Origin of the sequence: Pseudomonas sp. NFACC45, assembly GCF_900113505.1 — a bacterium.
Taxonomy (GTDB): Bacteria; Pseudomonadota; Gammaproteobacteria; order Pseudomonadales; family Pseudomonadaceae; genus Aquipseudomonas; species Aquipseudomonas tehranensis.
This window is the reverse complement of the sequence record NZ_FOPO01000001.1, coordinates 114,994-230,336: the sequence shown is the minus strand read 5'-3', so window position 1 is coordinate 230,336 and position 115,343 is coordinate 114,994. Positions and strand designations below refer to the sequence as shown.

Below are 115,343 nucleotides of genomic sequence, written 5' to 3'. Positions count from 1 at the left end.
TCGTTTCGTTGTGAGAATAATCGTTACTGTTGGTCGTTAGCCAACTCGTACAGGTAAAAACTTGATGTCGGCTGCCAATAAAATCAGATTTTCAGCTATTTATCATCTTTGTTCGACAGTCGATCAGGTAGTGTCATCTGAAAAAACACTACATCCAGCCTTCCCCGCGCCGATCAAGGATAGACCATGAGCCTGCCCTCGCTTACCGAAGTTCCGGCCATTCTCCAGTCATTGGTCAGTCGTGCCGAGCAGTCGTTCCGTGCGGCGGTCGCTTCCCTGGACGACGACCATGGGCTGTCCACCTGGGCGCCCGAACGCTGGAGCGAGTTCAACCGTGTCGCCGCCGCCAGTGATTTTTTTATCGAGCAGAGTGTTCGTGACCCCTCGATGCTGCTGGAGCTGGTGCGCAGCGGTGAACTGGACCGCCACCTGGCGCCCGGCGAAATGTGCGCTCAGATTGGCGCCGCCGTCCAGGCCGCCGAGACTGAAGACGAACTGGGCCGCGTCCTGCGTCGCCAGCGCACCCGCCAACAGGTGCGGATCATCTGGCGCGACCTGACCCGCCAGGCCGACCTGGTCCAGACCTGTCGCGATCTCTCCGACATGGCCGATACCTGCATCGACCAGGCCTATCAATGGCTGTACCAGCGCCATAGTCAGCAATTCGGTACGCCTACCGGACGGCGCAGCGGTGAACCGCAGCACATGGTCATCCTGGGCATGGGCAAGCTTGGCGCGGTGGAACTGAACCTGTCGTCGGACATCGATCTGATTTTCGCCTACCCCGAGGGCGGCGAGACCGTTGGCGCCAAGCGGGCACTGGATAACCAGGAGTTTTTCATTCGTGTGGGGCAGCGCCTGATCAAGGCCCTGGATCCGATGACCGTCGACGGCTTCGTATTCCGTGTCGACATGCGTCTGCGCCCTTATGGTTCGGCCGGAGCGCTGGTGCTGAGTTTCAACGCGCTGGAGCAGTATTACCAGGACCAGGGTCGTGACTGGGAACGCTACGCGATGATCAAGGCGCGGGTGGTGGCGGGAGACCAGGTGGCCGGTGCGCAACTGCTCGACATGCTGCGCCCGTTCGTTTATCGCCGTTACCTGGACTTTTCTGCCATCGAAGCGCTGCGCACCATGAAGCAGTTGATCCAGCAGGAAGTGCGGCGCAAGGGCATGGCTGACAACATCAAGCTGGGTTCGGGCGGCATCCGCGAGGTGGAGTTCATTGCCCAGGCGTTCCAGTTGATCCATGGCGGTCGTGACTTGAGTTTGCAGCAGCGTCCGCTGTTGAAAGTACTGGCGACCCTGGAAGGCCAGGGCTATCTGCCGGCCAAGGTGGTCGACGAGCTGCGCCAGGGTTATGAGTTTTTGCGTTACACCGAACACGCGATCCAGGCCATCGCCGACCGTCAGACCCAGATGCTGCCGGACACTGCGCAGGACCAGGCGCGCATTGCGTTCATGCTGGGTTTTGCCGACTGGGCGGCCTTCCATGAGCAATTGATGTACTGGCGCGGTCGCGTAGCCTGGCACTTCGGCCAGGTCATCGCCGACCCGGATGAAGAGCAGGACGGCGAAAGCGAAGTAACGGTGGGCGGCGAATGGTTGCCGCTGTGGGAAGACAGCCAGGATGAAGGCGCGGCATGTCGTCAACTGGAGGAAGGCGGCTTCGTCGATGCCCCCAAGGCGCTCAAAGCCCTGGCCGCCCTACGCGGCAGTGCGCAGTTGCGTGCCATGCAGCGATTGGGGCGCGAGCGTCTGGATGCATTCATTCCGCGCCTGTTGGCCCAGGCGGTGGAACATGCCAACCCGGACCTGGTGCTTGAGCGCGTATTGCCACTCGTGGAAGCCGTGGCGCGCCGATCGGCCTATCTGGTGCTGCTGACGGAAAATCCCGGCGCCCTGCGACGCCTGCTGACGCTGTGCGCGGCGAGCCCGTGGATTGCCGAGCAGATCACCCGTTTTCCCCTGTTGCTCGATGAATTGCTCAACGAGGGACGCCTGTTCAAGCCGCCCCTGGCGCCGGAACTGGCGGCAGAGTTGCGTGAGCGCCTGACACGCATCCCCGAGGATGATCTCGAGCAGCAGATGGAGGCCCTGCGGCATTTCAAGCTGGCGCACCGTCTGCGGGTAGCCGCCTCGGAAATTGCCGGCAGCCTGCCGTTGATGAAAGTCAGCGATTACCTGACCTGGCTGGCCGAGGCCATTCTTGAGCAAGTGCTGGCCCTGGCCTGGCGCCAGACCGTGGCCAAGTATGGCGTGCCACTGCGCACTGACGGCAGCCTGTGCGATCCGGGCTTTATCATTGTCGGTTATGGGAAAGTCGGCGGTCTGGAGTTGGGGCATGGTTCCGACCTGGATCTGGTGTTCATCCACGATGGCGATCCGCAGGCGGAAACCGATGGCCCGAAACCTATCGACGGCGCGCAGTTCTTTACCCGGCTCGGCCAGCGAATCATCCATTTGCTGACGGCCCAGACCAACTCCGGACAGCTCTACGAAGTGGACATGCGCTTGCGGCCGTCCGGGGCGTCGGGGCTGCTGGTCAGCTCCCTCGGGGCTTTTGCACGCTATCAGGAGAACGAGGCCTGGACCTGGGAGCATCAGGCTTTGGTGCGGGCCCGCGTGCTGGTGGGCAGCCAGGATGTGGGTCAGGCGTTCGAAAAAGTTCGTGCCCAGGTGCTGGCGCGCAAGCGTGATTTGTCGACGTTGCGCCAGGAGGTCAGCGAGATGCGCGCCAAGATGCGCGATAACCTCGGCAGCAAGGCCACCGCAGCCGGAACCGCAGCGAATGCCTTCGAAGCCTCGGCGCCGTTCGACCTCAAGCAGGATGCCGGAGGTATCGTCGACATTGAATTTATGGTGCAATACGCGGCCCTGGCGTGGTCCGAGGAGCACCCATCGCTGCTGCGCTACACCGATAACATCCGCATTCTGGAAGGGTTGCAGGAGGTCGGGCTGATGCCGGCCGAAGACGCTACCCTGCTGCGCGAGGCCTACAAAGCCTACCGCTCCGCCGCCCACCGCGAGGCCCTACAGAAAGACGCCGGGGTGATTGCAGGCGACCAGTTTGTGGATGAGCGCCGGCAGGTGCTGCGGATCTGGCGTGAGCTGGGGCTGAGCTGAAGATTTAAATGTGGGAGCGGGCTTGCTCGCGAAGGCGGAGTCTCAGGCGACATTGATGTTGGATGTGATGGCCCCATCGCGAGCAGGCTCGCTCCCACAATAATGGGGTTGTGGTGCTGCACCATACTTGATGCAGATGAGTTCCCCTGTGGGAGCGAGCCTGCTCGCGATAGCGGAGTGTCAGGCGACATTGATATTGGATGTGAGAGCCTCATCGCGAGCAGGCTCGCTCCCACAGTTGTAGAGTGACGGCAACAGGCAACGTCCTAAGCCACAGTGATTGTCGAGGCGGGGAGGCGTAGGCCTCCCCGCATCGTTTTTGGAAGCCACATGAATATTCTGATTGTAGGGCCCAGTTGGGTCGGTGACATGGTGATGGCGCAGACACTGTTCCAGTGCCTCAAGCAGCGTCACCCGCAGTGCGAAATCGACGTGTTGGCCCCCGAGTGGAGCCGGCCGATTCTTGAACGCATGCCCCAGGTGCGCAAGGCCTTGAGCTTCCCACTCGGCCACGGTGTGCTGGAGCTGGCGACCCGTCGACGCATCGGCAAGTCCCTGGCCGGTCAGTACGACCAGGCGATTCTGTTGCCCAATTCGTTGAAATCGGCACTGGTGCCGTTCTTCGCCAGTATCCCCAAACGCACCGGCTGGCGCGGCGAGTTCCGCTACGGCCTGCTCAATGACGTGCGCACGCTGGATAAAGAGCGCTACCCGCTGATGATCGAACGCTTCATGGCCCTGGCCTACGATCCGGGTGCCGAGTTGCCCAAGCCGTATCCGCGCCCAAGCCTTGCGATCGACTCGGTGACCCGCGAAGCGGCGCTGGCCAAGTTCGGTCTGAGCCTGGACCGCCCAGTGCTGGCTCTCTGCCCAGGCGCTGAATTCGGTGAGTCCAAGCGCTGGCCGGCGGAGCATTACGCCCAGGTCGCCGAGACGAAGATTCGCGAAGGCTGGCAGGTCTGGTTGTTCGGTTCGAAAAACGATCATTCGGTGGGCGAGGACATCCGCTCGCGCCTGATCCCGGGCCTGCGGGAGGAGTCGGTGAATCTCAGCGGCGATACCTCCCTGGCCGAAGCCATCGACCTGTTGTCCTGCGCCGATTCGGTGGTGTCCAACGACTCCGGCCTGATGCACGTGGCCGCCGCCCTGAACCGGCCACTGGTGGCAGTGTACGGTTCCACCTCGCCGGGCTTTACGCCGCCGCTGGCCGAAAAAGTCGAAGTCGTACGCCTGGGCATCGAATGCAGCCCGTGCTTCGATCGCACCTGCCGCTTCGGTCATTACAACTGCCTGCGCCAGCTCATGCCGCCGTCGGTGAACGATGCCCTGGGGCGTTTGCAGGGCGCACCGGTGGAGGTTCAGTAACTTGCGGGTATTGCTGATCAAGACCTCTTCGCTGGGGGATGTGGTTCACACCCTGCCGGCGCTGACCGACGCGGCGCGGGCGATTCCCGGCATCAGGTTCGACTGGGTGGTGGAAGAAGGCTTTGCCGAAATTCCCACCTGGCACCCGGCGGTGGATACCGTCATCCCGGTGGCGATTCGTCGCTGGCGCAAGAACCTCTGGCAAACCATCAAAAGCGGCGAGTGGCGACGTTTCAAGCAAAGCGTGCGTGCCAAGAAGTACGATCTGGTGATCGACGCCCAAGGTCTGCTGAAAAGCGCCTGGCTGACTCGCTACGTCAAAGCTCCGGTGGCTGGCCTGGATCAGCACTCGGCTCGCGAACCTTTGGCCGCGCGCTTCTATTCTCGTCGCCTGGCCGTGGCTCGCGGTCAGCATGCGGTAGAGCGCGTGCGCCAGTTGTTTGCCGTGGCACTGGGTTATGACCTGCCCAAAACCATGGGCAGCTACGGCCTGAATGTCGACCGCCTGGTTGAATTGCCGCGCAGCTACCCCTACGTGGTGTTCCTGCATGGCACGACTTGGGAGTCCAAGCACTGGCCTGAACTCTACTGGCGCCAACTCGTTGAGCGCATGGGCCAGTTCGGCGTTGTGGTGAAGCTGCCATGGGGCAGCCCGTTGGAGAAAGCCCGGGCTGAGCGGATCGCCAATGGCATGCGCAACGCCCTGGTACTGCCAAAGCTGAATCTGGGTGGGATGGGCAAGGTGCTGGCCGGCGCGCAGGCCTGTGTGGCCGTGGACACAGGTCTGGGCCACCTGGCCGCTGCCCTGGATGTGCCGACCATTTCACTGCTCGGCCCCACTAACCCGGTGCTGACGGGTGCCTATGGCAAGGGGCAAATTCACCTCGCCAGTGATTTCCCTTGCGCGCCCTGCATGCAGAAACAATGTACTTACCCGCCGACCGCCGAAGATGCCCGTCGGTTTGACCTGAAACGCGAGCAGCCCCTGTGCTTCACGCGTCTGAATCCCGAGCGTGTTGCCAGCCACTTGAGCACGTTATTGGCTGAGGAGCCGCGCTGATGCAATTGGCTTTTGTCCTTTATAAATACTTCCCTTTCGGCGGCCTGCAGCGTGACTTCATGCGCATCGCCCTGGAGTGCCAGCGGCGCGGTCACCAGATCCGCGTCTACACGCTGATCTGGGAAGGTGACGTCCCGCCGGGCTTCGAAGTGCTGGTGGCGCCGGTCAAGGCGCTGTTCAACCACCGTCGCAATGAGAAACTCAGTGCGTGGATGGAAAAAGACCTGGCCAAGCGTCCGGTCGACCGTTTGATCGGCTTCAACAAAATGCCCGGCCTGGACGTGTATTACGCCGCTGACGGCTGCTTTGAAGACAAGGCGCAGAACCTGCGCAATTCGCTGTACCGGCGTTGGGGGCGTTACCGCCACTTTTCCGAGTACGAGCGAGCGGTATTCGCCAAGGATGCCAAGACCGAAATACTGATGATTTCCGAAGTGCAACAGCCTTTGTTTATCAAGCACTACGACACGCCGCTGGAGCGCTTTCACCTGCTGCCACCGGGCATCGCCCAGGATCGTCGCCGGCCCGCCGACGCCGATGAGGTTCGTGCCGCGTTTCGTGCCGAATTTGAACTGGCCGATGATGATCTGCTGCTGGTGCAGATCGGTTCCGGGTTCAAGACCAAGGGCGTGGATCGCAGCCTCAAGGCCCTGGCCGCGCTACCTTCGCAGCTTAAAAAACGCACCCGCCTGTTTGTAATCGGCCAGGACGACCCCAAAGTATTCCAATTGCAGAGCGCCGCGTTGGGACTTGGTGACAACGTACGCTTCCTCAAGGGCCGCAGCGACATTCCGCGTTTCCTGCTGGGCGCCGACCTGTTGATTCACCCGGCGTACAACGAGAACACCGGCACCGTACTGCTTGAAGCGCTGGTGGCCGGCTTGCCGGTGCTGGTCAGCGCGGTGTGTGGATACGCCCATTACATCGCCGAGGCCGACAGTGGCCTGGTGTTGGACGAACCGTTCGAACAGGCGCAGCTCACCGAGTACCTGGGGCGGATGTTGGGTGACGCCGACGCACGCGCGGCCTGGAGCCGCAACGGTCTGGCCTTCGCCGAGACGGCCGACCTCTACAGCATGCCGCAGCACGCGGCCGATGTGATATTGGCGGAGCACGCACAATGAAATTGATGCTGGCCGAACCGTTCAAGAGCCTTTGGGCCGGACGCGATGCGTTCGCCGAAGTCGAGGCGCTCAAGGGCGAGGTCTATCGCGAACTGGAAGCCCGGCGCACCTTGCGCACGGAGGTGGATGGTCGTGGCTTTTTCGTGAAAATCCACCGTGGCATCGGTTGGCGCGAGATCTTCAAGAATCTGCTGACCGCCAAGTTGCCGGTACTGGGCGCGGGACAGGAATGGAAAGCCATCCAGCGCTTGCAGCAAGTCGGTGTGCCGACCATGACCGCCGTGGCGTATGGAGAGAAAGGCAGCAACCCGGCCGACCAGCATTCGTTCATCGTCACCGAAGAGCTGGCGCCGACCGTCAGTCTCGAAGATCTCAGCATGGACTGGGTCAAGCAGCCGCCACAGCCGAAGCTCAAGCGAGCCCTGATTGCCGAAGTGGCGCGCATGACCGGCATGATGCACCGGGCCGGGGTCAACCATCGCGACTGCTATATCTGCCACTTTCTGCTGCACACCGATAAGCCCGTGACCGCCACGGATTTCAAACTTTCTGTGATCGACCTGCACCGTGCGCAGATCCGCCCCACCATCCCCCTTCGTTGGCGCAACAAGGACCTGGCGGCGCTGTATTTCTCTGCACTGGACATCGGCCTGACCCGTCGTGACAAATTGCGTTTCCTCAAGGGTTATTTCCAGCAGCCGCTAAGGCGGATCCTGGCCGAAGAAGCTTCGCTGCTGACCTGGCTCGAAGGCAAAGCCAACAGGCTTTACGCGCGCAAGCTGCGGTACGGGGGCGCGCTCTGATGTCGGGTTGGGTACTGGAGCCTTCCTACGCTGAGCTGGCAGAGGATTTCGGCAGTCTTGATGCAGTGTTCGCCCTGGAGGGCGAGCGTTTGACGCGGGACCCGCTGTCCGAGGTGATTCGGGTACAGCGCAATGGCGTGAATTACTATGTCAAACGCTACACCGGGGCCGGCAAGGGGCTGCGGCGATACTTGGGTAAGCCTCGGGTCAAGTCCGAATGGCAGAACCTCAAGCGCTTCGCCAAGTGGGGCATCCCCACTGCCGAAGTCGTGGCCTGGGGACTGGAGCGACGTGGCGCAGCCTATGACCGTGGCGCGATGATCACGCGCGAACTGCCTGGCACCGAAGATCTCTCGGCATTGGCCAGTCGTCACGATCCGAGGCTGGCCAATCGTGCCTGGGTTGACGGGGTGAGTCGGCAACTGGCTGGCTATACCCGGACCATGCACGAAAATCGCTTCACCCATAACGACCTGAAATGGCGCAATTTGCTGATCGACGATCAGTCACGGCTGTTTTTTATCGATTGTCCAAATGGTGATTTCTGGCGCGGCTTCTGGCTCAAGTATCGCATCACCAAAGACCTGGCGTGCCTGGACAAGGTAGCCAAGTATCATTTGTCGGCCACTCAGCGCCTGCGTTTTTACCTGCAGTATCGCCAGCGTAACCGGCTCGATGCGTGTGACAAGAAGCGCATCCGTCACGTAGTGAGATTTTTCGAGGGGCGTGAATGACTGATTTTCTGGCGACTGAAGACCAGTCATTGTTGCAACGCCACGGCCTGGATAGCTTCGAAGCCCTTTGGGAGCTGCAATTGGATGCGGTGGATGAACCCAACACTGCGGGCGGCGGTTGGAGCAGTGTCTTCCGGCTGGAACTGGAAGGGCGGGGTTATTACCTCAAGCGCCAGAGTAATTACCTGACCAGGACGTGGTCCCACCCCTTCGGCGAGCCCAGCTTTTCCCGGGAGTTTCGCAACATCAGCCGTTACCGCCAACTGGGGATTCCGGCCCTGCAAGCGGTGTTCTATGGTCAGCGCGATGTGGGCGGGGAGGTGCGGGCGATTCTGCTGACGCGTGCCCTGGACGGTTGGGATGATCTGGATTCATTGCTGCAACGCTGGTCGAGCCTGGCGGCGACGCAACGCGACACCGTCCTGCAGGCTTGCGGGCAGTTGGCGCGACGCCTGCATGGCATGCGTCAGGTCCATGGTTGCTTCTATCCCAAGCACATTTTTCTGCAAGCCACCGCCAGCGGTTATCAGGCGCAGTTGATCGACCTCGAAAAGACCCGGCCGCTATTGTTCGGTCAGCGGGATCGAATCAAGGACCTGGAGCCCTTGCTGCGGCGCGCGCGAGTCTGGAGTGACGACGATGTGCGTCAGATGCTCTGCACCTACCTGGATCAACCGCTCAAGAGTGCACTGGTTGACCGCTGGATGACCCGTCTGACCGCCCGGCGCAGCCATAAGGAGGCTCGTTGATGCATTTATCCGAATTGAAGAACGCCGGCCGCAGCCCCAGCCTGCCTTTGAGCCTGGAGCTGGCAGACGCCGCCGGCCCGGCGCAATTGCAGTTGCTCTCCCTGTTGCGTGTGTTGCCGGGACAGCGCTACGTAGGTGCTGGCGTCTGGCGCGGCCGTCCGGTGTTGGCCAAGTTGCTGGTCGGCAGCAAAGCGGGCAGGCACTTTCACCGCGAACTGCAAGGCGTGCGGCTGCTAGCCGAGCAGGGGCTGACTACGCCGCTGTTGCTGGCCGATGGCCTGAAAGAAGGCGAGGGTGGCTGGCTGCTGTTCGAATTGCTCGAGGGGGCCGAAAGCCTTGGGGACGCCTGGAAACAGGTCGAGGGCCTGCCATTGCTCGCCGACGAACAAACGGCGGTATTGGCCGAGGCGTTGGGAGCGATTGCACAACTGCACAGCAAAGGCCTGTGGCAGGAAGATCTGCACCTGGACAATCTGCTGCGCCACGGCGGCAAACTCTACTTGATCGACGGCGCCGGCATCCGCGCAGAAACGCCGGGTCACCCGTTGTCGCGCAACAAAGTGCTGGAAAACCTGGGAGTGTTTTTCGCCCAGTTGCCCAAATCCCTCGAGCCTTTCAACGAAGAGTTGTTGGTGCATTATCTGCTGGGCAACGCCGAGCACGCATTGCCCATGGAGGCGCTGCAAAAACAGATCGACAAGGTATACGCCTGGCGCCTGAATGACTTTTTGGAAAAAGTCGGGCGTGAGTGCAGTCTGTTCAGCGTTCAGCGTGGTCCGTTCGGTCTGCGGGCGATTCGTCGTGATGAAGAGGCGGCCATGGCGCCGGTACTGGAGCAGGCCGATGCCTTGCTTGACCAAGGTCACTTATACAAGACCGGTGGGTCGGCGAGCGTGGGTAAAGTCGATGTGAGCGGGCGCTCCGTGCTGATCAAGCGCTACAACATCAAAAATTTCGCCCACTGGCTCAAGCGCTTCTGGCGTCCGAGTCGCGCCTGGCATGCCTGGCGCGAAGGTCATCGCCTGACGTTCCTCGGTATCGCCACACCCAAGCCGCTGGCATTGCTGGAAAAGCGTTTTCTGTGGCTGCGTCGCGGCGCCTACCTGGTGACCGAGCACCTGCCAGGGCCTGACATCATTGAGCGCCTGGCCCCTTACGTCGAAAGCGGCGCCGCTCCCGAGCCAGAGTTGCAGGCGCTGGACCGGTTGTTCGCCGGCCTGATCCGCGAACGCATCAGTCACGGCGACTTCAAGGGCCACAACTTGCTCTGGCAGGACGATCGCTGGGCGCTGATCGACCTGGATTCCATGTGCCAGCACCGCAGCCTCTCCAGCTTTACCCCAGCCTATGCCCGGGATCGCGCGCGGTTCATGCGCAACTGGCCGCAGGACAGTGCGTTGTATCGGGTGATTGATCAGCGGGTGCCCAAAAGTTTTTGAATGATGCCCCGATAGCTGCTTCGGCACCTTCCTGTGCGTGAGCTGCCGAAGGGCGCGATCGTTGTTTTACCGCTTGAGGTTCAAGGGGAAAGATCAAAGTCAAAAGATCGCAGCCTTCGGCAGCTCCTACGAGGCTTGTCGCTGCTTTTAAGCTATAATCCCGCCCTTTAGCTGCCCCGCGCCCCGGCGTGCGGCACATCTTTTTTCGAGGCGTTTGTCGCCTCGCATGCAGACATTAAGAGGCTAGACCCCTGTGGCATTGACGATTCTTGGCCTGTCCGGCGCCCTTAGCCATGATCCTTCCGCAGCGCTGTATATCGACGGCAAGCTGATCGCGGCAGCCGAGGAAGAGCGCTTCGTACGCGATAAACATGCAAAGAACCGCATGCCCTATGAATCGGCGAAGTTCTGTCTGGAACAGGCCGGTATCAAGCCGTCCGACGTCGATGTGGTGGCGATTCCGTTTGCGCCGATCAGCTTGTTCGGCGAGGCGCGCTGGCACTACGCCAAGCGTTACTGGTACGCCCCGGATCGCGCCCTCGATGCGATCCTGATGGGCAACCGTCGTTATAAGCGTTATCGCCGCAAGATCGTCTGGTGCCTGGAACAACTGGGTTTTGATCCGAAAAAAATCAAGATCGAGCCGGTCGAGCATCACCTGGCCCACGCCTCCAGTGCCTACCACTGCTCCGGATTTCAGGAGAAAACCGCGATCCTGGGCATCGACGGCAAGGGCGAATACGCCACGACCTTCTTCGGCTACGGCGAAAACGGCAAGATCCACAAGATCAAGGAATTCTTCGACCCGGATTCCCTTGGCGGCCTGTACGGCGCGATCACCGAGTTCCTGGGCTTTGAAATGCTCGACGGTGAATTCAAGGTCATGGGCATGGCGCCTTACGGCGATGCCAGCAAGTACGACTTCTCGCGCCTGGCCTCGTTCGAAAACGGCGAGCTGGTGATCAATACCGACTACGCCAACGTGATCGGCCTGCGTCGCTATAAAGAGAAGGGCAAGGGCTTCTACTTCTCGCCGAAGTTGATCGAATGGCTCGGCCCGAAACGGGAAGGCGACATCGCCGACGAGCCATACATCCACTACGCGGCCAGCATGCAGGCGCTGTTCGAGAAACTCGCGCTGCAGATGATCGACCACTATCTGGGCGACGTGCTCAAGGAGACCGGCAAGCTGGCGTTCGCCGGTGGCTGTGCGTTGAACGTCAAGCTGAACCAGAAAATCATCGCCCGTGACGACGTCAAGGAACTGTTCGTGCAACCGGCTTCCGGCGACGCCGGCACCGCCGTGGGGGCGGCAGCTTATGTGTCCCACGCCCGTGGCGTGCCGGTGGAGAAAATGGAACACGTCTACCTCGGCCCGGCCTACAGCAACGAAGACGTCATCGCCGCCTGCGCCCGCCATCCGAGCAAGCCTGCGTGGCGCAAGATCGACAACACCCCTGAGCGCATCGCCAAGATCATGGTCGACGGCAACCCGGTGGCCTGGTTCCAGGGGCGCATGGAGTTTGGTCCGCGTGCCTTGGGCGGTCGCTCGATCATCGGTTGCCCGAGCGCCAGCGGCGTGGCTGATCGCATCAACGAACAGATCAAGTTCCGTGAGCGCTGGAGGCCTTTCTGCCCGTCGATGCTCGACACGGTTGCACCGCAGATGATCAAGGTTGATCACCCTGCGCCGTTCATGACGTTCACTTTCGAAGTGGCTGAAGAGTGGAAAACCCGCGTGCCGGAAGTTGTCCACGAAGACGGCACATCCCGGGCCCAGGTACTCAAGCGCGAATACAACCCGCGCTATTACGACATGATGAAAGCGCTGGAAGTCCTGACCGGCAACGGCGTGTCCCTGAACACCTCGCTCAACCGCCGTGGCGAACCGATGATCTGCTCGCCCACCGACGCACTGAACATGTTCTTTGGCTCAGACCTGCAATACCTGATCATGGAAGATATTCTGGTGGTCAAAGACGGCGTGGATGCCTATGACTCGTTCGGCTGAGCGGCACGTATTGCAGTTCTGTCACGGTTACGATGGGCCGTTCCTCGACTGCGCCCGTCAATATGCCAGTCTGTTCGCGGGCACTGGCTATCGCGTGACGACGGTGTTTCTCACCGGGGCGGCCGATACGGAAGTGGCCGCCCGTTGCGCCTCTGACGAGGTGCTGTTCATGGAGTACAGCTCCAGTGCGATCAGAGGCCTGAAGCTGGGCGCGATCGGCGATCTGAGAAAGATTGTCGCCTCGCGAAACTTCAGTTTTTGCATCGCCCATCGCTTTAAGCCGATCTATATCACCTTGCTCGCTACCAGTCTGCCGGTGATCGGAGTGCATCATGCGTTGGGGGACTATCAGCGGTTGACCCGACGGGTGTTCGTCCAGTTTTTCCGCAAACGCCTGAGCCTGCTTGGCGTTTCCGATGCAGTGCGTGACGACATCCGCTGTCACTTGCCTAAATGGCCGGCTAGCCGGATTCAGACCCTCTACAACCGTATCGACCTGGAAGCCGTGCAGGCTGGCCTGGTGTCCCGGGACGAAGCGCGGCATAGCCTGGGGTTGGATGCTCACGCCTGGATTGTCGGCAATGTTGGCCGTCTGCACCCGGACAAGGACCAGGCTACGCTGTTGCGAGGATTTGCCCTGGCGCTGGAGTATTTGCCCACCAATAGCCAGTTGGTGATTCTCGGCAAGGGACGCCTGGAACAGGACCTTAAGGAACTGGCGCTGGAATTGGGCATTGCCGACCGTGTGCTGTTCCTCGGTCAGGTGCCTGAAGCGCGTCGCTATTTTCGCGCCTTTGATGTATTTGCTCTGAGTTCTGACCATGAGCCGTTCGGCATGGTGCTGCTCGAAGCCATGGCCGCTGGTGTGCCGCTACTGGCCACCGCCTGCGGTGGAGCAAAGGAAGTGGTAGAGGGTGTCGGCATTTTGTTTCCGCTAGGCGATGCCGAACATATGGCGCAGGGCCTGCAGCACTTGGCGGCCATGGACGAGTTGCAGCGTCGCAGGTGTGCAGAACTGATGCTTGATCGCTTGCGTGAGCGCTTTTCCGACCGGGCTGCTCGTGAGGCTTTCTGGCGTTTGCCCCTGGTCGCCGAACTGGCGTCCAGGACCTGATGCGCAGTAAGACTTCCCGTTATTTATCCAGTCGTTCGGTGCTGCAAGGAAGACGATGAAAGTTTTATTTTTGGTCCAGAAAGAGCAGCGGGCCATCTTGGACCGCCTCTATGAAGGCGTGGCAGCCCATTGCGAGTGTGACCTGCGCTGGCTCGACAGCAAGGAGCAGCGTAACTTGCGAGGATATTTCCGGCGTCACGTGGACGTATCGCGTTACGACCGGATCGTATTTTTCCTGCGCTTCAAGCAGGAGATCCGCCAGGCGGCATTCATTCGCACGATCCCTAATCTGGTGATCCTGGAACACGACGCCTATCAGAACTACATACCGTGCAAATACACTGGCAAGTTCAGTGCCCACTATCGTCGTCTGCCATGGGTGCGGGTCATCAGCTCCGGTTTCATGGTTGCTCAACGTCTTCGCGCCGAAGGTTTCGATGCGGTGTTCGTACCCAAAGGCTACGATCAATCGTTATTGCAAAATCAGCATCGCGAGCGGGATATCGAGCTGGCCTTTGTAGGAAGCACCAACAGTGCCGCCTACAGCGGGCGCAAGATACTGCTGGATGAGTTGGCACGCGTTGAATCGCTGGTGGTAACCCGTACCAAGTCCGGGGAAGAGTATTGCGAAACCCTGAACCGCATTCGTTTTTTTGTCAGCGCCGATGTGGGTATGGGCGAGTTCATGATCAAGAATTTCGAAGCCATGGCCTGTGGTTGTGTGCTGCTGGCTTTCGATCAGGGTGTCGATGAAGCGCGTGCGTTGGGGTTGCAGGACATGCATAACGTGGTGTTGTATGGCGACGTTGCGCAGCTTCAGGAAAAGCTTTCCCGACTGCGAGCTGACCCCGAACTGGCCCATCGTATTGCGCGCAACGGCCATGAACTGGCGCTGGAGCAGTTCAGTTTCGCACGCATTGGGCAGAAAATCGTTGAGGCACTGGAGCCGACCTTGCGGCCTCGTGCACCGTTGAGTCTGCTGGAAAAATTGCGCCTGAAACTGGGCGTTTGACGGGAACCGTTCAGCCATCTGGCGTTCGGATGGCGTTTGACTAAATGGTATTTCAGGTGCAGTTTTCCGACGAAAGTGACATTACCCTGGTGGTGACCAGTTGCGGTCGGCTCGATCTGCTCAAGCGAACCCTTGAGAGCTTCGACCATTTCAACACCGCGCCGATTCGTGAGGTCTTCATTACCGAAGATGCCGGCGACGAGGGTGTAAATGCAGTTATCCCAGCGCATTGGAGGGATCGCTGTACCGTATTCGTCAATCGACCGAAGCTGGGGCAATTGGCGTCTATTGACCTGGCGTACGGGCATGTGAAGACCCCTTACATCTTTCACTGTGAGGACGACTGGGAGTTCTATCGCCCGGCCTTTGTAGAAGACTCGCGCAAGATTCTCGAATTGCGTCCCGAGATCCTACAAGTCTGGCTGCGCAACTATGTTTACGACCTGTGTGTACACAGCCCTTACATTCGCCTGGGCGAGCGTGAGGTGGTCGGTGGTGTACCGTGTTATCCGCTCATATCCGACAAGCCTGAGTGGCAGAGTTTTTCCCTCAATCCTGGCCTGCGACGTCTGAAGGAATACCAGCTGTGTGCCCCGTTTGCGGGCTATGGCGGCGAGAAGGCACTGTCGCTTCGCTATGCGCAACTGAACTTGACGGCGGTCACGCTGGAAGGGGATGCTGTTTTGCATACTGGATTCGGCGTCCATGTCGAGGTCCCTGTCGAGCGTCAGCGCAAAGCGCGTCGCAGACGCAGAGAGCAAATCAAGCTCTTTCTGGTTCTTTTGCTCGGAGTCTGCGTTGGCTGGCTTATCAACTATTAGATGTCTCGAAGCACGAATCCTGGTCGGCGATAAAAGGTTTGCTGCTTGATGAGCATTATCAATGTTATGTGGGCAGGCGGTTTGCCGTTTGCTTCGGTACACAAGGTCCATCATCAGATCCTTTCGCGAGTCGAGCCCGGGATGCCCGTAAAAACCTGGCTTTTGCAGGGATCGGCTTCTGACTGTCAGGTCGATGTCGGGCCGGCGCGTGAGTGGAATCTGACGTCAGCCCGACTCAAGGGGCGGCACATCTGGCGCCTGTTCAGGCCCTGGATGCGAAGCCGTTTTCGGGAGGCTTTGCTCGACAGTGATGCCCGCGTGGTATTGCTCGACGGCCTGGGCGTGGCCCGGACTCTCTTGCCGGTGCTCAAGGACATGCCTCAGATCCGCGTGGTGGTGATCTTCCATGGCGCGACACGCCTGCACATTACAAGCCGTGAGTTGCTGCGCGGGTTTCCTGCTTCGCGCCTGAGTCTGGCGGCTGTCTCCGAGACCTTGGCTACGTCGCTGCAGGACGAACTCGGCCTTCCGGTCGTTGCATTACGCAGCGCGTTCGATCCGGTTGCCTTTCAGGCTTCACTCAAGCCACGTGAGGAGGCGCGCGCTCGTTTGGGGTTGTCCTCTACAGATCAGCGTGTATTTGGTGCCGTCGGCCGGTTGGTGGGTAAAAAGGGATTTGCCAGCTTGTTGGACGCGTTCGCGCGAGCGGCGTCGGGCCATGGTGATTGGCGCTTGGTCATTGTAGGTGAAGGGCCGAGACGCGATGCGCTCCAGGCTCGGATCGCCCAGCCGGATCTTGTTGGCAAGGTCTTGTTGACTGGGCATCTGGAAGATGTCGCGACGCTGTATAAGGCATTCGATTGGGTGTTGATTCCATCACTCGACGAAGGGCTGGGTCTGATCCTTCAGGAAGCGATACTGGCAGGCATCCCGGTGCTGGCCAGCGAACTCGCTGTATTCCGTGAGCAACTGGGGGATACCGGCTGGTACGCACCGGCCAATGACGAAGAGGCATGGAGTGAGGTGATTACCCAGGCCTCACAGGCTCCAGCCGACGCCGTAGCGCAGGCCCAGTACCAGGCGCTGGCCCCGGAGCAGGCTTGGCTGAGTTTCAGCCAGACCGCTCGGAACTTGATCTCAGGCAGGCAGTAAGGCGCTTTCCAGCGCCTGCATGGGAAAGCTCTCGTTCAGGTTCTCCCTGGCAATATAACGAGCGAAATGCTGCAGGTTGCGACGCACAAGGCGGGGTGGCAGCGGAGAGCGCAGAAAACGCATGTCAGCTACATCGATCAGTCCCAGCTTGTTCTCAGGCGTGACGACGATGTTACCCAAGTGCAGTGAGCGAAAGTAAATGCCGCGAGCGTGAAGGCTGCGGATCAGTTCGATCAGTGTCGGAAGGGTCTGCTGCCAGCTGAAGTTTTCCTGATTCGATAGTTGACGCAGGGTTTTTCCTGGCAGAGGTCGGTACAGTACGGCTGTCATGCCGGGCTTTTGCAGTTTGTAGTAGGCCAGCACGTCGAGCGTAGGCACGCCGAGTTCCTGCAGTCGGGCTGCATTGTTGATGAACCGTGCTGAATAAGGCCGAAAAAGGGCTGAAGAAAAAAGCCGCTTGAGGCGAAACAACTTGAGGATATTCCCATCCTGCAACAGATAGACCTTCGGGCCGTGGCCGTCGGCCTCCAGAATACTGGCGCCTTCAATCAATTGATTCAAAGCGGCTTGGGGAAGCCGTGAGGATTGCATCGTAGGAAAGCCTTGTTGAAAAAAGAACCGGTGCCGTAGCGGGCCATGATGCCCAAAAGTTTGTGTTTTAACCATGCCGGTTTTGGCTGGTAGACCGTTTAGGAGCGATAGATGTACGCGACGCGTTGGGCACAGGTGTGGATGGCCTTTGGCTTGTTATGGTTTTTGATGGCGATAGCCCTGGCGCCGACCAACAAGGTCTATCAGCAAGGTTTGATAGCGTTTCTCTGGTTGCCGGTGATCATCTTCGCTTGGTCAGCGCGCCATCGGCTGTTGGAGGTGTGGCGTGCCCAGCGGTTGATTTACCTGGCGCTTCTGGCGTTGGCAGCCTGGGCGCTGATTACACTGTTATGGTCCGAGGTGCCGGAGCCGGGCCGCGAAGCCAAGCGACTGCTTTATATCCTGGCGTTCCTGTTGTTTTTCCCAATGCTTGCCAATGGTCAGCCCGAGCGAGTGATTCGTATCATGCAGTGGGGTGGCCTGGGGCTAGCGCTCGTCGCACTGGTTTCCATCGTCGATTTCTACGGCTTTGAAGGGCGCAACTGGGTGGCGCGCCTGGAGGGGTTGGGCAAGCTTTCCCATCCGATCCTGGGCACCTACGTGATCGGGCTGGCGGCGGTCTGGATGCTGCACTGGGTGCCGCGCCGGATCGGGTTGCAGGTACTTTGGGCGTTAGCGCTGGCTGTGTTGGGTGTCTTTGTCGTGATGTCCCAGAGTCGCGGCGCGGCGCTGGCCTTGTTGTTGAGTGTGCTGGCAATGCCTCTTTACTGCGCCGACCAGCGTACGCGCGTCATCGCCGCCATGACGCTGGTGCTGGCCATGCTGACCTTTTGGTTGCTTGAGCCGCTGGTGATGGCCAGAGGTGCGTCCTATCGGCCCGAGATTTTAATGTCGAGCCTGCATATGATCGCCGAGCGGCCGTGGGGTGGCTTGGGATTGGCGGCTGACTACAGGGTCGCGACGCCGGGCCACTTTTTTGATCATGCGCATAACCTGTTCAGCCACGTCGCCATTGAGCTCGGACTACCGGGGCTGCTGCTTTGGTGCATGGTCTGGTTTGCGGTGCTGCGCGAAGCCTGGCGGGCCCGGGACACCCTGCTGGGCCGAGGCGTACTGGGTATGTGGGTGTTTTCGTTCCTGGCGATGCAGTTCGATGCCGCGAGCCTGACCGGAACCCCTCGCGCGGAATGGTTCATCAGTTGGCTGCCGATCGGCTTGGCCGGGGTTTTGGTCTGGGCACGGGCCAAGCCGGGCGCCTGTGATAAAGTTCCGTGTTCTTCTTAATCAGTGAGCTCGACAATGAGTGACGCACCGCCCAAAACGGAACAGGATTCCAGCCTGAAGATCTATTTTCGTTTGCTGGGATACGTCAAACCCTACGCTGGCATTTTCCTGCTGAGTATCCTGGGCTTCGTGATATTTGCTTCCACCCAACCCATGTTGGCGGGGATTCTCAAATATTTTGTCGATGGTCTGAGCAATCCCGATGCGGTGCTCTTTCCCACCGTTCCGTATCTCAAGGACTTGAAACTGCTGATGGCGGTGCCGCTACTGATCATTCTGATCGCTGCCTGGCAGGGTCTTGGGTCGTTCCTGGGAAACTACTACCTGGCCCGGGTCTCCCTGGGTCTGGTGCACGACCTGCGGGTCGAGCTGTTCAACAAGTTGCTGGTGCTGCCCAACCGCTACTTCGATACCCACAACTCCGGACATCTGATTTCCCGAATCACCTTTAACGTAACCATGGTGACCGGTGCCGCCACCGATGCTATCAAGGTGGTGATTCGTGAAGGCCTCACCGTGGTGTTCCTCTTCGCTTACCTCGTCTGGATGAACTGGAAGCTGACGCTGGTGATGTTGGCGATCCTGCCTCTGATTGCATTAATGGTAAGCAGCGCCAGTAAAAAATTCCGCAAACAAAGCAAAAAAATCCAGGTGGCCATGGGCGACGTGACTCATGTAGCGTCCGAGACCATCCAGGGTTACCGCGTGGTGCGCAGTTTTGGTGGCGAGGCCTACGAAAAGCAGCGCTTTGCCAATGCCAGCCAGGGCAACACCGATAAACAACTGCGCATGACTCGCACCGGCGCTGTCTATACACCCATGCTGCAACTGGTGATTTACACCGCCATGGCGGCTCTGATGTTCCTGGTGCTTTTTCTGCGGGGCGATGCGACGGCCGGAGATCTGGTGGCCTACATTACGGCAGCGGGCTTGTTGCCCAAGCCGATTCGCCAGCTTTCGGAAGTCAGCTCCACCATCCAGAAAGGCGTGGCCGGTGCTGAAAGCATTTTTGAACAACTGGACGTCGAGCCGGAAGTCGACAGGGGAACGGTCGAGAAGGAGCGCGTCAGCGGTCGTCTGGAGGTTCGCAATCTGAGTTTCACCTACCCTGGCGCTGATCGCGAGGTGCTCAAGGACATCAGTTTCACGGCGGCACCCGGGCAGATGATTGCACTGGTGGGGCGTTCAGGTAGCGGTAAGTCGACGCTGGCGAGCCTCATCCCGCGCTTCTATCACCATGACGTCGGGCAGATTTTTCTCGACGAGGTGGAAATAGAAGACTATCGCCTGCGCAACCTGCGTCGACATGTCGCCCAGGTCACCCAGCACGTCACACTGTTCAACGACACGGTGGCCAACAATATCGCCTACGGGGATCTGGCCGGCGCGCCACGGGCCGATATTGAAAAGGCGGCTCAAGACGCCTACGCCATGGACTTTATTGCCCAGCTGCCCAAGGGCCTGGACACCGAGGTGGGTGAAAACGGCGTGCTGTTGTCCGGCGGACAGCGTCAGCGTCTGGCCATTGCCAGGGCGCTATTGAAGAACGCACCGTTGCTGATTCTCGATGAAGCCACGTCGGCCCTGGACACTGAGTCCGAACGGCATATCCAGGCCGCGCTGGATCAGGTCATGAAAGGCCGCACTACGCTGGTCATTGCTCATCGTTTGTCGACCATCGAAAAGGCCGATCTGATTCTGGTGATGGATCAGGGCCGAATTGTCGAGCGCGGTGTCCACAGCGAGCTCTTGGCGCAGAATGGCTACTATGCTCGTCTTCACGCCATGGGACTGGACGCTCCCACTCAGGATATCGCCTGAGTACCGCTCAAACCTGTGGGAGCTTGCGCTCCTGCAGGCATTGGTACGGCGAGTGTACCAACGTGACTACGAGATGCTCGGCTATGAGTGAAGCGCCAAAGGTGTTGATGCCAAAGTCAGAGATTCGCCCTTGCGCACTGGCTGTTGCGCCTGCGGACCGGGCTGCGATCAAGTCCCAGAGGCCACGTTGCATCTGGCTGACTGGGCTTTCAGGTGCGGGCAAGTCTGCGCTGGGCAATGCTTTGGAGGTGCAGCTCAACCAGCAAGGTTTGCACACCTGCCTGCTCGACGGCGACAACCTGCGCCAGGGGTTGTGCCGTGACCTGGGGATGGACGCCGAGGCGCGCAAGGAAAACATCCGGCGGATTGGCGAAGTGGCGCGCTTGATGGTCGATGCCGGGCTGATTGTGATAGTCGCGGCAATCTCACCGTTTCGCGCGGACCGGGAGGCAGCCCGCGCGTTGTTCCCCCAAGGCACCTTCCTGGAGGTTTATGTAAGCACGCCTTTTGAGGTTTGCGCCCAACGTGATCCTAAGGGGTTGTACCGGGAAGCGCGTGCTGGGCGGATCAAGAACTTCACCGGGCTCGACAGCCCCTACGAAGCGCCGCTGTCGCCCGACTGTGAGATCAATACCAGCGAGGTGGAACTGGCCCAAGCCGTTAGCCGACTTTTGGCACTGCTGCAAAAGGAATGAAAAAAGCGCAGGTCAGGAGGGCCATGGACGAGCCTTCGCCAACCCTGTGCTAATATCGCGGCCCTGTTCATTTTGTATGTGGGATGCTCCATGAAGTTGTCCATGCCGCGATTCGATCAAGCCCCTGTATTGGTGGTCGGCGATGTCATGCTCGACCGCTATTGGCATGGCGGTACCTCACGGATTTCCCCTGAGGCGCCGGTTCCGGTGGTCAAGGTCGAGCACATCGAGGACCGTCCCGGTGGTGCCGCCAACGTTGCCTTGAACATCGCCGCCCTTGGTGCACCGGCCTCTCTGGTGGGGGTGACCGGTGACGACGAAGCCGCCGACAGCCTGACCAACAGCCTCAATGGCGCAGGCGTGCGGGCGATATTCCAGCGTGTTGCGCACCAGCCGACCATCGTCAAGCTGCGGGTCATGAGCCGTCACCAGCAACTGTTGCGGATCGATTTCGAAGAACCGTTCGCCACCGATCCCCTGGCCCTCGGCGCTGAGGTCGATAACCTGCTCGAAGGCGTCAAGGTGCTGGTGTTGTCGGACTACGGCAAAGGCGCGTTGAAAAACCACCAGGCGCTGATCCAGGCCGCTCGTGCCCGTGGCATTCCGGTACTGGCTGACCCCAAGGGCAAGGATTTCTCGATCTACCGCGGCGCGAGCGTGATCACGCCGAATCTCAGCGAGTTTGAAACCATCGTCGGCGGTTGCGCCGATGAGCATGAACTGGTGAGCAAAGGCGCACAGCTGATGCAGGACCTCGATCTCGGCGCTTTGCTGGTGACCCGTGGCGAGCATGGCATGACCCTGCTGCGTCCCGATCATCCGGCGCTGCACCTGCCGGCTCGTGCCCGTGAAGTGTTCGACGTGACCGGTGCCGGCGATACCGTGATCTCCACCCTGGCCGCGGCCATCGCCGCTGGCGAGGACCTGCCCCATGCAGTGGCCCTGGCGAACCTGGCGGCGGGTATTGTCGTCGGCAAGCTCGGTACCGCCGCCATCAGCGCCCCGGAGCTACGTCGCGCGATCCAGCGCGAAGAGGGTTCCGAGCGGGGCGTGCTGGGGCTGGAGCAGTTGCTGCTGGCCGTCGACGACGCCCGTGCCCACAACGAGACAATCGTGTTCACCAACGGCTGCTTCGACATCCTGCATGCCGGCCACGTGACCTATCTCGAGCAGGCCAGGGCCCAGGGCGATCGCCTGATCGTCGCGGTCAACGACGATGCATCCGTGAGTCGTCTAAAGGGGCCGGGGCGGCCGATCAACAGTGTCGATCGGCGCATGGCGGTGTTGGCCGGTCTTGGTGCGGTGGACTGGGTGATCAGCTTCAGCGAAGGCACGCCGGAAAACCTGCTGCGCGAGGTCAAGCCGGATGTGCTGGTCAAGGGCGGTGACTACGGCATCGATCAGGTCGTGGGAGCGGACATCGTCGCGGCCTACGGCGGCACCGTGAAGGTGTTGGGGCTGGTGGAAAACAGCTCGACGACGGCGATTGTGGAAAAGATCCGCAATCACTGAGCCTTTGCTGGTGACAATGTGTCAGGCAATGCGTCAACCTGTGGGAGCGAGCCTGCTCGCGATGGCGTTGGACCCGTCAGCCTCGATTTGGCTAACACATCGCTATCGCGAGCAGGCTCGCTCCCACAAGGCCCATCATCAGCTCGATGACGCTAACGCGCCACCTTGCGTGGCACGATCTTCTTGAGCAACTGCCGGGCCTTGCCCCTCAATCGGGTCAGCCCCGACTCCTTGCCCGGTGGCGTCAGCCCCTGCTGGCGCAGCCAATCCTTCCAACGAATCCGCTCGTCTCGTACCAGCCAGCCGTCCTGCCTGGCGAAACTCTCCGCCAGATACAACCCACGGGTGCTGGCCGGGTACAGTTGATCCTTTTTCAAGGTGTACAGCTCGGGCAAAGGCTGACCGTCCTGTAGCGGCATCAGATAAAGATCGGGGCGCTTGCGGTCCAGGCGCGCCACCAGTTGGTCGCCCTCCAGTCGCTCATCCACATGAAACAGGCTCAGGGATTTGGCTTCCTTGGGCACATCCAGGCGCAAATCGTAAATCAGTTGCAGCGAAGCCGTGGGCAGGTGCACGTAGGCTCGTGGCCGCTCGATCAGTTGCAGGTTGGCACTGCGCACCGGGCGGGCCGAGCCGGACAGCGGCGTCAGGCGAAACGGCAAGGCTTCCCGATAATGCAGGGCGCTGGCGTAGGGCGCCGGCAACCAGGTGTCATTGAAACGCCCGCCCAGCCAGCCCTCGGGGGTTTCCAGCAGGCATTCTTCGGCAATTTCGCTAATGGCGGTGAGCAGCGGCAGGTTCAGCTCATGGGCCGGGACATAACCGGAAATCAGCTTGAGCACCACATCGCCACGGTCCTGTCGGCGCTGGCGCACCAGTACCCAATAGTCGCGGTTCTGCCAGTGCAGGGTGAGGCGCACCGAGACGCCCAGGTTTGCCAGTTCCAGGGAAAAACGCTCGGCGTCGTCCACCGTCACCGGGCGACGCCGTTGCAGGGTCTGGGAGAAATTCAATGGCATCCCGACGCTCTGGTAAGTCAGGCCTTCGGGTGTCGCTTCGACGAACAGGGGCAGGGTCTTGAAGTCGCTGGGGTTTTTTCTGATGAGCGTACGCGGCATGTCGGCTCCTTCCTTAAGGCCGCGCAGGGCGGCGTCAGTTTCTACGAAGGACCTTGGCAACGGTCGCGACGTTATGGGCGAGGTGCAGCGGATTGATGGTGCCGACAATAGCACTGGCGACACCGGGATGCTCAAACAACAGTTCGAAGCTGGCTCGGACCGGGTCCACACCAGGGTTCAGGCAGACGTGACCGCTGGCCAAGGCTTTCTTCACCAGAATCGCCTTGCCATGCAAGGCTGCGTAGTCAATGACCGTCTTCTCGTTTCGTTCGTTCAGATTGTAGGTGACCATCGCGCAATCGCCTTGCTCCAGCGCTTGCAAACCGCCCTCGACGGTTTTGCCGGAAAAACCGAAGCCGCCGATCTTGCCCTCGCGCTTGAGCGCCGCCAGGGTCGGGTAGACCTCGCTGTCGTTGAGAATCGCCAGGTCATTGCCGTCGGAGTGCACCAGCACCATGTCGATGTAGTCCGTTTCCAGACGCTTGAGGCTGCGTTCCACCGAAAATCGGGTGTGGGCGGCACTGAAATCGTGGTGCGACTGGCCGTCACTGAATTCTTCGCCGACCTTGCTGACAATCACCCAATCCTGACGCTGGCCGCGCAACAACGGGCCCAGGCGTTCTTCACTGCGGCCATAGGCCGGCGCGGTATCGATCAGGTTGATGCCCAGGTCACGCGCCAGTTTGAGCAGCATCCGCGCGTCGTCGTCATCGGGAATCTGGAAACCGTTGGGGTATTTGACCCCCTGGTCGCGGCCGAGCTTGACGGTGCCCAGGCCCAGCGGGGAAACCCGCGGGCCGTTATTGCCCAGCGGGCGATGCAAGTCGTGCAGGGTCGGTTGGCTCATGGCAGCAGTTGCTCCCAGGCAGGGACGCCCATGGGCGGTTTGGGCAGGTCCGGCAATGGCGCTGGATGGCTGGGTACGATGCCATCACGTTGCAGTGTGGCGATCACCCGATCGGCAAAGTCCGGGGCCAGGGCCAGTTTGGTCGGCCAGCCCACCAGCAGGCGATCCTGCTCGGCGAGAAAGGCGTTGTCCGGGCGGGTCAGGCCCGATTGCAGCGGTTCGGCACGATCGACGCGCAGCGTGGCCCATTGTGCGGTGCTGAGGTCGACCCAGGGCAGCAATTGGCCAAGTTCTTTCTGGGCGGTGGCGATCTGCGCGGCCGGTTCGCGAGCCACGGCGTCGCCTTCAGCGAGATCGCCACCCAGGTACCAGACCCATTGACCGTCGGCGGCCGGATGGGTGGTCACGGTGACCCGTGGTTTGGGGCCGCCGCCCAGGCAGTGGGCGTACAGCGGCTTGAGGCTCGGTCCCTTGACCAGCACCATATGCAGCGGCCGACGCTGCATGGCCGGTTGCTCCAGGCCTAGGGCCTTGAGCAGGTCGGCGGTGCCGGCCCCGGCGCTGAGGACGATACGTTGGGCGCGGATCTCGCGGCCATCAACCTTGAGGCCGATCAGTTCGTCGCCGTCGCGCAATGGCTCGATATCTTTGCCGGCCAGCAAACCATCGCCGGCCAGATCCGCCAGCCGTGCAAGCAGGCTGGGGACGTCCACCACCAGCTCGGCCAGGCGATAGACCTTGCCCTTGAAGCGCTTGTCTTGCAGGGCCGGCGGCAGTTGCTCGCCCTTGACCTGATCGACCCGCCCACGCACGGCCTTGCTGGCGAAGAAGCTGGTGAGGTTGCCGGCCAGGGTGCCGGGAGACCAGAGGTAGTGAGCTTCGGACAGCAGGCGCACGTCGGATAGATCCAGTTCGCCCTCGCCGGCCAGGGCTTCGCGCCAGCGGCGCGGCATGTCGGCGATGGCTTCCGAGGCGCCGGTGAGCGCGCCGTGCAAGGCGTACTTGGCACCACCATGGATGATGCCCTGGGATTTGATGCTCTGCCCGCCACCGAGGGTGGCGCTTTCCACCAACACAGTCGAAAAGCCCTGGCGGCGCAGGCGCGCATTCAGCCAGAGGCCGGCGACTCCGGCGCCGACAATCAGAACGTCGGTGGAAATAACGGATGGCATGCAGCGACCTCAGTGTTCAAGACGAGGGCGCAGTATACAGACTCGATGGGGATGGGATTTGTTGACGATCAACATCGGCAACCTGCAAGGAAAGCTTTTGTGGCGAGGGAGCTTGCTCCCGCTGGGGTGCGAAGCGCCCATAAAAATGGGGTTGCTGCGCAACCCAGCGGGAGCAAGCTCCCTCGCCACAAAGGTATTCCACTTAATGATCAGTGTGTTTTCAGTGCCCGGCAGTCTTGGAAAACAGCTGGATCACCACCACCCCCAGCACAATCAACGCCATCCCCAGCATCGCCGGCACGTCCAGCTTCTGCCCGTAGATGAACAGCGCCGCCACACTGACCATGACGATCCCCATCCCGGCCCAGACCGCATATGCCACACCCACCGGGACGGTGCGCACCACCAGGGTCAGCATCCAGAATGCGATGCCGTAGCCGGCGATGACCAGCAGCAGGGGCAGGGGTGTGCTCAAGCCTTTGATCGCTTTCATCGACACGGTGGCGATCACTTCGGCGCAGATGGCGATGGCCAGGTAGTAGTAAGCGTTCATAGGTGAAGGTCCTCTTGAATGGTGCGTCACTCGATGTCGACATTTTAGAGGGGTGTCAGATGCGGTAAAGTCATTACCTATCGGTATGGGAGATAGGTTGCGTCATGAGTGTTCAGTGGAATCTGGATCAACTGCGGCTGTTTGTCGGTGTTGCCGAGAAACGTTCGTTTTCCGCCGTGGCACGGGACCAGCGCAAGGCTCAATCGGCCATTAGCAGCGCGATTGCGTTGTTGGAAGCCGACCTGGGCGTGACGCTGTTCGAGCGCAGCAGTGGCCGTCAGCCGAAGCTCACTGAAGCCGGCGAGGCCTTGTTGGAAGAGGCGCGGGAAGTGCTGCGCCAGTGTGAGCGTCTCAATGGCCGGGCCCTGGCCCTGATGCGCGGTCAAGAGGCGCTGCTGCGCCTGGCTCAGGATGAGGCGATGCCTTATCAGCCGGTCATCGACAGCCTGGCGGCCCTGGCCGAGCGGTTCCCGACTCTCGAAGTGCAACTGGCCAGCGCCGCGCAAGGTGATGTGGCGCGCAAACTGGTGGAACGTCGCGCCGACCTGGGGTTGCTGTTTTATCACGACCAGATCCCCGAGGCGCTGGAGCGCCGGGTGCTGGGCAGCGTCGAGATGGTCACGGTCTGCGGCAGGGGGCATCCACTAGCGGACCATGGTTACGTGACCTGCCTGGAAATGGCCCGGCATCGGCAATTGCTCATGGCGACCCAGTCCAGTGTCTACCCTGGAAGTGAACAGGCCAGCCCGCAGGTCTGGCGCGCCGACAGTTTCTACGTCTTGGCCGAATGGCTGAGGAGCGGCCTGGGCTGGGCGTGGCTGCCACGGCATGTGGTGCAGTACCCGGCGTACCTGGGGGATATGGTCGAGCTCAACAGCGAGTGGACCCCGCCGGCCCTGGTGGTGGAGCTGGTCTGGCGCCGCGACGAGCCTTTGGGCCCGGCCGCGCGCTGGCTGGCGGAACGTTTTGCCGTGCAGTTGCAGGCGATCGGCTGAAAAACCGATAAACTCCGCCGCCATGAACAGAACTCTCTATAGCGCATTGTTTTATCTGGGGCTGCCACTGGTAGCGATTCGGCTCTGGTTGCGGGCCCGCAAGGCGCCGGCCTACGCGCGGCGCATCGGCGAGCGTTTTTCCTGGGGCTTGCCGGTGATGGTGCCGGGAGGCATCTGGGTCCACGCGGTATCGGTGGGCGAGAGCATTGCCGCCGCGCCGATGATCCGTGCCTTGCTGCAACGTTATCCACAGTTGCCGATCACGATCACCTGCATGACGCCCACCGGTTCCGAGCGGATCCAGGCGTTGTTCGCCAACGAGCCACGCATCCAGCATTGCTATTTGCCCTACGACTTGCCCTGCGCCGCCAACCGTTTCCTGGATCGGGTCCGCCCGGTGCTGGCGGTGATCATGGAAACCGAGTTGTGGCCCAACCACATTCATCAATGTGCCAAGCGCGGCATTCCTGTTGCCTTGGCCAATGCGCGACTGTCGCAGCGTTCGGCGCGCGGTTATGCACGTTTGCCCAAACTCACCCGGCCGATGCTCGCCGAGATGAGCCTGTTCGCTGTGCAGACCGAAGCCGAGGCTGAGCGTTTTCTCCAGTTGGGTGCCCGGGCGCAAACCGTCGAGGTCACCGGTTCGATCAAGTTCGACCTGACCATCGATCCGCAATTGCTGGAAAACGCCAGCGCCTTGCGCCATGAGTGGCAAGCCACGGAACGCCCGGTGTGGATCGCTGCCAGTACCCATGAAGGTGAGGATGAGGTGGTGCTGGCCGCCCACCGTCGGTTGCTCGCCAGTTATCCCGATGCGTTGCTGATCCTGGTGCCGCGTCATCCCGAGCGTTTCGATTCAGTGCATCAATTGTGTGAAAGCGAAGGTTTCGCCACGGTCCGGCGTTCCAGCGCAAAGCCCGTCACTGCCCAGACGTCGGTACTGCTGGGCGATACCATGGGCGAACTGTTGTTTCTCTACGCGCTGGCCGACAGCGCTTTTGTCGGCGGCAGTCTGGTGCCCAACGGCGGCCATAACCTGCTGGAGCCGGCGGCACTGGCCAAACCGGTGCTCAGCGGGCCGCATCTGTTCAATTTCCTCGAAATCGCCGCGCAACTGCGGGCTGCCGGGGCGTTGGCGGAAGTCGAAGACGCCGAAAGCCTGGCCCTGGCGGTACAGCGCCTGTTCGAACTGCCCCGCGATGCCCAGCGCATGGCCGAGGCGGGCCTGAAGGTAATGCGCACCAATCAGGGCGCGTTGCAGCGGTTGCTGGAGGGGTTGGGGCGGTTGCTCGCTGGGCGGTAATCTTTGCCCTGTGCAAGAGGATACATCTGTGGCGAGGGGATTTATCCCCGCTGGGCTGCGAAGCAGCCCCAAAACCTGCTAGAACAGTGTGTCAGGCAGTTCGAATTGGGGGCGCTTCGCACCCCAGCGGGGATAAATCCCCTCGCCACAACAGTTTACTGTTGCAAGCGATATCTCTGGACTACTGCGCCGGCCGCGAGCGCAGTTGCTCCGCCGCTGCCTGCGCCAGGTCCGGTGGCAGGAAGTCCTTGTCCGGGTTGTAGTCGGGTTTGAGATAGCGTGACAGGTCCTGCAGATCCGACGGGCTCAAAGTACCCGCTGCCTGCTTGAGCCGCAGGTTGTCGAGAATGTAGTCGTAGCGGGCGTTGTTGTAGTTGCGCACCGAGGTGTACAGCTGGCGCTGGGCATCGAGCACATCGACGATGTTGCGCGTGCCCACCTGGTAGCCGATCTCCGTGGCTTCCACTGCGCTCTGGTTGGAGATGATGGACTGGCGACGGGCCTGGACCTGTTCCACGTCGGTATTCACCGCCCGGTGCAGGTTGCGGGTGTTCTCCACCACCTGCCGGCGCAGGGCCTCGCGCTGCTGTTCGGTCTGGGTCAGTTGCGAGTAGGATTCGCGAACCTGAGAGCTGGTCAGCCCGCCACTGTAGATCGGGATGCTCAATTGCAGGCCGATGGTGCGTTGCTCGGCATCGCCGCCGTAACGCTGACCGGTCGGGCTGGGGTTGGTAAAGCCGAGGCCGTCGTTGTCGCCTTTTTTGTACTGGGCGATGGCATCGAGGGTGGGCGCGTGGCCGGCCTTGCGTTGACGCAGGGTGTCTTCGGCGGCATCGACGGCGTAGTTGCTGGCCAACAGGTTGAGATTCTGTTTGGCCGCGGTGTCGACCCAGGCTTTGGCATCGTTCGGCGTCGGCGGCAGGATCGGCAACGTATGGACGATGCCCTGGAGCGAGTTGTACTGACGGTTGGTCAGGGTGATCAGGGCTTCGAAGGCGTCGTCGACCTGGCGCTGGGCCAGGATCCGGTTGGCCCGCGCGGTGTCGTAACTGGCCTGGGATTGCAGCACGTCGGTCTTGTCCGACAGGCCCACGTCGAAGCGCTCGTTGGACTGGTCGAGCTGACGCTTGAACGCCGCTTCCTCGGCCTTGGTCGAGGCCAGGTTGTCCTGGCTGCGCAGCACGTTGAAATAGCTCTCGGCGCTTTGCAGGATCATGTTCTGTTCAGTGGCCGAGAGTTGCAGCGACGCTTGTTCGTTGACCGACTTGGCCGCCTGGAACTGAAACCAGCGATCGGCACGGAAAATCGGCTGGGACAGCGTGGCCTGGTAGACCGTGCCACTGCGGGTGGCGGTCATGGCGGGCTCGTCGAGCTCGGTGCGGGTGTTGTTCAGGTCGGCACCGGCCGACAGGTTGGGCAGCAACCCGGCACGCGCCTGGGGCACCACTTCTTTCTGGGCACCATACTGGGCACGGGCGGCGGCCAGGTCGGCGTTGTTATCCACCGCCTCCTGATACACGCTCACCAGGTCGGTTTTGGTGGTCACGGGGGCTTCGGCAGCCCAGGCCATTCCATTGGACGCACAAGACACGGCAAGGGCCAGTGAGAGTTTGCGCAACATGAGGCGATCCCTATTTCACGGATGAGTGCGCACAAGAGGCGCGGCGTAGCGAGTGTAGTTGCGCACGCCCATGGCAACAATCCTGTATATGCGCCATTCATCACGCCTTTTGCCGTCGCGATGGCGTTCTGTCGTGGTTGTGTCTAGACTGGCCGGGTTCTTGTCGGGGTGCCTTGCTATGAGGCTGAGATCGAATAATTTCGGATCCCGTTGAACCTGATCAGGTTAGCGCCTGCGTAGGGAACAAGATTTCTCGTCACCCGGCGAGTCCTCTTGTGCTTCGTCCGGGATGTTGTTCGACAATCGACTTTCGATCTCGAGCATCATCAAGCATCGAGCACAGCATCCGCACAGTCGTGCAAGGGTGCGTCCATTCGTTACAGGTTCGCTCCGACAAAAATCCACTGCCTGGATGTGTGTCTGGAGAGCCCGTGATGACGACAAAATCAAAAAACGCGACCAACCTCAGTGATTCGGCCAAGGTCGATGAGCAATCGGTTCAGCCCTTTACCCGCTCGCAAAAAATCTATGTCCAGGGCAGCCGCCCGGATATTCGCGTGCCCATGCGCGAAATCAGCCTCGACGTGACCCCTACCGATTTTGGCGGTGAAATCAACGCGCCGGTGGTGGTGTACGACACCTCGGGTCCTTACACCGACCCGAACGTGATCATCGACGTGCGTAAAGGCCTGGCTGATGTGCGTTCTTCGTGGATCGAGAGCCGTGGCGACACCGAGCGCCTGGCGGGCCTGAGCTCCAACTTCGGCCAGGAACGCCTGGCCGATCCCGAACTGACCAAGCTGCGCTTCGCCCATGTGAACAACCCACGTCGTGCCAAGCCGGGCGCCAACGTCAGCCAGATGCACTACGCGCGCAAAGGCATCATCACCGCCGAGATGGAATACGTCGCCATCCGCGAAAACATGAAGCTGGAAGTGGCCCGCTCCGCCGGCTTGCTAGAGCAGCAACACGCCGGCCACAGCTTCGGCGCCAGTGTGCCGAAAGTGATCACCCCGGAGTTCGTGCGTGATGAAATCGCCCGGGGGCGCGCGATCATTCCAGCCAACATCAACCACACCGAACTGGAACCGATGATCATCGGCCGTAACTTCCTGGTGAAGATCAACGGCAACATTGGTAACAGTGCGCTGGGTTCTTCCATCGAAGAAGAAGTGGCGAAGCTGACCTGGGGCATCCGCTGGGGGTCGGACACGGTCATGGACCTGTCCACCGGCAAGCACATCCATGAAACCCGCGAGTGGATCATCCGCAATTCGCCCGTGCCGATTGGCACCGTGCCGATCTACCAGGCCCTGGAAAAAGTCGGCGGCGCGGCCGAGGACCTGACCTGGGAGTTGTTCCGCGACACGCTGATCGAACAAGCCGAGCAGGGCGTCGACTACTTCACCATCCATGCCGGCGTGCTGCTGCGCTACGTGCCGCTGACCGCCAAGCGCGTCACCGGCATCGTCAGCCGTGGCGGTTCGATCATGGCCAAGTGGTGCCTGGCGCACCACAAAGAGAACTTCCTCTACACCCACTTCGAAGACATCTGCGAAATCATGAAGGCCTACGACGTCAGCTTCTCGCTGGGCGATGGCCTGCGTCCGGGCTCGATTGCCGACGCCAACGACGAAGCGCAGTTCGGTGAGCTGGAAACCCTCGGCGAGCTGACCAAGATCGCCTGGAAGCATGACGTGCAGTGCATGATCGAAGGCCCGGGCCATGTGCCGATGCAGCTGATCAAAGAGAACATGGACAAGCAGTTGGAGTGCTGCGACGAGGCGCCGTTCTACACCCTCGGCCCGCTGACCACCGACATCGCCCCGGGCTACGACCACATCACCTCCGGCATCGGTGCGGCGATGATCGGTTGGTTCGGTTGCGCCATGCTCTGCTACGTAACCCCCAAAGAACACTTGGGGCTGCCGAACAAGGATGACGTGAAGACCGGGATCATCACCTACAAGATCGCCGCCCACGCGGCCGACCTTGCCAAGGGTCACCCAGGCGCGCAAATTCGCGACAACGCCTTGAGCAAGGCGCGTTTCGAGTTCCGCTGGGAAGACCAGTTCAACCTCGGCCTGGACCCGGACACCGCCCGCTCGTACCACGACGAAACCCTGCCGAAAGACTCGGCCAAGGTCGCGCATTTCTGTTCGATGTGCGGGCCGAAGTTCTGCTCGATGAAAATCACCCAGGAAGTGCGCGAGTACGCGGCCAACCAGCGCATTGAAGCGGTGGATGTCGATGTCGCCCAGGGTTTGGCGGAACAGGCTGAGCGGTTCAAACAGGAAGGTAGTCAGCTTTACAAGAAAGTGTGATCTGAGCTGAGGGCGGCGGTGTTTTCACCGCCGTCATCGCGAGCAGGCTCGCTCCCACAATGGATCTCGGTCGTTCACAAATCTTGTGTTCACCGCAAGTCCCTTGTGGGAGCGAGCCTGCTCGCGAAAGCGGTCTATAGAACGACAAATATCCCTCTGAGATAACAACCCTTGAACATCCAACCCAGCACCTACTCCCCCGACACCGCCGTGCCCCTGGACAAGCGTGTCTTCGGCGCCCGCGATCTGTTTTCCCTGTGGTTCTCCCTCGGCATCGGTTTGATGGTCTTGCAGGTCGGCGCCTTGCTCGCGCCGGGTCTGGGCCTGAGTGGTTCGTTGCTGGCAATTTTTCTCGGCACGCTGGTGGGCGTCCTGTTACTGGCGGCCGTCGGCGTAATTGGCAGCGACACCGGCCTGTCGGCCATGGCCGCCCTCAAGCTCAGCCTCGGCGGCAAGGGCGCGAGCGTGCCGGCGGTGTTGAACCTGCTGCAGTTGATCGGCTGGGGCTCATTCGAAATCATCGTCATGCGTGACGCCGCCAGCCTGCTCGGCGCGCGGGCCTTCAGCGAGGGGAGCCTGGGGTCGAATCCGCTGCTGTGGACGTTGTTTTTCGGCGCCCTGGCAACCCTGCTGGCGGTGAGTGGGCCGCTGACGTTCGTGCGTAAGGTCCTGCGCAAGTGGGGTATCTGGCTGTTGCTGGCAGCATGCATCTGGCTGACCTGGAACCTGTTCGCCAAGGCTGATCTGGTGGCGTTGTGGGCGCGGGCGGGCGATGGTTCGATGCCGTTTGCCGTCGGTTTCGATATTGCGATTGCCATGCCGCTGTCCTGGTTGCCGCTGATTGCCGACTACTCGCGCTTCGGCAAGCGCGCAAAAAACGTCTTCGGCGGCACCGCGCTGGGGTTCTTCATCGGTAATTTCTGGCTGATGAGCCTGGGCGTGGCCTACACCCTGGCGTTCGCGCCGAGCGGTGAAGTGAACGCGCTGCTTCTGGCCCTGGCGGGCGCCGGGCTGGGGATCCCACTGCTGCTGATTTTGCTGGACGAGTCGGAAAATGCCTTTGCCGATATTCACTCGGCGGCGGTGTCCAGCGGCATGCTGACGGGGTTGAAAGTCGAGCACCTGGCCTTGGCGATTGGGGTGGTCTGCACCTTGATCGCCTGCTTCGCACCGTTGGCGCAGTACCAGAACTTCCTGTTGCTGATCGGCTCGGTGTTCGCGCCGCTGTTCGGTGTGGTGCTGGTGGACCACTTCATCCTGCGCAAACGCAGCAGTCATGTGTTGTCGTCTGCGTTGCGCTGGCCGGCACTGTTGGCCTGGCTGGGCGGGGTGAGCACTTATCACCTGCTGGCCAACGTGTATCCGGACATCGGCGCGACCCTGCCGTCGCTGGTCCTGGCAGGGTTGCTGCAACTGATACTGGGTCGGGCGTTCAGCTACGGCCGGGGAACAGCTCGGGCTTGAGGATGCCATTGAGGCGTGGGTAAGCGATCTTCAGTTCGATGTGGCCCAAGGCGTAGGGCGCGATGGTGCTCACTTGGTACTTGAGGATCACCCCGCCGTAGGTCAGCGCCACGTTCGGGGTTTTCTGGAACGGCCACTGCTTCACGAACTCCGGTTCCTGATCCAGTTTGGTGCTGATCAGCCAGCTGTTGTGGGCGACCTGCGCGGCTTTCCAGAACGCTTCTTCCTGGCCCGGCAGCAGCATGTCCGACAGCGTCAACACCTTGTGGTGCTGGCGCGAATAGTTGATGAAACCGCGCCCCGGCGTGCCGTGGGCACCGCCGGTGTCCAGGTAGCTGGACAATTCGATGATCACCAGGCCGTCATGTTGCTCGCGTACTTTGGCCTGCAAATAGCTGCTGTTGCGCGGCGCTGCGCTGCGCAAAAACTGCTCGCGGTAGGCGGCCAGCGTTGGCGCCACTGGGGCGTCCGGCGTGGTGCGGGTCATTTGCAGCAGGCGTTTCTCGATAATGCCGTCCAGGGCTGGCTCGGCGGGAAAACGCAGGGTGTCAATGTTGACCAGAGGACAGTCAGCGCTGGCGCAGCCGGGTTGCAATTGTTCCGAGGCATCGCGGGTGGTTTCCAGCGGAGCGCGGTAGTTGGGTTGGAACAGGCTTTGGCAAGCGCCCAGGGTCAGGGCAATAGCGGCCACGCAAAGGGTTTTGAAAAGCGACATGGGCGTCCTTCATGAAACAGGGAAAGGCGAAAAGTTACCCGCTTCGACTGTCGGCAGGGCAATCAGTTCGCCACTAAGCTCATTAGAGTGGCTTTGAGGGCAGCCGTCTATCCCGATGACTGCAAAGGGGCTGCATCAAACGGTACGGGCGCGTTAGGATGGCGCGAAGCCGAGGCAGGAGCCTCGCATCGATCCGCTGCAAACGAGGACAGTCATGACCGATTTCGCCAACGCCACACCGAGCGCCGTGGACATCGTAAAGCGTGAAAACTGCTTTCAGGGTTTCTACAAGCTCGATCGCGTCCACCTGCGCCACGAGTTGTTTGCCGGTGGCATGAGCCGTGAAATCAGCCGTGAACTGTTCGTGCGTCATGACGCGGTGTGCGTGCTGCCCTACGATCCGCAACGCGATGAAGTGGTACTGATCGAGCAGTTTCGCGTCGGCGCCATTGGCAAGACCACCAATCCCTGGCTGGTGGAACTGGTGGCCGGCCTGATCGACAAGGACGAGCAACCGGAAGAAGTTGCTCATCGCGAAGCGCAGGAGGAAGCTGGGCTTGTCTTCGCTGCGCTCTGGCCGATGACCAAGTATTTTCCATCGCCGGGCGGCAGCAATGAATTCGTGCATCTTTATTTGGGGCGTTGCGACAGTGCGGGGGCCGGTGGCCTGCATGGGCTTGTGGAAGAAGCCGAAGACATTCGTGTGAAGGTCTGGGCTTTTGAAGATGCCTTGCAAGCAGTGCGCGACGGGCAGATCTGCAACGCGGCCAGCATCATTGCCTTGCAATGGCTGGCCTTGAATCGCGATGAAGTGAGGGGGCTATGGTCTTAAGCAAGCTGCGCGACCGTTATCGCGTCGATCTGGTCGGGTTGCAGGCCGCCTGCGAGGCCAACTACGCCCGCTTGATGCGCTTGTTGCCGGACATGCGCAACGACCCCGCGCCCCGGCGCATCGCCGTGACCCATGGCGACCAGATGCTCGGTGTGCTGGCCCTCGAAGTGCTGCAGACCTGCCCGTACACCACCACACTGCAAGTGCGCCAGGAACACAGCCTGCCGTGGCTGCCGGTGCCGCAGTTGGAAGTGCAGGTCTATCACGATGCGCGCATGGCCGAAGTCGTCAGCGCCGAACATGCGCGACGCTTTCGCGGCATCTATCCTTACCCCAATGCGTCAATGCACCAGCCGGATGAGAAGGCCCAGTTGAATCTGTTCCTGGGTGAATGGCTGAGTCATTGCCTGGCGCTGGGTCATGAGTTCGAAGTCGTTCGGTAGTGCGTGGTCTGTGAACCGGTTCCGGTTCGTGGGTTTCCCCTTTCGATCTTCCCCAGCATAATTGCCGCTTCATCCAATGGCGTGGTCGCGCCTGGGAGAGAGCGATTTGCCGAGCGTATCCACCTTGACCACCGCCGATGCGGCGCTGCTGGTCCAACTGTCCGACAGTCACCTGTTTGCCGAGGCCGACGGCTCGCTGCTGGGCATGAACACTCGCGACAGCTTGCGGGCGGTCATTGATCTGGTTCTCAAGCAACAGCCGAAGATCGACCTGATGCTAGCCACGGGGGATTTGTCCCAGGACGGGACGCTGCAGTCCTATGAGGCGTTTCGGCAACTGAGTGCGCGTATCGACGCGCCGGCGCGGTGGATTCCCGGTAACCATGATGAGCCGCAGGTGATGCTTGAGGCGGCGGTCAAGAGTACGTTGCTCGATCCGGTGGTGGACATTGGCAATTGGCGGGTGACGATGCTCGATTCTGCCGTGCCGGGTTCGGTGCCGGGGTTTTTGGCTGAGGAGCAGTTGATTCTGTTGGCCAATGCGTTGAGTGAGGCGCCGGAGCGGCATCACCTTGTTTGTCTGCATCATCATCCGGTGTCGATTGGGTGTGCGTGGATGGAGCCGATTGGGTTGCGTAATCCGGAGGCGCTGTTTGCGGTGCTGGATCGGTTTCCTCAGGTGCGTGCTGTTCTGTGGGGGCATGTGCATCAGGAGGTTGACCGGGTGCGTGAGGGGGTTCGGTTGTTGGCTTCGCCTTCGACTTGTATTCAGTTTGAGCCGGGGAGTGAGGATTTTGCGGTGGGCTCGCAGGCGCCGGGGTATCGGTGGTTGCGGCTTTGGCCGGATGGGCGGTTGGAGACGGGGGTTGAGCGGTTGGTTGGGTTTGCTTTTACCCCCGACTATGGCTCCAACGGATATTGAGTTTTGATTGAGTACATATCCATTGCTGCGGTAACGGCGGCTTATGGTTCCGCCCTTACGGCGGGTCACTTTTGGAAGAGCGCCAAAAGTAACCAAAAGCGCTTTGCCCCACCACTTGGTGCCTCGCCTAGGCTCGGCATGCCCTCACTCCGGCATTGCTCCGTGGGCCGCCGCGAAGGGCCATCCATGGCCCAGCGCGGCTAACCCGGCATCCATGCCGGGTTGCCCACTGCGCAATGCCTGCGTTCGGCCAGCGTGGTTAACGGGGCGCCAAGATCAACGTCCGCCGCGAGGCGGCCTGATAGCCGGCCTGGCTCTTGCGGGGGGTGTACACCCATCAGACTTGTTTGAGCAGGATCTGTGGGAGCAAAGCTTGCTCGCGAGGCGGCCTGATAGCCGACCTGGCTCTCCCAGTTGTACTCCGGTCCAATTGTGGGAGCGAGCTTGCTCGCGAAGGCGGCGGTAGATTCAGCATGGATGCAAGCAGACCCATCGCTATCGCGAGCAAGCTTCGCTCCCACAAGATTGGCGGTGGGCACTGATCTTGTAAACGACCGAAATCCGTGTGGGAGCGAGCCTGCTCGCGATGGCGGCCTGACAGCCGGCCTGGTTCTTGCGGGGGGTGTACACCCATCAGACTTGTTTGAGTTGGACCTGTGGGAGCAAAGCTTGCTCGCGAGGCGGCCTGGTAGCCGGCCTGGCTCTCCCAGTTGTACTCCGGTCCAATTGTGGGAGCGGGCTTGCTCGCGAAGGCGGCGGTACATTCAGCATTGATGCAAGCAGACCCATCGCTATCGCGAGCAAGCTTTGCTCCCACAAGATTGGCGGTGGGCACTGATCTTGTAAACGACCGAAATCCGTGTGGGAGCGAGCCTGCTCGCGATGGCGGCCTGACAGCCGACCAGGGTTGTGGGAATGGTCGGACACCCGTCCTGACGCAAGCAGATTTTTCCGACGAGCTCTGGCGGTTGCCGGGTGGGAAGAGCTGTCGCTAGTCTTTTTCCGTCGCTGCAAATTCAGCGGCCGGGCTTGGAAATCCGATAAGTAGACGGCGCGAAAGCGCCCTTCATAACGTATGCTTGCGGTCGTTTTTTGACCATGCTTTCGTTATGGCGGCTGTGCGCGGGAGACCTTCGGGTCTGTCGGGCTCGTTTACCCCGGTTTTCCAACCTGCGTACGGCTGCCACCCCCTCGCTTGGAAACGAACGTGGTAGCTCCAACCAGTAAACGGAGTGTCACCCTATGTTCAAAGCCACACCCAATCCCCCCGAAACCGATCCCTCATCAGCCCATGCCGGTCTCGACCCCCAAAAACTCGATGAAGCCGCCAAACGCGCCATCGACCATTATCTCGACCCCAAGTCTCAAGCCAAAAAGAAACCACCCTCAAGCCAATTGTTCTCTGTCGCGGAGAGCGCAGACACCGAAACCCTCCTAGCCAACCTCAGCGAAACCCTAGCCTCCGCCAACGCCATGCTCGGCGACCTGACCTTCGATCTGGAAGGCTCGCGTCGGCATTTCGCCCTGGGAGTCCAGCAGATGATCGAACTCAGTGAATTGTTGGCGAACCGGGCGTTGGACATCGTCGATCCGCGCTAACGTCAAGCGTAAGCATTGTGTGGGAGCACCTGAGTGTGTCATTCAACATTGATGTCGGCTGACCCGACGCATTCGCGAGCAAGCCCGCTCCCACAGTTTGATCGAAGTACAGCCGGGAGAAACAGGTCGGCTATCAGGCCGCCTCGCGAGCAAGCTGTGCTCCCACAGGTCCTGCTCAAACAGGTCTGACGGGTGTACACCCCCCGCAAGAACCAGGCCGGCTGTCAGGCCGCCTCGCGGAGGACGTTGATCTCGGCGCCCCGTTAACCACGCTGGCCGAACGCAGGCATTGTGGAGTGGGCATCCCGGCATGGATGCCGGGATAGCCGCGCTGGGCCATGGATGGCCCTTCGCGGCGGGCCCACGGAGCAATGCCGGAGTGAGGGCATGCCGAGCCTAGGCGAGGCACCAAGTGGTGGGGCAAAAGCGTTTTGCTTACTTTTCGCCGGGCCGCGCAGGCTTCTCAAAAGTGAGCCGCTGTAAGAGCGGAACCCTAAGCGGCCGTTACCGCAAAAATGGATATGTACTCAGTCAGACCGCCATCGCGAGCAGGCTCGCTCCCACAATTGGATCGAAGTACAACCGGGAGAAACAGGTCGGCTATAAGGCCGCCTCGCGAGCAAGCTTTGCTCCCACAGATACCGTGATCGACTGATCATCGAAGGCGCCAAGAAGGTCAAATCCCCCAAACCCCCACAATCTCCCTGTAAACTCCGCCCTTTGCCCAACACCCAGGGAGTCGGCAATGTCGGGTTCGATCCTTTATATCCACGGCTTCAACAGCGCCCCAGCGTCGACCAAGGCCCGTCAGTTGATCGACGTAATGGCCCGCCTGGGCCTAAGCGACCGCCTACAAGTCCCCGCCTTGCACCACCACCCGCGCCAGGCCATCGGTCAGCTGGAGCAGGCGATTGAACAACTGGGTCGCCCACTGCTGGTCGGCAGCTCGCTCGGCGGCTACTATGCGACTCACTTGGCCGAGCGCCACGGGCTCAAGGCCCTGCTGGTCAACCCTGCCGTCAGCCCGCATCGGATGTTTGACGGTTACCTGGGCACGCAGAAGAATTTGTACACCGACGAAACCTGGGAGTTGACCCACGACCACGTTACGGCCCTGGCCGAGCTGGAAGTGCCGGCACCCCAGGATCCGCAGCGGTATCAGGTATGGTTGCAAACCGGGGACGAAACGCTGGATTATCGCCACGCCCAGCAGTATTACCGCGCCTGTGCCTTGCGCATCCAGGCCGGCGGCGACCACAGTTTCCAAGGGTTTGCCCGACAGTTGCCGGCGCTGTTGAGTTTTGCCGGCATTGGCGCCGATTTGTACCAGGCGATCGACTTCACGTCGCTGTGAGCCATCGCCTCTTTTTCATTGAACACTGACGACGAGACCCCATGGCCACTCCCAGCGCTAGCTCTTATAACGCAGACGCCATCGAAGTCCTCTCGGGCCTCGACCCGGTGCGCAAGCGCCCCGGCATGTACACCGACACCAGTCGGCCGAACCACCTTGCCCAGGAAGTCATCGACAACAGCGTCGACGAAGCCTTGGCCGGGCACGCACGTTCGGTGCAGGTCATCCTGCATGCCGACCATTCGCTGGAAGTCAGCGACGACGGCCGCGGTATGCCGGTGGATATTCACCCTGAAGAAGGCGTGTCGGGCGTCGAGTTGATCCTCACCAAGCTCCACGCGGGCGGCAAGTTTTCCAACAAGAACTACCAGTTCTCCGGCGGTTTGCACGGGGTGGGTATTTCCGTGGTCAACGCCCTGTCGACCCTGGTCCGCGTGCGGGTCAAGCGTGACGGCAACGAATACCAGATGACCTTCGCCGACGGCTACAAGGCCACCGAACTGGAAGTGGTCGGCACCGTCGGCAAGCGCAATACCGGGACCAGCGTGTATTTTGCCCCGGACCCCAAGTATTTCGATTCGCCGAAATTCTCCGTCACCCGCCTCAAGCATGTGCTCAAGGCCAAGGCCGTGTTGTGCCCTGGGCTGCTGGTCAGTTTCGAGGACAAGGCCACTGGCGAGAAAGTCGAGTGGCATTACGAAGACGGCCTGCGCTCTTATCTGGTGGACGCGGTCAACGGTTTCGAACGCCTGCCTGACGAGCCGTTCTGCGGCAGCCTGGCCGGTAACAAGGAAGCGGTGGACTGGGCGCTGTTGTGGCTGCCCGAAGGGGGTGAAAGCGTTCAGGAGAGCTACGTCAACCTGATCCCCACGGCCCAGGGCGGCACCCATGTCAACGGTTTGCGCCAGGGTTTGCTCGATGCCATGCGCGAGTTCTGCGAGTTCCGCAACCTGTTGCCCCGTGGCGTGAAATTGGCGCCGGAAGACGTCTGGGAGCGCATTGCCTTCGTCTTGTCGATGAAGATGCAGGAGCCGCAATTCTCCGGCCAGACCAAGGAGCGTCTGTCGTCCCGCGAAGCGGCGGCGTTTGTTTCCGGGGTGGTCAAGGACGCGTTCAGCTTGTGGCTCAACGCCAACCCGGAAACCGGCCTGGCCCTGGCGGAGTTGGCGATCAACAACGCCGGTCGGCGTCTCAAGGCCAGCAAGAAGGTCGAGCGCAAACGCATCACCCAGGGCCCGGCCTTGCCGGGCAAGCTCGCTGACTGTGCCGGGCAGGACCCGATGCGTTCCGAGCTGTTTTTGGTGGAAGGTGATTCCGCCGGCGGTTCGGCCAAGCAGGCGCGGGACAAAGAGTTCCAGGCGATCTTGCCGTTGCGCGGCAAGATCCTCAATACCTGGGAAGTGGACGGCAGCGAAGTGCTGGCCAGCCAGGAAGTGCATAACATTGCCGTGGCCATCGGTGTCGATCCGGGCGCTGCGGACATGAGCCAACTGCGTTACGGCAAGATCTGCATCCTCGCCGACGCCGACTCCGACGGGCTGCACATCGCCACCTTGTTGTGCGCCTTGTTCGTCCAGCATTTCCGCCCGCTGGTGGACGCCGGTCACGTCTACGTGGCGATGCCGCCGCTGTACCGCATCGACCTGGGCAAAGAGATTTACTACGCCCTGGACGAGGCCGAGCGCGATGGCATTCTTGATCGTTTGGTGGCCGAAAAGAAACGCGGCAAACCGCAAGTCACCCGATTCAAGGGCCTTGGCGAGATGAACCCGCCGCAACTGCGCGAAACCACCATGGATCCGAACACGCGCCGCTTGGTGCAGTTGACCCTGGATGATTTCGAAGCGACCTCGGAAATGATGGACATGTTGCTGGCGAAGAAGCGCGCTGGCGATCGCAAGTCCTGGCTCGAATCCAAAGGGGACCTGGCCGAGGTGCTGGCCTGATGCGCAACGGTTTCGCCCTGGCGTTGTTGCTGTGGGCGGGGGTGGTGGTCGCAGGTCCTGCACCGCAATTGAAGTTGCTGTCCGAGCATGCCGTCGAGGATTTGCGCGGCGGTAACTTGTCCGGGCTGGCCGTGTGCGGCGGCGAAATGTGGACGGTGTCGGATCGCGATGATGATCGGATCTACCGCCTCAACTCCTCTGATGCGCCGGTCTGGCAGGCAGAAGCCGTTGAAATTCAGGTGCCGCCGGTGCCCGACAGCGGTTTACCGTGGGGGTTGAGATCGCGGACCTGGGCGGCGTCGTACCTGCGCGGTGGCGAACTGGATTTCGAAGGCATCAGCTGTGACAGCGCTGGCAATCGCTATGTGGTCAGTGAATCCCATGCCGCGGTGTTGCAGGTGTCGCCGACGGGCACCGCGTCCTGGTTGAAAATTGCACCGGTGATGATCCGTCAGGCGCGGGCCAGTGGCATGTTGCTGCATTTCAATGCGTTGTTTGAAGGCCTGGTGGTAAATCCTGCCGGCGATCAGTTGTGGTTGGCGGCGGAGCGTGAACGCCGCGGCCTATTGCTGATCAAGCGCCAGCAAGCCGTGTGGGATTGTGATGGCAATTGCGTGCTGCTGAGCGAAGCGGGGAAAGAGATGCAGCCGGTACAGTTCCCCAATGCCACGGCGGTATCGCGGGATTTCGCCGATCTGTCACTGTTCGACGGCAAGCTGTTTACCCTGGAGCGCAACGCTTATCAGATCTGCCGGCGTGACGCGCAAACCGCTCAAGTGGAGCGTTGCTGGTCGTTCGCCGCCGAAGCGCTGCAGGAAAACCGTCGTTATTCACAGGACTACGGCTTGGCCGAAGCGCTGGTGGTGGACGCCGAAGGCGCCTGGGTTGGCCTGGATAACAACGACGGCCCCCGGGCCGACGGTGAACGTCGGCCGATCATCTGGCGCTTTGCCGCGCCGGCCGGTGGCTGGGGCGCCACGCCATGAGCCAGCAACCGCCGGGCAAGCGCGCCGGACGGGTGTTGATGATACTGGCCTGGTGCGCGGCGCTCTTTCTGGCGACGCGGTTTTTTGCCCAGTGGGAGCAGCGTGCGCAGAATCCCAATACCGAGGTGTATTCGCAAAAGGGTGAAGGTTTTATCGAGGTGAAGCTGGTCAGCAATAAACAGGGGCATTTTGTCGCCAGCGGCCAGATCAACGGCCAACCGGTGGACTTCATGCTCGACACCGGCGCCACGGACGTGGCGATCCCGCAGGAGCTGGCCGCGCGCCTCAAGCTGGAAAAAGGTTTCGGTGTGACGTTGAGCACCGCCAACGGTTTGAGCGAGGGTTATCGCACCCGCATCGACCGTTTGCAATTGGGTGACATCGTGTTGCGCGATGTCCGTGCCCTGGTGGCGCCAGGCCTGGGCGGCACGCAAGTGCTGCTGGGCATGAGCGCCCTGAACAAACTTGAATTTACCCAGCGCGGCGGCACCATGTTGCTGCGCCAGACAACGAACTGATGAGGCCCGCATGAGCGACATTCTTGCAGACAGCTTAGACGGCGTAGAGCGCCGGTCGCTGGCTGACTTCACCGAAAATGCCTACCTCAATTACTCCATGTACGTGATCATGGACCGCGCCTTGCCGCACATCGGCGACGGCCTCAAGCCGGTTCAGCGGCGGATCATCTACGCCATGAGTGAGCTGGGGCTGGATGCCGACTCCAAGCACAAGAAGTCGGCGCGTACCGTCGGTGACGTGCTCGGCAAGTTCCATCCCCATGGCGACTCGGCCTGCTACGAAGCCATGGTGCTGATGGCCCAGCCGTTCAGCTACCGCTACACCCTGGTGGACGGCCAGGGGAACTGGGGTGCGCCAGACGATCCCAAGTCTTTTGCTGCCATGCGTTACACCGAGGCGCGGCTGTCGCGTTATTCCGAAGTGCTGCTCAGCGAGCTGGGCCAAGGCACCGCAGACTGGGGGCCGAACTTCGACGGCACCCTCGATGAACCCTTGGTGTTGCCGGCACGTTTGCCGAACATCCTCCTCAATGGCACCACCGGCATCGCCGTGGGCATGGCCACCGACGTGCCGCCGCACAACCTGCGGGAAGTGGCAACCGCCTGCGTGCGCCTGCTGGATGAACCCAAAGCGACGGTGGAGCAGCTCTGCGAGCACATTCAGGGCCCGGACTACCCGACCGAAGCGGAAATCATCACCCCGCGCGCCGACCTGCTGAAGATCTACGAAACCGGTCGCGGTTCGGTGCGTATGCGCGCGGTGTACCACATCGAAGATGGCGACATCATCGTCACTGCCCTGCCGCACCAGGTTTCCGGAGCCAAGGTTCTGGAACAAATTGCGGCGATGATGCAGGCAAAACCGTCGAAAGCACCGCAAGTCGCCGACCTTCGCGACGAATCCGACCACGAGAACCCGTGCCGGATCGTGATTATTCCGGTCAACAGTCGGGTTGATCATGACGCGCTGATGCAGCACCTGTTTGCCAGTACCGACCTTGAGTCCAGCTACCGGGTCAACATCAACATCATCGGTCTGGATGGCAAGCCGCAGCTGAAAAACCTGCGGGCATTGCTGGTGGAATGGCTGGAGTTTCGCGTCAAGACCGTGCGCCGGCGGCTGCAATTTCGCCTGGACAAGGTCGAGCGTCGCCTGCACCTGTTGGACGGTTTGCTGATTGCCTACCTCAACCTGGATGAAGTGATCCACATCATCCGCACCGAGGAGCACCCCAAGGCCAGCCTGATCGCGCGTTTTGCCTTGAGCGAAATCCAGGCCGACTACATTCTCGATACCCGCCTGCGGCAACTGGCGCGGCTGGAAGAGATGAAGCTGCGGGCCGAGCAGGATGAATTGCTCAAGGAGCAGGCCAAGCTGCAAGCTTTGCTGGGCAGCGAAGCCAAGCTCAAGAAGCTGGTGCGCACCGAACTGCTCAAGGATGCTGAAACCTACGGCGACGATCGTCGTTCGCCCATCGTCGAGCGCGCCGAAGCCAAGGCGCTGAGCGAACATGATCTGTTGCCGAACGAGAAAGTGACCGTCGTGCTGTCGGAAAAAGGCTGGGTACGCTCCGCCAAGGGTCATGATATTGACGCCGCGGGGCTTTCCTACAAGGCGGGGGACGGTTTCAAGGCACTGGCGGCCGGGCGTTCCAACCAGTTTGCGGTGTTCGTCGATTCTACCGGGCGCAGTTATTCGGTGCCGGCCCATACCCTGCCATCGGCTCGCGGCCAGGGCGAGCCGCTGACCGGTCGATTAACTCCACCACCGGGTGCAACTTTTGAATGCGTGCTGATGCCTGATGATGACGGGCTGTACGTTATTGCGTCGGACGCCGGCTACGGGTTTGTCGTCAAGGGTGAGGACCTGCAAGCCAAGAACAAGGCGGGCAAGGCGTTGTTGAGCCTGCCGAATAACGCCAAGGTCATAGCGCCGCGACCTGTGTCCGATCGTGAGAACAACTGGCTGGCTTCGGTGACGACTGAAGGTCGGTTGCTGGTCTTCAAAATCAGTGACTTGCCGCAGCTGGGTAAAGGTAAGGGCAACAAGATCATCGGTATTTCCGGCGAACGGGTAGCCAGTCGTGAGGAATATGTCACGGATATTGCAGTGTTGCCGGAAGGCGCCACGCTTGTGCTACAGGCTGGAAAGCGTACGCTTTCGTTGAAGGCAGACGATCTTGAACACTACAAAGGTGAACGCGGTCGGCGGGGCAATAAGCTTCCGAGAGGGTTTCAGCGGGTCGATGCACTGCTCGTCGAAAACCTCAATTAAGCGTGCTAGAGCGCTCGGTCTGCGATTAAAAGCCGCAGATCGGCACTTTCGCGCTGGAGTCGGAGCGCATATTCACGGATGATAGGCCCTTTCAAGCGCCGGCGTGGCCGAGCGTTCTTCATATTGACCGAGTTTTTTTTCACTGTGGTAAGCCTTGTGGCTGCCACCTGGACGGGACGATGACTGCTCTGCGCCTTCCTATTTTGTGGCTCGCCGGCCTGCTTGGCCTGGCGGGCTGTAGCGTCAATCAGCCAGTGTCGCTGTATCAACTCGACAGCGGAAACCCGGCCCAGCCTGCACAAAGCGCAGGCATGGCGGTATTACTGGGCCCGGTATTGATTGCCGATTACCTGCAACGTGAAACCCTATTGCAACGCCAACCGGACGGCAGCCTGCAAGCCGCCACCGACGGTCGTTGGGCCGGCAGCCTGTCGTCGGACATTGATCAGCTGTTGCTGCGTCAGGTCGCCGGGCATCTGGACAGCCAGCGCGTGGTACTTGCGCCAGCCACCCAGGGCTTTACCCCAGATGTACAGGTGTTGTTGTCGATTACTCGGCTGGACTCGGGCGAATCGCAACCGGCGGTACTGGATGCCCAGTGGCGCCTGATCGATCGTCGCGGCAAGGTTCGCGAGAACCGTATCATTCATCTGCAAGAGCAACATGCCGGCGGTACCGCTGCGCAGGTTCAGGCTCAGGGTGTGTTGCTGCAACGTCTGGCCGAGCAACTGTCCGTGGCGCTCAAGCCTTTGGCCAACCAGCCTCCTATCGCAGATGTGCCGCGCAAATCGGCGCCTGCAGCGACCAAAAAGGTCGAGAAGGAAAAGGACAAGATTCCAATGGCCTTGCCGATCCGTACGGACATGGAAGTGTTCAGGTTCTGATGGTTGAACTGGATGCAAAACAAAGCCCGCATTGATGCGGGCTTTGTCGTTTCTTGTGGGTTGCCGTCTCGGGTGTCTATGCCCACCTCATCGCGAGCAGGCTCGCTCCCACAGGGGCCTCTGCTAGCCACAGATCCAGTGTGTGCGAGCCTGCTCGCGATGAGGTAGGCGAAGGCCACAAAAAAGCCCGCAGACAATCACTCATCTGCGGGCTTCGTCATTTCAGATGTTGAAGCTCAAGCCTGACGCTCATGCATCCGCGCCAGTTGTCGCTCCAGCATTGAGGGATAAGGCTCCATCAGTCGCTCGACGCAGCATGCGCCTTCCGGGCTGGCGATAGGGCGGATGCGGGCGCGCTGACGGATCAGGGCATCGTCGTTGATCTTGCGCTCCACCAGCAGCAGGTTGCGGCTGTGCTGCGACAGGGCCAGGGCGTCCTGAGCGGTTTCGGTCAGCAGCAGGTCGATCTGGCTCAGGCCGAACAGCCCGTCACCCAAGGTCAGGCCCAACTGCAATTGCAGGGTGATACCGCTGTCGGCGACTTCGATCTGCAACTGGTGTCCCAGGGCTCGGAGCAACTCACCGCAGCAAATGGCATTGGTGAGGTAGTCATCACCGCTGTCCTCGGTGTGGAACAGCATCAGCGTGCTGCCATCGTTCAGGGTGTGCAGTTGGCCCTGATACAGCGATGCGGCCTGGTCGAGGCAGTCGCGGTAACGCTCAAGCAGTTCCTTCAGGCGCGCCTGTGGCAGCCGGCGCAGTTGGTCCTGGGCGCCCAGTTGCACGGCCAGCACGGCACTGTGTTGGGGCAGGTCCGAGGCGACGGGTCTGGCGACCGATTGCGCCTCATCGGCGATTGAGTCGTCACGCAGGTCGGCGAAAGCATCGTCGTCTTCATCGTCCTCCACCGTGCGGACCACGCGGCGTGGTCCGGGCCTGGAGGCGGGGAGAGGTTGGCTTTCGTCGAAGTCCGGGTCCCGCAGGTTACGCACTTCGAAGCCTGGTTCGGCTTCGTCGTCGTCACTGTAGTCGATGTCTTCAGGCTCCGGCACGGGGGCCGGTTCCGGGGCGAAGCTGGCGTGCAGTTGCCGAGCCAGATCGCCAATTTCGTCCTGGCGCTGGGTCGCTGGGGTGTGCTCGTCGATATCCCGCAGCCAGACCCGCAGTTGCAGCAGTGGCGTAGAGATGTGGCGTCCCAGGCGCAGGCTCAAGGCCAGCGCCAGCGCCAGCAATATTGCGCTGAGGATGCCCATGCTTTGCAGGCTGATGGTCATCGGCTGCTGGAACTGGTCCATGTCCAGGCTGATGCGCAGTTGCCCGGCGGTCACGTCCTGGAAGGTGATCCTGCTCTGGTACATACCGCCGGATTCGCCCAGCAGACCCGGTTTGGGACGCTGGCCGGCTTCGGCGAGGATGCGGTTGTCCACGCTATAAATGGCGGCGTGGGCCACCAGTTTGTTTTTGGTGAGGTTGTTGAGCAGCACGTTGAGGCTAAGGATGTCGTTGGACACCAGCAGCTCGGTGGCGGACGTGGCGGTCTGCGTGGTCAGGCTCTCGCCCAGGGCGTCGGCCTGCTCGTGCATGGCCTGCTTGAACTGCAGGCCCATCACGCAGGCATAGATCACCAGGGCCAGGGCGACCAGGATCACGTTATGGCTGGCAATGCGCAATGCAATCGGCACGCGACGGTGGCGCAGTGCACGGAAGATCAGCAGAAAGAAGTTGTCGGTTTTGACTGGCGTGGGCCGGTTCACTGAGCTCGGCTCTTTGTCCGTGAAATTGACGCGCAGTATAGCGACAGGCCCATGACCGGCAAAGCACCGACGGTGCCCGATGGTCACTGAAAGTGGGTAGAATGCGGTTTTTTTCCACCTGCGGGGGTGCGCCTTGCGCGAAATCGTCCTGATAAACATCACTGGCAGTGACCGTCCGGGTCTGACTGCGGCCATTACCGGCGTTCTGGCCCAGGGTGGTGTGAACATTCTCGACATTGGTCAGGCGGTGATTCACGACACACTGTCGTTCGGCATTCTGGTTGAAATTCCGGACGCCGAACAAAGCAAGTCGGTGCTCAAGGACATCCTGTTCACCGCCTACAAGCTCGACCAGCAGGTGCGTTTCACCCCGGTGTCCGAAGCCGATTACCAGCATTGGGTTAACGGCCAGGGCAAGACGCGCCATATCGTGACCCTGTTGACCCGCAAGGTGACCGCCGAGCAATTGCAGCGCGTCAGTTCGATCACTGCCCAATACGGCCTGAACATCGACCACATCGACCGGTTGTCCGGGCGCATGCCGCTGGATACGCCGGATGACAAGGGCAAGGGCTGCATCGAATTCTCCGTGCGCGGCGAGCCGGCCGATCCCCAGGCGCTGCGCGCCGAATTCCTCAGCGTGGCCCAGGAGTTGAACGTCGACATCGCGTTCCAAGAGGACTCGCTGTTCCGTCGCAACCGCCGCCTGGCGGTGTTTGACATGGATTCGACGCTGATTGAAGCCGAAGTCATCGACGAACTGGCCAAGGCCGCCGGCGTGGGCGACAAGGTGTCGGCCATCACTGAGCGAGCCATGGCCGGCGAGTTGGATTTTCGCGCCAGCTTCAAGGAACGCCTGGCGCTGCTCAAGGGGCTGGACGTCAGCGTGCTTGACTCTATCGGCGCCTCCTTGCGCCTGACCGAAGGCGCCGAAACCCTGTTCGCCGAACTCAAGCGTCTTGGCTACAAGACCGCGATCCTGTCCGGCGGCTTCACTTACTTCGCCAAGCAACTGCAGGCCAAGCTCGGCATCGACTACGTGTTCGCCAATGAACTGGAAGTCGTGGATGGCAAGGTCACGGGCGTGGCAGTCGAACCGATCGTCGATGCCCAGCGCAAGGCGGATCTGTTGCGCGAACTGGCCGAGAAGGAAGGCCTGCGCCTGGAACAGACCATTGCTGTGGGCGACGGCGCCAACGACCTGCCAATGCTGGCGATCGCCGGTCTGGGCGTGGCGTTCCGGGCCAAGCCGCTGGTCAAACAGTCGGCCAGGCAGGCGATTTCCACCCTGGGGCTGGATGGCGTGTTGTACCTGCTGGGCTTCAGGGATCGCGACGGACAGCTTTAAGGCCGACGCTTACCTGTGTAGGAGCTGCCGAAGGCTGCGATCTCTTGATCTTGATCTTGATCTTTCGCTGGAGGCTCAATGGGTCTTGGAAAGATCGCAGCCTCGCTTCGCTCGGCAGCTCCTACAGCGACTTCCACAACGAATCAAAATCCCCTTCATTGTCGTGGCCATCTGTGCTGGTCCCTGAATCCTCCTGTCGATAAGCAAACTGGTTGAAGCTGTGCGTGCTGGTCACCCGTCGGTCCAGGCTGGCGCGGCGTTCCTGGCCGTTGGTGTTGATCAGCACTTGCTGGCCTTCCTGGAAAGGCAGGCGGGGCGCGATCATGGTGGGTGGCAGGTCAATGGCGCTGATCTCGGGCAGCAACAACCCTCGCAGGTAGTGACCATGCTCACCCTTTTCCCGTACCAGTTGCAGCCCGCAAGGCTGTGCATGGGGGGCGACCAGCTCGATGCCCATTTGCATGGCGCCATTGCGCACCTGCCTGATCCAGCGCACCACGGCGATGCTCCAGGCTTGATCGTTAGTGTCGCGAATGCCGACCATTTCCCCGGCCTGCAGTTGCTCAGGCACCTCCTTCGGCCAGCCGAGGCAATAACCGCCAGGGCTGTGGTTGATGATGGGCAGGTCGTAGGTCGCGAAGTGGTGCTGGTTGTCGGAGCTGGCGCCGTCGTCATCGGCCGGATTGACCGGATACTCGATTTCTTCATAAGGCAACAGATCACTGTCACCGGCCGCAGCTGCGTCGAAAGCCTGGCTCCAGGTGTCGTTGGTCTTGGTCGGTGTGGCCTCGAACCGGGCCTTGCGCGTTGCAGAATCCTTCAGGATTTCGCTGAAAGAGCGCTCGCCGCCGAGGTAGTAGTGCAAAGCGCTCATGCCCACGCAGAGCGTCAGCGTGCCGTTGCCCTCTGTGCGCTGGAAGCTACGTTCGACCGCTTCGCCCCAGGCCGCTTGCAGGTGATGCAAGGTGTCGGCGTTCATTGCGCCAGGCACGGACAAGGTGTGATCGTCGGGTTGTTCCAGATGAGTGGCAATGGCACGCACCAGCGGCTGCGGATCGAAACCCAGCAGGCTGGGCTGTTGCTCGGCCCTGAACTTGGAGCGATATCTCGGCCCGATATCCAGTTGCGGTGCAACGGCGAACAGGCTCGTGGCGGTGACGGCCGGGTCCAGCGTGACCTTCTGACTCCAGGATTCGAGCACCTCGACGAGTCGCGCAATCTGGCCCTGGCGCAGTTGATTGCTGCGTGAGGTGCCCAGCAGCAGGGCGACCACGTAGGTTTGCTCGACATTCAACTGATGCACCTGGCTGGCCAGTTCATCGCTGACGCTGAGGTGTTGCAGCCGATGGTGGCAGGCGATTCGGTACAACTGATGCAAATCGAGCCACAGCCCTTCGGGTACGGGGCTATACAACTGGCTGATACGCAGCAGCGTGCCGTCCAGGGCATGCATCGCGCGTTGCAGTGCGGTGCTCAGCAGCCGGGCGCGGTCCTTGGAGTATTTCGGCGAGATGCGTGCGACGATCTGTTTGTAACCCATGGCCAATTGGGTTTGCAGGGCCTGGCACAGATTGACGATCTTGCGCGAGCGCTCATCCAGAACGATGGCCTGTTGCAAAAAATGCCGCTCCAGGTGTTTGCAGACGTAATACACCTCGGGCCGCAACAATTCGAGCAGCTGCAGGCGATTATCGCTGGGGGTGAGCAGTTGGTTGAGTTCGCCGATGGCCTGATACAACAGGCGTGCGGTTTCGCCGATATTGGCCTTGGGGAGGTTGGCGATCCAGCGTTTGAGGTCGCGCGGCGTGGCGTCGCAGAACGACAGGCGCGACTGTGTCGGTGTCAAAACGCGCGAAAGCTGGAGAGGGCTGGTCTCATTCATGCCGTGGATGGGCTCCGGCGGGAAATGAAAGGGATGTTCCCAACTCTAGCAGTTGTTGTCGAAAGAAGTGTCCGATCAATGTTAGATAGCATGTGGGAGCGAGCCTGCTCGCGATACGTCAGGTCAGTCGATATCAAAGTGACTGAAAAAACGCCATCGCGAGCAGGCTCGCTCCCACAGTGAGCAATGACTCAGGCTTTTGGCAGCGCCAACCCCTGGCCCATCTGCACTGGCGAGCCGGCCACCAGCTCTTCGGCCCATTTCACCTGGTCCGGCCCGAACAGCACGATGGCGGTCGATCCCAGTTTGAAGCGGCCCAGCTCGGCGCCTTTCTCCAGGTGGATCGGCGCCCGGGCGGCTTCGTCGTAACGGAAGGTTTTCAGCTCACGCTTAGGTGGCGTCACCAGGCCGGCCCAGACGGTTTCGATGGACGCAACGATCATCGCGCCCACCAGCACCACGGCCATCGGCCCGCGCTCGGTGTCGAAAATGCACGCCACGCGCTCGTTACGGGCGAACAGCTCCGGAACGTTTTCGGCAGTGGTCTGGTTCACCGAGAAAATCCGTCCCGGGATGTAGACCATTTCCCGCAGGGTGCCGGCCAGTGGCATGTGCACGCGGTGATAGTCCTTGGGCGACAGGTAGATGGTGGCGAAATCGCCGCCCATGAACGGCGCTGCGTTGGCTGCATCGCCGCCCAGCAGTTCCAGCACGCTGAAGCTGTGGCCCTTGGCCTGGAATACCCGGCCGTGCTCGATGGGGCCGAGTTGGCTGACGGCACCGTCGGCGGGGCTGAGGATCGCCCCCGGTGTTGGGTCCAGCGGGCGGGCGCCTTCTTTCAGCGCTCGGGTGAAGAACGCATTGAAGTGCTCGTAGGCCGTGAGGTCTTCCACCAGCGCCTGGGACATGTCCACCTGATAACGTTTGGCGAACCATTGGGTGAAGGCATTCTTGAACCAGCGCACGCGGCATTCGGCAATGCAGCCGGCCAGCCGAGACAGCAAGTGGTGGGGTAGCAGGTATTGGCTGAGGATGAACAAGCGGTTTTTCATTAACTGTCCTTAAGAACCTTCAGAGCTCGATGGGCGTATCAGGGTGGTTGCCCCATTCGCCCCAGGAGCCGGCATAGCCTTTGACACGCGGATAACCGAGCGCCTTGGCCACCAGATAGGTGAAGCCAGAGCGGTGGTGGGTCTGGCAATGGGTGATGATTTCTTTATCAGGCGTGATGCCCAGCTGTTCGAGGATTTGCGGCATGTCGCTGCGGATGCGCAGGTTGCGTGCCTGATCCATGCCGGCGGTCCATTCGAAGTTGATCGCGCCGGGAATATGTCCGCCTCTGGCTGCGACGACTTTCTCGCCGGAATATTCCAGCGGGCCGCGTGCGTCCCAGATCGCCAGGTCAGCGGCACCGAGGCGGCTTTGCAGGTATTCGCGGGTGGCGGTGGGTTCATCGTGCAGGGTCAGGCTCACCGGGTCTGTGGCGGGCGGCGGCACTTCAGTGGACATCGGCAGGCCTTCGTCCAGCCACGCCAGCAAGCCACCGTCGAGGTAGTGGTAGTTCGAATGGCCGATGACATCCAGCAGCCAGATGAAGCGCCCGGCCCAGCCACCGCCTTCATCGTCATAAACGACGTAGACCGCATTCGGGTTGTGCCCCAGTTCGCCGAACAGCGCCTCGAGGTCGGCTTTTGCTGGCAGCAGACCTGGCGCCGGGGGCTGGCCGAGTTGGGTGCGCTTGGGGTCGACGAAGCGTGCGCCAGGGATGTGCCCGGTGCTGTAGCGGGCGGCACTGGTCAGGTCCACCAGAATCAGTTCGCGGGCGTCGAGGCGCGACAGCAAATCGCTCGGCTCGATTACCAGCGGCAAGCCAGAGAAGTCAGGCATGTGATGTCTCCAGGGGCGCAAAGGGAAAAGATTGTATCAAGATCAGCGACCGCGGTTGGTAAAGCTGTGCAAGGCGCGTTCGATACACTGCACGGTTTTACCGAAGGCCTGCACCGTCACGTCCGAGAAGGGCCCGCCGCCCTGGTCCACCGCCACCAGCATGATCACCCGGCCGTTGCAGGTCAGTGAACGCAACAGCAGGTGTTCGCCGCGAAACAGGCTGCGCAGGCCCGGCGGCAGCAACGCCGAAAACTGAGCGTTGTTGTCCGGGTTCAGGCGAACCTGGGCTTGTTGGGCCTGCAACCGTTGCAACACTTTGCTTTGGCTGATGGAAAAACTCATGGCCGCCGCTTCTTTGGGCAGGCCGGCGATCTGATGCACGCGCAGGCTGGTCTGGCTGCGGTCGGCCATCAGAATCATCACCCGCTGCATGCCGCATGCCACCAAGGCGTCCCGTGCCGAGGTGGTCAGGTGCATGGCGTTGCTGAACGGGCTCGGCTCCATCAGCAGTTCGGCGCATTGTTTGCGCCATTGGGTCAGGTCTTCGGCGCTGGGCGGGGCGGGGGGCAGCAGCCCCGGGTGGACGCGCCGGCTGCCCCGCGGCCAGATCAGCGCCACGGCCGGATGCCAGAGGTCCGGCATGGTGTTATGGCGGGCGCTGTTGACGGCTTGCTGGTGCAATTGCTGCTGGACGTCATCCATGGACATCTGCAGATACAAACTCGTGAGATATTGCCAGCGGGTACTGTGAGGGCCGTCCCACGCCTGTTGTGCTGAAAGGGCCAAGCCATTGGCCAGTAGCACCGTGTTGGCTGGCTGATTGAGCCAGCGCCGCAGGGTCGGGTCATCGTCCAGGCGATTTTGCTGGCGCAGCGGGTGTTCGCTATCCCGGGCGATGCGTAGCACTTTCACCAGCTCGCGGCGTTCGTTGAGCAGCAGGCGGTAGCCCTGCGCCACCCAGACCGGCAGGCGCCAGGTCTCCACCAGCGCCAGGCAGATTTTCAGCAGGCCGACGCCGAACAGCTCGCGTTCCACCTTGCTCGCTGATTGGCCTTTATGCACAACCCGCAGTTCCCACTCTTTCAGCAATCCTGGATGAGTCAGGGCCAGCGGCCAGAGTGGTGACAGAAACAACAGGCTGCCCCAGTGGATGTCTTGCCACAACCGCGCCAGGCGGCTGGCAAAAAAACCGTTGGCTTGTTGCGTGGCGTGCTGGCTGATCAATTGCAGTTGACGCAGGGCGATGGGTATTTGCTGCTCCGGCAAGGACGGCAGGCGGGCGAGCAATTCTTCGGTGCGCTTGAGGCCGAGGCGGTTGATGGCCACTTCGAGATTTTCTGCCGGTTCGGCAAAGTTGCCATGGGTGTGATGGTTGGCTTCACGGATGACGCTCAGCGCCAGGGCGGGGCTGTCCTGGATCAGCTCGGCAATGTCACGCAGTGAACGGCGGCTGTCGCCAATGGCTTTGCAGACCAGGTCATGACTGGCCTGGGGAACTGGCAGATGGACGCCCTCGAGCAGCTTTACCCAGCCTTCGAGCGTGGTCGGTCGTGGAGTTGGAACCTTCGTTTCGTTAGCCATGGCTGGACGCGATCATCATAGGGAGTATCTACGCCCGGAACGGGGCAAATTGGCTTTTCGCCTGAACTGGCTATAGTCTGGCGCAGTTTTGCCGATAAGTAGAAGAAGAGATTTTTCAGCTTCCGAATATGACCTTGAACCCGACTTAAATAAGTACTTTCTATCTATGGCTAAAATTATCGGCATCATTGTCGTGTTCGCGAGCGTTCTGGGCGGATACGTGCTCTCCCATGGCAAGATTGCCGCCCTGGTCCAGCCCTTTGAGGTCCTGATCATCGGCGGCGCGGCCCTTGGCGCATTCCTGCAGGCCAACCCTGGCTACATGACGATGCACGTGCTCAAGAAGTCTTTGAGCATGTTCGGCTCGCGTTTCAGCCACACTTTCTACCTTGAGGTGCTGGGGCTGATCTACGAGATCCTCAACAAGAGCCGCCGCGAAGGCATGATGGCGATCGAAGGGGATATCGAAGACGCAGCGTCCAGCCCGATCTTCGCCAAGTACCCCACGGTGCTCAAGGATGAGCGCATGACGGCGTTCGTCTGTGATTACCTGCGCATCATGTCGTCCGGCAACATGGCTCCCCATGAGCTCGAAGGCCTGTTCGACATGGAGCTGTACAGCCTCAAGGAAGACCTGGAGCACCCGTCTCACGCGGTCAACGGCATCGCCGACGGCATGCCGGGTTTCGGCATCGTCGCGGCGGTATTGGGCATCGTGGTGACCATGGCCTCCCTGGGCGAAGGCGACCAGGCATCTATCGGCCTGCACGTAGGTGCGGCACTGGTAGGTACCTTCTTCGGTATTCTCGCCGCCTATGGCTTCTTTGGCCCGTTGGCCCATTCCCTGGCCCACGACGCCAAGGAAGAACTCAATGTCTACGAAGCCATCAAGGCTTCGCTCGTGGCCTCGGCCTCGGGCATGCCGCCATCGCTGGCTGTGGAGTTCGGTCGCAAGGTCCTGTACCCGGCGCACCGTCCAAGCTTCGCCGAGTTAGAACAAGCGGTTCGCGGTCGCTAAGATGGAAAACAACCAGCCGATCATTATCAAGCGCGTCAAGCGCATAGCCGGCGGGCATCACGGGGGCGCCTGGAAAATCGCCTTCGCCGACTTCGCGACGGCGATGATGGCGTTCTTTCTGGTGCTGTGGCTGCTGTCCACCGCGACTCCAGAGCAGAAAATCGCCATCGCCGGTTACTTCAAGGACCCGGTGGGTTTTTCCGAAAGCGGCACGCCTTACATCATCGACTTGGGCGGCTCGCCGGTCCTGGCGCCGGAAAACACCCTCAACCCTGAAGTCGAATCCCAGCCTCAGCCCGACAAGGCGACGGTAGACGCCAATGACGCCGAAGGCATGGCCGAGGAGGTCGAGCGCGAGCGTCTGGAGTTGTTGCTGCAAGAGTTGCAGAACAAAGTCGAAGAGAACCCTCAACTGCAGAAGTTCAAGGACCAGATCCTGTTCGAAATCACGCCGAACGGCTTGCGCATCCAGATCATGGACGCCGAAAACCGTCCGATGTTCGACTCCGGCAGCGCGCGCCTGAAGCCTTATTTCGAAGATATTCTGCTGGCCATGGCCGACACCATCAAAGCGGTGCCGAACAAGATCAGCATCAGTGGTCATACCGATGCCAAGCCCTTCATTGGCAAAGGCGATTTCGGTAACTGGGAGCTCTCCGCCAATCGCGCCAACGCGGCCCGTCGGGCCCTGGTGGCTGGCAGTTATCCGGATGAGCAGGTGGCGCGGGTGGTCGGTTATGCCTCCTCGGCGCTGTTCGACCGCAAAGACCCGTTCAACCCGGTCAACCGGCGGATCGATATCGTGGTGTTGACCAAGAAGGCTCAGAAAGCCATCGAAGGTTCGCAAACCGATGACCCGGCGCCAGACCCGGCCCAGGGCGCCGGTGCGCCGGGTGAAGTGCCGGTCACGCCTGGCGCGCCGGAGGATCCGAACGCATTGCCGGCGGACCAGCAGCCTGTTCCCGCCCATGAGGTGCGCGAGCGTCTGAATCTGTTCGATGATCTGGTGCCGAAACCGGCCGAGCCGCCTGCGCAGTGAGGCCTGCTTGCTTTTGTGGCGAGGGAGCTTGCTCCCGCTCGGCTGCGAAGCAGTCGTAAACCGGCGGGTGCGGTGTGTCTGATGCTCCGCATCTGACAGCTTTTGGGGCTGCTTCGCAGCCCAGCGGGAGCAAGCTCCCTCGCCACAATTGTGTCTGGCTTACCTTTCTTTCAGGTCAGTAACTGCTTTCCGGCAAGCTGGCGATGATCGAGCGATAGCTGTTCATCCGTTGCTGTTGCACACGACCGTCTTCCAGCGCCTTGAGCAGGGCGCAACCGGGTTCGCGGTCGTGCTTGCAGTCGCGGAAACGGCAGGTGCCGATCAGGTCGTTGAACTCGATGAACCCCGCTTCCACATCGGCTCGGCTGACGTGGCCCAGGCCAAACTCGCGGATGCCCGGCGAGTCGATCAACTCACCGCCGCCGGGGAAGTGGAACAACCGCGCAGTGGTGGTGGTGTGAGTGCCCTGGCCGGACAGCTCGGACAACGGCCCGACGCGCGTCTCGACTTCCGGCAGCAGGCTGTTGACCAGCGACGACTTGCCGACGCCGGACTGGCCGACAAACACGCTGATGCGTCCGTCCAGTTGTTCCTGCAATTTCTCCATGCCATCGCCGTGGTGAGCCGAAACTTCCAGCACCGGGTAGCCCAATTGCCGATAGACCGAGAGCAATGCGTTCAGCGCCGGGGCGTTGTGTTCATCGATCAGGTCGAACTTGTTGAGCAGCAACAATGGGCGGATGCCGGCGTGTTCAGCCGCTACCAAATAGCGGTCGATCAGGTTGGCGTGGGGCTCAGGCAGCGGGGCGAAGACGATGACGATCATGTCGACGTTGGCCGCCACCGGCTTGAGCTGGCCTCGGCTGTCCGGACGACACAGTTCGGTGTGGCGGGGCAGCTGAGCCACGATCACACCGATGCCTTGGTTGCCGGCGCGCCAGACCACCTGGTCGCCGGTCACCAGAGCGGGCAGGTTGGCTCGCAGGTGGCAGCGGAATACCTGGCCGGCCAATTCGCCTTCACGGGCCTCGACCTCGACCTGTACACCGAAGTGGGCGATCACCAGACCGGTCTGTTCAGGGCCCAGATCGCCGCCCTCCAGCGCTTGTACCGCGCTGGATTCGCGTTTGGCGGCGCGGGCGGCGCGCTCGCCCTGGATTTTTTCGATGCGCCAGTTTTGACGACGATTGAGTTGGCGTTTGGCCATGGGTGTTCCGTATGAAGAATGCAGCGATTAGGTAAAACGGCCGCGAGTTTAGCACGCTCGAGGCCCTGCCTCGGGTTTGAACGAAAAGTCGCCGAGCGGCGATCAGGCAAGGCCATAACAGGCGAGGGAGCGGAGTTGACTGGTTGTCAATGAGCATGCCGAGCCTGTTTTCAACGCAGCATGATCGTCGCGCAAGCACTTTTCGTTCAAAGCCTAAGCTAAACTGCGCAGCTACGCCGAGGAGCTCCCCCATGCAGAACCCGCAGAACCTGATCTGGATCGACCTGGAAATGACCGGTCTGAACCCGGACACCGACGTCATCATCGAAATGGCCACCATCGTCACCGACAGTGATCTCAACACCCTGGCCGAAGGCCCTGTGATCGCGATCCATCACAGCGACCAGATCCTGGCCGGTATGGACGAATGGAACACTCGCCAGCATGGCGGCTCAGGCCTGACCCAACGGGTGCGCGAGAGCAAAATCAGCATGGCTGAAGCCGAAGCCCAAACCATCGCCTTTCTCGAGCAGTGGGTGCCCAAGGGCAAGTCACCGATCTGTGGCAACAGCATCTGCCAGGATCGTCGCTTTCTCTATACCCACATGAAATCCCTGGAAAGCTACTTTCACTACCGCAACCTGGACGTCTCCACCCTCAAGGAACTGGCCGCCCGCTGGGCACCTGAGGTGCGTGACAGCTTCCAGAAGGGCGGCAGCCACCTGGCCCTGGACGACATCCGCGAGTCCATCGCCGAGCTGCAGCATTACCGCAAGCATTTCATCAAGTTCTGATTGAAGCGCACTGCGCTCTTGTGGCGAGGGGATTTATCCCCGTTGGGCTGCGCAGCAGCCCTCTAAAAAGCCAACACTTGATCGGTTTGGCACCTGAGTAGCCGTTTTGGGCTGCTGACGCAGCCAGCGGGGATAAATCCCCTCGCCACAGGTACTGTGGTGGGCATGTCAGGGGCTGCCCTCTTTTGGTGCCTGCCCAAACTGGCTAGACTGCGCGCCTTCCTGCAAGGACCGCCATCATGTTGCTGATGCTTTATCTGATCGCCATCACCGCCGAAGCCATGACCGGCGCCTTGTCTGCCGGGCGTCGTGGCATGGACTGGTTTGGTGTGGTGCTGATCGCCTGTGTCACCGCGTTGGGTGGCGGCTCGGTGCGCGATGTGCTGCTCGGTCATTACCCGCTCACCTGGGTCAAGCACCCGGAATACTTGGTGCTGACCACCGCGGCGGCGATGCTGACGGTGTTCCTGGCGCGCTGGATGCGTCATCTGCGCTCGCTGTTCCTGGTGCTCGACGCCGTAGGCCTGGTGGCGTTCACCCTGATCGGCTGCATGACCGCCCTGGAAATGGGCCATGGCATGTTGGTGGCTTCGGTCAGTGGCGTGATTACCGGCGTTTTCGGTGGCATCCTGCGGGACATTTTTTGCAACGATATCCCGCTGATCTTCCGTCGCGAGCTGTATGCCAGCGTCTCGTTTGCCGCAGCGTGGTGCTACATGCTCTGCGTCTATCTGCAGTTGCCGAGTGAACAGGCGATCCTCATCACCTTGTTCGGCGGTTTCCTGCTGCGGCTCCTGGCGATCCGCTTTCACTGGGAAATGCCGAAGTTCGTCTACAACGACGAGGTCTGACGCTCGGCGTGTTGGCGCAACGCCCACTCCACATGCTCGCGCACCAGTTCCGATGGGTAATCGCGCCGCGCTTCAAGCGCTTGCATGACCGGGATGGTTGAAGGTGCATTCCCCAGCCCCACCGCCAGGTTGCGCAACCAGCGTTCGTACCCGGCGCGGCGCAGGGGCGAGCCCTCGGTACTGCTGAGGAATTTTTCCTCGTCCCACATGAACAGTTCGGCCAACCCGGCGTTGTCCAGGTTGTGTCGCGGTTTGAAGTCGCTTTCTCCAGACGGTCGGGCGAAGCGGTTCCACGGGCAGACGATCTGACAGTCATCGCAACCGAACACCCGATTACCAATCAACGGCCGCAGTTCCTCGGGGATGGCGCTTTTGAGTTCGATGGTGAGGTAGGAAATGCAGCGTCGGGCATCCAGGACGTAGGGGCCGACGAAGGCATTCGTAGGACAGATGTCCAGGCATGCGGTGCATTTTCCGCAGTGTTCGCTGGCGTGGGGCGGGTCAACCGGCAGCGGCAGGTCGACGAACAGCTCGCTCAGGAAGAAATAGCTGCCGGCCTTGCGGTTCAGTACCAGGGTATTTTTACCGATCCAGCCCAGCCCAGCCTGCTCGGCGATGGCTTTTTCCAGCACCGGTGCGCTGTCAACGAAGGCGCGATAACCGAAGGGACCAATGACCGCCTGAATTTTTTCTGCCAGTTGCTGCACGCGTTTACGGATCAATTTGTGGTAATCGCGGCCCAATGCATAACGCGAGACGTAGGCCTTTTCCGGTTGGCCGAGCATCTGCGCCATTTGTGTGTCGCCCGCCAGGTAGTCCATGCGCAGGGAAACCACGCGCAATGTACCTGGCACCAGCTCCTCGGGGTGCGAGCGTTTGCTGCCGTGGGCCGCCATGTAATCCATCTCGCCGTGATAGCCCGCGTCGAGCCAGCGCTGTAGATGTTGCTCGTGCTTGGCCAGGTCCAGGCCGCTGATGCCGACCTGCTGGAAACCCAGCTCGCGACCCCAGTCCTTGATGGATTGGGCGAGGGCGGGGAGGTCTGTGGGGATGACGGGCATGAGGCGAGAGAAACCGGAGCTGAGATGCGTATAATTCTGCCAGACATCGGAGCCCGAAGACGCATGCCGCACACTAAAGATGATTTTCCCGACGCGCTGTACAGTGCCGCGCAGGTCCGCGACCTCGACGCACAACTGATCGCGGCAGGCACCACTGGCTTCGAATTGATGCAGCGTGCCGCCCGCGCCACCTGGCGCGCCATTGTCCGGCACTGGCCAGACGCCGGCGAGCTGACGGTGCTGGCCGGTCATGGCAACAACGCCGGCGACGGCTATCTGGTGGCGACCCTGGCCCGACGCGCCGGGTGGTCTGTGCGGGTGCTGACGGTGGGTGAGCCCCGGCGTTTGCTGGGGGATGCCGCCAATGCCCACGCCGAGGCGGTGGCGGTGGGTGTGCCGGTTGAGCCATGGTCGGACGAATCCGACTTGCGCGGTGTGCTGCTCGACGCCTTGCTCGGCACGGGATTGAGTGGCGAAGTCCGCGAGCCCTACGTCCGGGCAATCGACACCATCAACGTCAGTGGCCTGCCAGTGGCCGCGGTGGATATCCCTTCGGGGCTGTGTGCCGATACGGGACGGGTGCTGGGGACAGCAGTGGTGGCCGACCTGACCGTAACCTTCATTGGTCTGAAGCTGGGTCTGTTCACTGGCGATGCGGCGGATCGGGTCGGTGAACTGATATTCAATGATCTGCACGCCGATCCCGACATCGTCGAGGCGGCGCCGGCCACGGCGCGGCTTCTGCAGCCCGATAATCTGCCTGGCCTGGCGCCGCGCGCGCGCGCATCCCACAAAGGCAAGTTCGGTCATGTTCTGTTGATCGGCGGCGATCGAGGTTTTGGCGGGGCCATCCAGATGAGCGCCGAGAGTGCCCTGCGTTGCGGCGCGGGGATGGTATCCATGGCCACTCGCAACGAGCATGTGTCTGCGGCGCTGACACGTTTACCCGAAGTCATGGTGCAGGGCACCCACTCAGCCAACCAATTGATGGGGTTGCTTGAGCAGGCCAGTGTGTTGGTGGTGGGGCCGGGCCTCGGTCAGGCCGCGTGGGGACGTAGCTTGTTGTCGGTAGCGGCCAACGCATCGCTGCCTCAGGTGTGGGATGCCGATGCGCTGAACCTGCTGAGCAGTGGCGCGGTCAGTTTGCCCGAGCACTGTGTGATCACCCCTCATCCGGGCGAGGCGGCGCGGCTTCTGGGTATCTCCACGGCTCAGGTGCAGGCCGATCGTCCGGCGGCGGCCCACGCATTAAGCAAAAAATACGCGGCCACAGTGATTCTCAAAGGCGCTGGCAGCCTGATTGCCAGTGCGGACGGTCGCCTGTCGGTTTGCAGTCAGGGCCATCCGGCCATGGCCACGGCGGGCCTCGGCGATGTGCTGGCAGGGGTGGTTGGCGCATTGCTCGCCCAGGGCATGGATGGCTTCGACGCCGCCTGCCTGGCGGTGTGGTTGCATGCCAATGCCGGTGCGCAAGCCGGTCAGTCGGGCCGGGGGTTGGCGGCGACCGATCTGATCCCGGCCATTCGTCAGTTGTTGGAGGAGCATTCACCGTGTCTGAAGTAACCCTGTACGTGGCGGACGAACAAGCCATGACGCAATTGGGCGCGCGCATTGCGCGTACCACGGCAGGCCATGGTCTTATTTTTCTGGAGGGCGACCTCGGCGCGGGAAAAACCACCTTGTCCCGCGGCATTATTCGTGGCCTGGGACACGTCGGCGCAGTGAAAAGCCCTACGTTCACGTTGGTTGAACCCTACGAAATCGGCGACATTCGTGCCTTCCATTTTGACCTGTACCGACTGGTGGACCCTGAAGAGTTGGAATTCCTCGGTATCCGCGATTATTTCGAAGATGACGCCTTGTGTCTGATCGAATGGCCCCAGAAGGGTGCAGGCTTTTTGCCAAAGCCTGACCTGACCATTACCATTGGCGCGCAGAACGGTGGGCGTTCGTTGATACTGACGCCGCAAGGCTCGCGTGGCGAGTCGTGGTGTGCCGCTTTGGCATTGGAAACTAATTGATGATGGGGTTTGGTATGCGCTTTCGCGCGGTGGTTACTGTCGTAGGACTGTTGCTTACGGCATTGGCCGTCGATGCTATGGCTGAGACAAAGGTCAGCAGCGTTCGTCTGTGGCGAGCGCCGGACAACACACGGCTGGTGTTCGACCTGACGGGACCGGTGCAGCACAGCGTATTCACCCTGACCGCTCCGGATCGCCTGGTGATCGACATCAATGGCGCATCCCTGGGGGCGCCGCTGACTGCCGCCACCGCCAACACGCCGATCACGGCCATTCGCTCGGCCCAGCGCACCCCGACTGATCTGCGGGTCGTCGTCGATCTGAAAAAGGCGGTGACCCCGAAAAGTTTCACCCTGGCGCCCAACGCCCAATACGGCAACCGACTGGTGGTGGACTTGTTCGACAACCCGGGCGATGCAGCGCCGCCGCCTGCGCCGCCGACCAAAGTCGCCACAGTGCCGGCGGTACCGGTCACGCCCACTGAGCCTGCTCTCAAGCTACCGCCGGCGCCATCCGGCAAGCGCGATATCATCGTTGTGATCGATGCCGGTCACGGTGGTGAGGACCCTGGTGCCTCTGGCTCGCGAGGACAGCGTGAAAAGGACGTGGTGTTGTCCATCGCCCGTGAGTTGCAGCGCCAGGTCAATGGTATGAAGGGCTTTCGCGCGGAACTGACCCGTACCGGAGACTATTTCATCCCCTTGCGTGGCCGTACCGAAATCGCTCGCAAGAAGGGTGCAGACCTGTTTGTCTCGATCCATGCCGACGCCGCCCCTTCAAAAGCCGCGTTCGGGGCCTCGGTGTTTGCCCTGTCCGACCGGGGGGCTACCTCCGAGACCGCCCGTTGGCTGGCTGACAGCGAAAACCGTTCCGACCTGATTGGCGGTGCCGGCAACGTCAGTCTCGATGACAAGGACCGCATGCTCGCCGGCGTGCTGCTCGATTTGTCGATGACCGCCTCGCTGACGTCCAGCCTGAACGTCGGTCAAAAAGTCTTGAGCAACATTGGGCGTGTCACGCCGTTGCACAAGCGACGTGTCGAACAGGCGGGGTTCATGGTGCTCAAATCGCCGGACATCCCGTCGATCCTGGTGGAAACCGGCTTCATCTCCAACGCCAACGAAGCCTCGAAGCTGACCTCCTCCAGTCACCAGCAGGCCCTGGCCCGTTCCATCAGCAGCGGTGTGAGGCAGTTCTTCCAGCAGAACCCGCCGCCGGGCACCTACATCGCCTGGCTGCGAGACTCGGGCAAGATCGCCCAGGGGCCGCGAGACCATCGGGTCAATCCTGGCGAAACCCTGGCAATGATCGCGGTGCGCTATCAGGTGTCGCCCGCTTCCTTGCGCAGCGCCAACAACCTTAAGAGCGACGAGCTCAAGATCGGCCAGACCCTGACCATTCCCGGCAATGAAGTGGTGGTCAAGCAATGAGCGATGAACTGGCCGGCAGCAATGCCCGCATCGAACTGCTCAGCCCCCGGCTGGCGAACCAGATCGCCGCCGGTGAGGTGGTCGAGCGTCCGGCGTCGGTCATCAAGGAGTTGCTGGAGAACAGCCTCGACTCCGGGGCCAAACGCATCGACGTGGATGTCGAGCAGGGTGGTGTCAAGCTATTGCGGGTGCGCGATGACGGGGGCGGCATTCCGGCCGACGACCTGCCGCTGGCCCTGGCGCGCCACGCCACCAGCAAGATCCGCGACCTGGAAGACCTTGAGCGGGTCATGAGCCTGGGGTTCCGTGGCGAGGCACTGGCCTCCATCAGTTCGGTGTCGCGCCTGACGCTCACCTCGCGTACCCGTGAAGCTGACCAGGCCTGGCAAGTCGAGACCGAGGGCCGGGACATGGCCTCCCGCGTCCAGCCTGCGGCCCATCCGGTGGGCACCTCGGTGGAAGTGCGCGACCTGTTCTTCAATACCCCGGCCCGGCGCAAGTTTCTCAAGGCCGAGAAGACCGAATTCGATCATTTGCAGGAAGTCATCAAGCGCCTGGCCCTGGCGCGTTTTGACGTGGCGTTCCATTTGCGCCACAACGGCAAGACCATCCTCAGCCTGCACGAGGCCCATGATGATGCGGCCCGGGCTCGCCGCGTCGGCGCTGTCTGCGGTGCGGGTTTCCTGGAACAGGCGTTGCCCATCGAAGTGGAGCGCAATGGCCTGCACCTGTGGGGTTGGGTCGGGCTGCCGACTTTTTCTCGCAGTCAGGCGGACTTGCAGTACTTTTACGTGAACGGGCGGGCGGTGCGCGACAAGCTGGTCGCCCACGCGGTGCGCCAGGCCTATCGCGACGTGTTGTTCAACGGTCGGCATCCGACTTTCGTGCTTTTTTTCGAAGTCGATCCCGCGGTGGTGGACGTCAACGTGCACCCGACCAAGCATGAAGTACGCTTCCGTGACGGGCGTATGGTGCACGACTTCCTTTACGGCACCTTGCACCGCGCCCTGGGCGACGTGCGTCCGGAGGATCAACTGGCGGCCCCGGCAGCGGTGGCTGGCATGGTTCGGCCGACGGGGCTGGAGGCCGGCGAGTTCGGTCCCCAGGGCGAAATGCGTCTGGCGGCCAATGCACTGTTGGAACAACCCCAGCCCCAGCCGAGCTACAACGCGGCGGGGACTGGCTCCGGCAGCGGCTATCAGTATCAATACACGCCACGCCCGCAATCGAACGTGCCGGCAGCCGAGGCGCAGGCGGCTTATCGCGAGTTTTTCAAACCCCTGCCTGAGACCGGTGCGGCGGCGTTGCCGGACGGCCAGGGTGATATTCCGCCACTGGGTTATGCCCTGGCGCAGCTCAAAGGCATCTATATCCTCGCGGAAAATGCCCAAGGCCTGGTCCTGGTGGACATGCATGCCGCCCACGAGCGGATTATGTACGAACGGCTGAAGATCGCCATGGCCAGCGAAGGCCTTAGCGGACAACCGCTATTGGTGCCTGAATCCCTGGCGGTCAGTCAGCGTGAGGCTGACTGCGCCGAGGAGCATGTGAGCTGGTTCCAGCGCCTGGGCTTTGAGCTGCAGCGCCTGGGCCCGGAAACCCTGGCGATCCGGCAGATCCCGGCGTTGTTGAAACAGGCCGAAGCCAACCGACTGGTCAGCGACGTGCTGGCGGACCTGATGGAGTACGGCACCAGCGACCGGATCCAGGCGCACCTGAACGAACTGCTCGGCACCATGGCCTGTCACGGCGCAATTCGCGCCAACCGGCGTCTGGCCTTGCCGGAAATGAATGGCCTGCTGCGGGATATGGAAAACACCGAGCGCAGCGGTCAATGCAACCATGGCCGGCCGACCTGGACCCAACTGGGCCTGGACGACCTGGACAAACTGTTCCTGCGCGGTCGCTGATGAGCCCGTTACCACCTGCGATCTTTCTGATGGGGCCGACCGCTGCCGGCAAGACCGATCTGGCCATTGAGTTGACCAAAGCGCTGCCCTGCGAGCTGATCAGCGTCGATTCGGCCTTGGTCTACCGGGGTATGGACATCGGCACGGCCAAGCCGTCAAAAGAGCTGCTGGCCGAGTTCCCGCACCGACTGATCGACATCCTGGATCCGGCCGAAGCTTACTCGGCAGCGGATTTTCGTCGCGATGCCCTTCAGGCCATGGCCGAAATCACCGCCAGAGGCAAGATTCCGCTGCTGGTGGGCGGCACGATGCTGTACTACAAGGCTCTGGTCGAGGGGCTGGCGGACATGCCGGCCGCCGACCCCAACGTGCGCGCGCAGATCGAAGAAGAGGCTGCACGCCTTGGCTGGCAAGCCCTGCATGAGCAACTGGCGGTCATCGACCCGGAGTCGGCGGCCCGCATTCACCCCAACGACCCGCAACGGCTCAGCCGGGCGCTGGAGGTCTATCGGGTCAGCGGGCAGAGCATGACGGCCCTGCGACAGCGACAATCTGCGCAAAGTACTGAAGCAGCCGCTTCGGGAATGCAACAATTGCCCTATACTGTCGCCAATCTGGCCATCGCTCCGGCGAACCGGCAAGTGCTGCATCGGCGAATTGAACAAAGATTCACATTAATGTTGGAACAGGGATTCATAGACGAGGTCGTAGCCCTGCGTGAGCGAAGTGACCTGCATGCCGGGTTGCCGTCTATACGTGCGGTGGGTTATCGACAGGTCTGGGACTATCTGGACGGCAAGCTGACGTCAGCCGAGATGCAGGAGCGTGGAATCATTGCCACGCGCCAATTGGCGAAACGCCAGTTCACCTGGCTGCGGAGCTGGACTGACTTGCATTGGCTTGACAGTCTTGATTGCGACAATCTGCCGCGCGCCTTGAAATACCTTGGGACCATCTCCATATTGAGCTGAGTCCTTGCAATTGCCGTCTATCCTTGGGGGTGTGACGGCCCAAGCCATCTGATTCCGATTTTAATTATTGATCCTTAAAGGAGTGCGGCACATGTCAAAAGGGCATTCGCTACAAGACCCTTACTTGAACACTTTACGTAAAGAGAAAGTTGGGGTGTCCATCTATCTGGTCAACGGGATCAAACTGCAAGGCCATATCGAGTCTTTCGACCAGTTCGTCATCCTTTTGAAAAACACCGTCAGCCAGATGGTCTACAAGCACGCGATCTCGACAGTCGTGCCTGTGCGTGCGATTCGTCTGCCTAGCGCAACCGAATCCGAAGCCGGTGACGCTGAACCGGGTAACGCTTGATAGGAGTCTCCTTTGTTCTTTGAGCGCCACGGTGGGGGTGAGCGGGCCATTCTCGTTCACTTGGATGGACAAGACCCTGAGGCGCGCGAAGATCCGCAGGAGTTTCAGGAATTGGCACTTTCGGCCGGCGCCGAGACCGTCGCGTTTTTTAACGTGCCGCGTCATCGGCCAACCGCCAAATACCTGATAGGTAGCGGCAAGGTCGAGGAATTGCGCGACCTGGTCAAAACCGAGCAGGTCGACCTGGTGATTTTCAATCACATCCTCACGCCCAGTCAGGAGCGTAACCTCGAGCGTGTGTTCGAGTGCCGCGTGATCGACCGGACGGGGTTGATTCTCGATATCTTCGCCCAGCGCGCCCGTACCCATGAAGGCAAGCTCCAGGTCGAACTGGCCCAGCTTGAGCACATGAGTACGCGACTGGTTCGTGGCTGGACCCACCTTGAGCGGCAGAAGGGTGGTATCGGTCTGCGCGGTCCGGGTGAGACCCAGCTGGAAACCGACCGGCGCCTGCTGCGGGTTCGCCTGCGCCAGATCAAGGGGCGTCTGGAAAAGGTCCGCAGCCAGCGCGAGCAATCCCGGCGTGGCCGCAAGCGTGCTGATATCCCGACGGTTTCATTGGTGGGTTATACCAACGCCGGCAAATCGACGCTGTTCAATAACGTGACCCAGTCCGATGTCTACGCCGCCGACCAGCTGTTCGCCACGCTCGATCCGACCCTGCGCCGGCTCGACTTGGACGACCTCGGGCCGATCGTACTGGCCGATACCGTGGGCTTCATTCGGCACCTGCCGCATAAGCTGGTCGAGGCTTTCCGGGCTACGCTCGAAGAGTCGAGCAACTCCGACCTGCTGCTGCACGTGATCGATGCCGCCGAGCCGGACCGGATGCTGCAGATCGAGCAGGTCATGGTGGTGCTGGGCGAGATCGGAGCCCAGGACTTGCCGATCCTCGAGGTATACAACAAACTCGATTTGCTCGAAGGCGTGGAGCCGCAGATCCAGCGCGATGCCGATGGCAAGCCGCAGCGGGTCTGGTTATCGGCCCGCGACGGCTCCGGCCTCGACCTGCTCAAGCAGGCCGTGGCGGAGCTGCTGGGCAACGACCTGTTTGTTGGCACGCTGAAGTTGCCGCAACGTTTCGCCCGGCTGCGGGCCCAGTTCTTTGAGCTCGGAGCGGTGCAGAAAGAAGAACACGACGAAGAAGGCATCTGCCTGCTGGCGGTTCGCCTGCCTCGGACGGAGCTCAATCGACTGGTCAGTCGCGAAGGGCTGCAGCCGATGGAATTCATCGAGCAACACACTTTGCAATAAAAGCCTGAGAAAGCTGTGTCAGGCATTCTGTAGCATTGGTCGGCGCGCCGTGGGTGCGTCTTTGCTTTATCAGATGGAGAGCGCTATGGCTTGGAATGAGCCGGGTGGCAACTCGAATAATCAGGATCCCTGGGGTGGAAAACGTCGTAACAACGGCGACCGCAAGGGGCCGCCGGATCTCGACGAGGCCTTCCGAAAGCTGCAGGAAAGCCTGAACGGTTTGTTCGGTGGTGGTAAGAAACGCGGTGACGATGGTGGTGGCCGTTCGGGCAAGGGTGGCGGTTATGGCCTGCTCGGCATTGGTCTCGTCGTGCTCGCGGCTGTCTGGCTGTACAGCGCGGTTTATGTCGTGGACGAGCAGGAGCAGGCCGTGGTGCTGCGCTTCGGCAAGTACTACGAGACTGTCGGTCCGGGTCTGAACATCTATTTCCCGCCAATCGACAAGAAGTTCATGGAGAACGTCACGCGTGAGCGTGCCTACACCAAGCAGGGCCAGATGCTGACCGAAGACGAGAACATCGTCGAAGTGCCGCTGACCGTGCAATACAAGATCTCCAATCTGCAAGACTTCGTACTGAACGTCGACCAGCCGGAAATCAGCCTGCAGCACGCCACTGAAAGTGCCTTGCGTCATGTGGTGGGCTCTACCGCCATGGACCAGGTGCTGACTGAAGGTCGTGAGTTGATGGCCAGCGAAATCAAGGAGCGCCTGCAAAGGTTCCTCGATACCTATCGCACCGGTATCACCGTTACCCAGGTCAACGTTCAGAGCGCAGCGGCACCGCGTGAAGTCCAGGAAGCCTTCGATGACGTGATCCGTGCCCGTGAAGACGAGCAGCGTTCGCGCAACCAGGCCGAGACCTATGCCAACGGTGTCGTGCCGGAAGCCCGTGGTCAGGCCCAGCGCATCATTGAAGACGCCAACGGCTACCGCGACGAAGTGGTCTCCCGCGCCAAGGGTGAGGCGGACCGCTTTACCAAACTGGTGGCCGAGTATCGCAAGGCGCCTGAAGTCACCCGCGAGCGTCTGTATCTGGACACCATGCAGGAAGTCTTCAGCAACACCAGCAAGGTCCTCGTGACCGGCAACAAGAACGGCCAGAGCAATCTGCTGTACTTGCCGCTGGACAAGATGGTCGAGAGCGGTCGCAGCACCAGTACGCCGTCGACCGGCGCGGCAGCCGTCAGCAATGAAGGCAATGCCCGTGCGGTGGAACTGCAGCAACAGCAAGCACGTACCAGGGAGAGTCGCTGATGAGCAATAAATCGCTGATCGCCCTTATTGTCGGTGTCGTCGTGGCGATCGCTGCCTGGAACTGCTTCTACATCGTGGCTCAGACCGAGCGCGCGGTGTTGCTGCAATTCGGTCGCGTGGTCCAGGCTGATGTCCAGCCAGGGCTGCATGTGAAAGTGCCGTACGTCAACAAGGTGCGCAAGTTCGATGGCCGCCTGATGACGCTGGATGCACCGACGCAGCGTTTCCTGACGCTGGAAAAGAAAGCCGTGATGGTGGACGCCTATGCCAAGTGGCGCGTGAAAGATGCCGAGCGCTTCTACACCGCGACATCAGGCCTCAAGCAGATCGCCGACGAGCGTCTGTCTCGTCGCCTGGAATCGGGTCTGCGTGACCAGTTCGGTAAGCGTACGCTGCATGAAGTCGTGTCCGGTGAGCGTGATGCGCTCATGGCTGACATCACCCGTTCGCTGAATACGATGGCAGAAAAAGAGCTGGGTATCGAAGTCGTCGATGTCCGGGTCAAGGCCATCGATCTGCCGAAGGAAGTCAATCGCAGTGTGTTCGAGCGGATGAGCACCGAGCGCGAGCGTGAAGCCCGCGAGCACCGCGCCAAGGGTAACGAGCTGGCCGAAGGCATCCGTGCTGACGCTGATCGCCAGCGTCGCGTACTGCTGGCTGAAGCCTATCGTGAGTCGGAAGAGGTCCGTGGTGATGGTGATGCCCAGGCCGCTGCGATCTACTCCAAGGCCTACGGTCAGGATCAGGAGTTCTACGGGTTCTACCGTAGCCTGCGCGCTTATCGTGAAAGCTTTGCGAACAAATCCGACGTCATGGTCCTGGACCCAAGCAGTGACTTTTTCCGCTACCTGGAAAAATCCAAGCCTTGATGCGACGTTGACCTGAAGCACTCCGCCCGGCGGCTAAAGCGTCGGGCGGGGTGATCCTTTGGGAAAACGTGTGTATGATGCGGCAGCCGGGAAATTCCCGGCTTTTTTGCGTCTGCACGTTCGATTGCGGTTTTTGGTGCAGGCGTCGGGTTGAACGACTCGACAGGTTTTTCGAGGAAAGTGCTTGGCGAGGCCGATTAAAGGCCATTCGTCACGTTGCTCATGCGCGGGGTTTGCGCATGGGGCGGGCATTTTCTGCTTCACTCAAGGCTTGCCCGAGGGCTGGCCACCCGGACCATAGGGGAATGGCGTAATGGCAACGGTAGACCGCTGGCTGCTGCCAGATGGCATCGAAGAAGTACTGCCACCGGAAGCTGCGCGTATTGAAGTAGCGCGTCGGCAGGTGTTGGATCTGTTCCAGAGCTGGGGTTACGAATTCGTCGTTACCCCGCATATCGAGTACCTGGAATCCCTGCTGACCGGCGCGGGCCAGGACCTGGATCTGCGCACCTTCAAGGTTATCGACCCGCAGTCGGGTCGGCAGATGGGCTTTCGTGCCGACATCACGCCGCAAGTGGCCCGTATCGACGCCCACACCCTGCGTCGTGAAGGTCCGAGCCGTTTGTGCTATGCCGGCAGTGTGCTGCACGCCCAGCCGCGCGCCTTGTCATCTTCGCGCAGCCCTATCCAGTTGGGTGCCGAGTTGTATGGCGACGCCAGCCCCAGCAGCGACGTGGAAGTCATCAGCCTGATGCTTGCCATGCTGCAACTGGCCGACGTACCGGATGTCCACATGGACCTGGGTCACGTCGGCATCTATCGTGGCCTGGCGCGTGCGGCCGGTTTGTCCGGCGAGGTGGAGCAGCAGTTGTTCGATGCCTTGCAGCGCAAGGCCATCGATGAAGTGATCAGTCTGACCGAAGGCCTGCCGGCCGATCTGTCCGGCATGTTGCGGGCGCTGGTAGACCTCTGCGGAGGTCGCGAAGTGCTGGCCGCTGCCCGCGAGCGGCTGGCCCATGCGCCGGCACCTGTGCTCGCGGCACTGGACGATTTGCTGGCGATTGCCGAGCGGCTGTCGGTGCGTTTCCCCGAGCTGCCGCTGTATTTCGACCTGGGTGAACTGCGCGGTTATCACTACCACACCGGTGTGGTGTTCGCGGTGTTCGTGCCGGGAGTTGGCCAGTCCATCGCTCAGGGCGGTCGATACGATGATATTGGCGCCGACTTCGGTCGTGCCCGTCCGGCGACCGGCTTCTCTACCGATTTGAAAACCCTGGTGACCCTGGGGCGTGCTGAAGTCGAGCTACCGTCTGGCGGTATCTGGATGCCTGACAGTACGGATGCAGCACTCTGGCAGATGGTCTGCCAGTTGCGCAGTGAGGGTCAACGTGTCGTCCAGGCCTTGCCTGGGCAGCCTTTGGCCGCCGCCCGTGAAGCGGACTGCGACCGGCAATTGATTCAGCAGAACGGGCTTTGGCAAGTATTGCCGCTGGCTTCTTGAGTTTTCCTGCCGGCCGCGGCCGGCACCAAGTTTGCGCGAATGAGGACAAGTGTTATGGGTAAGAATGTCGTAGTCCTGGGCACCCAGTGGGGTGATGAGGGCAAAGGCAAGATCGTTGATCTGCTGACCGAACATGCTGCCGCCGTAGTGCGCTACCAGGGTGGCCACAACGCAGGTCACACCTTGGTGATCGACGGTGAGAAAACCGTACTGCACCTGATTCCGTCGGGCGTGCTGCGCGAAGGCGTGCAGTGCCTGATCGGCAACGGGGTGGTGGTTGCCCCCGACGCCTTGTTGCGGGAAATCATCAAGCTGGAAGAGAAAGGCGTACCGGTGCGCGAGCGTCTGCGTATCAGCCCGTCCTGCCCGCTGATCCTGTCCTATCATGTTGCGCTGGACCAGGCCCGCGAAAAGGCCCGTGGCGAGCTGAAGATCGGCACCACCGGTCGCGGCATCGGTCCGGCCTACGAAGACAAGGTGGCCCGTCGCGGCCTGCGCATCGGTGACCTGTTTCACCGTGAGCGCTTCGCCGCCAAGCTGGGCGAGTTGCTGGACTACCACAACTTCGTTCTGGTCAATTACTACAAAGAGCCGGCCATCGACTTCCAGAAAACCCTGGATGAGTGCATGGAGTACGCCGAGCTGCTCAAGCCGATGATGCTCGACGTCACTGCCGAGCTGCACGAGCTGCGTCGCGCGGGCAAGGACATCATGTTCGAAGGCGCCCAAGGCTCGCTGCTGGACATCGACCACGGTACCTATCCGTACGTCACCAGTTCCAACACCACTGCCGGCGGCATCGCCACCGGTTCGGGTTTTGGACCGATGTACCTGGACTACATCCTGGGTATCACCAAGGCCTACACCACTCGCGTGGGTTCGGGTCCGTTCCCGACCGAGCTGTTCGATGACGTCGGTGCGTTCCTGGCCAAGCGCGGCCATGAGTTCGGCGCCACCACTGGCCGTGCCCGTCGTTGCGGCTGGTTCGATGCCGTCATCCTGCGTCGCGCCATCGACGTCAACAGTATCTCGGGCCTGTGCCTGACCAAGCTGGACGTGCTGGACGGCCTGGAAACCATCAACATCTGCGTGGGCTACAAGAATCAGGACGGCGCGGTCATCGACGCACCGACTGACGCTGACAGCTACATCGGCCTGGAGCCGGTATACGAGCAGATGCCAGGCTGGACTGAGTCGACCGTGGGCGCCAAGACCCTGGAAGAGCTGCCAGTGGCGGCCCGCAACTACATCAAGCGCGTGGAAGAGTTGGTCGGTGCGCCGATCGACATTATTTCGACGGGGCCGGACCGCAACGAAACCATCGTTCTGCGCCACCCGTTTGCCTGATAAGTCGTTGATGTAAAAAGCAAAGGACCCTCATCGGGTCCTTTGTCGTTTCTGACTGCCAGGCGGCACGACACTTGCTACACACCATGAATAATAAGTGCTTCTTGTGAAGTGCCATCAAATTAATGGCGTTAGTAGAGGGATTCCCTGTGTCGGCCGTTCTCTCATTGTTACAAAGCCGCCTGTTGCGGCCGGTGTTCGTTACCCTCGGTGTCGCCCTTTTGGTGCAGGTGCTGGTCGCTGTCGCGCTGACGCGAAGCACGGTCACTGCGCTGGAGGCTGATCTGGAGGCTCGGCTCGGCGGCGACAGTCAGAAGTTGTCTGGTGAACTGGAGCAGGCCGGGCGTGAAGTGACGTCGAGCCTGGACAGCTTGTCGACCAGCACTCGTCAGCGCCTCACCGCCGGTTTGTCTGCGCGGCTGAAGGATGAACAGGCACAGTTGCGGGCGACGCTGGAAAAATCGCTCAAGGATTCTGCCAATGATATGGCGCAACTCCTGGCTTCGGTCGCGCCCCGCGCCATGTGGGACAGCGACGTGCCGGCCCTCTCCGAGTTTGCCCGTCGGGCCCAGCGCAATCCCAACGTACTCTTCGTCATTTATGACGACGCCACCGGCCAGCACCTGACTCGTTACCTGAATCGGGAGAACCCGATCAACAAGGCTTTGCTGGAGAAAGGCCAGGGCGATCGGGCGCTGGACAAGGTGTTGGACGCGGCCAAGAACGACCCTTCGGTGTATTACCTTGAGGCCTCGATCAACCCCAACGGCGTAGAGATCGGCAAGGTGTTGATGGGCGTTTCCACGGCCTCCGTTGAGGCTGACCTGAAAGCGTTGGACCAGCGCTTCTCGGCCTTGATCGCCAGTGGTGACCAGTTGGTGGGCGATAGCCTCAAGGGGGCCGCAGCTGACAGCGCCACGGCAATGCGCGGGCGCCTGGAATCGGCCCAGTCCACCGCGACGCAAATGCAGGCCAACACCGCCACCACCGTACAGGATGCTGCGGGCACTTTGCGCTGGCGGATCGGCCTGGGTCTGGCGCTGGTGGGGTTTGGCGTGCTGGTGTTGCTGGCTGTGGTGTTGGGGCGGCGAGTGGTCAATCGTTTGAAGCTGTTGATTGCCGCGATGAACGATCTGGCGGCGGGTGAGGGCGACCTGACCAAGCGCGTGCAAATCAGCAGCAAGGACGAAATCGGCGAGATGGCCTCGGCGGTCAATCGTTTTGTGGATAAGTTGCAGCCCATCGTGCGGGAGGCGGGAGACGTGGCCCAGCGCACCGGTGTGGAGATCGGCGCAATGACCTTGCGCAATTCCGGCGCCGATGCGGCGGCCGGAATGCAGCGTGATGAAGTGGCCGAGAGCTTGCGAGCGTTGTCGCAAATGGCCGACGAAGCGCAATCGGAAAGCCAGGCGATGCAGGCTGCCTTGCAGCAGGTGGTGGAGATTCGCAAGGCCACCGACGAAAACACCCGTACATCGGCCAAGGTCGGTGGTTTGATTGAGGCGCTGGCCGGGCAGGTCGACACCGGGGCGAAAGTCATCGAGCGGCTGGCTCAACAGAGCGAGCAGATCGAAGTGGTGCTCACGGTCATTCACGGCATTGCCGAGCAAACCAACCTGCTGGCCTTGAACGCGGCCATCGAAGCGGCGCGGGCCGGGGAAACCGGGCGCGGGTTCGCAGTGGTTGCCGACGAGGTGCGGGCGCTGGCAAGCAAGACGCAGAGTTCGACCGGCGACATCCAGGCTCATATCGTCGCGCTGCAGCAGGGCGCTCGCGAGGCGGTGGCCGCCATCGGCCAGGCTGGGCGTCAGGCCAGCGAGGGGTTGTTGGTGTTGCGTGACAGCGCGCGCTTACAGCAGTCGGTACAGACCTCTGTAGAGCAGGTGCATGCGGCCATCGGTCTGGCCACGCAGGCGGCGGCTCACCAGGCGCAAGGTGCGCAGGCGGTGCGTGGGCGGGTGGAAACCATTCATGCCCAGGCCGAGAAAGCGGCTCAGGCTGTGGTCGAGACCACGGCCAGTGGCAAAGTGCTCGACAGTCTGGCGGCGCAATTGAAGGCGAGCCTGGGGCAGTTCAGGGCTTGATAGGGTAACTGGTCTGCCTTATCGCGAGCAGGCTCGCTCCCACAGTGGGTTTCGAGGTGTTCACAGCATTTGTGTTCATTGCGATCCATTGTGGGAGCGAGCCTGCTCGCGATAGCGGTTCCAAGGCTCCAGCCATAAATCCAAGTGCCCAGAAACGCAAAAACCCGCTTTCGCGGGTTTAAGTGAGTTCAAGGCCGTAACCTTGAAGCTTGAATTGGTGCCCAGAAGAAGACTCGAACTTCCACGACCTTGCGGTCACCAGCACCTGAAGCTGGCGTGTCTACCAATTTCACCATCTGGGCAGCATCTTCAGCGTTGCCGCTGTCGATGTGGCGCACTATACGGAGCGAGTTTTGATCTGTAAACCCCTGTTTTTGTTTTAGTAATTACCAGTCAGATTCCCGGGGCCGAAAATGCAAAAACCCGCTTTCGCGGGTTTTTGGGGAGCTGGCAGATCGTTGATCTGTCGCTCGAAATTGGTGCCCAGAAGAAGACTCGAACTTCCACGACCTTGCGGTCACCAGCACCTGAAGCTGGCGTGTCTACCAATTTCACCATCTGGGCAGTATCGGCAACGTGTGTACGTCGTCGATGGCGCGCACTATACGGAGCGTGTTTTTAACTGTAAACCCCTCCCGAGAAAAAAACCGGTAAATTTCACGAGCGGTGCATTTCCGGGCTTCAAAAGGGGTCAAAAGACTTCAGAAAAAGGCATCAGGCGCTTGAAATTTCCCGTTTCATTACGCCTATGCCAAACTAACCCGCATATAGACAAGGTGAAAACTCTCTAATGGCCGATTGGCAGTCCCTCGATCCCGAGGCCGCTCGTGAAGCGGAAAAATACGAAAACCCTATTCCTAGCCGCGAACTGATCCTGGCGCATCTCGCCGATCGGGGTTCGCCTGCTAGCCGCGAGCAACTGGTCGAAGAGTTCGGTCTGACCACCGAAGACCAGCTCGAAGCCCTGCGCCGCCGTCTGCGCGCCATGGAGCGCGATGCGCAGTTGATCTATACCCGGCGTGGCACCTATGCGCCCGTGGACAAGCTTGACCTGATCCTGGGCCGCATCGCCGGTCACCGTGACGGTTTCGGCTTCCTGATCCCGGACGACGGCAGCGACGATCTGTTCATGAGCCCGGCGCAGATGCGTCTGGTGTTCGACGGTGACCGGGCCCTGGCCCGGGTTTCCGGCCTGGACCGCCGCGGCCGCCGTGAAGGCGTGATCGTCGAAGTGGTGTCTCGTGCCCACGAAAGCATTGTCGGCCGTTACTTTGAAGAAGGCGGCATCGGTTTTGTCGTCGCCGATAACCCGAAGATCCAGCAGGAAGTGCTGGTCACCCCGGGCCGCAATGCCAACGCCAAGGTCGGTCAGTTCGTCGAGGTGAAAATCACCCACTGGCCAACCCCGCGCTTCCAGCCCCAGGGCGATGTGGTGGAAGTGGTCGGTAACTACATGGCGCCGGGCATGGAAATCGATGTTGCCTTGCGCACCTACGACATTCCCCATGTCTGGCCCGAAGCGGTCCTCAAAGAAGCCGCCAAGCTCAAGCCTGAAGTCGAAGAGAAAGACAAAGAGAAGCGCATCGACCTGCGCCACTTGCCGTTTGTCACCATCGACGGCGAAGACGCCCGGGATTTCGACGATGCGGTCTTCTGCGAAGCCCGGCCGGGCAAATTGCGCCTGTTCTCCGGCGGCTGGAAGTTGTACGTGGCAATTGCCGACGTTTCCAGCTACGTGAAACTCGGCTCGGCGCTGGACGCCGAAGCCCAGGTGCGCGGCAACTCGGTGTACTTCCCCGAGCGCGTCGTACCGATGCTGCCAGAGCAACTGTCCAACGGCTTGTGCTCGCTCAATCCTCACGTTGATCGCCTGGCCATGGTTTGCGAGATGACCATCTCCAAATCCGGCGAGATGACCGATTACTGCTTTTACGAGGCGGTGATCCATTCTCACGCCCGCCTGACCTACAACAAGGTCAGCGCGATGCTGGAAACCCCGAAACTTGCCGAGTCGCGCAAGCTTCGTGGCGAATACACCGATGTCGTGCCGCATCTCAAAGAGCTGTACTCGCTCTACAAAGTGCTGCTGGCGGCCCGTCACGTGCGTGGCGCGATCGATTTCGAAACCCAGGAAACCCGGATCATCTTCGGCTCCGAGCGCAAGATCGCCGAGATTCGTCCGACGGTGCGCAACGATGCCCACAAGCTGATCGAGGAATGCATGCTGGCCGCCAACGTGGCTACTGCTGAATTCCTGAAGAAGCACGAGATTCCTGCGCTGTACCGGGTCCACGATGGCCCGCCGCCGGAACGCCTGGAAAAACTGCGCGCCTTCCTCGGTGAGCTCGGCCTGTCCTTGCACAAAGGCAAGGATGGTCCGTCGCCCAAGGATTACCAGGCCCTGCTGGCCGGTATCAAGGATCGCCCGGATTTCCATCTGATCCAGACCGTGATGCTGCGTTCGTTGAGCCAGGCGGTATACAGCGCCGATAACCAAGGTCACTTCGGCCTGAATTACGAAGCCTACACCCACTTCACGTCGCCGATCCGTCGCTACCCTGACTTGCTCACGCATCGGGCGATCCGCAGCGTGATCCACTCGAAGATGAACACCCCGCACGTCAAGCGGGCCGGTGCGATGACCATTCCCAAAGCGCGCATCTATCCGTACGACGAGGCGGCCCTGGAGCAACTCGGCGAGCAATGCTCGATGAGCGAGCGCCGTGCCGATGAAGCGACTCGCGACGTAGTGAACTGGCTCAAGTGCGAGTTCATGAAAGATCGCGTGGGTGAGTCGTTCCCGGGCGTGATCACAGCCGTGACCGGTTTTGGCCTGTTCGTCGAGCTGACCGACATCTACGTCGAAGGCCTGGTGCACGTCACCGCGCTGCCGGGTGATTACTACCACTTCGACCCGGTGCATCACCGCTTGGCGGGTGAGCGTACCGGTCGCAGCTTCCGTCTTGGCGATACGGTCGAAGTGCGGGTCATGCGCGTTGATCTCGACGAGCGCAAGATCGACTTCGAGATGGCGGAAAAAACCATCAGCGCGCCGATTGGTCGCAAGAAGCGCGGCACTGAAGCCTCTGCGCCTGCGGCCAAGACCGCCGCCGAGCCTGCTGCGGCCAAATCCGGGCGTCGCGGTCCGGCCAAGGAAAAGGCCGTCGAGGCCTATCGACCGAGCGATGCGGCGGCGAAAAACGCCGAGCTGCGCAGAAGTCGTGAGATGAAACAGGCGTTGCTGGCCGAAGCCAAGAGCGGCGGTAAAGCGCCGTCTGGGGGAAAGACCGGACGGTCGGCGCCGGACAAGGCGACCGGCAAGCCGAGCAAACACCGTAAAGGCCCGCCAAAAGCGGGCTCGGCCCCAGCCAAGAGCGGCGGGGCGCGTAAACCCAAGGCCAAGTCATGAGTCAGTTGGAAAAAATCTACGGTGTGCATGCCGTGGAAGCATTGCTGCGTCACCATCCCAAGCGGGTCAAGCAAATCTGGCTGGCTGAAGGCCGCAGTGATCCGCGGGTCCAGACCCTGATCGAGCTGGCTGGCGAGAATCGCGTAGCGGTCGGCCAGGCCGAGCGGCGGGAAATGGATGCTTGGGTCGAAGGTGTGCACCAGGGTGTGGTGGCCGAGGTCAGCCCGAGCCAGGTCTGGGGCGAAGCGATGCTCGACGAGTTGCTCGATCGCACCGAAGGCGCACCTCTGCTGCTGGTGCTGGACGGCGTGACCGATCCTCACAACCTTGGCGCTTGCCTGCGTTCGGCCGATGCGGCCGGTGCATTGGCGGTGATCGTGCCTAAAGACAAGTCGGCGACGTTGACGCCGGTGGTGCGTAAAGTCGCCTGCGGCGCGGCGGAAGTGATCCCGCTGGTAGCCGTGACCAACCTGGCGCGTACCCTGGAAAAACTCCAGCAGCGCGGTCTGTGGGTGGTCGGCACGGCGGGCGAGGCCGAGGTCAGCATTTATGACCAGGACCTGACGGGCCCGACCATCCTGATCATGGGGGCTGAAGGCAAGGGCATGCGCCGCCTGACCCGCGAGCACTGCGACTACCTGGTCAAGCTGCCGATGGCCGGCAGTGTCAGCAGCCTCAACGTTTCGGTCGCGACCGGCGTGTGCCTGTTCGAGGCCCAGCGCCAGCGTGGCGTGAAAGCAGCCGCCAAAAAGCCCTGACATACCCTTGTAGGAGCTGACGAGTGCAACGAGGCTGCGATCTTTCCAAGCTATTTGAGTCTTGAGCGAAAGAAAGAGCAAAAGATCGCAGCCTTCGGCAGCTCCTACGCTGTTCAGCTTCGTAAGAGCGGTGGTTGTTCAAATAATCACCAATCACCTTGCGCCGCCCTCGGCCCTTCTCTACAATTGCGCCCCTTGCTGTGATGGCAGGCACTTATGTGTCTAGCGTCCACAAGTCCATAAGTGTCATTCACTCCTTGTCTGACCGTTTTTGAGCGGCAGGCTACAACCCGTAAGGAGCATTCATGCGTCATTACGAAATCATCTTTTTGGTCCACCCGGATCAAAGCGAGCAAGTCGGCGGCATGGTTGAGCGTTACACCAAGCTGATCGAAGAAGACGGCGGCAAAATCCACCGTCTGGAAGATTGGGGCCGTCGTCAACTGGCCTATGCAATCAACAATGTTCACAAGGCTCACTACGTGATGCTGAACGTTGAATGCACCGGCAAGGCCTTGGCTGAGCTGGAAGACAACTTCCGCTACAACGATGCAGTGATCCGTAACCTGGTCATCCGTCGCGAAGAAGCCGTCACCGGCCAATCCGAGATGCTCAAGGCTGAAGAAAACCGCAGTGAGCGCCGTGAGCGTCGCGACCGTCCTGAGCACTCTGACAGCGCCGATGGCGATGACAGCGATAGCGACAGCGACAACAGCGATAACGCTGACGAGTAATCCACGGACCTTTTAAGGAGCCAATCACATGGCACGTTTCTTCCGTCGTCGTAAATTCTGCCGCTTCACCGCTGAAGACGTGAAAGAGATCGATTACAAAGATCTCAACACTCTGAAAGCCTACGTATCCGAGACCGGCAAAATCGTTCCAAGCCGTATCACCGGTACCAAAGCTCGTTATCAGCGTCAGCTGGCCACCGCTATCAAGCGCGCCCGCTTCCTGGCCCTGCTGGCCTACACCGACAGCCACGGCCGCTGAGACCGGGCAGTCGACACGTAGCAAAGGATTGAATGCATGCGCGCCTTAGCTGAGTTCATCATGCGCGGTCGTATGCAGGCCACTCTGGTAGTGGCTGGATGCGCGGCATTGCCGTTGTTGTATTGGTTGGGTGCTGCCGCGGTGAGTCTTGTACTCCTGCGGCGCGGATTGAAGGACGCCCTTGGCGTACTTGCTCTGGGACTGCTGCCGGCTTTGCTCTGGTGGCTGTATTCCGCTGACCCGCGGGCACTGATGGTGCTGCTGGGGTCTTCGGCGCTGGCGTTGGTGTTGCGCGCTAGTGAATCCTGGAACCGCGTGCTGCTGGTCAGCATAGCGATGGGAGTGGTGTTTTCAGTGGTGCTCGGGGTGGCTTTCGCGCCCCAGATCGAGATGTTGTCGCAGGCTTTGATAAAAATCCTGCCCGAGGCCCTCGGTGATCTCTACCAGCAGATGTCGGTAGAGGAGCAAGCGCGTTTCGCGTCCCTGATCGCACCGGTCCTGACCGGCCTGATTGCGGCCTTGTTACAAATCGTCAGTGTGCTGAGCCTGATTATCGGGCGCTACTGGCAGGCGTTGTTGTACAACCCGGGTGGTTTTGGTCGCGAATTTCGCGCCATCCGTTTCCCGCTTGGGCTGGCGATGTTGCTGCTGGCGGGCATGCTTCTGGGACCGAACTTCGGTCCGCAGATGGCCATGCTCACGCCGTTGTGCAGCGTACCGCTGGTATTTGCTGCTCTGGCCCTGATTCACGGGCTGGTGGCGCAAAAGCGACTGGCCAGGTTCTGGCTGGTGGGGTTGTACGTCACGTTGTTGCTGTTCATGCAGCTGATCTATCCGTTGCTGGTGGTCCTGGCCATCGTCGACAGCCTGATTGATTTTCGCGGTCGTATGGCGCCGAAAGACGCCGACAACGCGAACGGTGAAGGTTAAAAGTTAGAGGATTTTCACATGCAACTGATCCTTCTGGAAAAAGTCACCAACCTGGGCAACCTGGGTGACAAAGTAAACGTTAAGGCCGGTTACGGCCGTAACTACCTGCTGCCTTACGGCAAAGCTACCGCTGCGACCGCTGCCAACCTGGCCGCGTTCGAAGAGCGTCGCGCTGAGCTGGAAAAAGCCGCAGCAGACCGTAAGACCTCGGCTGAAAGCCGTGCTGCCCAACTGGCCGAGCTGGAAGTGACCATCACTGCCACCGCTGGCGACGAAGGCAAGCTGTTCGGTTCGATCGGTACTCACGACATCGCTGACGCACTGACCGCCTCTGGCGTTGAAGTGTCGAAGAGCGAAGTTCGTCTGCCGAACGGCACCATCCGCAACGTAGGCGAATTCGACGTAGCCGTGCACCTGCACGCCGAAGTTGAAGCCACCGTACGCGTTGTCGTGGTAGCAGCTTAAGCAATACCTGTCGGCTGGCACCCTCGGGTACTAGTCGGTAACATCGGGCACGATCCTGTTTACAGGTCGTGCCCTTTGTCTTTCTGCAATTGCTGATTTTCAAAACCCCCTGCGTTTCCAAAAGAATCAAGTGGCCATGAACGAAATCACCGCTCCCGAGCAATACGATCTGCAAACCGCTGCCCTGAAGGTGCCTCCGCACTCCATCGAGGCCGAACAGGCGGTGCTCGGTGGTCTGATGCTGGACAACAACGCCTGGGAACGCGTGCTCGATCAAGTATCCGACGGCGATTTCTACCGACATGACCACCGCCTGATTTTCCGTGCCATTGCACGATTGGCCGATCAGAACATGCCGATCGACGTGGTGACCCTCGCCGAGCAATTGGACAAGGAAGGTCAGACTTCTCAGGTTGGCGGTCTCGGTTACCTGGGTGAGCTGGCAAAAAACACGCCGTCTGTCGCCAACATCAAGGCCTATGCCCAGATCGTGCGTGAACGGGCGACTTTGCGCCAATTGATCGGTATCAGCACCGAAATCGCTGACAGCGCCTTCAACCCGGAAGGCCGAACCGCTGCCGAGATCCTCGACGAAGCGGAACGGCAAATCTTCCAGATCGCCGAGGCCCGGCCAAAAACCGGTGGTCCGGTCAGCGTCAACGATCTGCTGACCAAGGCCATCGACCGCATCGACACCCTGTTCAACACCGATAACGCCATCACCGGCCTGTCCACCGGCTACACCGACCTTGATGAGAAGACCAGCGGTCTGCAGCCATCAGACCTGATCATCGTCGCCGGCCGTCCGTCCATGGGTAAGACCACCTTTGCGATGAACCTGGTGGAAAACGCCGTATTGCGCAGTGACAAGGCCGTTCTGGTGTACTCCCTGGAGATGCCAGGTGAATCGCTGATCATGCGTATGCTCTCCTCTCTGGGGCGTATCGACCAGACCAAGGTCCGTTCCGGCCAACTGGAAGATGATGACTGGCCGCGCCTGACTTCGGCGGTCAACCTGCTCAACGACCGCAAGCTGTTCATCGACGACACTGCCGGTATCAGCCCCTCGGAAATGCGTGCCCGAACCCGTCGTCTGGTGCGTGAGCACGGTGATATCGCGCTGATCATGATCGACTACCTGCAGTTGATGCAGATTCCGGGCTCCAGCGGCGACAACCGGACCAACGAGATTTCCGAGATTTCCCGTTCCCTCAAGGCCCTGGCCAAGGAATTCAACTGCCCGGTGGTGGCGCTCTCCCAGTTGAACCGTTCCCTGGAACAGCGCCCCAACAAACGCCCGGTGAACTCCGACTTGCGTGAATCCGGAGCGATCGAGCAGGACGCCGACGTGATCATGTTCGTCTACCGTGACGAGGTGTATCACCCGGAGACGGAACACAAGGGCATCGCCGAAATCATCATCGGCAAGCAGCGGAACGGCCCGATCGGCTTCATCCGCCTGGCCTTTATCGGCAAGTACACACGCTTCGAAAACCTGGCGCCGGGTAGCTACAATTTTGATGACGATGAATAGCCCGTTCGACAATGTCCTGTAGGAGCTGGCGAGTGCAGCGAGACTGCGATCTTTCCACTGCCAGTTGAGTCGAAAGCGAAAGGTCAAAAGATCGCAGGCTTCGCCAGCTCCTACAGAACTCGCTTTCTCTGCACGGGCTGTAATGACCAATTTCCGACCATAACCGTCGGAATTGGTCAAATTTTGTGCTATATTTCGCGCCCGCGATTTTTCATCTTCTATACCGGTCATCGACATGCAAGCAGCCAAGCCGTTATTTGACTATCCCAAGTACTGGGCCGAATGTTTCGGCCCGGCGCCGTTCCTGCCCATGAGCAGGGAGGAGATGGATCAGCTCGGCTGGGATTCGTGCGACATCATCATCGTGACCGGTGATGCCTACGTCGATCACCCGTCGTTCGGCATGGCGATCATCGGTCGGCTGCTGGAAGCCCAAGGCTTTCGTGTCGGGATCATTGCCCAACCGAACTGGCAGTCCAAAGACGACTTCATGAAGCTTGGCGAGCCGAACCTGTTTTTTGGCGTCGCGGCCGGCAACATGGACTCGATGATCAACCGCTACACCGCCGACAAGAAAATCCGTTCCGATGACGCCTATACCCCGGGTGGCATGGCGGGCAAGCGGCCGGACCGCGCGAGCCTGGTCTACAGCCAGCGCTGCAAGGAAGCCTACAAGCATGTGCCGATCGTGCTCGGCGGTATCGAAGCGTCCCTGCGCCGTATCGCCCATTACGATTACTGGCAGGACCGCGTGCGCAACTCGATCCTGATCGATGCCTGCGCCGACATCCTGCTCTACGGCAACGCCGAGCGGGCGATTGTCGAGGTCGCCCAGCGTCTGTCTTACGGCCATAAGATCGAAGACATTACCGACGTGCGCGGCACGGCCTTCATCCGCCGTGACACCCCGCAAGGCTGGTACGAAGTCGATTCCACGCGCATTGACCGTCCGGGCAAGATCGACAAGATCATCAACCCGTACGTGAACACCCAGGACACCCAGGCCTGCGCCATCGAGCAAGAGAAGGGGCCGGTTGAGGACCCGAGCGAAGCCAAGGTCGTACAGATCCTGGCAAGCCCGCGCATGACCCGCGACAAGACAGTGATTCGTCTGCCGTCGGTGGAAAAGGTTCGTGGCGACGCGGTGCTCTATGCTCACGCCAACCGCGTGCTGCACTTGGAAACCAACCCGGGCAACGCCCGTGCGCTGGTGCAGAAGCATGGTGAAGTCGATGTCTGGTTCAATCCGCCGCCCATTCCGATGACCACCGAGGAAATGGATTACGTGTTTGGCATGCCTTACGCCCGTGTTCCACACCCGGCGTATGGCAAGGAAAAGATCCCGGCCTACGAGATGATCCGTTTCTCGGTGAACATCATGCGTGGCTGCTTTGGTGGCTGCACCTTCTGCTCGATCACCGAGCACGAAGGCCGGATCATTCAGAACCGCTCTGAAGAATCGATCATTCGCGAGATTGAAGAGATCCGCGACAAGGTCCCGGGCTTCACCGGCGTCATTTCCGACCTTGGTGGCCCGACCGCGAACATGTACCGCATTGCCTGCAAGAGCCCGGAAATCGAATCCGCCTGCCGCAAGCCGTCCTGTGTGTTCCCCGGTATCTGCCCGAATCTCAATACCGATCATTCTTCACTGATCCAGCTGTACCGCAGCGCCCGCGCATTGCCTGGGGTGAAGAAGATCCTGATTGCCTCCGGCCTGCGTTACGACCTGGCGGTCGAGTCGCCGGAATACGTCAAGGAACTGGTAACCCACCACGTGGGTGGTTACCTGAAGATCGCCCCGGAACATACCGAGGAAGGTCCGCTCAACCAGATGATGAAACCGGGCATCGGCAGCTATGACAAATTCAAGCGGATGTTCGAGAAGTACACCAAGGAAGCCGGCAAAGAGCAGTACCTGATTCCGTACTTCATCGCCGCCCACCCGGGCACCACCGACGAAGACATGATGAACCTGGCACTGTGGCTCAAGGGCAACGGTTTCCGGGCCGACCAGGTGCAGGCGTTCTATCCGTCGCCGATGGCCACCGCCACGGCCATGTACCATTCGGGCAAGAACCCGCTGCGCAAGGTCACCTACAAGAGCGACGCGGTGACCATCGTCAAGAGCGAGGAGCAGCGCCGCCTGCACAAGGCCTTCCTGCGTTATCACGACCCCAAGGGCTGGCCGATGCTGCGCGAAGCGCTGACCCGCATGGGCCGCGCCGACCTGATCGGGCCGGGCAAGAACCAGTTGATCCCGTTGCACCAGCCGGCCACCGACAGCTATCAGAGTGCCCGGCGCAAAAACTCGACGCCGGCTGGCAGCCACAAGGTGGGCAAGGAAACGACCAAGATCCTGACTCAGCACACCGGCCTGCCACCGCGCGCCAGCGACGGCGGCAACCCGTGGGACAAGCGCGAGCAGGCCAAGGCTGCGGCATTCGCCCGCAACCAGCAGGCCGCCAAGGAACGCAAGGACGCCGCCAAGGGCAAAGGGCCCAAGCCTGCACGCAAGCCTGTCGTGCCGCGCTAATCGTCGTGCAACATCGCAAAACGCCAGCTTAGATGCTGGCGTTTTGCTTTCTAGCGGCGGTGCTACTCGTTTGCTATCGTGGCGCCCGCCAATGCCAGGCAGTTCCGGGCAATAGAGCTAAACACCGCTTTTGTGGCGAGGGAGCTTGCTCCCGCTCGGCGGCGAAGCCGTCGTAAAACCGGCTGACACGGTCTGCCTGGGAGATTACCTCGGTTTATTTGGGGCTGCTTCGCAGCCCAGCGGGAGCAAGCTCCCTCGCCACAGATGCCAGCGTTGGCTTTGTGAGACCCCGGCTTGCCCGCACTCACGGCCACACAGGCAATACAGTTCTCACCCTCGGATTTTCAAGGACGATTCATATGAGCACCCCGTTACCGGGTATCGGCATGGACTACAGCCCCTCCCAGTTCATGGCCCGTCAACGCATCGAAAGCCAGATCAACCTGCCGCGCCTGTTCGCTGCCATCGACGCCGATCCCAGTATCGTCGGCGCGGGCGTGGTGTATATCGATGCGGAATTCAACGTGGTGACCCTGCGCGAGTTCAAGCCGATTTGCAGTATCAAGCCCAAGCGGATCATCTTGCACGAGGCGCAGAAGTACATCGCACCGGCGCAATTTGCCCAGCAGGTGCAGGACAATCCTCGGCAATCGCGTCTGGTAGGAGAGGCGATCAATACCACCTTGTCCTGCGCTGGAGCGGTGTTGGGTTGGATTGTCGTGCTCAGTGGGTCGGTTGCGGTTCCCTTCAGTGCCGGGGCCAGCTCTGTGGTGGTGGCTTTGGGTTATGCCGCCGCGACTGCTAGTTCGGTGCAATGTGGTGTCGGTGTTATCCGCACGGTGGCAGAAGTGACTAATCCGCAGATCAATGACAAGTTGGACAGTGAGGAGTGGTACCAATACGCTTCGATGGGTCTGGATGCTGCCTCTTTGCTGGGCGTAGGGGCTTCTACCTTAACCACCATAAAACTTGTGAAGGTGACCAAGGCCAGTACAGGTAAAAGCCTGCGTGAAGTCTTGCGTGGGCTGACTCGACAGGAGCGATCAAAGCTGACCAAAGAGTTGTTGAGCATCAATGATCCCCGGCTGACGCCAAAGATGCTCAAGCTCAAGCAACTTGCCGGTGGGTTGCCAAAGCGCTTCACTCCGACTCAGTTGAAACACGCTACGGTTACTCAGATCAAGGACTCCTTGGGTGCAGCGATAGGCCTGACTGGTAGTAGCTTGTCGGGCAATGTCAAAACTATAGCCGTTGGCTTATACGAAGAGTTGGAGGAGTAGTGGAAGATTTGAGTCTGCCTCGTTTTCTGGCGCATTACTTTCCGACCTTCATGGGCGGCATTTTCGCGGCATTGTTCTCTTTGGGTTGTGCTATTCCCTTGGTGACAGCTTCCTATTTCTCCGGTGCTTCAATCGACGAGCAAGCGACTTGGTCAGTTCTGGGGGGCGCGGCGGTCACCTTGGTGGTGGTGCACTGCAATTTCATGGTGGTGCGCGGAAGGCCACTGTGGGTGTGGGGAGTGGTCGCCGTTCTGGTTTTATGCCTGCTGGGCGTATTGCCCACCATAGTGGACCGTCCGCATAAGGTCATCTATGTTTTGGCTGTGATGTTTCCGCTATTAGGTTTGCTGGTACTCAACAGCAAACGACATAGGGAGATGCGTAGCCGGCTGGTGGAGATCCGTCATCGACGTGAAGTGTTAAAGAAAGAACTGAATGGTCAGAGAAAGAAATAATGAATCGCCAATATTCATTGAACACTTTCCTTGCTCATTATTTTCCGACCTTCATCTGCGCCTTTTTTCTAGCCTGTTTCGCGGTTTCCGCTTCAATTTCATTAGTCTCCAGTACTTACTTTCGAGGTGATCCCGAACGGGCCAAATATTCTTTTCTGATTGCGCTGATCCTCTCTCTGCTCTTGGCGTTGAGTCATTTCGTCATGATCAGGGGGCGGTCATGGGGTGTTCGTGCCATCGTTGTGTTCTATCTGGCTTGTCTCTTCACTGTCCTCCCCACCTACGGCTACAAGCCGCATCCCGTCGCCTATGTGACTGGGTTGTTGTTTCCGTTGCTGGGGCTGCTATTGCTCAACAGCAAGCGCCATCGAGAGATGCGCCAAAAGTTGTTGGAGTTGCGCGAGGAGCGTATGGCGATGAGGTCTGCCGTCCGTCTGCAGAAGAAAAGAAAAGGACGCTAGGTGGAAAACTATCCGACTTTCATCCATTTTATGAAGCGCTACTTTCCGACCTTCATCGCGACGATATTCGTGGCGAAAATATCGTGTTTACTGGCGCTCTTTGCTCTTCTCGACAGTTTTTTTGTGCGCGCTACGTTGTCGAGCCAAGCGAAAATTTCCGCTGTATGCATTGCTATTTGTACGTTGGTTCTGGTCCATAGCAACTTTATGGTCGCGCGCGGCAGAGCGGGTTGGGTCTGGGTGTTTGCCGGGCTCTTTGTGGCCTGTCTGTTGTGTGTCTTGCCGACTATTGGTTATCGCCCGAATCGATTCGTTTATGCGGCAGGTCTGTTCTTTCCATTGCTCGGGCTGCTACTGCTCAACAGCAAACGTCACCGCGAAATGCGCAGCAAGCTGGTCGAAGTCCGCCGCCAACGCGAACTCTTTATCCAGTCCGCCAGAGCCCGCCGCTCACGGCGTTGAGTCGATTCGCTACCACCGCTGCTACATTTATGTGCTTACCTTTGCACCCGAATGCGAGCATCGCGCGCTTTTAGTGCTCTACTGCCGTGAGTAGACGAAGAAAGTGTCGGGCCTGCCTGCATGGCATAAGTCTTGCGCCGCTTTCGATAACGCCCAGGCTTGCAGGAGGTACGTCGTGTCGATTCACGTCGCATTGCACCATGTCACGCATTACCGGTACGACCGCGCTGTCGAGCTCGGTCCGCAGATCGTTCGCCTGCGCCCGGCGGCCCACAGCCGCACGCGGATTCTTTCTTATGCGCTGAAGGTCGCGCCCGATCAGCATTTCATCAACTGGCAGCAGGATCCCCAGGGCAATTACCTGGCGCGGTTGGTGTTTCCCGAGAAAACCCGGGAGCTGCGCATTGAAGTCGATCTGCTGGCGGAAATGGCGGTGTTCAATCCGTTCGACTTTTTCCTGGAACCCTACGCGGAAAAAATCCCGTTCACCTATGCCGCCGACGAGCGCAAGGAGTTGGCGCCTTACCTTGAAACCCTGCCGTTGACGCCGAGATTCCAGGCCTATCTGGACGGCATCGACCGCACGCCGTTGCCGGCGGTGGATTTCCTGGTGGCGCTCAACCAGCGCCTGAGCGAAGACATCAACTACCTGATCCGTATGGAGCCGGGCGTCCAGACCCCGGAGCACACCCTGGAGCATGCGTCCGGTTCCTGCCGCGACTCGGCCTGGTTGCTGGTGCAGTTGTTGCGCAACCTCGGCCTGGCCGCGCGGTTCGTTTCCGGCTACCTGATCCAGTTGACCGCCGATGTGAAAAGCCTCGACGGTCCGTCCGGCACCGAGGTGGATTTCACCGACTTGCATGCCTGGTGCGAGGTCTACCTGCCCGGTGCCGGCTGGATCGGCCTGGATGCGACGTCCGGGTTGTTCGCTGGTGAAGGGCATATCCCGTTGGCCTGTAGTCCCGATCCGTCCTCGGCGGCGCCCATCAGTGGCTTGGTGGAACCGTGCGAGTGCGAATTCAGCCACGAAATGTCCGTCGAGCGGATCTGGGAAGCGCCACGGGTCACAAAGCCCTACACCGAAGAGCAGTGGCTGGCGATTCAGGCGTTGGGCCGGAAAATTGATGCCGACCTGCTGGAAGGCGATGTTCGCCTGACCATGGGGGGCGAACCGACCTTTGTCTCGATCGATGACCCGGACGGCGCCGAATGGAACACCGCGGCGCTGGGGCCGGACAAACGTCGCCTCTCCGCCGAGCTGTTCCAGCGCATGCGCAAGCATTATGCGCCCCAGGGGCTTGTGCATTTTGGCCAAGGCAAGTGGTACCCCGGTGAGCAGTTGCCGCGCTGGTCGCTCAACTGCTATTGGCGGCGTGACGGGGTGCCGATCTGGCACAACAGCGCGTTGATCGCCGACGAGCAGCAGGACTACGGCGCCGACGGCGAAATGGCCGGGCGCTTTCTGACCAGCGTTGCCGAGCGTTTGAAAATTCCTGCGCGATTCGTGTTCCCAGCCTACGAGGACAATTTCTATTACCTCTGGCGCGAAGGTGCATTGCCATCGAACGTCACGGCCCAGGACCCACGCCTGGAAGATGCTTTGGAGCGGGAACGGTTGCGCAAGGTCTTCAGTCAGGGCCTGGACAAAGTGATCGGGCAGGTCCTGCCGCTGGCGCGTACCGCCAAGGGCGATCAATGGCAAAGCGGTCGATGGTACCTGCGCGATAGTCACTGCCGGTTGGTACCGGGGGATTCGCCCCTGGGTTATCGCCTGCCATTGGCTTCCCAGCCATGGGTGACAGCGGCCGAATACCCTTTCATTCATCCCACCGACCCGAACCAGGACCTGGCGGCGCTGCCCGACGCCGAACACCTGGCCCGTCACGGTGAGCCTGCAACCGAGCAGGATCGTGCCCCACAGATTGACGAATCCGCCGACTGGCTGACCCGCACGGCGTTTTGTGCCGAGGCTCGCGAGGGGCGCTTGTACCTGTTCATGCCGCCCCTGGAGCGGGTCGAGGATTATCTGGAGCTGGTCAGCGCCATCGAGGCGACAGCCGAGGAGCTGCATTGCCCGGTACTGTTGGAAGGCTATGAGCCACCGAGCGACCCGCGTCTGAGTAACTTTCGCATCACCCCCGATCCGGGCGTGATCGAGGTGAACGTGCAGCCGTCCGCGACCTGGGATGAACTGGTCGAGCGCACCGAGTTTCTTTACGAAGAGGCGCGACAGACCCGGCTGACCACCGAGAAATTCATGATCGACGGTCGGCACACCGGCACCGGTGGCGGTAACCATTTCGTACTGGGGGGCGCGACTCCGGCGGATTCCCCCTTTCTACGGCGTCCTGACCTGCTGCGCAGTCTCATCAGCTACTGGCATAACCACCCGTCGCTGTCCTACCTGTTTTCCGGCTTGTTCATCGGCCCGACGTCCCAGGCACCGCGGGTGGACGAAGCGCGCAACGATGCGTTGTATGAGCTGGAAATTGCCTTCGCACAAATGCCGCAGGCTGGCGAAGAGTGTCCGCCCTGGCTGGTTGATCGGCTGTTGCGCAACCTGTTGATCGACGTGACCGGCAACACCCATCGTGCCGAATTTTGCATCGACAAACTCTATTCGCCGGACGGCGCCACCGGGCGTCTCGGTCTATTGGAACTGCGGGCTTTTGAAATGCCGCCCCACGCCCGTATGAGCCTGGCCCAGCAGCTATTGCTGCGGGCGCTGGTGGCGCGGTTCTGGCGTGAACCCTATGCGCCCGCGAAACTGGCGCGCTGGGGGACTGAGCTGCATGACCGCTTCCTGTTGCCGCATTTTATCGAACAGGATTTTGCCGACGTCATCAATGAACTGAACGCCGCCGGTTACCCGCTGCGGGCCGAGTGGTTCGCAGCGCACCTGGAGTTTCGTTTTCCCAAGGTGGGCGATTACGCGGTCAGCGGCATCGAACTGCAATTGCGTCAGGCCCTTGAACCCTGGCATGTGCTGGGGGAGGAGGGCTCGGTGGGTGGCACCGTGCGGTATGTGGACTCTTCTCTTGAACGTTTGCAGGTCAAACTCAGCGGCCTGGCGCCGCAACGCTATCTGCTGACCTGCAACGGTATACCGGTGCCGCTTCAAGCCACCGGGCGGGTTGGCGAATTCGTCGCCGGGGTACGTTTTCGTGCCTGGCAACCGGCCAACTGCCTGCAACCGACCATCCCGGTCCACGCGCCGCTGGTCTTCGATCTGCTCGACACCTGGACGCAACGTTCAGTGGGTGGCTGCCAGTACCATGTGGCCCATCCGGGCGGACGCAACTACGACAGCCTGCCGGTGAATGCCAACGAGGCTGAAAGTCGGCGAATGGCGCGTTTTTTCCGTCTTGGGCACACGCCAGGGAAACTTCCGATACCCCACCTGGCAGTGGATGACGAGTTTCCCCTCACGCTCGATCTGCGACGTTTTCCAGGGGCTTCAATGTAGGCGCTGTCGAGTTCAACGAGGCTGCGATCTTTCCCCCAGACACTTGAGTCCCAAGCGAAAGATCAAAAGATCGCAGCCTCCGGCAGCTCCTACAGGGCACCCCCAGCGCCTTGTCACAATCTTCCACCTATCCGGGCGTCATGCGCTTGCGCTAGTCTCACGTTTCATTGCTGTCTGCCGAGCTTTCCATGCCTGACCTGCTTGACCGTTACCCGCTGACGACGGGCACCTATCACGAACTGTTGGACGACAGCGGCGCGGTGCGCGAGCACTGGCGCCGCCTGCTCGACCATTTGCAGCGCAGTACGCCGGCCCAACTGCTCCAGCGTCAGGCACTGTTGGCCCGGCAGATCCAGGAAAACGGTGTCACTTACAACGTCTATGCGGACCCGAAGGGCGCCGACCGGCCGTGGGAGCTGGACCTGCTGCCCCATGTGATCGATGCGCAGGAGTGGAAGCAACTGTCGGCGGGCATCGCCCAGCGTGCACGTCTGCTCAATGCGGTGCTGGCCGACCTGTACGGGCCGCAGCGGCTGATCAGTGAGGGGCTGCTGCCGGCGGAACTGGTGTTCGGGCACAACAATTTTCTCTGGCCGTGTCAGGGCATCACGCCGCCGGACGGCATTTTCCTGCACCTGTATGCCGTAGACCTGGCCCGTGCGCCCGACGGTCGCTGGTGGGTCACGGCGGATCGGACCCAGGCGCCGTCGGGGGCCGGGTATGCGCTGGAAAATCGCATGATCGTCTCCCGGGCCTTTCCCGACTTGTATCGTGACCTGAAGGTCAAGCACCTGGCCGGTTTCTTCCGCACCTTGCAGCAGACCCTTGCGCGTCAGGCCCCCAGCGATGGCGAGTCGCCGCTGGTGGTGCTGTTGACGCCCGGGCGGTTCAACGAAAGCTATTTCGAACACCTTTACCTGGCGCGCCAGCTGGGCTATCCGCTGGTGGAAGGCAGCGACCTGACAGTTCGCGACGCCACGGTTTACCTCAAGACCCTGAGCGGGCTACGACGGGTCCACGCCATCATGCGCCGGCTCGACGATGATTTCTGCGACCCGCTGGAGCTGCGCACCGATTCGGCCCTGGGCGTACCGGGGTTGCTGGAGGCGGTGCGTCAGGGCCGGGTGCTGGTGGCCAATGCCTTGGGCAGCGGCGTGCTGGAATCACCGGGCCTGTTGGGCTTTTTGCCCAAGATCAGCCAGTTTCTGTTCGGTGAGGAATTGCTGCTGCCGTCCATCGCCACCTGGTGGTGCGGTGAGCCGCCGGTCCTGGCCCAGGCCTTGGAAAAACTACCGCATTTGCTGATCAAACCGGCGTTTCCTTCCCAAAGCTTCAGCCCGGTATTGGGGCGCGACCTGAACGAACAACAGCGTGCACTTCTGGCGGCGCGCATGCAGGCGCGTCCCTACGCCTATGTCGCCCAGGAACTGGCGCAGCTGTCCCAGGCACCGGTCTGGCAGGCCGAAGACGGTCAGCTTCAGCCGCGGGCCATCGGCATGCGCGTGTATGCCGTTTCCGGGGAGGATGACTATCGGGTGCTGCCGGGCGGCCTGACCCGCGTGGCGGCCGAGGCCGACGCCGAAGTGGTATCGATGCAGCGAGGCGGCGCCAGCAAGGACACTTGGGTCCTGGGAGAACAGGCGCCCAGTGGCGAACAATGGAAGGCCCAGCGAACCGTGGGCGTCCACGATCTGGTTCGACGTGATCCCTACCTGCCGTCCCGCGTCGTGGAAAACCTGTTCTGGTTCGGTCGCTACTGCGAGCGCTGTGACGACAGCGCGCGGCTGCTGCGGATCATGCTGGCGCGCTATGTCGATGGCGACGACCCGCAAGCGCTGCAGTCGGCGGTGTCCCTGGGGGAAAGCCTGATGCTGTTGCCAGAGGAGGGCGAGCTGCCCGAGCGACTGCTGGCGGCGTTGTTGGGGGACGATTGGTCGTTCAGCCTGCGTTCCAACCTGCAGCGATTGCAGTGGGCGGCCTCCCAGGTTCGCGGCAAGCTGTCCCGGGAGAACTGGCAGGCACTGGTGGAGTTGCAGCGCGAAGCCATGGAGCTGGAAACCGCGGAGCCGGATTTCGGTGAGTTGCTGGATTTTCTCAACCGTTTGGTGATGTCCCTGGCGGCGTTGTCCGGGTTCGCTTTGGACGACATGACCCGCGACGAGGGCTGGCGTTTCCTGATGATCGGTCGTCGCCTGGAGCGCCTGCAATTTCTCAGCAGCAGCCTGGCGGCGTTCCTGCGCGGTGATGCGGTGTTCGACCAGGCCGGACTGGACTGGCTGCTGGAGCTGGGCAACAGCAGCATCACCTATCGTTCGCGTTACCTGGCGGTGGCTCAGTTGATCCCGGTGCTTGACCTGCTGTTGCTGGACGAACAAAACCCTCACGCGGTGCTCTTCCAGTTGAAACTGGTGGCCCGTACCCTCAAGCGCTTGAACGATGACTTCGGCGCGCCCAGGGAAACCGCCTTGCCAGAGCTGGTCGCACGCTTGTCATGCTTTGACCTGCGTTGCCTGGAGAATCCGCTGTTTGGCGAGGCCAGCCTGCGCGCAGCCCTCGATGGCTTGGCCGATCTGTTGCAGGAAGTGGCCGATGTCAGCGGCCAGGTGTCCGATCGCCTGGCCTTGCGTCATTTCGCTCACGTCGATGACGTCAGCCAGCGCACGGTGTCCGTCTGATGAGCGCTCGTTACCAGATTTTCCACGACACCCACTACCATTACGACAGCCCGGTATCCCTGGCCCAGCAGCTTGCTCATCTGTGGCCGCGCCCCTGTGAGTGGCAGCGTTGCACCGAGCAGCAGTTGTTGATCAGCCCGGAGCCGACGACCCGCCGCGATGAGCTGGATGTGTTCGGCAACCCACTGACCCGCCTGGCGTTCGAACGGCCCCATGACGAGTTGCTGGTCAACGCGCGTCTGAGCGTGGAAGTGTTGGCGCGTCCTGTGCTGGACTTCAGTTTGTCCCCCGCCTGGGAGTCAACCTGTCATGCGTTGACCTACAGCGGCCGGCCACTGGCTGCTCCCTTACTGGATGCCTGCCGCTATCGTTTCGAGTCACCCTATGTGCACCTCAAGCGCAGCTTCGTCGAGTTTTCCGAAAGCTGTTTCGCGCCGGGGCGCCCATTGATGCTCGGCGTGCGGGCGCTGATGGAAAAGATATTCGAAGAGTTCACCTTCGATGCTGAAGCCACCCAGGTGGCAACGCCGCTGGTGGAGGTGTTGGAGCGGCGGCGGGGCGTGTGCCAGGATTTTGCCCACCTGATGCTGGCCTGCGTGCGCTCCCGAGGGTTGGCGGCGCGTTACGTCAGTGGCTACCTGCTGACTCAACCACCGCCGGGCCAGCCACGGTTGATCGGTGCCGATGCCTCGCACGCCTGGATCTCGGTGTTTTGCCCGGTGCTGGGCTGGGTGGATTTCGACCCGACCAACAACGTGCAGCCGGCGCTGGAACACATCACATTGGCCTGGGGCCGGGATTTTTCCGATGTGTCGCCGTTGCGAGGAGTGATTCTGGGCGGCGGGGATCATGACCCCGAAGTGCGGGTGACGGTGATGCCGCTTGAATCGTAAACAGATCCCGGTGTGGGAACGGGCTGGGCTGTGAGGGCCGGCAGCGAGGCTGCCGGCCCTGGACACAGAACCGGGGGGCCGGATCGGATCATCGGACCCTGGAGGTCTCAGGCGTCGGGCGTCTGATCTTTCGGTGCATCAACATCAACGTCTGCCGCCACTTCGCCTTCGGTATCCGGGGTCAGTGCCGCTGCTTCTTCTTCAGCGGTAGCTTTCTTGCGCTGAAGCTTTTCCTCTTTCTTCTGCTCCTTGGCCAAGTCTCTCTGACGTTTGGCGAAGGAATAATTGGGTTTGGCCATGGGCGATCCTCTGGGGTCGAAGGTGAGGTTGAGCGGCGCGTATTCTGCCCTGTATCGGGGTCGAGCCGTTAGCTGGGTTTTTGTTCGGCCCACTTTGGCTGCACCGACGGTTGCCATTCATCCAGCGCATCGAGCAGGTGGTGGGGTGATTCGCTCACTTGCAGCATGTCACGGTGGGGCTCACGGACGAAGCCTTCGCCGACGATATGATCAAGAAAACCGGTGAGTTTGCTGTAGAAACCGTTCACTTCCAGCAGCCCCAGCGGTTTGCCGTGATAGCCGAGCTGGCCCCAGGTCCAGACTTCGAACAACTCCTCCAGCGTGCCAAGGCCGCCAGGCAGGGCGATGAAAGCATCGCTGAGCTGAGCCATGCGCGCCTTGCGCGCGTGCATGCCGTCCACGATCTCCAGGCGGGTGAGGCCGCTGTGGCCGATTTCCTTGTCTTTGAGGCTCTGCGGGATGATGCCGATCACTTCGCCGCCGGCCGCCAGGGCTGCATCGGCAACGATGCCCATCAGGCCGACCGCGCCGCCACCATAGACCAGGGTCAGCTTTCGTTCCGCCAACGCGCGCCCCAAGGCCTGCGCCGCTTCACGATAGGCTGGGTGGCTACCGGTGCTGGCGCCGCAAAATACACAAACAGACGCTAAAGACATGCCTTACTCCGTGGTCAGTAACGGGACCAGAGTAAAGCCTGGCTTTGGTTGCGCAAAGCAAATTAAACCTCGCGCTGGGGTTTTTCGTAGGTGCCACTGGCACCGCAGGCGTAGGCGGCAAGCAGGCTGCACAGCAGGCTGTTGAGGTTCATGATGCGGTACTCCAGAGAGGTGATGGAGCCGATCATATGGGCGCCTCATACCTTTGGCTGGTTGATTATGCTCATCAGGCTGATAGCCTTAAGTTGTATACAATCTTTGACTCAGGTCATAGGAACTTGTCTGAAATTCAGGCAGTCTTCCCCATTGACGGAATTTTTCTAACCATGCCTTGGAGATTCACCATGTTTGCCAAACTTGCTGCAGTATCCCTGTTGACGCTGGCCAGCAGCCAGCTGATGGCAGCCGAGTGCAAGACCACCATCGACTCGACCGACCAGATGTCCTTCAGCACCAAGGCCATCGAGATCGACAAGAGCTGCAAGACTTTCACTGTTGAACTGACCCACTCGGGCAACTTGCCGAAGAACGTCATGGGCCATAACTGGGTCCTGAGCAAAGAGGTTGACATGCCGGCCATTGCTTCCGATGGCCTGAAAGCGGGCATCGACAAGGATTACCTGAAAGAAGGTGATACCCGCATCATCGCCCACACCAAACTCATTGGGGCCAAGGAAACTGACTCGGTGACGTTCGATGTGTCGAAACTGAGCGGCGATGAGAAATACGGTTTCTTCTGCTCGTTCCCGGGCCACATCTCGATGATGAAAGGCACCGTTACCCTGAAGTAAACCTTCAAGCATAAAAAAGCGCCCCATCGCAGGGCGCTTTTTTTATGCCAAATAACCGAGCCCTGTGGGAGCGAGCCTGCTCGCGATAGCGGTGCGTCAGTCAGCGTCAATATGACTGATGCGGCGCCATCGCGAGCAGGCTCGCTCCCACAGTGGGACTCTCCACCATAGCGGTAGTTACGGGGCGTACGGCATCACCCGCTTGTGCTCGGTCTTGCGATAGGTCTCGCAAATGATTCTGGCCGCTTCTTCGCGCACCGGCAGCCCATGCAGGAATGCATCGATCTCGCCATAGGTCACGCCGTGGGCGGCTTCGTCGGGCTTGCCGGGCGACAGGTCTTCAAGGTCGGCAGTGGGGACTTTTTCTACCAGCGATTCTGGCGCGCCGAAGTCTCGGGCGATGGCCCGAACCTGGTTTTTCACCAAGCCGCTCAGCGGGGCCAGGTCACAGGCGCCGTCACCGAACTTGGTGAAGAAACCCATCACGGCTTCGGCCGCATGGTCGGTGCCGATGACCAGGCCTTGCTCGGCACCGGCGATGGTGTACTGCGCCACCATGCGCATCCGCGCCTTGGTATTGCCCAGCACGAAATCCCGGGAGCCCGGCCCTTTGCCTTCGAACGCCAGCACTTCCTTGGCCAGTGCCTTGACTGCCGGACCGATGTTGACGGTATGGCGCTCGTCCGGCTCGATGAAGTCCACACAGGCCTGGGCTTCATGTTCGTCGAACTGGGTTTCGTACGGCAGGCGCACGGCAATGAACTTGTAGGCGGCGTTGCCGGTTTTCTCCCGCAGTTCGCGCGCTGCACGTTGGGCCAGCAGGCCGGCGGTCAGCGAATCGACCCCGCCGCTGATGCCCAGTACGAGGGTCTTGAGTCCGGAGTTGACCAGACAATCCTGGATAAAGCCCACCCGACGAGCGACTTCGGCCTTGAGGGCGGCGTCATCGGCGAACGGTGGCTGAACCTTGAGCTGTTCAGCAATCTCACGCTGTACGGCTTGCATGAATTCACTCCTTGCTTGGTGTGTCAAAGGGCGGCAGGTACTTGGAAAACGTGTCGCATGTACGCGACGAAATTCGGGTCTTTGCAGTGGGTCTTACCGGGCTCGTCTGAAATCTTGGCCACGGGTTGCCCGTCACAGCTGATCATTTTAAGCACGATGCTCATCGGCTCCACACCCGGGATGTCACACGTCAGGTTGGTGCCGATACCGAAGCTGACATTAATGCGACCACGCAATGCCCGAAAAATCTCCAGGCATTTGGGCAGCGTCAGGCTATCGGAGAACACCAGTGTCTTGCTCATCGGGTCGATACCGAGCTTGTGGTAGTGAGCAATGGCTTTTTCAGCCCAGATGACCGGGTCCCCGGAGTCATGGCGCAAGCCGTCGAACAGCTTGGCGAAGAACAGATCGAAGTCCTTGAGGAAAGCGTCCATGGTGATGCAATCGGTCAGTGCGATTCCCAGTAGGCCCCGGTACTCACGCACCCAGCAATCGAGGGCAGCGATCTGACTGTCGATCAGCCGCGGGCCCAGTTGCTGATGGGCCATGATCCATTCGTGGGCCATGGTGCCCAGGGGTTTCATGTCCAGCTCCCGGGACAGGTGCACATTGCTGGTGCCGACAAAGCGCCCGGGGAAGTCGTGCTTGAGCACGTTGACCACTTCTTCCTGGACGCGGTAGGAGAACCGCCGTCGGGTGCCGAAGTCCGCGACTTGCAGTTCGGACAATTCGTCGACGCTGGCGTTGGCGGTCAGCCAGTCGAACTTGCGATACAGCTGTTCGCGCGCCTGTTCCAGAACGATCTCGCGGTAGCGATAGCGATTGCGCACTTCGCTGACAATGGCCAGTAGCGGCACTTCGAACAGAATCACATGCAACCATGGCCCACGCAGGCGGATAAACAGCTCGCCGTTCTCGATGCCGGTGTGTACATAGCGCAGATTGAAACGGAACAGGCCTAGAAAACGCAGGAAATCGGGTTTGAGGAAGCTGATGCGCTCCAGGAAGCCCAACTGGTCGACGCTCAGGCTCAGCTCGGCCAGGCGTTCGATCTGAAAGCGGATCTCCGCCAGATACGGGCGCAGGTCTTCGCTGTTGCGGCAGCGAAATTCCCATTCGACTTCGACGTTGGGGTAGTTGTGCAGCACCGCCTGCATCATCGTCAGCTTGTAGAAGTCGGTGTCGAGCAGGTTCTGCACGATGCGATCGGCAAACACACTCTCGCTCATGGCGGGAATCTCCAGACAGGCCGCTGCGGCGGGCAGCGGGGTGCAGCGGTTGGTGGTGAAGGGGCTAGTGGCGCATAACCTGGGTGAGTATTGCCAGTGATTTTTGGTCACTATTTCTTTGTGGCAAAAGATTTATCTGTGGCGAGGGGATTTATCCCCGCTGGACTGCGCAGCAGGCCCCAGAATAATGGGGCGCGACGCGCCCAGCGGGGATAAATCCCCTCGCCACGGGTTTTACGCAGGTCGCAGCATCTACGCTGTATCAGGGTTCTGGGTCTGCTCCAGCATCCACTCCACAAAATGCCGCACCTTGGGCACTTCCGCCGAATGCTCAGGATAGGCCAGGTAATAGGCATCGGTACTGGGCATCGCATAGTGCCAGGGGATCACCAGCTTGCCGTCAGCCAGTTCTTCTTCCACCAGAAAGCGCGGCAGCAGGGCGACGCCGCAGCCAACCTGGGCGGCCCGGATGCACATGTAGAAAGTTTCGAAGCGCGGCCCGTGGTAGCTGTGTTCGGTGTGATAACCCTGGCTGGCGAACCAATCGTGCCAAGCCTGGGGGCGTGAGGCGTTTTGCAGCAGCACCAGATCGGCCAGTTGCGTTGGGTCGCTGAAGGGCTGGGCCGGCAGATTGCCAGGCGCGCAGACCGGCACCAGTTCTTCGCCGAACAGTTTCAGGGATTCGGCGCCGGGCCGTGAGCCCTGGCCGAAATAGAACGCCAGGTCGCTGCGCCCCTGGAGCAAGTCGTCGGACTCCTGCTCGCTGCACAGGTCCAGATGAATTTTCGGGTGCCGCAGGCGCCAGCCTTTGAGCCGTGGGACCAGCCAGCGAGCGCCGAAGGTTGGCGGCGTGGAAACCCGTAGGACCTCGGTATCGCCACCGTAGGAGCGCAAGTAGTGGGTCGACATCTCCACCTGCGTAAGGATTTTTCGTACCTCCCCCAGGTACAAATCCCCGGCCGGTGTCAGCTGCAAGCGTCGACGTACGCGGCGAAACAGCAAATGCTGTAGCAGTTCTTCCAACTGTGCGACCTGTTTGCTGACGGCGCTCTGAGTCAGGTTCAGCTCTTCGGCGGCGCGAGTGAAGCTCAGGTGGCGGGTCACCGCTTCGAAGCACTGTAGCGCCGTGATCGACGGCAGATAGCGTTTATTGATCATGATGAGGCCTTATTTCTTGTGGCTCTGCTTATCCGGTCATGGCCAGCATGAATAAACGGAATGATATCTCGCTTAAAGGTCGTTTGTTGGCAAGTCTCGGGCCAGCTACAACTACAGGTCTGATCAGCCGTGATCGTCCGGCTGCCAATTCTTTGTCTTTTGTTTGAGGAATTAACCATGGTTGCTGCATTGCTTGATCGCCTGGGTGTCGAACCGGCCTTGTACCAGAGCGGCACACAACCGGTGCATTCGCCCATCGACGGCAGTCGCATCGGCGCCGTGAACTGGGAAGGCGCCGCAGAGGTCGAGCAGCAAGTCAGTCGCGCCGAGCATGCGTTCGACCTGTGGCGCCAGGTGCCGGCCCCCCGTCGTGGGGAGCTGGTGCGCCAGTTCGGTGACCTGCTGCGCGAATACAAAGCCGACCTCGGCGAGCTGGTGTCGTGGGAAGCCGGCAAGATCACCCAGGAAGGTTTGGGTGAAGTGCAAGAGATGATCGACATCTGCGACTTCGCGGTCGGTCTGTCCCGTCAGCTGTACGGCCTGACCATCGCCTCCGAGCGTCCGGGCCACCACATGCGTGAATCCTGGCACCCGCTGGGCGTGGTCGGCGTGATCAGCGCTTTCAACTTCCCGGTGGCGGTCTGGGCCTGGAACACCACGCTGGCCCTGGTGTGCGGCAACGCGGTGATCTGGAAACCCTCGGAAAAGACCCCACTCACCGCCCTGGCCTGCCAAGCGTTGTTCGAGCGTGTGCTGAAGAACTTCAGCGATGCGCCACCGTACCTCAGTCAAGTGATCATCGGCGGTCGCGATGCCGGTGAAGCGCTGGTGGACGATCCGCGCGTGGCGTTGATCAGCGCCACCGGCAGCACCCGCATGGGCCGTGAAGTGGCGCCGAAAGTTGCCGCGCGCTTTGCCCGCAGCATCCTCGAACTGGGTGGTAACAATGCGATGATCCTGGCCCCCAGCGCCGATCTGGACATGGCCGTGCGCGCCATCCTGTTCAGCGCTGTCGGCACCGCCGGCCAACGTTGCACGACGCTGCGCCGCCTGATTGCCCATGAGTCGGTGAAAGAAGAGATTGTCACCCGGCTCAAGGCCGCGTATTCGAAAGTGCGCATCGGCCATCCGCTGGAAGGCAACCTGGTCGGGCCGCTGATCGACAAGCAGAGCTTTGAAGGCATGCAGGATGCGTTGGAGCAGGCGTTGAGCGAAGGCGGTAAGGTGTTTGGTGGTAAGCGCCAATTGGAAGACCAGTTCCCGAATGCCTATTACGTATCGCCGGCCATCGTCGAGATGCCGGAGCAGAGCGACGTGGTGCGCCACGAAACCTTCGCGCCGATCCTTTATGTGGTCGGCTACAAGGATTTTGCCCAGGCCCTGGAACTCAATAACGCCGTGCCTCAAGGCCTGTCGTCCTGCATCTTCACCACGGACGTGCGTGAAGCCGAACAATTCATGTCGGCGGTGGGCAGCGACTGCGGCATCGCCAACGTCAACATCGGCCCGAGCGGCGCTGAAATCGGCGGTGCGTTCGGCGGTGAGAAAGAGACCGGCGGCGGACGTGAGTCAGGCTCCGATGCATGGCGCGGCTACATGCGTCGCCAGACCAACACCGTGAACTACTCGCTGGAGTTGCCGTTGGCGCAGGGGATTACTTTCGACTGAGGTCGAGTCAACGAGTGTCCCCCTGTGGGAGCGAGCCTGCTCGCGATAGCGTCGGATCAGCCAACATGGATGTTGCAAGGTAAACCGCATCGCGAGCAGGCTCGCTCCCACAATGAGTTTATGTGCAGTGGTTGGGTTTCATTTCCGGAGTCTGGCAATGCCGTTACGCGAAGAATGTCTGTGGGAAAAACTCACGCCGCAAAGACCTGAGAATACTGCGCTAACCGGCGAAATCACGGTGGATGTCTGCGTGATCGGCGCGGGGTTTACTGGCTTGTCGGCGGCGGTGCATTTGCTCGAACAAGGCAAGCGCGTCGCCGTGCTGGAGGCTCATCGGGCCGGGCATGGTGGCTCGGGGCGCAATGTCGGTTTGGTCAACGCCGGCTTGTGGATCCCGCCGGACGAGATAGAAGCCGGCTTCGGCGAAGCAGTGGGCAGTCAGCTCAATCGCATGCTCGGGGCGGCACCGGCGCTGGTGTTCAGCCTCGTCGACAAATACAACATTGATTGCCAGCTGCGGCGCGAAGGCACCCTGCACATGGCCCACAACGCCAGGGGCGAAGCGGACCTGCGCAGCCGTGAGGAACAATGGAAGCGTCGTGGTGCCCCGGTGGAGTTGCTCACCGGCCAGGCGTGTGCCCAGGCCACGGGCACCTCGAAAATCGCGGCGGCATTGCTCGACCGGCGGGCCGGCACGCTCAATCCGATGGCCTACACCAGTGGGCTGGCCAAGGCCGCCTCTGATCTTGGCGGCCAGTTGTTTGATCATTCCCCCGTGACCCGCCTGGAACGCCAGGGCCAGCGCTGGTCGGTGCAGACTGCCCAGGGTTCGGTACTGGCCGAGCAAGTGGTGATCGCGTCCAATGCCTACACCGAGGGTGACTGGACCGAGCTGCGGCGCAGTTTCTTTCCCGGTTATTACTATCAGGTTGCCTCCGCTCCGCTGACCGACGAAGCGGCGCAGCGCATTCTGCCGGGTGGCCAGGGCTCGTGGGACACCCGCCAGGTATTGAGCAGCATTCGTCGGGACAAGGACGGGCGTCTCTTGCTGGGCAGCCTGGGTAATGGCAATCGCAAGCCCACCTGGTTCCTCAAGGCGTGGGCCGACCGGGTGCAACAGCACTACTTCCCTTACCTCAAGCCGGTGGAATGGGAATGCACCTGGACCGGGTGTATCGCCTTCACCCCCGATCACCTGATGCGCCTGTTCGAGCCGGCCCCCGGTCTGGTGGCCGTGACGGGTTACAACGGCCGCGGCGTGACGACTGGCACAGTAGTGGGCAAAGCCTTTGCCGACTATCTGTGTCATGGCAACGCCAGCGCGTTGCCGATTCCCTTCGCCGCCATGCGGCCCCTGGCCGGGACAGGCTTGCGCAGTTGCTTGTATGAAGCGGGTTTTTCGCTGTATCACGCCGGCCAGTGCCTGCGGATTGTGATCTGAATGTTGAAAAATGTTGCCGCAGCGCTCGTTTTCCACCACAACGTCTAGCCTGTTATGGTGCGGGTTGTAGCAGTTGTGCACCGCCAGTGTGCAGTTCGGTGACGCGGGTTGTTACAGCTGGGTTGCACGTCGTTTCGTGTGATGGTTGCAATGATGGCTCAGGGAGGGTTGTACCCATTTGTTTCTATGGTTGTACCTTGTGCGATTTAGACGGTTGCACGCCCAATAAAAAAGGGCTCGAAACAGTCGAAATAACAATAAAGCAGCGACTTTTTTCAGAATAAAAAACCGATGGCACGGCGCTTGCTCTGAGCTTTTCAGTGAAGTCGCAGTGCCAACTAAAAAAAACCTTGGAGCACCACCTCATGTCCCAGACGTTTTACAAGAAAGGCTTTCTGGCCCTCGCAGTGGCAGCTGCGCTGGGTGTTTCTGCGTTTGCTCAGGCCGACGTCAAGATCGGCGTAGCGGGTCCGATGACCGGTGCCAACGCGGCATTTGGCGAGCAGTACATGAAAGGCGCACAAGCGGCGGCAGACGAGATCAATGCCAAGGGTGGCATAAACGGCGAGAAAATCGTTCTGGTACAGGGCGATGACGCCTGCGAACCGAAGCAGGCCGTGGCCGTGGCCAACCGCTTTGTCGACCAGGACAAGGTTCTCGGCGTGGTCGGTCACTTCTGCTCCTCGTCCACCATCCCGGCGTCCGAGGTTTATGGTGATGCCGGTATCATCGCCATCACCCCAGGCTCCACCAACCCCGCTGTTACCGAGCGCGGCCTGAGCGCGATGTTCCGTATGTGCGGTCGTGACGACCAGCAGGGCATCGTCGCCGGCGACTACATCGTTGACGTGCTCAAGGGCAAGAAAGTGGTGGTCCTGCACGACAAGGACACCTACGGCCAGGGCCTGGCGGATGCGACCAAGGCGCAGTTGGTCAAGCGTGGCGTAGAGCCGGTACTGTACGAAGGCCTGACCCGTGGCGAGAAAGACTTCGCTGCCGTGGTCACCAAAATCCGTGCGGCCGGTGCCGACGTGGTCTATTTCGGCGGTCTGCACCCGGAAGCTGGCCCACTGGTTCGCCAGTTGCGTGAGCAAGGCCTCAAGGACGTGAAATTCATGTCCGACGACGGCATCGTCACCGACGAACTGGTCACCACCGCCGGCGGCGCGCAATTTGTCGACGGCGTATACATGACCTTCGGCGCCGACCCACGTCTGCTGCCGGACAGCAAGGCCGTGGTAGACGCGTTCCGTGCCAAGGGCACCGAACCGGAAGGCTACACCCTGTACGCCTACGCCTCGGTCCAGGCCCTGGCTGCCGGTTTCAACGGTGCCAAGAAAAATGACGGCGAAGCCGCTGCCGAATGGCTCAAGGCCAATCCGGTCCAGACCGTGATGGGTAAGAAAGAGTGGGATTCCAAGGGTGACCTGAAAGTCTCCGACTACGTGGTCTATCAGTGGGACGATAAAGGTAAATACCATCAGTTGGAAAAACAGAAGTGACATGAACGGCTGAATCACCCGGCGCCCTCAGGTGCCGGGCGATTTACCCGTGTTCATGCAGTACCTGTCTTTTCTCCCGAGAGCTGCGGGCACATCGTGCAGCGTCGGCGGCTGAACCCCGGTCCGTCGCAGCGGTGTGCGTGCAGCCTCTCAAATGCGTGAGATTGCGTTATGGATGGTATTTTCCTGCAGCAACTGATCAATGGCCTGACCCTCGGGTCGGTCTATGGTCTGATCGCCATCGGCTACACAATGGTCTACGGCATCATCGGCATGATCAACTTCGCCCACGGCGAGGTTTACATGATCTCTGCGTACCTCGCGGCGATCAGTCTGGCTCTGCTGGCCTGGTTCGGTATCGAATCCTTCCCTCTCATGATTCTCGGTACGCTGGTGTTCACCGTGGTGGTGACCGGCGTCTACGGTTGGGTGATCGAGCGGGTCGCCTATAAGCCCCTGCGCAACTCCACTCGCCTGGCACCGCTGATCAGCGCCATCGGCATCTCGCTGATCTTGCAGAACTATGCCCAGATCAGTCAGGGCGCTCGCCAACAGGGTGTGCCTACGTTGCTCGAAGGCGCCATGCGCGTGGACATCGGCAGCGGCTTCGTCCAGCTCACCTACACCAAGATCTTCATCCTGATCGCCGCATTCACCGGGATGGCCTTGCTGGCCTACATCATCAAGTACACCAAGCTCGGCCGCATGTGCCGCGCCACCCAGCAAGACCGCAAGATGGCCTCCATCCTCGGGATCAACACCGACCGGGTGATTTCCTACGTGTTCGTCATCGGTGCGGCCATGGCGGCCCTGGCCGGTGTGCTGATCACCATGAATTACGGCACCTTTGACTTCTATGCCGGCTTCATCATCGGCATCAAGGCGTTCACCGCGGCGGTTCTCGGCGGCATCGGATCCCTGCCTGGGGCGATGTTGGGCGGGATCATCCTCGGCATCTCCGAGTCGCTGTTCGCCGGTCTGATCAACTCTGACTACAAAGACGTGTTCAGTTTCTCCCTGTTGGTGCTGATTCTGATTTTCCGTCCCCAAGGCCTGTTGGGTCGCCCACACGTGGCGAAGGTATAAGTATGTCTGCTGCCAATAAACCGATTGAAATCAAAAAAAGCGTCATCGACGCGATCCTGGCCGGCCTGATCTCGCTGATCGTGTTCGGGCCGATTGTCGGCGTGGTGCTCGACGGCTACAGCTTCAACCTGCAGCCGGCCCGGGTGGGCTGGCTGGTGGCGATCGTAATGGCCGGGCGCTTTGCCTTGAGCCTGTTTCTGCAAACCCCCAAGGGTCTGAAGATTCTCCAGGGGTTCGAAAGTACGAGCTCCGGCGTGCATGTGCTGCCACCGGACTACAAGTCGCGCTTGCGCTGGATCATCCCGTTGCTGATCGTGATTGCCATCGTGTTCCCGTTTTTCGCCAACAAATATGTGCTCACGGTGGTCATCCTCGGGCTGATTTATGTATTGCTGGGGCTGGGCCTGAACATCGTGGTCGGCCTGGCCGGGCTGCTCGACCTGGGCTACGTGGCGTTCTATGCCATCGGCGCTTATGGCCTGGCGCTGGGTTACCAATACCTGGGGCTGGGGTTCTGGACGGTACTGCCGCTGGCGGCGATCGCGGCGGCGATGGCCGGGTGCATATTAGGATTCCCCGTGTTGCGAATGCACGGTGACTACCTGGCCATCGTGACCTTGGGTTTTGGCGAGATCATCCGGTTGGTACTCAACAACTGGCTGTCGTTTACCGGCGGGCCGAACGGCATGCCGGTGCCGTCACCGACTTTCTTTGGCCTGGAGTTCGGCCGGCGAGCGAAGGAGGGCGGGGTGCCGTTTCACGAGTTCTTCGGCCTGACCTATAACCCCAACGTCAAATTCCTGTTCATCTACATCGTGCTGTTCATCACCGTGCTGCTGGTGCTTTACGTCAAGCATCGCCTGACTCGCATGCCGGTCGGTCGCGCCTGGGAAGCCTTGCGCGAAGACGAGATCGCCTGCCGCTCCATGGGCCTGAACCACGTGCTGGTCAAGCTCTCGGCGTTCACCATTGGTGCTTCCACAGCGGGCCTGGCAGGGGTGTTTTTCGCCAGTTACCAGGGCTTCGTGAACCCGTCGTCGTTCACGTTCTTCGAATCGGCGCTGATTCTGGCGATCGTGGTACTCGGCGGTATGGGGTCGACGGTGGGCGTGGTCATCGCCGCATTTGTCCTCACCGTGGCGCCGGAGTTGCTGCGCAGCTTCTCGGAATACCGGGTGTTGCTGTTCGGCGTGCTGATGGTGTTGATGATGATCTGGCGCCCTCGCGGCCTGATTCGCATCAGTCGTACCGGGGTGACGCCGCGTAAGGGAGTAGCGCCATGAGCGAAGTCGTATTGTCCGTCGAAAACCTGATGATGCAATTCGGTGGGATCAAGGCCCTCAGCGACGTCAGCCTGCAAGTCAAACGCAACTCGATCTTCGCCCTGATCGGCCCCAACGGCGCCGGCAAGACCACGGTGTTCAACTGCCTGACCGGGTTCTACAAGGCCACGGGGGGCAAAATCGAGCTCAACGTGCGCGGCGAACGGACCGATGTCATCAAGCTGTTGGGCGAGCCGTTTCGTCCCACCGACTTCGTGTCCCCCAAATCCTTCGCCAGCCGGGTGTTCTACAAGATGTTCGGCGGCACCCACCTGGTGAACCGCGCAGGCCTGGCGCGGACTTTCCAGAACATTCGTTTGTTCAAGGAAATGTCCGTGCTGGAGAACCTGTTGGTGGCCCAGCACATGTGGGTCAATCGCAGTCTGGTGGCAGGCGTGCTCAACACCAAGGGCTACCGCCAGGCAGAAAGCGATGCCCTGGACCACGCTTTCTACTGGCTGGAAGTGGTGGACCTGGTGGATTGCGCCAACCGACTGGCGGGCGAACTTTCCTACGGCCAGCAACGGCGCCTGGAAATTGCCCGCGCCATGTGCACCCGCCCGCAGATCATCTGCCTCGACGAACCGGCCGCCGGCCTCAACCCTCAGGAAACCGAAGCGCTGAGCGCGATGATCCGGCTGCTGCGCGACGAGCACGATCTGACCGTGGTGCTGATCGAACACGACATGGGCATGGTAATGAGCATTTCCGACCACATCGTGGTGCTGGACCACGGCAACGTGATCGCCGAGGGCGGTCCCGAGGCAATTCGCAACGATCCGAAGGTGATCGCGGCCTACCTGGGTGCCGATGAAGAGGAGCTGGTATGAGTGGACCTATCCTCGAACTCAAGGAGCTGGACGTATTCTACGGGCCGATCCAGGCCCTGAAAAAAGTCTCGATACACATTGGGGAAGGTGAAACCGTCAGCCTGATTGGCTCCAACGGTGCCGGCAAGTCCACGTTGCTGATGTCGATTTTTGGCCAGCCGCGAGCGGCAAGTGGGCAGATTATCTATCAGGGTGTGGACATCACGCACAAGTCGTCCCACTACATTGCCTCCAACGGCATCGCGCAATCGCCGGAAGGACGGCGGGTATTCCCTGACATGACCGTTGAGGAAAACCTGTTGATGGGCACCATTCCCATCGGTGACAAGTACGCCAGCGAAGACATGCAGCGCATGTTCGAGCTGTTCCCGCGGCTCAAGGAGCGGCGCAACCAGCGGGCCATGACCATGTCCGGCGGCGAGCAGCAGATGCTCGCCATCGCTCGGGCGCTGATGAGCCGGCCCAAGTTGTTGCTGCTCGATGAACCCAGCCTGGGGCTGGCGCCGATCGTGGTGAAACAGATCTTCGCCACCTTGCGGGAACTGGCGTCCACCGGCATGACGATCTTTCTGGTGGAGCAGAACGCCAACCACGCCCTCAGGCTGTCGGACCGGGCCTATGTGATGGTCAACGGTGAAATCCGCCTGACCGGCACCGGCAAGGAACTGCTGGTCAACGAAGAGGTGCGCAACGCGTATCTGGGCGGGCATTGACACAGGCCAGCACTAAAAAACCGGCGAGTGATCGCCGGTTTTTTTATCCCTTGAATCCACCGCGGATCCCTTGTGGGAGCGAGCCTGCTCGCGATGGCGGTCTGTCAGTGCCATGGATACTGACTGGCCCACCTCTATCGCGAGCAGGCTCGCTCCCACAGGGTTTTGCGCTGGCCTGAAGAATTGTGGACAACAATCCTGAGCCCCTGCGAAACCGCGACATAAAGTCGCCGCAAACAGTTGTTTTGTCACGGTTTTGACTTGTCCCCGTTTGCTGTGGAACCGGCTGTGGGTAACGTGGGAGTAGCTGGCTGAAAGCCTCTGAATACGGGGCTTTCAGGCTGATGGTTGTTTTTTGATCAGGCGTTTTTACCTAAGCACAAGCGTGGGTTGTCAACACTTTTATGAGTCACGCAAAAGGCTTGCAAATCTGTGCGCAAGCCTGTGGATAAGTCTGTGATTAAACTCTGGAAAGACCGCGCTGAGGGCCGAGTTTACTGGCTTGAAGCCATCGTTCTTTTTACCGTCGGCTTATAGCAGATAAGTCGATCTGCACAACCTGCATTCCAGGGTCAAGGGAAAAAATTTTCCAAACCCCTCGCAAAGCCTTATGCACAGCGGCTTGTAGGATTTGTACTTGCCCCCGATTGCTGTGGACCCGCCTGTGGATAAGGTGCGCGCAACCGCCTGTGGCCCTTGTTTCATAAGGCCTGGCGCCGGTTGGTTGTTTTATGAGCAATGCTCGAAGGAAACCTTGCTTCCAGAAGTCTTGCCCATGCTGTGCCAGGCCGGGCATGCTGGGGGCCGATTTCCATTCATTGGCTGTTTTGAGCCCCAAGGAGAACACGATGTCCAACACCCTGTTTATTACCGGCGCAACGTCCGGTTTCGGTGAAGCCTGTGCCCGTCGTTTTGCCGAAGCAGGCTGGAAACTGGTGCTGACCGGTCGTCGTGAAGAACGCCTCACCGCCCTGTGCACCGAGTTGTCGAAGCAGACTGAAGTCCATGGTCTGGTGCTTGACGTGCGGGACCGCACAGCCATGGAGGAGGCGATCGCCAACCTGCCACCGTCCTTCGCCAAGTTGCGGGGCTTGATCAACAATGCCGGCCTGGCGCTGGGCGTTGATCCTGCGCCCAAGTGCGACCTCGATGACTGGGACACGATGGTCGATACCAACGTGAAAGGTTTGATCTACAGCACCCGCCTGCTGTTGCCGCGGCTGATCGCTCATGGCCGTGGTGCCGGGATCGTCAACCTGGGATCCATCGCCGGTAACTATCCGTACCCTGGCAGCCACGTGTACGGGGCGAGCAAGGCGTTCGTCAAACAGTTCTCCCTGAACCTGCGTTGCGATCTGCAAGGCACAGGTGTGCGGGTGAGCAACATCGAGCCGGGTCTGTGCGAGAGCGAGTTTTCCCTGGTGCGCTTTGCCGGTGATCAGGAACGCTACAACGCGACCTATGCCGGGGCCGAGCCGATCCAGCCGCAGGACATCGCCGACACCATTTTCTGGGTGCTCAACACGCCGGCCCACATCAACATCAACAGCCTGGAGTTGATGCCGGTGAGCCAGACGTGGGCCGGGTTTGCCATTGAGCGCAACAAGGCTTAACGGTTGACGTTATTTGAATTGGAAATGTGGTCATCTGTGGCGAGGGTGCTTGCACCCGTTGGGTCTGTAGGAGCTGTCGAGCGAAGCGAGGCTGCGATCTTGCCAAGATCAAAAGATCGCAGCCTTCGGCAGCTCCTACAGCGCAGTCGAGCGGGGGGGGCGAGCATTTTCGCCACAGGTGCGTCAGGCCAGATAGTCGGCCAGCCCGCGATAGCAGGTCAGCAGGTGATACGGGGTGGTCGATGGCATGTCCTGGCGGCTGACAGTGCCGTCGGCGTCCAGACATTCGTTCCAGCCTTTGGCATGCAGGAAGTGCTGCTGCAACGCCTGTAGTTGATGCAGCAATGCGCCCTGATTGCCCGGGCGTAATGTCAGTGCCCGCAAATACTCTGCCTGAGCCCAGATGCGCTGGGTGGCGTCCCGCGGTACCTGTGGTCCCAGGCTCAGCATGGCGCACACCGCACCGGACTGCGGGCTCACGCCTTGCTGTTCGGTGCGGCTGAAGCTGCTCTCAAGGGCTGTGTGCAACTTGCCGCCGCGCAACAGGGACGATGAGGCCAGCAAGTAATACCATTCGAACTGATGGCCTGGCTCAAACCAGTTATCCACAGCCTTGACCGGCTTTTCCATCATGACGCGCTGCTGCGGGTCGATGAAGTGCTTGAACATGGCATCGCACAGGGCCAGCAATGCCTGGCGCACGGTGGCGTCGTCGCGAACCGAGAGGGTGGCGAGGAAGGCTTCGGCCAGGTGCATCAGTGGGTTTTGCAACGGACCGGATTCGCGGGTCGACCAATCGCGTCCCAGGCTGGCTTCGTAAAGGCCGTCTCCGGTCGCAAAGCGCCGGGCGATGACTTCCAGGGCCGCGTTGAGCACCGACTCCACTAGCGGCTCGCGAACCTTGCTCCAGTAATGGGCGCAGGCAAACAGGATGAAGGCGTGGGTGTAGAGGTCTTTGCCGGTGTCCAGCGGTATGCCTTGGGGGTCAATGCTGTAGAACCAGCCGCCATGTTCGCCATCATGGAAGTGTCGCTGCAGCGAGCGGAACAGTGCGCCGGCCCGTTCTTCGGCCTGCGGCACTTCGCCGATCAGGCTGGCAAACACATACAACTGCCGCGCACAGGCCATGGCCCGGTAGCGCTGGGGCGCGAGCGGCTTGTGCCGGGTATCGAGAGATTCATAAGGCAGCGCCAGCTCGGCATTCCATCCCGGGCCTTGCCACATCGGCACGATCACCTCGTGAAAGTGCTGACGTACCGTGGCGAACAGGGCAGTCAGTTCAGGCGCAGGAGCAGGGCGGCAAGCATCGGGCATTGGTGGGCGTCGTCACGGCTGGAGGGTGATTGCGCGACATGGTAACAGAGTGGCAAGTTCGAGAGATGCGGGGCCCTCCCGTCCGTCATCGCGAGCAGGCTCGCTCCCACAGTTTGATCGGTGTACACCGTACCCTGTGGGAGCGAGCCTGCTCGCGATGACGGACGGGAGGGCGCCGATAAAATCAACCCGCCAACAACCACACCCCAGCCGCCGCCGAACCCGCTCCGGCCAGACGCACCAATGGCGCCGCCGCTCGTGGCAAAACGCGCACCAGCGCAAAACCTGCGCCATGCAGCGCCGCCGTCGCCGCGACAAAACCGGCCGCATAAGCCCAAGGACTTGTCATGTCCGGCAGCTCCAGACCATGGGCCACGCCATGGAACAGCGCGAACAGCGCCGTCGCGCCCATCGCCAGGCTCAGCGGCGGGCGTACCGCCAGTGCCACCGCCAGGCCCAGGGCCAGCACTGAGGCGGCAATCCCGCTTTCCAGCGCAGGCAGGCCCAGGCCTTCAAAGCCCAGCAAACCGCCGATCAGCATGCTGGCGACGAAGGTGCACGGCAGCGCCCAGCGCGCTGCGCCTTGTTGTTGGGCGGCCCACAAGCCGACCGCCAACATCGCCAGTAGATGATCGAGCCCGCCGATGGGGTGACCGAGGCCGGCCATCAGGCCGTTATCGCCGTGGCCGGGGTGGGCAAAGGCCAAGGCCGGAGTCAGCAACAGGGCGAGGGCGCCAAGCAGGCGTTTGTATGTCATGGATAAGCTTCCTTGTTGAGCGTGTGAACCGTTGAAGTTGAAAAGTCAGGCGGCGGTCAGCAGGCCCTGGCGTTCGATGAAGGCGATGATCTGCTCCAGGCCCTGGCCGGTTTTCTGGTTGCTGAACACGAACGGCTTGCCGTTGCGCATCCGTCGGGTATCGCTGTCCATCATTTCCAGGGACGCACCCACCAGCGGCGCCAGGTCGATCTTGTTGATCACCAACAAGTCGGATTTACAGATGCCCGGCCCGCCTTTGCGTGGCAACTTGTCGCCGGCCGAGACATCGATCACATAAATGGTCAGGTCCGACAGCTCCGGGCTGAAGGTCGCCGAAAGGTTGTCGCCACCCGATTCCACCAAAATCAGATCCAGCCCCGGAAACCGTCGGTTCAATTGATCCACGGCCTCAAGGTTGATCGAGGCGTCTTCGCGAATCGCCGTGTGCGGGCAACCGCCGGTTTCCACGCCGATGATCCGCTCCGGCGCCAGGGCTTGGTTGCGCACCAGGAAGTCGGCATCTTCGCGGGTATAGATGTCGTTGGTGACCACCGCCAGGTTGTAGCGCTCCCGCAAGGCCAGGCACAGGGCCAGGGTCAGGGCGGTTTTGCCGGAGCCTACCGGGCCGCCGATACCGACGCGCAGAGGTTGTGTATTCATGAGGGTCTCCTAGGAACGGAACAGGCGGCTGTACTGGCGCTCATGGGCCATGCACGCCAGGGACAGGCCAAACGTGGCGCTGCCGTAATGGTCGGGATCAATGTTCGAGGCGTTGTGTTGGGCCTCTTGCAGCAGCGGCAGCAGTTCGCTGGTCAGGCGCTGGGCGGCTTGCTGGCCCAGGGGCAGGGTCTTCATCAGGACGGCCAACTGGTTTTCCAGCCAGCTCCATAACCAGGCGGCAAGAGCGTCCCGGGGGCTGATGTTCCAGGCGCGGGCCGCCAGGGCCCAGCCCAGGGCCAGGTGCGGTTCGGTACGTTGTTCAAGGAAACTCCGTGCTGCGGCATCGAGTTCCGGCAAGCCGACCAGCAACTGCTGCAACGAGTAACCCATCTGCCGACTTTCCTGATGCAGCTCGCGGGTTTCCCGACTGGCGCGGTGTTCCTCGCAGTGTTGCAGCAAGGCGTCCCAGTCGTCGGCTGCGGCGGCGGTGCAGTGGGCCAGCAGCAAAGGAGCCTCGAAGCGCGCCAGGTTCAACAGCAACTGATCACTGATCCAGCGACGGGCGTCGTCGCAGGTTTTGACCTGGCCGTTATCCACCGCCATCTCCAACCCTTGGGAATAGCTGTAGCCGCCGATCGGCAATTGCGGGCTGGCCAGACGCAGCAGCGCCCATGCCGGATTCATGTGCGTACGCCGAACTGATGCAGGCGTGGTGCGTAGTTGAAATCTTCGTCGCCGTGTCGGGAATGATGATGACCACCGCCATACGCGCCGTGTTCCGGCTGGAACGCGGCCTCGATGGTTTCGGCGCGTGCACCCAATTGTTCGAGCATCGCCTTGAGCACGTAATCGTCCAGCAGACGCAGCCAGCCATCGCCCACTTGCAGGGCGACATGGCGATTGCCCAGGTGATAGGCCGCGCGGGTCAGCTCGAATGCATTGGCGCAGGTGACATGCAGCAATTGTTCGGGGCGGGCGCAGACGCGCACGATGCGTCCGTCTTCAGCTTGCAGGCATTCGCCATCGTAGAGCGGCGGCTGGCCTCGCTCCAAAAACAAACCCACGTCTTCACCCTCGGCACTGAAACAGCGCAGGCGGCTTTTGCTGCGGGCATCGAAGGTCAGGTGCAGCTCGGCGTCCCAGCGGGGTTGAGTGTCGATTCTGCGATGAATCACCAGCATCGGAAGGCTTCCAGCAATGAACGGTGCTGTGTTTAGAGCAA

At 60.9% G+C, this 115,343-nt stretch carries 97 protein-coding genes, 2 tRNA genes and 1 riboswitch; of the genes, 72 read left to right on the top strand and 27 right to left on the bottom strand.

What is annotated here, in order from left to right; genetic code table 11:
* Positions 1-186: 186 nt before the first annotated feature.
* The 13 genes from glnE to BM132_RS00960 all read left to right on the top strand — a co-directional run bounded on the left by glnE (position 187) and on the right by BM132_RS00960 (position 16,510).
* The gene (gene glnE, locus BM132_RS01020) at positions 187-3,126 is read left to right on the top strand and encodes a bifunctional [glutamate--ammonia ligase]-adenylyl-L-tyrosine phosphorylase/[glutamate--ammonia-ligase] adenylyltransferase (RefSeq protein WP_092452462.1); all 2,940 of its coding nucleotides are present in this window, start codon (positions 187-189) and stop codon (positions 3,124-3,126) included.
* A 330-nt stretch (positions 3,127-3,456) separates the two neighbouring features.
* On the top strand, positions 3,457-4,491 hold the full coding sequence (gene waaF, locus BM132_RS01015; protein WP_092395658.1) for a lipopolysaccharide heptosyltransferase II: 1,035 nt from the start codon (positions 3,457-3,459) through the stop codon (positions 4,489-4,491).
* A 1-nt stretch (position 4,492) separates the two neighbouring features.
* Positions 4,493-5,551 (top strand): lipopolysaccharide heptosyltransferase I, encoded by a 1,059-nt coding sequence (gene waaC / locus BM132_RS01010; RefSeq protein WP_092395660.1) that lies wholly within the window; start codon positions 4,493-4,495, stop codon positions 5,549-5,551.
* Positions 5,551-6,675 (top strand): glycosyltransferase family 4 protein, encoded by a 1,125-nt coding sequence (locus BM132_RS01005; protein WP_092395662.1) that lies wholly within the window; start codon positions 5,551-5,553, stop codon positions 6,673-6,675. The genes waaC and BM132_RS01005 overlap by 1 nt, the downstream gene beginning before the upstream one ends.
* Entirely contained in the window at positions 6,672-7,478 is an 807-nt protein-coding gene (gene rfaP, locus BM132_RS01000) for a lipopolysaccharide core heptose(I) kinase RfaP (protein WP_092452459.1), read from the top strand. The genes BM132_RS01005 and rfaP overlap by 4 nt, the downstream gene beginning before the upstream one ends.
* Positions 7,478-8,212 (top strand): lipopolysaccharide kinase InaA family protein, encoded by a 735-nt coding sequence (locus tag BM132_RS00995; protein WP_092395666.1) that lies wholly within the window; start codon positions 7,478-7,480, stop codon positions 8,210-8,212. Before rfaP ends, BM132_RS00995 begins: the two co-directional genes overlap by 1 nt.
* A complete protein-coding gene (locus tag BM132_RS00990) occupies positions 8,209-8,961 on the top strand; it encodes a lipopolysaccharide kinase InaA family protein (RefSeq protein WP_092452456.1) in 753 nt (250 codons plus the stop codon). Before BM132_RS00995 ends, BM132_RS00990 begins: the two co-directional genes overlap by 4 nt.
* Entirely contained in the window at positions 8,961-10,400 is a 1,440-nt protein-coding gene (locus tag BM132_RS00985) for a lipopolysaccharide kinase InaA family protein (protein WP_092452453.1), read from the top strand. The genes BM132_RS00990 and BM132_RS00985 overlap by 1 nt, the downstream gene beginning before the upstream one ends.
* A gap of 253 nt (positions 10,401-10,653) precedes the next feature.
* Positions 10,654-12,411 (top strand): carbamoyltransferase family protein, encoded by a 1,758-nt coding sequence (locus BM132_RS00980; RefSeq protein WP_092452450.1) that lies wholly within the window; start codon positions 10,654-10,656, stop codon positions 12,409-12,411.
* On the top strand, positions 12,395-13,525 hold the full coding sequence (locus tag BM132_RS00975; protein WP_092452447.1) for a glycosyltransferase: 1,131 nt from the start codon (positions 12,395-12,397) through the stop codon (positions 13,523-13,525). The genes BM132_RS00980 and BM132_RS00975 overlap by 17 nt, the downstream gene beginning before the upstream one ends.
* Before the next feature lie 55 nt (positions 13,526-13,580).
* Positions 13,581-14,537, top strand: coding sequence for a glycosyltransferase family protein (locus tag BM132_RS00970; RefSeq protein ID WP_092452442.1), 957 nt, complete (start codon positions 13,581-13,583; stop codon positions 14,535-14,537).
* A 56-nt stretch (positions 14,538-14,593) separates the two neighbouring features.
* The gene (locus BM132_RS00965) at positions 14,594-15,358 is read left to right on the top strand and encodes a glycosyltransferase family protein (protein WP_092396006.1); all 765 of its coding nucleotides are present in this window, start codon (positions 14,594-14,596) and stop codon (positions 15,356-15,358) included.
* Positions 15,359-15,406: 48 nt separating this feature from the next.
* Positions 15,407-16,510: a glycosyltransferase gene (locus BM132_RS00960; protein WP_092452439.1), complete on the top strand. Its 1,104-nt coding sequence runs from the start codon at positions 15,407-15,409 to the stop codon at positions 16,508-16,510.
* Here the strand turns inward: BM132_RS00960 and BM132_RS00955 are convergent.
* A complete protein-coding gene (locus tag BM132_RS00955) occupies positions 16,496-17,101 on the bottom strand; it encodes a BUD32 family EKC/KEOPS complex subunit (RefSeq protein WP_092452436.1) in 606 nt (201 codons plus the stop codon). The two genes, BM132_RS00960 and BM132_RS00955, sit on opposite strands and share 15 nt — an antisense overlap.
* Before the next feature lie 111 nt (positions 17,102-17,212).
* On the opposite strand from BM132_RS00955, the gene BM132_RS00950 reads away from it, so the two are divergent.
* The 4 genes from BM132_RS00950 (at position 17,213) to hldE (ending at position 22,413) form a co-directional block, all read left to right on the top strand.
* A complete protein-coding gene (locus BM132_RS00950) occupies positions 17,213-18,385 on the top strand; it encodes an O-antigen ligase family protein (protein ID WP_092452433.1) in 1,173 nt (390 codons plus the stop codon).
* Between the two features lie 15 nt (positions 18,386-18,400).
* Positions 18,401-20,206 (top strand): lipid A export permease/ATP-binding protein MsbA, encoded by a 1,806-nt coding sequence (gene msbA, locus BM132_RS00945; RefSeq protein WP_092452430.1) that lies wholly within the window; start codon positions 18,401-18,403, stop codon positions 20,204-20,206.
* A gap of 83 nt (positions 20,207-20,289) precedes the next feature.
* Positions 20,290-20,901 carry an adenylyl-sulfate kinase gene (cysC, locus tag BM132_RS00940; RefSeq protein WP_177193306.1) on the top strand — a complete coding sequence of 204 codons (612 nt, stop codon included), beginning with the start codon at positions 20,290-20,292 and terminating at the stop codon, positions 20,899-20,901.
* Between the two features lie 90 nt (positions 20,902-20,991).
* On the top strand, positions 20,992-22,413 hold the full coding sequence (gene hldE, locus BM132_RS00935; protein WP_092452427.1) for a bifunctional D-glycero-beta-D-manno-heptose-7-phosphate kinase/D-glycero-beta-D-manno-heptose 1-phosphate adenylyltransferase HldE: 1,422 nt from the start codon (positions 20,992-20,994) through the stop codon (positions 22,411-22,413).
* A gap of 152 nt (positions 22,414-22,565) precedes the next feature.
* On the opposite strand, the gene BM132_RS00930 is transcribed toward hldE, so the two are convergent.
* The 4 genes from BM132_RS00930 to BM132_RS00910 all read right to left on the bottom strand — a co-directional run bounded on the left by BM132_RS00930 (position 22,566) and on the right by BM132_RS00910 (position 26,103).
* Entirely contained in the window at positions 22,566-23,531 is a 966-nt protein-coding gene (locus tag BM132_RS00930) for a metal ABC transporter ATPase (RefSeq protein WP_092395688.1), read from the bottom strand.
* A 34-nt stretch (positions 23,532-23,565) separates the two neighbouring features.
* A complete protein-coding gene (locus BM132_RS00925) occupies positions 23,566-24,378 on the bottom strand; it encodes an aldo/keto reductase (RefSeq protein WP_092452423.1) in 813 nt (270 codons plus the stop codon).
* Positions 24,375-25,550, bottom strand: coding sequence for an NAD(P)/FAD-dependent oxidoreductase (locus BM132_RS00920; RefSeq protein WP_092452420.1), 1,176 nt, complete (start codon positions 25,548-25,550; stop codon positions 24,375-24,377). The genes BM132_RS00925 and BM132_RS00920 overlap by 4 nt, the downstream gene beginning before the upstream one ends.
* Before the next feature lie 220 nt (positions 25,551-25,770).
* Positions 25,771-26,103: a DMT family transporter gene (locus BM132_RS00910; RefSeq protein ID WP_047225891.1), complete on the bottom strand. Its 333-nt coding sequence runs from the start codon at positions 26,101-26,103 to the stop codon at positions 25,771-25,773.
* 104 nt (positions 26,104-26,207) lie between these two features.
* Here BM132_RS00910 and BM132_RS00905 point away from each other — a divergent pair, with 104 nt between their 5' ends.
* Positions 26,208-27,098 (top strand): LysR family transcriptional regulator, encoded by an 891-nt coding sequence (locus tag BM132_RS00905; RefSeq protein ID WP_092452414.1) that lies wholly within the window; start codon positions 26,208-26,210, stop codon positions 27,096-27,098.
* Positions 27,099-27,120: 22 nt separating this feature from the next.
* Positions 27,121-28,401 carry a lipid IV(A) 3-deoxy-D-manno-octulosonic acid transferase gene (gene waaA, locus BM132_RS00900; RefSeq protein ID WP_092452409.1) on the top strand — a complete coding sequence of 427 codons (1,281 nt, stop codon included), beginning with the start codon at positions 27,121-27,123 and terminating at the stop codon, positions 28,399-28,401.
* 181 nt (positions 28,402-28,582) lie between these two features.
* Here the strand turns inward: waaA and BM132_RS00895 are convergent, their stop codons facing one another.
* Positions 28,583-30,022: a TolC family outer membrane protein gene (locus tag BM132_RS00895; protein WP_092395698.1), complete on the bottom strand. Its 1,440-nt coding sequence runs from the start codon at positions 30,020-30,022 to the stop codon at positions 28,583-28,585.
* Positions 30,023-30,176: 154 nt separating this feature from the next.
* Positions 30,177-30,282, top strand: a riboswitch (TPP riboswitch).
* Positions 30,283-30,456: 174 nt separating this feature from the next.
* Here BM132_RS00895 and thiC point away from each other — a divergent pair.
* Both thiC and cytX read left to right on the top strand, forming a co-directional pair.
* Positions 30,457-32,346, top strand: a complete 1,890-nt coding sequence (gene thiC / locus BM132_RS00890) for a phosphomethylpyrimidine synthase ThiC (protein ID WP_092452406.1) — start codon at positions 30,457-30,459, stop codon at positions 32,344-32,346.
* 171 nt (positions 32,347-32,517) lie between these two features.
* Positions 32,518-33,810, top strand: a complete 1,293-nt coding sequence (gene cytX, locus BM132_RS00885; protein ID WP_092452403.1) for a putative hydroxymethylpyrimidine transporter CytX — start codon at positions 32,518-32,520, stop codon at positions 33,808-33,810.
* Here cytX and BM132_RS00880 read toward each other — a convergent pair.
* Positions 33,779-34,525: a DUF3298 domain-containing protein gene (locus tag BM132_RS00880; RefSeq protein ID WP_092452400.1), complete on the bottom strand. Its 747-nt coding sequence runs from the start codon at positions 34,523-34,525 to the stop codon at positions 33,779-33,781. The genes cytX and BM132_RS00880 overlap by 32 nt on opposite strands.
* A 214-nt stretch (positions 34,526-34,739) precedes the next feature.
* Between BM132_RS00880 and BM132_RS00875 the strand changes: the two genes are divergently transcribed.
* The 10 genes from BM132_RS00875 to BM132_RS00815 all read left to right on the top strand — a co-directional run bounded on the left by BM132_RS00875 (position 34,740) and on the right by BM132_RS00815 (position 46,284).
* On the top strand, positions 34,740-35,357 hold the full coding sequence (locus BM132_RS00875; RefSeq protein WP_076382912.1) for an NUDIX domain-containing protein: 618 nt from the start codon (positions 34,740-34,742) through the stop codon (positions 35,355-35,357).
* Complete coding sequence (locus BM132_RS00870; protein ID WP_024781420.1) at positions 35,348-35,800, top strand: DUF1249 domain-containing protein; 453 nt, start codon at positions 35,348-35,350, stop codon at positions 35,798-35,800. Before BM132_RS00875 ends, BM132_RS00870 begins: the two co-directional genes overlap by 10 nt.
* 106 nt (positions 35,801-35,906) lie before the next feature.
* Entirely contained in the window at positions 35,907-36,722 is an 816-nt protein-coding gene (gene cpdA / locus BM132_RS00865) for a 3',5'-cyclic-AMP phosphodiesterase (protein WP_092452397.1), read from the top strand.
* 1,242 nt (positions 36,723-37,964) lie between these two features.
* Positions 37,965-38,321 (top strand): DUF6124 family protein, encoded by a 357-nt coding sequence (locus BM132_RS00850; RefSeq protein ID WP_092452394.1) that lies wholly within the window; start codon positions 37,965-37,967, stop codon positions 38,319-38,321.
* Between the two features lie 745 nt (positions 38,322-39,066).
* Positions 39,067-39,675, top strand: coding sequence for a YqiA/YcfP family alpha/beta fold hydrolase (locus tag BM132_RS00840; RefSeq protein ID WP_092452391.1), 609 nt, complete (start codon positions 39,067-39,069; stop codon positions 39,673-39,675).
* A 41-nt stretch (positions 39,676-39,716) separates the two neighbouring features.
* On the top strand, positions 39,717-41,621 hold the full coding sequence (gene parE / locus BM132_RS00835) for a DNA topoisomerase IV subunit B (protein WP_047227288.1): 1,905 nt from the start codon (positions 39,717-39,719) through the stop codon (positions 41,619-41,621).
* Complete coding sequence (locus BM132_RS00830) at positions 41,621-42,607, top strand: esterase-like activity of phytase family protein (protein WP_092452388.1); 987 nt, start codon at positions 41,621-41,623, stop codon at positions 42,605-42,607. Before parE ends, BM132_RS00830 begins: the two co-directional genes overlap by 1 nt.
* The gene (locus BM132_RS00825) at positions 42,604-43,125 is read left to right on the top strand and encodes a retropepsin-like aspartic protease family protein (protein WP_076382906.1); all 522 of its coding nucleotides are present in this window, start codon (positions 42,604-42,606) and stop codon (positions 43,123-43,125) included. The genes BM132_RS00830 and BM132_RS00825 overlap by 4 nt, the downstream gene beginning before the upstream one ends.
* A 10-nt stretch (positions 43,126-43,135) precedes the next feature.
* Positions 43,136-45,400, top strand: coding sequence for a DNA topoisomerase IV subunit A (parC, locus tag BM132_RS00820; protein WP_092452385.1), 2,265 nt, complete (start codon positions 43,136-43,138; stop codon positions 45,398-45,400).
* Between the two features lie 179 nt (positions 45,401-45,579).
* Positions 45,580-46,284 (top strand): PqiC family protein, encoded by a 705-nt coding sequence (locus BM132_RS00815; RefSeq protein WP_092395718.1) that lies wholly within the window; start codon positions 45,580-45,582, stop codon positions 46,282-46,284.
* Positions 46,285-46,520: 236 nt separating this feature from the next.
* Here BM132_RS00815 and BM132_RS00810 read toward each other — a convergent pair whose 3' ends face one another.
* Positions 46,521-48,038, bottom strand: a complete 1,518-nt coding sequence (locus BM132_RS00810; protein ID WP_092452382.1) for an AhpA/YtjB family protein — start codon at positions 48,036-48,038, stop codon at positions 46,521-46,523.
* A 133-nt stretch (positions 48,039-48,171) separates the two neighbouring features.
* On the opposite strand from BM132_RS00810, the gene serB reads away from it, so the two are divergent.
* Positions 48,172-49,386 (top strand): phosphoserine phosphatase SerB, encoded by a 1,215-nt coding sequence (gene serB, locus BM132_RS00805; RefSeq protein WP_092395722.1) that lies wholly within the window; start codon positions 48,172-48,174, stop codon positions 49,384-49,386.
* Between the two features lie 121 nt (positions 49,387-49,507).
* On the opposite strand, the gene BM132_RS00800 is transcribed toward serB, so the two are convergent.
* The 4 genes from BM132_RS00800 to BM132_RS00785 form a co-directional block, all read right to left on the bottom strand.
* The gene (locus BM132_RS00800; RefSeq protein WP_092452380.1) at positions 49,508-51,268 is read right to left on the bottom strand and encodes a molecular chaperone; all 1,761 of its coding nucleotides are present in this window, start codon (positions 51,266-51,268) and stop codon (positions 49,508-49,510) included.
* 191 nt (positions 51,269-51,459) lie between these two features.
* Complete coding sequence (gene asd / locus BM132_RS00795; RefSeq protein WP_092452377.1) at positions 51,460-52,320, bottom strand: archaetidylserine decarboxylase; 861 nt, start codon at positions 52,318-52,320, stop codon at positions 51,460-51,462.
* A 19-nt stretch (positions 52,321-52,339) separates the two neighbouring features.
* A complete protein-coding gene (gene rhdA / locus BM132_RS00790) occupies positions 52,340-53,155 on the bottom strand; it encodes a thiosulfate sulfurtransferase (RefSeq protein ID WP_092452374.1) in 816 nt (271 codons plus the stop codon).
* Between the two features lie 42 nt (positions 53,156-53,197).
* Positions 53,198-54,736: an HDOD domain-containing protein gene (locus BM132_RS00785; RefSeq protein WP_092452371.1), complete on the bottom strand. Its 1,539-nt coding sequence runs from the start codon at positions 54,734-54,736 to the stop codon at positions 53,198-53,200.
* Between the two features lie 166 nt (positions 54,737-54,902).
* Between BM132_RS00785 and motA the strand changes: the two genes are divergently transcribed.
* Positions 54,903-55,754, top strand: coding sequence for a flagellar motor stator protein MotA (gene motA, locus BM132_RS00780; protein ID WP_047227299.1), 852 nt, complete (start codon positions 54,903-54,905; stop codon positions 55,752-55,754).
* A gap of 1 nt (position 55,755) precedes the next feature.
* On the top strand, positions 55,756-56,793 hold the full coding sequence (motB, locus tag BM132_RS00775) for a flagellar motor protein MotB (protein WP_092452369.1): 1,038 nt from the start codon (positions 55,756-55,758) through the stop codon (positions 56,791-56,793).
* Positions 56,794-56,968: 175 nt separating this feature from the next.
* On the opposite strand, the gene rsgA is transcribed toward motB, so the two are convergent.
* On the bottom strand, positions 56,969-58,000 hold the full coding sequence (gene rsgA / locus BM132_RS00770) for a small ribosomal subunit biogenesis GTPase RsgA (RefSeq protein WP_092395734.1): 1,032 nt from the start codon (positions 57,998-58,000) through the stop codon (positions 56,969-56,971).
* Between the two features lie 251 nt (positions 58,001-58,251).
* Here rsgA and orn point away from each other — a divergent pair, with 251 nt between their 5' ends.
* Both orn and BM132_RS00760 read left to right on the top strand, forming a co-directional pair.
* Positions 58,252-58,794 (top strand): oligoribonuclease, encoded by a 543-nt coding sequence (gene orn, locus BM132_RS00765; protein ID WP_092452366.1) that lies wholly within the window; start codon positions 58,252-58,254, stop codon positions 58,792-58,794.
* Positions 58,795-59,030: 236 nt separating this feature from the next.
* Positions 59,031-59,645 (top strand): trimeric intracellular cation channel family protein, encoded by a 615-nt coding sequence (locus tag BM132_RS00760; RefSeq protein WP_177193311.1) that lies wholly within the window; start codon positions 59,031-59,033, stop codon positions 59,643-59,645.
* Here the strand turns inward: BM132_RS00760 and queG are convergent.
* On the bottom strand, positions 59,627-60,706 hold the full coding sequence (queG, locus tag BM132_RS00755; RefSeq protein WP_092395740.1) for a tRNA epoxyqueuosine(34) reductase QueG: 1,080 nt from the start codon (positions 60,704-60,706) through the stop codon (positions 59,627-59,629). The two genes, BM132_RS00760 and queG, sit on opposite strands and share 19 nt — an antisense overlap.
* Positions 60,707-60,769: 63 nt before the next feature.
* On the opposite strand from queG, the gene BM132_RS00750 reads away from it, so the two are divergent.
* The 12 genes from BM132_RS00750 to BM132_RS00695 all read left to right on the top strand — a co-directional run bounded on the left by BM132_RS00750 (position 60,770) and on the right by BM132_RS00695 (position 75,760).
* A complete protein-coding gene (locus tag BM132_RS00750; RefSeq protein ID WP_092452363.1) occupies positions 60,770-62,269 on the top strand; it encodes an NAD(P)H-hydrate dehydratase in 1,500 nt (499 codons plus the stop codon).
* Positions 62,257-62,727, top strand: a complete 471-nt coding sequence (gene tsaE, locus BM132_RS00745; RefSeq protein ID WP_047227306.1) for a tRNA (adenosine(37)-N6)-threonylcarbamoyltransferase complex ATPase subunit type 1 TsaE — start codon at positions 62,257-62,259, stop codon at positions 62,725-62,727. Before BM132_RS00750 ends, tsaE begins: the two co-directional genes overlap by 13 nt.
* Positions 62,727-64,157 carry an N-acetylmuramoyl-L-alanine amidase gene (locus BM132_RS00740; RefSeq protein ID WP_092395744.1) on the top strand — a complete coding sequence of 477 codons (1,431 nt, stop codon included), beginning with the start codon at positions 62,727-62,729 and terminating at the stop codon, positions 64,155-64,157. Before tsaE ends, BM132_RS00740 begins: the two co-directional genes overlap by 1 nt.
* On the top strand, positions 64,154-66,067 hold the full coding sequence (mutL, locus tag BM132_RS00735) for a DNA mismatch repair endonuclease MutL (protein WP_092452360.1): 1,914 nt from the start codon (positions 64,154-64,156) through the stop codon (positions 66,065-66,067). The genes BM132_RS00740 and mutL overlap by 4 nt, the downstream gene beginning before the upstream one ends.
* Positions 66,067-67,038 (top strand): tRNA (adenosine(37)-N6)-dimethylallyltransferase MiaA, encoded by a 972-nt coding sequence (gene miaA / locus BM132_RS00730; protein WP_092452358.1) that lies wholly within the window; start codon positions 66,067-66,069, stop codon positions 67,036-67,038. Before mutL ends, miaA begins: the two co-directional genes overlap by 1 nt.
* A 91-nt stretch (positions 67,039-67,129) precedes the next feature.
* Positions 67,130-67,390 carry an RNA chaperone Hfq gene (gene hfq / locus BM132_RS00725; protein WP_047227310.1) on the top strand — a complete coding sequence of 87 codons (261 nt, stop codon included), beginning with the start codon at positions 67,130-67,132 and terminating at the stop codon, positions 67,388-67,390.
* Between the two features lie 12 nt (positions 67,391-67,402).
* Entirely contained in the window at positions 67,403-68,704 is a 1,302-nt protein-coding gene (gene hflX / locus BM132_RS00720; RefSeq protein WP_092395750.1) for a ribosome rescue GTPase HflX, read from the top strand.
* 85 nt (positions 68,705-68,789) lie between these two features.
* Positions 68,790-69,959 carry an FtsH protease activity modulator HflK gene (hflK, locus tag BM132_RS00715; RefSeq protein ID WP_092395752.1) on the top strand — a complete coding sequence of 390 codons (1,170 nt, stop codon included), beginning with the start codon at positions 68,790-68,792 and terminating at the stop codon, positions 69,957-69,959.
* Positions 69,959-70,828 carry a protease modulator HflC gene (gene hflC, locus BM132_RS00710; RefSeq protein WP_092395754.1) on the top strand — a complete coding sequence of 290 codons (870 nt, stop codon included), beginning with the start codon at positions 69,959-69,961 and terminating at the stop codon, positions 70,826-70,828. Before hflK ends, hflC begins: the two co-directional genes overlap by 1 nt.
* Before the next feature lie 313 nt (positions 70,829-71,141).
* Entirely contained in the window at positions 71,142-72,329 is a 1,188-nt protein-coding gene (locus BM132_RS00705; RefSeq protein WP_092395756.1) for an ATP phosphoribosyltransferase regulatory subunit, read from the top strand.
* Between the two features lie 54 nt (positions 72,330-72,383).
* Positions 72,384-73,676: an adenylosuccinate synthase gene (locus BM132_RS00700; RefSeq protein WP_003186407.1), complete on the top strand. Its 1,293-nt coding sequence runs from the start codon at positions 72,384-72,386 to the stop codon at positions 73,674-73,676.
* 149 nt (positions 73,677-73,825) lie between these two features.
* On the top strand, positions 73,826-75,760 hold the full coding sequence (locus BM132_RS00695; protein ID WP_092452355.1) for a methyl-accepting chemotaxis protein: 1,935 nt from the start codon (positions 73,826-73,828) through the stop codon (positions 75,758-75,760).
* A gap of 215 nt (positions 75,761-75,975) precedes the next feature.
* On the opposite strand, the gene BM132_RS00690 is transcribed toward BM132_RS00695, so the two are convergent.
* Together BM132_RS00690 and BM132_RS00685 are read right to left on the bottom strand one after the other, a co-directional pair.
* Positions 75,976-76,062 (bottom strand) — tRNA-Leu (locus BM132_RS00690).
* Between the two features lie 175 nt (positions 76,063-76,237).
* Positions 76,238-76,324: transfer RNA gene (locus tag BM132_RS00685), tRNA-Leu, on the bottom strand.
* A 226-nt stretch (positions 76,325-76,550) separates the two neighbouring features.
* On the opposite strand from BM132_RS00685, the gene rnr reads away from it, so the two are divergent.
* The 15 genes from rnr (at position 76,551) to BM132_RS00610 (ending at position 96,077) form a co-directional block, all read left to right on the top strand.
* On the top strand, positions 76,551-79,169 hold the full coding sequence (gene rnr / locus BM132_RS00680) for a ribonuclease R (RefSeq protein WP_092452352.1): 2,619 nt from the start codon (positions 76,551-76,553) through the stop codon (positions 79,167-79,169).
* Positions 79,166-79,927: a 23S rRNA (guanosine(2251)-2'-O)-methyltransferase RlmB gene (gene rlmB, locus BM132_RS00675; RefSeq protein ID WP_092395762.1), complete on the top strand. Its 762-nt coding sequence runs from the start codon at positions 79,166-79,168 to the stop codon at positions 79,925-79,927. Before rnr ends, rlmB begins: the two co-directional genes overlap by 4 nt.
* A 305-nt stretch (positions 79,928-80,232) precedes the next feature.
* Positions 80,233-80,661, top strand: coding sequence for a 30S ribosomal protein S6 (gene rpsF, locus BM132_RS00670; RefSeq protein WP_003186395.1), 429 nt, complete (start codon positions 80,233-80,235; stop codon positions 80,659-80,661).
* A gap of 28 nt (positions 80,662-80,689) precedes the next feature.
* Positions 80,690-80,920 carry a 30S ribosomal protein S18 gene (gene rpsR, locus BM132_RS00665; protein ID WP_002551829.1) on the top strand — a complete coding sequence of 77 codons (231 nt, stop codon included), beginning with the start codon at positions 80,690-80,692 and terminating at the stop codon, positions 80,918-80,920.
* Between the two features lie 36 nt (positions 80,921-80,956).
* Positions 80,957-81,850: a YybS family protein gene (locus tag BM132_RS00660; protein WP_047227318.1), complete on the top strand. Its 894-nt coding sequence runs from the start codon at positions 80,957-80,959 to the stop codon at positions 81,848-81,850.
* Between the two features lie 18 nt (positions 81,851-81,868).
* Positions 81,869-82,315: a 50S ribosomal protein L9 gene (gene rplI / locus BM132_RS00655; protein WP_047227319.1), complete on the top strand. Its 447-nt coding sequence runs from the start codon at positions 81,869-81,871 to the stop codon at positions 82,313-82,315.
* Positions 82,316-82,451: 136 nt separating this feature from the next.
* Positions 82,452-83,849 carry a replicative DNA helicase gene (dnaB, locus tag BM132_RS00650; RefSeq protein WP_027911801.1) on the top strand — a complete coding sequence of 466 codons (1,398 nt, stop codon included), beginning with the start codon at positions 82,452-82,454 and terminating at the stop codon, positions 83,847-83,849.
* A 235-nt stretch (positions 83,850-84,084) separates the two neighbouring features.
* The gene (locus BM132_RS00645; protein ID WP_092395764.1) at positions 84,085-86,385 is read left to right on the top strand and encodes a YgiQ family radical SAM protein; all 2,301 of its coding nucleotides are present in this window, start codon (positions 84,085-84,087) and stop codon (positions 86,383-86,385) included.
* A gap of 359 nt (positions 86,386-86,744) precedes the next feature.
* Entirely contained in the window at positions 86,745-87,665 is a 921-nt protein-coding gene (locus BM132_RS00640) for an Ssp4 family T6SS effector (protein ID WP_092452349.1), read from the top strand.
* Positions 87,666-87,715: 50 nt separating this feature from the next.
* Positions 87,716-88,120 (top strand): DUF1614 domain-containing protein, encoded by a 405-nt coding sequence (locus BM132_RS00635; RefSeq protein WP_177218129.1) that lies wholly within the window; start codon positions 87,716-87,718, stop codon positions 88,118-88,120.
* The gene (locus BM132_RS00630) at positions 88,120-88,581 is read left to right on the top strand and encodes a hypothetical protein (protein ID WP_092452343.1); all 462 of its coding nucleotides are present in this window, start codon (positions 88,120-88,122) and stop codon (positions 88,579-88,581) included. Before BM132_RS00635 ends, BM132_RS00630 begins: the two co-directional genes overlap by 1 nt.
* Complete coding sequence (locus tag BM132_RS00625) at positions 88,582-89,043, top strand: hypothetical protein (protein WP_092452340.1); 462 nt, start codon at positions 88,582-88,584, stop codon at positions 89,041-89,043.
* Positions 89,044-89,218: 175 nt separating this feature from the next.
* Complete coding sequence (locus BM132_RS00620; protein WP_092452337.1) at positions 89,219-92,509, top strand: transglutaminase family protein; 3,291 nt, start codon at positions 89,219-89,221, stop codon at positions 92,507-92,509.
* Between the two features lie 188 nt (positions 92,510-92,697).
* Entirely contained in the window at positions 92,698-95,184 is a 2,487-nt protein-coding gene (locus BM132_RS00615) for a circularly permuted type 2 ATP-grasp protein (RefSeq protein ID WP_092452334.1), read from the top strand.
* Positions 95,184-96,077, top strand: a complete 894-nt coding sequence (locus tag BM132_RS00610) for a transglutaminase family protein (protein ID WP_092395774.1) — start codon at positions 95,184-95,186, stop codon at positions 96,075-96,077. Before BM132_RS00615 ends, BM132_RS00610 begins: the two co-directional genes overlap by 1 nt.
* 107 nt (positions 96,078-96,184) lie before the next feature.
* Here BM132_RS00610 and BM132_RS00605 read toward each other — a convergent pair whose 3' ends face one another.
* The 3 genes from BM132_RS00605 to BM132_RS28600 all read right to left on the bottom strand — a co-directional run bounded on the left by BM132_RS00605 (position 96,185) and on the right by BM132_RS28600 (position 97,220).
* Positions 96,185-96,376 (bottom strand): hypothetical protein, encoded by a 192-nt coding sequence (locus BM132_RS00605; protein WP_092452331.1) that lies wholly within the window; start codon positions 96,374-96,376, stop codon positions 96,185-96,187.
* Between the two features lie 68 nt (positions 96,377-96,444).
* Positions 96,445-97,032 carry an LOG family protein gene (locus BM132_RS00600; RefSeq protein WP_092395778.1) on the bottom strand — a complete coding sequence of 196 codons (588 nt, stop codon included), beginning with the start codon at positions 97,030-97,032 and terminating at the stop codon, positions 96,445-96,447.
* 62 nt (positions 97,033-97,094) lie between these two features.
* Positions 97,095-97,220, bottom strand: coding sequence for a hypothetical protein (locus tag BM132_RS28600; RefSeq protein ID WP_256244068.1), 126 nt, complete (start codon positions 97,218-97,220; stop codon positions 97,095-97,097).
* A 156-nt stretch (positions 97,221-97,376) separates the two neighbouring features.
* Between BM132_RS28600 and azu the strand changes: the two genes are divergently transcribed.
* Positions 97,377-97,823 (top strand): azurin, encoded by a 447-nt coding sequence (gene azu, locus BM132_RS00595; protein ID WP_092395780.1) that lies wholly within the window; start codon positions 97,377-97,379, stop codon positions 97,821-97,823.
* Positions 97,824-98,000: 177 nt separating this feature from the next.
* Here azu and nadE read toward each other — a convergent pair whose 3' ends face one another.
* From nadE to BM132_RS00580, 3 genes are all read right to left on the bottom strand, one after another.
* Complete coding sequence (nadE, locus tag BM132_RS00590) at positions 98,001-98,828, bottom strand: ammonia-dependent NAD(+) synthetase (protein ID WP_047227330.1); 828 nt, start codon at positions 98,826-98,828, stop codon at positions 98,001-98,003.
* 23 nt (positions 98,829-98,851) lie between these two features.
* The gene (gene pncB, locus BM132_RS00585) at positions 98,852-100,057 is read right to left on the bottom strand and encodes a nicotinate phosphoribosyltransferase (protein WP_092452328.1); all 1,206 of its coding nucleotides are present in this window, start codon (positions 100,055-100,057) and stop codon (positions 98,852-98,854) included.
* 252 nt (positions 100,058-100,309) lie between these two features.
* Positions 100,310-101,215 (bottom strand): LysR family transcriptional regulator, encoded by a 906-nt coding sequence (locus BM132_RS00580; protein WP_092452325.1) that lies wholly within the window; start codon positions 101,213-101,215, stop codon positions 100,310-100,312.
* Positions 101,216-101,392: 177 nt separating this feature from the next.
* On the opposite strand from BM132_RS00580, the gene BM132_RS00575 reads away from it, so the two are divergent.
* The 8 genes from BM132_RS00575 to BM132_RS00535 all read left to right on the top strand — a co-directional run bounded on the left by BM132_RS00575 (position 101,393) and on the right by BM132_RS00535 (position 111,390).
* Positions 101,393-102,883, top strand: coding sequence for an L-piperidine-6-carboxylate dehydrogenase (locus tag BM132_RS00575; protein WP_092452322.1), 1,491 nt, complete (start codon positions 101,393-101,395; stop codon positions 102,881-102,883).
* Between the two features lie 157 nt (positions 102,884-103,040).
* Positions 103,041-104,324 carry an L-pipecolate oxidase gene (locus tag BM132_RS00570; protein ID WP_092452319.1) on the top strand — a complete coding sequence of 428 codons (1,284 nt, stop codon included), beginning with the start codon at positions 103,041-103,043 and terminating at the stop codon, positions 104,322-104,324.
* Positions 104,325-104,689: 365 nt separating this feature from the next.
* Positions 104,690-105,826 carry a branched-chain amino acid ABC transporter substrate-binding protein gene (locus BM132_RS00565; RefSeq protein WP_092395788.1) on the top strand — a complete coding sequence of 379 codons (1,137 nt, stop codon included), beginning with the start codon at positions 104,690-104,692 and terminating at the stop codon, positions 105,824-105,826.
* 171 nt (positions 105,827-105,997) lie between these two features.
* Positions 105,998-106,912 carry an ABC transporter permease subunit gene (locus tag BM132_RS00560; RefSeq protein ID WP_092395790.1) on the top strand — a complete coding sequence of 305 codons (915 nt, stop codon included), beginning with the start codon at positions 105,998-106,000 and terminating at the stop codon, positions 106,910-106,912.
* A 2-nt stretch (positions 106,913-106,914) separates the two neighbouring features.
* Positions 106,915-108,195, top strand: coding sequence for a high-affinity branched-chain amino acid ABC transporter permease LivM (gene livM, locus BM132_RS00555; protein ID WP_092452316.1), 1,281 nt, complete (start codon positions 106,915-106,917; stop codon positions 108,193-108,195).
* On the top strand, positions 108,192-109,064 hold the full coding sequence (locus BM132_RS00550; protein WP_092395794.1) for an ABC transporter ATP-binding protein: 873 nt from the start codon (positions 108,192-108,194) through the stop codon (positions 109,062-109,064). The genes livM and BM132_RS00550 overlap by 4 nt, the downstream gene beginning before the upstream one ends.
* Positions 109,061-109,777: an ABC transporter ATP-binding protein gene (locus tag BM132_RS00545; RefSeq protein WP_092395796.1), complete on the top strand. Its 717-nt coding sequence runs from the start codon at positions 109,061-109,063 to the stop codon at positions 109,775-109,777. Before BM132_RS00550 ends, BM132_RS00545 begins: the two co-directional genes overlap by 4 nt.
* An 848-nt stretch (positions 109,778-110,625) precedes the next feature.
* Positions 110,626-111,390 (top strand): SDR family oxidoreductase, encoded by a 765-nt coding sequence (locus BM132_RS00535; protein ID WP_092452313.1) that lies wholly within the window; start codon positions 110,626-110,628, stop codon positions 111,388-111,390.
* A gap of 183 nt (positions 111,391-111,573) precedes the next feature.
* Here BM132_RS00535 and BM132_RS00530 read toward each other — a convergent pair whose 3' ends face one another.
* From BM132_RS00530 to ureE, 5 genes are all read right to left on the bottom strand, one after another.
* Positions 111,574-112,704 carry an AGE family epimerase/isomerase gene (locus tag BM132_RS00530; RefSeq protein WP_092452310.1) on the bottom strand — a complete coding sequence of 377 codons (1,131 nt, stop codon included), beginning with the start codon at positions 112,702-112,704 and terminating at the stop codon, positions 111,574-111,576.
* A 184-nt stretch (positions 112,705-112,888) separates the two neighbouring features.
* A complete protein-coding gene (locus BM132_RS00525) occupies positions 112,889-113,461 on the bottom strand; it encodes a HupE/UreJ family protein (protein ID WP_092452306.1) in 573 nt (190 codons plus the stop codon).
* 45 nt (positions 113,462-113,506) lie between these two features.
* Complete coding sequence (gene ureG, locus BM132_RS00520) at positions 113,507-114,121, bottom strand: urease accessory protein UreG (RefSeq protein WP_092395804.1); 615 nt, start codon at positions 114,119-114,121, stop codon at positions 113,507-113,509.
* A gap of 9 nt (positions 114,122-114,130) precedes the next feature.
* Entirely contained in the window at positions 114,131-114,805 is a 675-nt protein-coding gene (locus tag BM132_RS00515) for an urease accessory protein UreF (protein WP_092452303.1), read from the bottom strand.
* Positions 114,802-115,302, bottom strand: a complete 501-nt coding sequence (gene ureE, locus BM132_RS00510; RefSeq protein WP_092395808.1) for an urease accessory protein UreE — start codon at positions 115,300-115,302, stop codon at positions 114,802-114,804. The genes BM132_RS00515 and ureE overlap by 4 nt, the downstream gene beginning before the upstream one ends.
* Positions 115,303-115,343 lie beyond the last annotated feature (41 nt).

Coding starts and splice junctions, on each gene's coding strand:
- mutL (WP_092452360.1), top strand. CDS start 64,154: ATGAGCGATGAACTGGCCGGCAGCAATGCCCGCATCGAACTGCTCAGC.
- BM132_RS01005 (WP_092395662.1), top strand. CDS start 5,551: ATGCAATTGGCTTTTGTCCTTTATAAATACTTCCCTTTCGGCGGCCTG.
- rpsR (WP_002551829.1), top strand. CDS start 80,690: ATGGCACGTTTCTTCCGTCGTCGTAAATTCTGCCGCTTCACCGCTGAA.
- ureE (WP_092395808.1), bottom strand. CDS start 115,302: ATGCTGGTGATTCATCGCAGAATCGACACTCAACCCCGCTGGGACGCC.
- BM132_RS00610 (WP_092395774.1), top strand. CDS start 95,184: ATGAGCGCTCGTTACCAGATTTTCCACGACACCCACTACCATTACGAC.
- rhdA (WP_092452374.1), bottom strand. CDS start 53,155: ATGCCTGACTTCTCTGGCTTGCCGCTGGTAATCGAGCCGAGCGATTTG.
- BM132_RS00550 (WP_092395794.1), top strand. CDS start 108,192: ATGAGCGAAGTCGTATTGTCCGTCGAAAACCTGATGATGCAATTCGGT.
- BM132_RS00605 (WP_092452331.1), bottom strand. CDS start 96,376: ATGGCCAAACCCAATTATTCCTTCGCCAAACGTCAGAGAGACTTGGCC.
- cysC (WP_177193306.1), top strand. CDS start 20,290: ATGAGTGAAGCGCCAAAGGTGTTGATGCCAAAGTCAGAGATTCGCCCT.
- BM132_RS00535 (WP_092452313.1), top strand. CDS start 110,626: ATGTCCAACACCCTGTTTATTACCGGCGCAACGTCCGGTTTCGGTGAA.
- rpsF (WP_003186395.1), top strand. CDS start 80,233: ATGCGTCATTACGAAATCATCTTTTTGGTCCACCCGGATCAAAGCGAG.
- BM132_RS00740 (WP_092395744.1), top strand. CDS start 62,727: ATGATGGGGTTTGGTATGCGCTTTCGCGCGGTGGTTACTGTCGTAGGA.
- msbA (WP_092452430.1), top strand. CDS start 18,401: ATGAGTGACGCACCGCCCAAAACGGAACAGGATTCCAGCCTGAAGATC.
- BM132_RS00975 (WP_092452447.1), top strand. CDS start 12,395: ATGACTCGTTCGGCTGAGCGGCACGTATTGCAGTTCTGTCACGGTTAC.
- thiC (WP_092452406.1), top strand. CDS start 30,457: ATGACGACAAAATCAAAAAACGCGACCAACCTCAGTGATTCGGCCAAG.
- rplI (WP_047227319.1), top strand. CDS start 81,869: ATGCAACTGATCCTTCTGGAAAAAGTCACCAACCTGGGCAACCTGGGT.
- hflK (WP_092395752.1), top strand. CDS start 68,790: ATGGCTTGGAATGAGCCGGGTGGCAACTCGAATAATCAGGATCCCTGG.
- BM132_RS00955 (WP_092452436.1), bottom strand. CDS start 17,101: ATGCAATCCTCACGGCTTCCCCAAGCCGCTTTGAATCAATTGATTGAA.
- rlmB (WP_092395762.1), top strand. CDS start 79,166: ATGAGTCAGTTGGAAAAAATCTACGGTGTGCATGCCGTGGAAGCATTG.
- BM132_RS00700 (WP_003186407.1), top strand. CDS start 72,384: ATGGGTAAGAATGTCGTAGTCCTGGGCACCCAGTGGGGTGATGAGGGC.
- BM132_RS00575 (WP_092452322.1), top strand. CDS start 101,393: ATGGTTGCTGCATTGCTTGATCGCCTGGGTGTCGAACCGGCCTTGTAC.
- BM132_RS00660 (WP_047227318.1), top strand. CDS start 80,957: ATGCGCGCCTTAGCTGAGTTCATCATGCGCGGTCGTATGCAGGCCACT.
- BM132_RS00525 (WP_092452306.1), bottom strand. CDS start 113,461: ATGACATACAAACGCCTGCTTGGCGCCCTCGCCCTGTTGCTGACTCCG.
- BM132_RS00645 (WP_092395764.1), top strand. CDS start 84,085: ATGCAAGCAGCCAAGCCGTTATTTGACTATCCCAAGTACTGGGCCGAA.
- BM132_RS00750 (WP_092452363.1), top strand. CDS start 60,770: ATGCCGCACACTAAAGATGATTTTCCCGACGCGCTGTACAGTGCCGCG.
- BM132_RS00815 (WP_092395718.1), top strand. CDS start 45,580: ATGACTGCTCTGCGCCTTCCTATTTTGTGGCTCGCCGGCCTGCTTGGC.
- BM132_RS00705 (WP_092395756.1), top strand. CDS start 71,142: ATGGCAACGGTAGACCGCTGGCTGCTGCCAGATGGCATCGAAGAAGTA.
- BM132_RS00875 (WP_076382912.1), top strand. CDS start 34,740: ATGACCGATTTCGCCAACGCCACACCGAGCGCCGTGGACATCGTAAAG.
- ureG (WP_092395804.1), bottom strand. CDS start 114,121: ATGAATACACAACCTCTGCGCGTCGGTATCGGCGGCCCGGTAGGCTCC.
- BM132_RS00995 (WP_092395666.1), top strand. CDS start 7,478: ATGTCGGGTTGGGTACTGGAGCCTTCCTACGCTGAGCTGGCAGAGGAT.
- BM132_RS00635 (WP_177218129.1), top strand. CDS start 87,716: ATGGGCGGCATTTTCGCGGCATTGTTCTCTTTGGGTTGTGCTATTCCC.
- waaF (WP_092395658.1), top strand. CDS start 3,457: ATGAATATTCTGATTGTAGGGCCCAGTTGGGTCGGTGACATGGTGATG.
- BM132_RS00950 (WP_092452433.1), top strand. CDS start 17,213: ATGTACGCGACGCGTTGGGCACAGGTGTGGATGGCCTTTGGCTTGTTA.
- BM132_RS00800 (WP_092452380.1), bottom strand. CDS start 51,268: ATGAATGAGACCAGCCCTCTCCAGCTTTCGCGCGTTTTGACACCGACA.
- BM132_RS00925 (WP_092452423.1), bottom strand. CDS start 24,378: ATGAGCCAACCGACCCTGCACGACTTGCATCGCCCGCTGGGCAATAAC.
- parC (WP_092452385.1), top strand. CDS start 43,136: ATGAGCGACATTCTTGCAGACAGCTTAGACGGCGTAGAGCGCCGGTCG.
- BM132_RS00990 (WP_092452456.1), top strand. CDS start 8,209: ATGACTGATTTTCTGGCGACTGAAGACCAGTCATTGTTGCAACGCCAC.
- BM132_RS00785 (WP_092452371.1), bottom strand. CDS start 54,736: ATGGCTAACGAAACGAAGGTTCCAACTCCACGACCGACCACGCTCGAA.
- motB (WP_092452369.1), top strand. CDS start 55,756: ATGGAAAACAACCAGCCGATCATTATCAAGCGCGTCAAGCGCATAGCC.
- BM132_RS00880 (WP_092452400.1), bottom strand. CDS start 34,525: ATGTCGCTTTTCAAAACCCTTTGCGTGGCCGCTATTGCCCTGACCCTG.
- hflC (WP_092395754.1), top strand. CDS start 69,959: ATGAGCAATAAATCGCTGATCGCCCTTATTGTCGGTGTCGTCGTGGCG.
- BM132_RS00850 (WP_092452394.1), top strand. CDS start 37,965: ATGTTCAAAGCCACACCCAATCCCCCCGAAACCGATCCCTCATCAGCC.
- glnE (WP_092452462.1), top strand. CDS start 187: ATGAGCCTGCCCTCGCTTACCGAAGTTCCGGCCATTCTCCAGTCATTG.
- BM132_RS00840 (WP_092452391.1), top strand. CDS start 39,067: ATGTCGGGTTCGATCCTTTATATCCACGGCTTCAACAGCGCCCCAGCG.
- rnr (WP_092452352.1), top strand. CDS start 76,551: ATGGCCGATTGGCAGTCCCTCGATCCCGAGGCCGCTCGTGAAGCGGAA.
- motA (WP_047227299.1), top strand. CDS start 54,903: ATGGCTAAAATTATCGGCATCATTGTCGTGTTCGCGAGCGTTCTGGGC.
- BM132_RS00920 (WP_092452420.1), bottom strand. CDS start 25,550: ATGCCATCCGTTATTTCCACCGACGTTCTGATTGTCGGCGCCGGAGTC.
- BM132_RS00960 (WP_092452439.1), top strand. CDS start 15,407: ATGAGCATTATCAATGTTATGTGGGCAGGCGGTTTGCCGTTTGCTTCG.
- BM132_RS00910 (WP_047225891.1), bottom strand. CDS start 26,103: ATGAACGCTTACTACTACCTGGCCATCGCCATCTGCGCCGAAGTGATC.
- rsgA (WP_092395734.1), bottom strand. CDS start 58,000: ATGGCCAAACGCCAACTCAATCGTCGTCAAAACTGGCGCATCGAAAAA.
- BM132_RS00560 (WP_092395790.1), top strand. CDS start 105,998: ATGGATGGTATTTTCCTGCAGCAACTGATCAATGGCCTGACCCTCGGG.
- BM132_RS00630 (WP_092452343.1), top strand. CDS start 88,120: ATGAATCGCCAATATTCATTGAACACTTTCCTTGCTCATTATTTTCCG.
- BM132_RS00515 (WP_092452303.1), bottom strand. CDS start 114,805: ATGAATCCGGCATGGGCGCTGCTGCGTCTGGCCAGCCCGCAATTGCCG.
- azu (WP_092395780.1), top strand. CDS start 97,377: ATGTTTGCCAAACTTGCTGCAGTATCCCTGTTGACGCTGGCCAGCAGC.
- BM132_RS00545 (WP_092395796.1), top strand. CDS start 109,061: ATGAGTGGACCTATCCTCGAACTCAAGGAGCTGGACGTATTCTACGGG.
- BM132_RS00870 (WP_024781420.1), top strand. CDS start 35,348: ATGGTCTTAAGCAAGCTGCGCGACCGTTATCGCGTCGATCTGGTCGGG.
- BM132_RS00830 (WP_092452388.1), top strand. CDS start 41,621: ATGCGCAACGGTTTCGCCCTGGCGTTGTTGCTGTGGGCGGGGGTGGTG.
- BM132_RS00930 (WP_092395688.1), bottom strand. CDS start 23,531: ATGCCGCGTACGCTCATCAGAAAAAACCCCAGCGACTTCAAGACCCTG.
- hfq (WP_047227310.1), top strand. CDS start 67,130: ATGTCAAAAGGGCATTCGCTACAAGACCCTTACTTGAACACTTTACGT.
- nadE (WP_047227330.1), bottom strand. CDS start 98,828: ATGCAAGCCGTACAGCGTGAGATTGCTGAACAGCTCAAGGTTCAGCCA.
- dnaB (WP_027911801.1), top strand. CDS start 82,452: ATGAACGAAATCACCGCTCCCGAGCAATACGATCTGCAAACCGCTGCC.
- asd (WP_092452377.1), bottom strand. CDS start 52,320: ATGAAAAACCGCTTGTTCATCCTCAGCCAATACCTGCTACCCCACCAC.
- BM132_RS00970 (WP_092452442.1), top strand. CDS start 13,581: ATGAAAGTTTTATTTTTGGTCCAGAAAGAGCAGCGGGCCATCTTGGAC.
- BM132_RS00530 (WP_092452310.1), bottom strand. CDS start 112,704: ATGCCCGATGCTTGCCGCCCTGCTCCTGCGCCTGAACTGACTGCCCTG.
- BM132_RS00615 (WP_092452334.1), top strand. CDS start 92,698: ATGCCTGACCTGCTTGACCGTTACCCGCTGACGACGGGCACCTATCAC.
- waaA (WP_092452409.1), top strand. CDS start 27,121: ATGAACAGAACTCTCTATAGCGCATTGTTTTATCTGGGGCTGCCACTG.
- miaA (WP_092452358.1), top strand. CDS start 66,067: ATGAGCCCGTTACCACCTGCGATCTTTCTGATGGGGCCGACCGCTGCC.
- parE (WP_047227288.1), top strand. CDS start 39,717: ATGGCCACTCCCAGCGCTAGCTCTTATAACGCAGACGCCATCGAAGTC.
- BM132_RS00600 (WP_092395778.1), bottom strand. CDS start 97,032: ATGTCTTTAGCGTCTGTTTGTGTATTTTGCGGCGCCAGCACCGGTAGC.
- BM132_RS00905 (WP_092452414.1), top strand. CDS start 26,208: ATGAGTGTTCAGTGGAATCTGGATCAACTGCGGCTGTTTGTCGGTGTT.
- BM132_RS00580 (WP_092452325.1), bottom strand. CDS start 101,215: ATGATCAATAAACGCTATCTGCCGTCGATCACGGCGCTACAGTGCTTC.
- pncB (WP_092452328.1), bottom strand. CDS start 100,057: ATGAGCGAGAGTGTGTTTGCCGATCGCATCGTGCAGAACCTGCTCGAC.
- hldE (WP_092452427.1), top strand. CDS start 20,992: ATGAAGTTGTCCATGCCGCGATTCGATCAAGCCCCTGTATTGGTGGTC.
- queG (WP_092395740.1), bottom strand. CDS start 60,706: ATGCCCGTCATCCCCACAGACCTCCCCGCCCTCGCCCAATCCATCAAG.
- orn (WP_092452366.1), top strand. CDS start 58,252: ATGCAGAACCCGCAGAACCTGATCTGGATCGACCTGGAAATGACCGGT.
- BM132_RS00985 (WP_092452453.1), top strand. CDS start 8,961: ATGCATTTATCCGAATTGAAGAACGCCGGCCGCAGCCCCAGCCTGCCT.
- BM132_RS00895 (WP_092395698.1), bottom strand. CDS start 30,022: ATGTTGCGCAAACTCTCACTGGCCCTTGCCGTGTCTTGTGCGTCCAAT.
- BM132_RS00565 (WP_092395788.1), top strand. CDS start 104,690: ATGTCCCAGACGTTTTACAAGAAAGGCTTTCTGGCCCTCGCAGTGGCA.
- livM (WP_092452316.1), top strand. CDS start 106,915: ATGTCTGCTGCCAATAAACCGATTGAAATCAAAAAAAGCGTCATCGAC.
- BM132_RS00570 (WP_092452319.1), top strand. CDS start 103,041: ATGCCGTTACGCGAAGAATGTCTGTGGGAAAAACTCACGCCGCAAAGA.
- BM132_RS28600 (WP_256244068.1), bottom strand. CDS start 97,220: ATGATCGGCTCCATCACCTCTCTGGAGTACCGCATCATGAACCTCAAC.
- rfaP (WP_092452459.1), top strand. CDS start 6,672: ATGAAATTGATGCTGGCCGAACCGTTCAAGAGCCTTTGGGCCGGACGC.
- BM132_RS00825 (WP_076382906.1), top strand. CDS start 42,604: ATGAGCCAGCAACCGCCGGGCAAGCGCGCCGGACGGGTGTTGATGATA.
- BM132_RS00640 (WP_092452349.1), top strand. CDS start 86,745: ATGAGCACCCCGTTACCGGGTATCGGCATGGACTACAGCCCCTCCCAG.